Origin of the sequence: Paenibacillus sp. FSL R7-0273, assembly GCF_000758625.1 — a bacterium.
In the GTDB taxonomy this organism is placed as follows: Bacteria; Bacillota; Bacilli; order Paenibacillales; family Paenibacillaceae; genus Paenibacillus_AQ.
The window spans coordinates 5,895,344-6,010,686 of the sequence record NZ_CP009283.1 but is presented as its reverse complement, the minus strand read 5'-3'; the positions used below and the strand labels follow the sequence as shown (position 1 = coordinate 6,010,686).

Sequence of the window (115,343 nt, the reverse complement as noted above, 5' to 3'; positions counted from 1 at the left end):
ATACTGATCAAAAATGCGGAGATTATTACAATGAACAAGCAGGAGGAAATCTTCCACGGCGATATCCGGATTATAGACAATCTGATTACGGAAATCGGCAGCGGGCTTACGCCGCAGGGGGAAGAGCGGGTTATTGATGCAACGAACCGAACGGTAATCCCCGGCTTTGTGCAGACCCATATTCATCTCTGCCAGACGCTGTTCCGCGGCAAAGGCGATGACCTGGAGCTCATGGACTGGCTGCGCAAACGGATCTGGCCGCTGGAGGCCGCCCATGATGAGGAATCGCTGTATTACTCCGCCATGCTCGGGATCGGGGAGCTGATCTCCAGCGGCACGACGACGATTGTCGATATGGAGACGGTTAACCATACGGATTTTGCGTTCCAGGCAATTGCCAAAAGCGGCATCCGCGCCCTCTCCGGCAAGGTGATGATGGATCAGAAGGGCGGCGATGTCCCGGAAGCGCTGCAGGAGGACACGGCAGCCTCGCTGCAGGAAAGTGTGGATCTGCTGGAAAAATGGAACGGCTACGGCAACGGGCGGATCCAGTACGCTTTTTCACCGAGATTCGTGATCTCCTGTACAGAGCCGCTGCTTAAGGAAGTCCGTGACCTGTCGGCCCGCTATAATGTCAAAGTGCACACCCACGCGTCGGAGAATCAGGGAGAAATCGAAATCGTCCAGGCGATGACCGGCATGCGCAATGTCGTGTACCTCGACCATCTGGGGCTGGCGAACGAACGCCTGATTCTGGCCCACTGCGTCTGGCTGGATGCCGAGGAGAAACGGATTTTGCGTGACCGCGGGGTGCATGTCAGCCACTGTCCAGGCTCTAACCTGAAGCTGGCTTCAGGTATTGCTGATACGCCGGGGATGCTGCACGATCACATCCACCTTAGTCTGGGTGCCGACGGAGCGCCGTGCAACAACAACCTTGACATGTTCAACGAAATGCGGCTGGCCGCAGTCATCCAGAAGCCCCACCACGGCCCGACCACGATGGATGCGCGCAGCGTCTTCCGCATGGCTACCATCGGCGGCGCCAAGGCAGTCGGCATGGAAGACCAGATCGGCAGCATCGAGGTAGGCAAAAAAGCCGACCTGGCGATCCTCAACCTCTACAACTTCCACACCTTCCCGTCCTATGACGTCGATCCGATCTCCCGGATTGTCTACTCCGCCACCCGCGCCGATGTCGAGACGACCATTGTCGACGGGGAGATCCTGATGGATAAAGGACTGCTGAAGACGGTCGATAAGGACACCGTGCTGCATGAGGCTAACCGTTCGATTAAAAGATTGCTGGTGCATACGCAGGTTAGCTGACCGGCATATGATCGTCACATTCGACAAAATACCACCGTTTCGTACGCTGGAATTTTGACATATGATTGATTTATAAGAATGAGTATAAGCCCACGGTTGTGGGCTGTTTTTATGTGAAGATATTGTAGGGGGGATTCGTGCCGAGCTTTAAATGAAAGGGCCGAAACAGAAATTAAAAGGATTGAAGGATATGGGCGGAAAAGAAAAATTAGATGATTTTGGAGAGCTGGTTATAAATCAGGTTCGAGACAGGACTATTGAGCAGTGGGAAAAGATATTGACTGGACAATTAAAAAGTAAGCGTGCTGTGAACGTTTATGAGGAGGCTCAATTGCGGTTAGACGGCCCGGCTTTAGAGATGGTAACGGGTCTGGTTAATCAAATTGTTGATTCTACACTACATAATGTTCTGGATTTGTTTGAGCAGGAAGAAAAGATCAAGCTGCTATTTAAGGGAAGCGGGAGTGAAGAGGATACAGGAGAAGTCGAGATTAAGGAATTAAGTGATGGGCTGGCCGGTGAGCTTTATACGGAAGATGGCTGGATACTGAAGTACTCCCAAAAACCATATAGAGAGCCTTAATAGCTTTGAAACTTAGAAAGACTGATCTCAACATCTCTTGCTTTCTTTAATAAATACCGTTGGTACAACCCGAATAGTTGAGGAATGTGAAAATTGAATTTTCATAAATTTGCATGCTGTTAAGGCGGTGGAATGAATGGGAGCAGAGAGCTTTTACATTAAGTTATTTGTTTCAAAAGCTGAAGGCACTAATAGCTCATTACCTCATTTTTTAAGCAAGCTTACTGACCTAAATATAAAGTGCAGATCTAGAGGAACGAATGAATTTGAACTGAATGATTTTCTGATTATGACGCTTCATTTAAAAAATGATGAGATTGCTGAAATATCAATTGAAGGTTGCTTTTCATGGTTCGAAGATTGTGTGCTTGAAGTCTATAAGTTATCGCAAGTCATTCATAATCAGATTTTTTGCTTGAACCTAATTAATAGTAATGGGGAAGATGTCTCTTTTCAAAATCAGATAGACTTTTATAATGCTATTCAGGAAATATATCTTGAGAAATACAATGATTTTATCGCTAGATTTGGGGTTTCCAATGTTAAATGTTTGCCTAAGGATGAATTTTATAGATATATAAAAAGAATTAAAAACAAAAGTGTGATAAAAAGAATTTTCACTAAATAATGTACGAGACTGCGTATTGAGAACGATATGGATCAAAAAGGAGCTTTTAAAATTTATAAAAAGACTACATGAATTATTACAGATGCTTACTTACAGAGGAGCCGCCAGGAGGAGGGTTCTATCGATATAGCTTACGCTTAGGATTTGTATCTGATTGAGTGAGGGTATGAAAAATGGAATATAAACGAGTAGGTATTTATGTGGATAAGAAGAATAACTTGATTGTTATTGCAAATGGTCTGATAGATAAAAGATAAATGGGGAGGAATTATAAAAGAAATCGATATTATAGAACAATTAAATTTTCCATATGAAGAAAAGGCTGCTGAAGACGTATTACTGCAAATGATGTGTGAGTGGAATACACTAACTCCAGAGGAAGTTGGGCTAACGCCTCTTGAAAAATATATAGGTGTTAAGGGTTATGCAAAAGCAGTGAAAGGAAGAAAATGCATAGATTTCAGTTGGAGAATTAACGAGGGCTATTCTATAACACCAACTAAGAGAGAGAAGATGGGTTTTGTTTCAATTAAGGACAAGCGAATAGATCTGGGAGAGAAAATAGTGCCAGGCAAGCTATACCGTGCGCTAATAGAAGCAATTGAGCAATCTGCGGTTTTGTAATTAAAATGTTATAATCCCTCGATAACTATTTCTCCAACTCAAGCATACGCAAGAAAGACTTAATGTGATCTCCACTGATTTTAATCCCGAAGATTAGCAGAGGCACGAAGTCCTGGTTTTTGTAGGAACAAGAGGAGAATCAAAAGTGAAAATTATTCTATCTGAAGATGGTGGATTGTTATCAGCATATCCAGTTTAATAGGAGGAAATTGAAGTATGTCAAATCTAATTGAGAGATTCTTAGATGATGAAATATCATCACAAGAGTTATACGATTCTATTTATGACTTTGTGACCTCTTACCATATAAGGAATGGGGAGTTTGAAGGGAACTATTACATCATAAAAAAAATGGACAAAGATAATTTTTTTATATTCCCTGAGAATATTTTTCCAGATGACCACAGAGAAATTCCTAGCTGTATCTCAATTTATAAGGATAAATTAGTGGATTCAATTAATGCACACGCCAGGAAACAAGCATTGGTAGTTAAGAAATAAACGATTCAATATTATAAAAAGAATTTTGACCAGTTCGCTTGAATCGGAGGTGTATTCACGCTACACCACGGATTTTCCCTCAAATTACAATTGCGGGGAAACAATCTGTGTGAATAGATCTCATTTTTTTTAAATTTTTCAAGAGGTTGTGCCGACACTAATAATGAGAGCCTTTGAACTCGTTCAACGGATACATAAAATGAGGTGGCATTATGCAGCTAAACATGTTTGCTTATGGCTTCGCATTACGTAACGACGCTTATATCATTGAACAAAAACCTGAACGTCTTTCATTCGCCGCGTCCCAGACCGCTGGTTCATTTTCCACGAATTCTTTACTGCAGCCCTGGAAGCCAGCCATTATTCTAACAAATCAAATGAACGCGATCGGGATCGAAGATTATCGGGCGAATGCGGCTAGCCTGCGGGAACAAGCGATTTACCGGGCCGCAACATCTTCGATTCGCATCGGAAGGAATGAAGATGGCTCAATCTGGACGGATAGCATATCCGATCCACAAGCAGCGCTGGCCAATAAAAGAGCAACAGGCGGGGATCAGGCCATTTCCTGGAAGCATGTAGACTTTAACTTGTATTCGCATGGGATGGTGATCGGAGCAACAACGTTGGACGAGGTTGGTCAACAAATCGATTATTTTGCTTCGGAATATGCCCAATAACAAAGTCGGATTGCACGCCAATTTACCGGAGAAGAGCAAGCAGCCGAATTGGCAAAGCTGGAGGATGTGTTTGCTCAACGGATAGGCGAATCTGCCGATCATTTTGCCAAATCGGTCGGTGGATTTTTGGAAGCAGGCGGTGTGCCAGGCGAGCAAGAAGCTATACGAAACAGCTTCCTGGATATTTACGAACAGCGAAAAACAACCTATACACAATTTATCCAGGAGAATCCCGACTACGCCAGCGTTGAAGGGACACAGGACGAATGGCTATTGACAGCAGGCGATTTCATGGGAGAGCAGCTTAGATATGCACTAAATTCGCAGCAATCGGAAATGTCAATTAAGAGTGAGCATGGATATAGTATCGACGATTTGCAAGCGGCCGGCACGATGGTCAAAGCTCTAACTCAATTGCAGGATCGTTCTCAAACCTCTAACCGCTCTGAAGAAGAACTGGGCTTCAAGCTGGGGCTTGCCGCCATGAAGTATGAAATGATCTCCGGTCATTTTCAAGTAAGCGATCGTATAAAATCCAAACTTGATCAAGCATTCGGCGGATTTATTCAGGGAGAGATCGATCGGGCTGCTGCTTATATTGAACAACAGCGGAAAGATCCATTTGTGCGGAATAAAGAAGCGTATGCAGCGGATTATGACGAAAAGGCTGTTTTGAGCCTGATTAAGCAAATGGTGGACAACATTCAGGCCGAGGATGTCAATGCAGCGTTTCGATCCGATTTGAACACGTTTGTCGCTTTATATAAAAACAAAATGAATGATATGCAAAGTGGTCAATTAGCTCGCTATAACGCATACACTAGCTCTTGGGTGAATCAGAACTATGCCAGCGACTGGAACCGTTTTATCGAATCCTTGTCGTCAACCAATCAAAGCGATTTAAAGCGCTTTCTATTGAAAGATCAAATGAAATGGATGGATGTCTCCGTTTAATAAATACCGTTGTCTTATCATAATCTATTTCATATTTTCAGCCACCTGCGAGTATCCACTCCATGTGGCTTTTCTTTTTTCTAAAAGTATGAGCAATGTTAGGTTTGACACCCTTCCTTATATAGTGTATATATTAAATATATACATTAAACACATTACACCGAAGGATGATGGTGCCGCAGCATGAACATTTTGATATCAAGTACATCAGGAGAGCCGATCTATGCCCAGATTGTGACGCAGGTCCGGCAGCTGATTCTGCAGGGAGAGCTTGGAGCCGGGACACCTCTGCCGTCCATCCGCCAGCTGGCCAAGGAGCTGCAGATCAGCGTGATTACGACCAAACGGGCCTACGAAGAGCTGGAGCGGGAGGGTCTAATCAACTCGATCGTCGGGAAGGGCTCTTTTGTATCCGGGGCGGATCAGGAATTCATTAAGGAGCAGCGGCTGCGGATCTTGGAGCTGAAGCTGAAGGAAGTCATTGAGGAGAGCAGGCAGCTGGGGCTGTCTTATGCAGAACTGGCAGAGATGCTGAAACTTATATACGAGGAGGAGCAGGAATGAGCGATTGTATCAGGCTGGAGCATGTACATAAGAGCTACGGAGCTTTTGCGCTGCAGGACATTACGCTGGGCATCAAGGAAGGCTATATTACCGGATTGATCGGCCCCAACGGTGCAGGCAAAACCACTCTGATCCAGATGATCATGGGCATGGTCCACCCGGACCGCGGGGACGTTCGATTGTTCGGCGGGCAGAATAAAGAGCAGGTGCCGGCGGTTAAGGAACGGATCGGCTATGTGTCGGACGAGAATATATACTACGAGCAGCTTACGGTCAAGCAGATGAAAAAGGTGATCGCCCCCTTCTACAGCCGCTGGAATGAAGATACATATGTGAAATACCAGGAGCTGTTTAAGCTGTCCCCGGGCAAGAAAATCAAGGATCTGTCCAAGGGGATGAAAATCAAATTATCACTCGCCATCGCTCTATCCCACGGTGCGGATCTGCTCATTATGGACGAACCTACGTCCGGGCTTGATCCGGTATTCCGCCGGGAGCTGCTGGATCTGTTAACGGAACACATCCAGGACGAGAAAAAATCTATTCTGTTCTCCACCCATAACACGACCGATCTCGACCGGATTGCTGACTATATTGTGTTTGTGAATGACGGGCGGGTTGTGTTCAATGAGATGAAGGAGGCGCTGGCGGAGAAATATCTGCTAGTCAAAGGCGGCAAGGAGCTGCTCGACCGCGACACCCGCCGTCTGTTCCTGGGAATCCGCGAGAGCGCGCACGGCTTTGAGGGGCTGATGGGCAACCGCTCGGAGGGTGAGCGTTACTTTAAGGATACGGCTATCTGCGAGACGCCCACGCTGGAGGAAATTATGTATTTCTCGGTAAAAGGGAGCGATCTGCGTGTATAATTCATTCCATCTCATCCGCAAGGACTTCATTATTGTGCAAAAGTTCATTCTGCTGCTGATTCCATACTATATGATCATGGGCTTTACGAACTTTGATAACTACACTGTGTTCGCCCTGCTCCCGGCCATGCTGCTCCTCATCAATTCCTGCACAATGGATGTACAGCAGAATAACCAGAAATTCCTGGTCAGTCTGCCTGTTCCGAGACAGCAAATTGTGCTGGCCAAATATCTGGCGATTCTGCCCTACTCCATCATTAGCTTCGCCTTCACCGTGCTGCTGTATCTGGTCGGTTTTCTGGTCGGACGGACCGCTGAGCCGTTGGCCTGGAGAGAGCTTATGCTGAGTATCGCCACCTTTCCGCTGCTTGCCGCATTCTTTCTTCCCCTTCATTACTGGCTGGGCCGCAAAGGAACCCAGGTGATCAATCTGGTCTTTATTATGCTGATTATGATTAACTTTTTCGCGTTGAAGCAGCTGATGGACCAGTTCCCGGGACTGGCAGAGTGGGTAAGCTCCGGCAAAACAGACAGTCTGCTGCTGCCGGTGATTACCGGCCTCGGTTACGTACTGGTTTTATTCTGCTCCTATCTTATCTCGCTGCGGGTATTTACCTCCAAAGACATTTAGCATTAACAGTGTGGATTAGAGTAGCAGTACAGTAAGGAACAAGAATGTTGTGAAAAGAGATGATCTCCGGATATACCGGAGGTCATTTTTTGTTGCCATAAATGTTACTTGTGCGCCGCTGTTGGAGCTGACCGCAGCTCTCACGCAACTCCCTTGCAACTCCTGCGCAATCCAACTGCTCTCGCATCATTCCCCCGCCAGACCCAATAACTGCACTTTATGCAATTAAAACTGGCAGAAATTTGTTTATTCTCCATATAACTGTATTTTGTGCAACTATATCTGTCCGAATCGGCTATAGGAGCGTTTTTCGACTGTTTTAATTGTACGAAATACACTTAAACGGGCTTCGGGTGGAAAAAGTGGCTTTTTAAGTGTATGGAGTGCAGCTAAGTAGGAATAAGGTATGCAGGAGGCAGCAGGGAGTAGAGTAGCACGAGGCAGCAGAGGGTAGGATCAGGTAGTAAGTAGATATGCAAAAGGTGACAAAAGGCAGCAAAAGATGTGCACGAGCATTGCACGGGCATTGGCAAGACTGTCCAGCTAACCCTAAACTAATCATAATAGAAAATAAAGGGAACCTTTCCTTTATTATCGGGGTCGTATTAAGTGAGGTGAAGCGCTTGGAGCTGAATGGGCTGAAGGATAAATTCAAGAGTGAGCTGAGGGTTGGGCTCAATTATGAGCAGAGGGCTGGGCAAAAGGTTGAGCGGAGGGATGGGCTGGAGGATAAACTGAAGCTTGCTGAAGCGATGGACGAAGAACAGCTGCGGCAGATCATGAGCCTGTACGGCAATGATATCTGGAATTATATCTATTACTTAACAAAAAACACAGAGCAGGCCGAGGATCTCACGCAGGAGGTCTTTGTGAAGTGCTACTACCGGATCGGCACCTACAAGGGAACCTCCAGCCTGAAGGCCTGGCTGTTGACGATTGCGCGGAATACGGTGTTCTCTTACCGTAAATCCCGGTTTTTCCGAGCCGGCTTGTGGGGTGAGGTGCAGAGCATTACGCCGGCGGCGCGGGAGCGCCAGGGAGCAGAACCGGAAGCTGAGCAGCTGTTCGGCACAGCACGCTCGGCAGAGATGGAGTACATGGGCAACCAGCAGGCACGGGACATCTGGAGCCTTATTATGAAGCTGCCGGATAAGCTGCGTGAGGTGCTTGTGCTGGATCTGAAGGCCGGGCTGTCCATTAATGAGATTGCTGTGCTGACTGAGCTGCCCCCGGGAACCGTCAAATCGCGCCTGCACCGGGCACGCCGTAAAGTCCAGGATAAACTAAGGGGGTTACAATGATGGATGAACGTGAGCCGAAGTGGTATGAACAGGCCCGCAAAGGGCCGTTCCAGGAGGAGAAATTTACGGCTTCCTCTGCCGAGCAGGTCATGCGCAGACTGCATGCGGAAGCTGAACCGTCCCGTCCCCGCACACGCCAAAGGCTTAGGCTGGGGATAATGACTGCCGTCATTTTCCTCGTGCTGGCCGGGGGCGGAGCCCTTTATCTGAATAACGGGCCTCAGGACGGAGTTAACACTGCAGGTGTTACGGTTCCGGCAGAGGAGCAAACAGAGCTAAGCGATGATGCACTAAAAAAGATCGCAGAGCAGCTCATCCGGAAGCAGCTTGGCCGGGACATTCCATTTAAAAAGCTGGAGCATGTGCAGAATACAGAAAATGTACAGCTGGAGTATAGAGAGTACAGTAAGGCTTACGCTTTGGTCGGTATTAACGCAAAGACAGGAGAAACAAAGCATTATACTATAAATGCAGCACTTGATCCAGAAGCAACAGACAATACCTTAATCGATGAAGCCAGAGATAAATTGCTGGAGCTTGGCTATAAAGGGAACTTTGAAGTTACAGGGTCCACACTTTATGTAGACTACGGGCGTACGGCTAATAAAAGCATTCAGGTGCAAAACGTCATTACAGCAGCAGATGCTGCCATTAATTTTGCGAACGGGGTCTTTAAAGCCGCTTACTTTGATGTGGAGCTGAATGAGGTCAGCGAGGAAATGAAGCAGACTGCATTGCAGGGGCTGAGGCTGATCAGCGGCGGCGGGGAAGAGCAGCTGAACAGGGCTGTCCGTATTATAATAGAAGGAATGCCGGAGGAGATCACGCTTATTTACGGGCCTGTAGAGAATATCACCACGGCAGTTGCCTTCAATTATGCGACCGGCGCGCTTCTGGATGTTTATGATAACTCACTGAGCATCATTGACACCACCGATCTCAAGTATACCGAGGAAGAGGAAGAGCAGCTGCTCAAAATGGACAGCGCCAAGCTGCGGAGCGCAGCTGCCGCCATCGCGGATAAGCTGTACGGCATCCGGCTGGAGGAGGATTACAGGATGGATAAGAACGGATCAAGGCCTGGAGTGGTTACGTTCGAGAGCCGCAGCGGTGCGCCGGCGTTTGAGGTCTCTTACAATTTGGAAGGTTCCATTTACAGCTTCATTATAAAAAGAGACAGTAACACACTATATTAATGAAGAAAATTGATATGTAATCAAGAAAAGATGCAGGCCTGCAGCAGGCTGCGTCTTTTTTTGCGTAACAAAACAACAATTGCTATACTAGATAAATCTGAACTTTTACAAAAAAGTGGAATTTAGTTAACAGAAATTTGGTATGGAAGTAAGAGGGATTATTATGTACAAAAAAAATACCGGACTTCTGCCGGTGCAGTTCTACGTAGTCGCAGGACTGGTCTGGATGAAGCTGCTGCTGCTGCGGGTGCTGTTTTTTGAACGGATCGCCTGGGAATGGATTGCCATGGACCTTGCGCCGGTGCTGCTGATTATGGGGGTCCTGACTATACTGCTGCCGCTGCGGATGAAAACAGGGGCTTACTGGAGCTTTAATGTTATCCTGTCGCTGCTGCTGTTTGCGGCAAGCGTGTATTTTAACCATTTCGGATCGGTTCCGACCTATCTGGCCTTATATGAGTTAAACCAGGTGTTCCAGGTTAAAGAAAGTGTGGAATCGACGATTCAGCCGGTGGATTACCTGTTCTTTGCTGACCTTGCAATTGCGGCTGTCTATGCAGGGGTGCGCAGATGGCAGCAGGGACCGGCTTACCGGAGCCGTAGCTACAGCGGCGGTACACGTCCCGCTTCCAGAATCCAGCTCGTTGTTCTTTTGGTAGCGATTATTGGCGGAGGCTCGCTGTCCGCTTATTCAGTGCATGCGGCAGGCAGCATCACGAACGAGCTGGTACAGGCGGAAAGCGCCGGGTTCCTGAACTATGAGGTGGTGGCGCTGCTCAAGGCGCAGGAGGATAACGGGCTGATCGGCACTGGCGATATTAATGAAACGGTTGCCAAAGTGAGCACGCTGGAAGCATCCTATCCCTATAGCAGCAAGCCTGCTGGTACAGTACCGGACTATTTTGGCTCACAAAAGGGCAAAAATGTCATCGTCATCCAGCTGGAGGCGTTCCAGAGCTTTCCGCTGCATCAGACACTGGACGGTCAGGAGCTGACGCCGGTACTGAATAAACTGGCAGGTGAGGGCTTTTATTTTCCGCGGGTGTTCCAGCAGATCGGCCCGGGCAATACTTCGGACGCCGAGTTTATGAGCAACACCTCAATCTACCCGATCGGTACGCTGGCGATGTCCACCGGCTTCGGTGACCGTGAGCTGCCCAGTCTGCCGCGTCTGCTGCAGACTAAGGGGTATGAAGCTTATACCTTCCATGTGAACAAGGTTGGCTTCTGGAACCGCAATGAGCTGTATCCGGCACTGGGCTTTAACGGGTACTATGACAAGGGTGATTTCGTCAATGACCATTTCAATTCATTCGGCGCCTCGGATGAGCAGCTGTATATTACCGCTGTAAAAGAGCTGGCACAGCTGCAGAAGAAGGGAACACCGCTTTATGCCCAGCTTGTGACCGCCTCGAGCCATCATCCGTTCAAGATTCCTGACAGCTTCAAGAAGATTACTATGCCGGATACGCTGGAAGGCACCATGCTGGGAGATTATCTGACAGCAATCAATTACACCGACTATGCGGTAGGCACACTGATTGAAGGGCTTAAGCAGCAGGGGTTGTGGGAGGACACGGTGCTTGTGCTGTACGGTGACCATTTTGGCCTCCAGCCGCAGGATGTCCAGCCGGAGCAGGTCGGGGAAGCGCTGGGTATTTCGTATCACCCGCGGATTAGCCGGTTCAATATTCCGCTGATTGTGCATGTGCCGGGAATGACTGAGGGCAGGACGGTAACGCGTGTCGGAGGGCAGCTTGATATTCTCCCGACCGTAGCCAATCTGCTCGGCCTTGATCTGAAAGCGGAAGGCTTCACAGCCTTCGGGCATGACCTGCTCAATATTGACCGCAATGTGATCGGGATGCGGTATTATATGCCTTCCGGCTCTTTTTTTAACGATGAGATTATGTTTGTTCCGGGCAAAAGCTTTGCTGACGGCGAAGCTGTGTCGCTTCAAACATTTGAGCCTGTAGCAGACTACAGCAAGTATGAGAGTGATTATAACTATATCCTGCAGCTGATGAAGCTGTCTGATGAATATGTGAAGCTGCTGCCGCAGCGTTAGGAGGCGTTATGAAAAGATTACTCAAACCGCAAGTTCTGGTCACTCTGGCCGGAGGCGGACTGATTCTGTATCTGCTGTTTTTGCAGCCGTTTGTCGGGGTGGCCGATAATGGCGATTTTTTGCGCATGATGAATACGGTCGGCCTTAATTATTATGATGCTGCGGAGAGCTACGCCGACCGCTTTTTCAGCTTCAGCCATTCCCAGTTTGCTTATGACAATCTGTTCAGGGGCTTCTATCCTTCCTCCCAGATTCTGCTGGTGCTTGTGCCTCGGCTGCTGGCCGGACTGGTGCACGGCAGTTATTTCGATATCCGCGTCCTGGGGGCGGTGTATGCCGTGCTGCTGCTTGCTGCGACCTGGCTGACCGTAAAGCTCGGGGCTAAGCATTCTGCTGTTATGGGGCTGGTGCTCGGGGCGGGTCTGCTGTTTGTTTTTTATGATATCGGCTATCTGGCCTATTTTAACTCGCTGTTCGGCGAGCCGGTCTCGATGGTGTTCATGCTGCTGACCTTTGTGCTGGGCCTAAGGCTGGCGATGCAGGACAATCCGACCACCAGGGGGCTGACCCTGTTCTTTATTGCCGTGCTGTTTCTCGTCTGCTCCAAAATCCAGAACGCGCCCGTGGGCCTTGCGTTTATGCTGATTTTTTGGCGGATGGGCTCTCTGAAAGGGGAGGGGGGCTTCCGGAAGCTGGCCCGGCGGTTCGCTGTAGCAGTGGCGCTCGTATCGGTCGTCCTCTACGTAACGGCTCCCAAGGAGCTGAAGCATATTAACCTGTACCAGACCGTCTTCTTCGGGATTCTGAACGAGTCTCCGGATGTGCGCGGGGATCTGCGCGATCTCGGGCTGCCGGAGCGGCTGGAGGTGCTGGCGGGAACGAATTATTTTCAGGGGGACACGGCGATCAAGCAGGATGATCCTTCGCTGACGCCGGATTTTTATGACCGGATCTCGCATAAGGATGTGCTCTTCTTCTATTTGAAGCATCCGTCCCGGCTGATAGATAATATGGAGTATGCGGCGCAGAACAGCATGTCCATCCGTCCCTATTATCTCGGAAGCTATGAAAAAAGCCTGGGCAATCCGGCAGGGGCAGTGGCCTATACATACAGCGGGTGGAGCGAGTTTAAAAACCGGAAGCTGCCGGACTCCCTCTGGTTCCTTGTTCTGTTCTATCTGGTCTATTATGCAGGGGTGCTGTTTCATTATTTCCGTGCAAAAGAACGCCGTGAACGCGTTGCCGGAGAGCTGCTCATGCTGCTGGGCCTGATCGGGCTGTTCTCCTTTCTGGTGCCGATTCTCGGGGACGGGCGTGCGGACATAGGCAAGCATTTATTCATGTTCAATGTAAGCTTTGATATGATGGCCATAGTCATATTGGGCGGAATTGTGCGTATTGCTGCAGGATTTTTGGGGCGCAAGAATGGGACTTTGGGGAATTGACCCTAGGTTCATAATCGAATACAATGTGTTTGGAACTGGAGTAAAAGATTAACAAATGGCTTACAGCCTCATCTGAGTAAGGGGGCCGCTATGGGGAATGATGAACACAGAGACAGAATTGAGCAGGCAAGGCAGGAACTGAACAGGCTGGCGCTTGAATATGGGGTGCAGGATATAAGAGTCCTCCGCCAGTCCGTGAAGCTGGATGCACTGTTGAATGAATATACCGGTTGCCTTACCGATAAGGATGACATGCCCTATTAGTATAAAAGAACAGCATTGTATATTTTGGACATTTGGACGGCCTGGCCGTCTGGATGTCTTTTTTTTGTGGATGGGGGAGGATTATTTCGCTTGTCTGCTATGTCGGGAGGAGAATAGAGGGGAGCGGGTGGGATGAGGGGCAAAAGTGCCTTTGGTTCGGTCGGAAGTGGGCAGATGGGCGAAATGAGAGGCAAAAGTGCCTTTGAATCGGGGGAAAGTGGGCAGATGGGCGAAATGAGAGGCAAAAATGCCTTTGATTCGGCGGGGAGTGGGCGGATGGGCGAAAAGAGAGGCAAAAGTGCCTTTGAATCAGGGAAAATTGGGCTAATGGGCGAAATGAGAGGCAAAATTGCCTTTGATTCGGCGGAAAGTGGGCTGATGGGCGAAATGAGAGGCAATAATGCCTTTGGTTCGGGCGGAAGTGGGCTAGTGGGCGAAAAGAGAGGCAAAAGTGTCTTTGAATCGAAAGGATGTGGGCTGCCGGAAGAAAACTAGGTTGTTTTTTGTCACTTAATTCCATGTTTTATCATGATTTTTGATCATTAGTTGGAAAAACGTCACTTAAAGGGGCGGTATACGCCTTTTAAAGCGAAATGGGAGAAATTAAGTTACCTTTATCAACTTAGTTACTCAAATACGTTGCTTGGTGAGGAATTAGGTGGCTTAAATCAACTTATTTCGCTCAACCAGATTCAGATATAAAATCCACATAGCTAAGTTTCTGTTTCCATAGTTCCTGTAAGAGTGCTCCGGCGGCTGTATGGCTGCCTGGGGCGCTCTTTTTGTGTTGGCGGCAACGCCCGGCGGGAGTGGAAGGAATCGGTAAAGGTTCGGGCCACCCGGGTGAATGACAGCGGGCATCTGCCAATTTATTGCCGGGCATGGCATCTGTCCATGAGGCGGATGCTGACTCCGCATATAGTACTACTGTCTTGAGAATATGACGGGGCAGGGTGAAAGCCGTGAAAGCAAAAAAGAGAAGAACGCGTCCGCGGGATTACCGGGACGGCTATCAGGAGGGATATCGTCTCGGCTTATGTGAAGCTGTGAAGCGCCTGAATTCTCCGGAGGTGGAGGCATGCCGGCCTTTTAAGCTGATGTATGTCCCCCAGGGGTTCGAAGCGATAGATACAGGCATCACAGAAGCGCTCCGGCTGCTTGTCAGCGAACTCGTTCTCGCAAGTCCGGATACGATGCTGGAGGTTGCGGCACGCGAGAAGCCGGGGGCTGTGCTGGTCATGAACGGGCTGCATGTATTTCCCGAGAACCACCTGGAGCAAATCGATGAGATTAGAAAAATGGGCATCGCTACAGCAATCTGGTTTGCGGATGACCCCTATTTTACCGAGGATACCTCAGTCATCTGTCTGCACTATGACCATGTGTTCACCCACGAGCTGGGCTGTGTTGAGTTCTACCGCTCACTCGGAGCAGGCTCTGTCCATTATCTTCCGCTCTGCGTTAATCCGCAGATGTTCTATCCGCGCCGGACCGGGCCGCAGCATCAGTTCGATATTGTGTTCATCGGCAATGCGTTCCGCAACCGCACCGCGCTGTTTGATGAGCTGGCGCCTTACCTGAAAGGGAAAAAGGTGCTGATCGCCGGAGGCTTCTGGGAACGGCTTAGCCAGTTCGAGGAGTTGTCGCCTTTTATCAGAAGCGGCTTTATTCCTCCGGAGGAAACCGCCAATTACTACAGCGGGGCGAAGCTGGTCATCAACATTCACCGGCCGTGGGAAGGCGGACTGGATAACCGCAACACCTTTCAGCTGCCGTCTCGCTCCATTAATCCCCGTACCTATGAGATCAGCGCCTGCGGAACGATGCAGCTGACGGATATCCGCGAGGATCTGGGCAGCTACTACCGTCCGGGCCACGATCTGGAGACCTTTGCCTCGGCCGAAGAGCTGAAGCGCAAAATCGATTATTACCTGAAGCATGAGCACGAGCGGCGGAAATTCGCGCTGCGGGGACTGCAGACGACTCTGCGCCACCACACCTTTACGGCAAGATTGCCTCAGCTGCTCAATGTTCTTACTTCACAAATGTGAAATTCAAAGGGATGAAGGAGCGATTACTCATGAATAACCACCAATTTATCATGCCCGCGCCGCCACTGCCTCGGACACCGGCGGAGGAAGAGAAGCTGCGCGGACGCTTAACCGGCTTCAAGACCGGCTATGACGAAGGCTACCTGCGGGGACGGCTCGCCATTCTGGACGGCCGCCCGGAGGAGCCGATTCCGGTACGGAATCTTCATATTTTGTATGTGGCCTCCGGCAAGGGCTACCCGTATTCCCCGCTGGATGATGCCGTGCTTTTCGCTCTTCAGAGACTGGCTACCCAGGTTACGGTATCGGATGTGCGGCAGAACCTGGCAGAGCTTGCGGCAGCGCAGCGGCCGGATCTCGTGCTGGTGCTGGACGGGATGGAGCTGCCGCTGGAGCAGATTTCTATGCTGCGGGGCAGAGGCATCAAGACGGCAATCTGGCTGACAGATGACCCGTATTACACCGATTTTACGATGAAAATCGTTGCCCATTACGACTACGTATTCACCCTGGAGCGCAATTGCGTGGAGGTATACCGCGGACTGGGCTGCCCTGAGGTGCATTACCTGCCGTTTGCCGCGCACCGGGAGCATTACCGTCCGACGCTCGGCCGTTCGCCGATCCAGCGCGATGTCAGCTTTATCGGGTCGGCTTACTGGAACCGGATCAATTTTTTCCGGGACATTATGCCTGAGCTGATGAGCTACAACACCGTTATTAACGGCATCTGGTGGGACCGCCTGCCGGAAGCCCCGCTCTACGGGGACCGGATTGAGATCGGCAAGTGGATGTCTCCGCAGGAAACGTCGGTTACCTACAGCGGCTCCAAGATAGTTATTAACCTGCACCGTGCCCATGTGGATGAAAAAGACAACAACAATGCGCTGCTGATTCCGGCCGCCTCACCGAACCCGCGCACCTTCGAAATTGCCGCCGCAGGTACCCTGCAGCTGAGCGATGCCAGAGATGATATGGGCACCTTCTACAAGGTGGGCGAGGAGATCGACACCTTCTCAAGCCCGCAGGAGATGATGGATAAAATCCGTTATTACCTGACTCATGAGGAGGAGCGCCGGGATATGGCTCTGCGCGCTTTTGAGCGGACGCTGAAGGATCACACCTACACCAGACGCCTGCATCAGCTGCTGACTGTCATCTACGGATAGCCGCCTGTAAAAATGTGCGTTTACCGGGGGACAGGTGTCGTGCCGGCATCTGTTCCCCCTCAATATACTGAGTACTGGACCTTGGCACCCGCCCTGCAGCGGGCAGCAAGTTAAAAACTGAGCGGATGCTTCCGAAGCGAGTTTTACTGTGAAGAAGTGCTCTGTAGCTGCCGCTTCGTAAAACTAAGCGGATGCTTCCGAAGCAAGTTTTACGCGAAGAAAAGCTCTGCAGCCAATGCTTCGTAAAACTTTGAAGGAGGTGAATGGCTGCTCGAGGCCCCTCGCCAGGGAGCGCCGAAACACCATGGCCGACAAAGCTACAATCGTCCTTTTTTCCCACGTGTCCAATACACGCAGCATTACCGGTGCAGAGAAGCTGCTGCTGTTCTTCGCCCGCGAGCTGTCCGGTTACTTCAATTGCATCCTTGTAGCACCCCAAGACGGCAAGCTGACCCAGCAGGCCCGCAGGTCCGGCCTGAATGTGCAGATCATCCCGATTCCGCTGGTCTACGGGATGTATACCCCTTATGCCGGACTTGAGGCGGATATCCGCAAATTCCAGGAGGGCCGGGAATACCTGGAGCTGAAAGACTGGCTTGCCGCGCTCCGGCCGGCGTTCATTATTTCGAGCACCTGCGTGCATGTCCTGCCGGCGCTGGCAGCCAAGTCGCTTGGCATTCCGGTAGTGTGGAAGATTTCGGAGACGATTACGGATAACGAATACACCGGAATCAGTGTGGAGCTGATCCACAGGAACAGCGATGAGATCCTCGCGATCTCCCATACGGCGGCGTCGTGCTTCCCGCAGGAGATCCGCGACAGCAAGATAACGCAGCTTCCGCCCTCCTGGAATGACCAGGAGCTGCTGATGGCGGCCTGGAGCACCCTGCGCAGCGAACGGCGGCGGGAGCTGCGGATTGCCCCTGGCGAGCTGCTGATCGGCTATATTTCTTCCTTCATTAATAAAGAAAAAGGTCTGGAGCATTTTGTGAAAATGGCCGTTCTGGTCAGTGAGCAGCATCCGGAAGCGAAGTACGTGGTCATCGGTACTCCCGGGGACAAAAGCTACTACGAGCGCTGTGTCCGTAAGGTAAAGCTGGAGGGGCTGACCTCCCGCTTCAAATTCTACGGCTACGAGGATTCTCTGCCCTCTGCCTATTGTGCAATGGATCTGCTGGTGGTTCCCAGCCTGATCCGGGAGGGCTTCGGCATGACTGCGCTCGAAGGCATGGCTTTTGGCAAGCCGGTTGTCGCCTATGACTCCGGCGGCCTGTGTGAGGTGCTGCAGGCCGCAGGCTGCAGCGGCCTGCTCGCCCCGGCAGCGGACATCGGTGCGCTCGCCGCACGCGTGAACGGCCTGCTGGCGGAGCCGGGCCTTGCCGCCGCCACCGGCAGCCAGGCGCGCGAGCGCATCGACGCCGTCTACGGGCCGGCGGCTTACCGCGCGCGCCTGCTCGGCCTCGCGGAGCGCTGGCAGCTCCGCTACTGCCTGGCGCCGCCCGAGCCCGGCGGCGCCTCTCAAGCCACGCCCGTGCCGCCGGCACCGGGCGGAGGCGAACCGGCGGCGCGCACAGCCCCGCCGAAGGCCAAGGCGCGCCGCGCAGCACGGTTGCGGCGCGCAAAGCTCCGGCGCGGCAGGCTGAGCCGCGCCAGGACCCGGGCGCGCCGCGGCAAGCGCCCGGGCCGCAAGCGGCGCGCGGGCGGCAGCGCGCACCGGAAGAGCAGCCGCGGGCGCAGGCACCGCGGCGGGAAGGCCGGGCGGCGCAGGCGCAGCCGCTAGGTTTTGTGCGGGTGGCGCAGCGCCACCTGCGGGCTTTGCCTTTCGCGAGGCGCGCCGCCACTCGCGTGCCGGCTTTTCGCGGGTAGCAGCGCCCCCGCAGGTTTTGCCTTTTGCGAGGCGCACCGCACCTAGCAGGCCTTGCCTTTCGCGGGGCGCGCCGCCACTGGCGGGCCTTTAGCGAGCGGACCCTGCTCAGACCCTAAAACCACCCTGCCCTATACCCACAGGCAGGGTCAACATCAAAGGGAGTGAACCCATGAAGATCATGACGATTTTGGGCACACGGCCCGAAATAATCCGCCTAAGCGTGATCATAGCGCTGCTGGATAAGCATGCGGACCGGCATGTGCTGGTGCATACCGGCCAGAATTTCACGGCCAGCCTCAGCGGAGTGTTCTTTGCAGAGCTTGGACTGCGGGCACCGGACTATGTGCTGCAGGATAAGCAGGCCGGGCTGGGCGGCCAGATGGCTGCCATGTTCGGCAGCCTGGAAGGCATCCTGCTGAAGGAGCAGCCGGACCGGGTGCTGCTGCTTGGTGATACGAACAGTGCGCTGTGCGCCATTCTCGCCGAGCGGATGGGCATTCCGGTTGTCCATATGGAGGCGGGCAACCGCTGCTATGACCTGAAAGTGCCCGAAGAGAAAAACCGCCGTGTCATCGACGCGGTTTCCACCATTAATATGCCATATACGCAGCAGAGCAAACGCCATCTGGTCAGCGAGGGCTTCCCGAGCCAGCGTATCGTGCTCACCGGCAACCCGATTCATGAGGTGATTACGCACTACCAGGCACAGATCAGCAGCAGTGATATTTTATCCCGCCTGGAACTGACCTCCGGGCAGTACTTCCTTGTTACAGCCCACCGGGCCGAGAATGTGGATGATCCGCAGTCGCTGGTGCAGATCATGTCAGGATTGAACCTGGTGGCTGAGCAGTTTGGCCTCCGCCTGATCTGCAGCATTCATCCCCGCACCCGTTCCAAGCTGACGGAGCAGTTCCAGCTTGAGATGAACCCGCTGGTGGAATTCCATGAGCCCTTCGGATTTTTCGATTTCGTCCATCTGGAGCAGCATGCCCTCTGTGCGATCACCGACAGCGGGACCGTCCAGGAGGAATGCTGCCTGATGGGAGTGCCGACCGTAACGATCCGCCGGACGACAGAACGTCCGGAGACGGTGGATTGCGGAAGCAATGTAGTGTCGGGAGTGGAGCAGAACAGCATTCTGCGCAGTGTCCGGCTGATGACGTCGCTGAATCAGGAATGGGAGGCACCGGAGGGCTATTTGACCCCGGATGTCTCGGCTAAGGTAGTTAAATTTTTGCTTGGAGGGAACCTGCATGTTTAATAATAAACGGATTATGGTCACCGGCGGCACCGGTTCCTGGGGGCATGAGCTTATCCGGCAGCTGCTGCCGCAAAATCCCAAGGAGATTATCGTCTTCTCCCGCAGTGAGTCTGCACAGGTGGCAATGAGCCGCGAATTTGAGGATAACCGCCTAAGCTTTGTAATCGGGGACATCCGTGACAAGGAAGCGCTGGTCGCCGCCTGCCGCGGTGTGGATTATGTGTTCCATCTGGCTGCGCTGAAGCATGTTCCGGTCTGCGAGGATCAGCCGTATGAAGCGCTGAAGACCAATGTGGTCGGTACCCAGAACGTCATTGAGGCAGCCATCGCCAACAATGTGGAAAAAGCGATCTACATCTCCACCGACAAAGCAGCCAATCCGTCCAACTTCTACGGCATGACCAAGGCTATCGGCGAAAAGCTGTTCGTCTACGCCAACCTGCTCGGCTCACGCACCCGGTTCGTAACGGTGCGCGGCGGCAATGTACTGGGAACGAACGGCAGTGTCGTCCATCTATTCATGAAGCAGATTAAGGATAAAGGTCAGGTCCGCATTACCGATATGAATATGACCCGCTTCTTCTTCACCCTGCGCGATGCGATTACCCTGCTGTTCAAGGCTTCTGAGGTCAGCCTCGGCGGCGAAATTTTCGTCATGACCATGCCGACCTGCAAGATTGTTGATCTGGCTGAGGTGCTGATCGAGGCCTCCGGGAGAACCGATGTCAGCATCATAGAAGCAGGCATCCGGCCCGGGGAGAAAATCCACGAAATTCTGATGAGTGATTTCGAAAGCCTGACCACCGTTGTCTACGATGAGCAGTACCTGGTCATTCTCCCGACGCTGGATATGCCGGAGCTGAAGGCCCATTACAAGAGCTATCCGCATGTCTCGTTCAACAGCTTCAGCTCGGAGAATAACCTGATGGATCAGGAGGAGATCAAGGACATCCTGATCCGGGGAGGTTTTCTGCAATGAAGCTGCTTATCCTCGGCGGAAACGGTATGGCGGGTCATATGCTGGCGGCGTATTTTCGCCGCCAGGGCACACATCATGTCTTCCATACAACCCGGGATAAGAGTGATCTTGGCGGGCTGTATGTCGATGCCGACGATATTGCCGGCGTTGAGAAGCTGGTTGACATTGTATCACCCCATTGCATTATCAATGCAATGGGTGTCCTTAATCATTTTGCCGAGCGTGACCGGGTTACGGCCTATCATGTGAACGGATTTCTGCCGCACCGGCTGCGCCGGGCTGCAGATAACGCCGGAGCCCGGCTGATTCATATCAGCACCGACTGCGTGTTCGAGGGAACGCGCGGCGGTTATACGGAGGAGGATGCAGCTGACGGCACCTCGGTCTACGCCATCACCAAAAGCCTCGGCGAAGTCCGTGCCCCCGGCCATCTGACCATCCGCACCTCCATTATCGGTCCGGAAATCCGCAGCGGCGGCATCGGGCTGATGGAATGGTTCCTGGCCCAGAAGGGGCCGGTCTCCGGCTACGAGCGGGTGATGTGGAACGGGGTCACGACACTGGAGCTGGCCAAGGCGGTAGAACAGATGCTGGCTTCACCGGTGTCCGGCCTGATTCATCTGGCCCACCCGCAGCCGCTCAGCAAATACGAGCTGCTGCGTCATATGCAGCAGGCCTTCGGTAAAGAGGATGTCGAGATTATTCCAGAATCCGCGCATGTCCAGGACCGGACTCTGGTGAGTACAAGAGCCGATGTTCATTTTGAACTTCCTGCATATTCTGTAATGCTCAAGGAACTTGCTGACTGGATGAACCAGTCAGCGATGTACACATGAAGGCGCGGAGGCTGCTGATAACCGGAGCTGCAGGCTTTACCGGAGCGCATGCCGTCCGTTACTTTCATGCCGCCGGAGCAGAGGTTACCGCTGTGGTGCGCCGTCCGGCAGCAGCCGGGTTCTGGCCTGAAGGAGTGAAGCAGCAGGTCTGCGATCTGAGCGACCGCAGGGCTGTAGCGGCCATGGTTGCGGAGGCCGGGCCGGATGAGGTCCTTCATCTGGCAGGCCGCAACTCCGTCCCGGAATCATGGCGGGACCCGCTGCTCTACATGGAGACCAACGTGATGGCGACGCTGTATCTGCTGGAGGCACTCCGTGCGCGGCCGGCAGGGCGGATTCTGGTTGCGGGCTCCCGGCTGAAGTACCGTCCGGGAACCGCCGCCGGTCCGCCTCATCCCTACAGCCTCAGCAAAACGCTGGAGGAGCTGGTGTCCCTTGCCTGGGGGACCCTGTTCAAGCAGCCGGTGCTGCTGGCAGAGCCCTGTAACCTGATCGGCCCCGGCCCCTCCACCGGCTTCTGCACCCTGCTGGCACAGCATACTGTGCGCAGCGAGGCTGCGGCGGCCAGCGGAGCTGAGGCGCCGCCGGCCTTCCGGCTGTCATCACGGCATGCGCTGCGCGACTTCCTGGATGTGCGCGATGCCGTGCGGGCTTACGATTACATTCTCCTCAGCGGGACGGAAGGTACCGTCTACCGGATTGATTCTGGAACACAGCGGACGCTGGGCGATATTTCCGCGAAGCTGCTGGTGCATGCGAAGGCTCCGGTGCCGATGGACTGGGGACCGGATGCCCCCGGGCAAGCGCCGGAACCGTCCGGGGCTGCGCAACCGGATGCTGCAGACGAAGCAGTGGAGAATGCTGCCGCACTCGGCTGGAAGCCGGAAATCAGCCTTGAGCGCTCACTGCAAGAGATTGTGGATTATTGCCGCTCCGGCAGGGAAGGAAGGTTATCATGAATCGTCCGAAGGTTTCGGTCATTATCCCGTTCTATAATTGCCCTTACATTGAGCAGGCGCTGCAAAGCGCCTTATCCCAATCCTGGCAGCCCTATGAGATTATCGTAGTCGATGACGGCTCCTATGTTCACACGGACCGGATTGCCCCATATCTGCACAAAATTCACTATCTGGGTAAAGCCAACGGGGGAACCGCCTCTGCGCTGAACCACGCGATTCTGCATGCTACCGGCGATTATGTGGCCTGGCTGAGCTCAGATGATATGTTTTACCATGACAAAATAAACAACCAGGTGCTGTTCATGGAGCAGAACGGCCTGCTGATCAGCTATACCAACTTCCACTACATCAACGGGGAGTCCCAGCTAACGGAGATGAACGCTTCTCCGGTCTTCCCGAACCAGCTTGAATATCTGCGCTGCTTCCTGCACGGCAATCCCATTAACGGCTGCACCGTAATGTTCAGGCGTGATGTGTTCGGAGCGATCGGCTTGTTCAATGAATCCCTGCCCTATACACATGACTATGACCTGTGGTACAGAGCCATCCTGAGCGGCTATCCGCCGGTCATGCTGAATCAGTCCTTAACCGCCTACCGGCGGCACAGCGGAATGGGGACCCTGAAGCATTATGATGTCATCATGGCAGAGGCTGCAGCGACCAATGCCCGCTATAACGGCATGCTGCGCGGGCTGATTGCCTCCATGGGCGGCTGAGCCGCGCAGCGGCCGCAAGATCATTTTTGGGGGAGAAGCCTATGTACCGGGAAATTCAAGTGAGTGACTTTCTGCCGGTCCTGCTGGAGCAGCTGAAATTTTCCGACAGTATTCTGGATGTCGGCTGCGGGACCGGTGCGCTGCTGGAACGTTACGAGGCTGCTGTTGTGATGGGGCTGGATATACACAGACCCTACCTGCTGCACCGTAAATATACTTCACCCAACATCATCCCGATTCATGCCAATGCCAGCCATATCGATAAGCTGTTTCTGCCGGGCACGTTCTCGGCTGTTACGCTGATTGATTCACTGGAGCATTTTTCAATGGATGAGGGCAAGGAGCTGCTGAGAAAAGCAGAGCTGATCGCATCCAGCCGCGTAGTGGTATTTACGCCGCGCGGATTTTTTCCGCAGGAGGGGACGGACCATTTTCACCTGCAGGGGGAGTATTTCCAGAGACACTGGAGCGGCTGGGAGCCGGAGGATTTCCTGAAGCTCGGTTATTCGGTAACGGTTCTGAAGGGCTTTCACCATGCCGAGAATCCGGCCTTCCGCGAAGCATTCGGTGCGGACCACGCTCCACTCGATGCCCTGCTCGCCTGTAAAACGGTCTAACCCATACTTCGGAAAGGAGGTGAGCCCATGAATCAGAGCCTCAAGGTTTCAGTAGTCATTCCATTCTATAATTGCCCGTACGTGGACCAGGCGGTGGAAAGCGTGCTGGCCCAGAGCTATCCCAATATCGAGCTTATTGTGGTTGACGACGGCTCAACCCTGTATACCGAGAAGCTAACCCCGTACAAGGATAAAATCCTGTATATACGCAAGCAGAACGGCGGTACCGGCTCAGCGCTCAACATGGGCATCAAGGCGGCCAGCGGCAATTATTTTGCCTGGCTCAGCGCGGATGACCGCTTCTACCCGCACAAAATCGAGCGGCAGATGCAGGAGCTGCACCGTACGGGCACTCTTTTTAACCATTCCGCCTACTATTACATCAATGAACGGGGAGAACGGGCATCTGAGGTGATTAGTGTTCCGTTTGCCGGCAGACGCGAGCTGATTGCCACGATGATGACAGGCTGCCCGGTCAACGGCAGTACGGTTCTGCTTGATATGGGGATTTTCCGCACGGTCGGTGTTTTTGACGAGAGCTTTCTATATACCCAGGATTACGAGCTGTGGCTGCGGATTCTGCCTCATTTCGGCTGGTCCTATGTGGAGGAGCCGCTGCTGGATTACCGTGTGCATCAGGGGATGGGCTCGGTCATTCACAACGAAGCGCAGACCCGGGAGATTCAGATGGTACAGGCCAAGCATAACGGAATTTTAGCCCAGCTGCTGCGAAAGGAGGGAGGGTCATGAGGCTCATATTTCCGGTTCTGACCCTGTCCAGGGGAGGTGCACAGCGGATGCTGGCCGAACTGGCCAACCGCCTCAGCCATATCGGTCACGATGTGGTTGTTCTGATGCCTGCCGGAGGCACCGTAGAATACGAAATGGGCTGTAAGGTGGTCCATGTGCCTGAAGCTACTCTGACGGAGCATGATTTTCCTTATGGGGATGTCATTGTTTCTAATTACTATACAACTGTACAGGCAGCCCAGCGGGCGAGTGAGCAGGGGAAGGGCATCCATGTCAGGCTGGCCCTTTGCTATGAGCCGACCTTTTTGCCCGACAACAATCAGTCCTTTGCCTCCTACAGCGTTACCCGTAATCTGATGGTGCTGTCGCGCTGGCAGCAGGAGATTGTGAGGATCAACCATGGCATCAAGGGAAGGATTGTTCCGGTTGGCGTGAACGGGGATTTTCACAATATGCATATGCGTGAGGTGCCGGGAAGAAGTCTGGTAGTGTCCGCGATTCTGCGCAAGCCGGAAGGGGGGTTCTCCGGTCACCGGGAGCAGGAATACCTGCTGCAGGAGCTCGCCACGGTAAAAGAGCATCATCCCGAGGTCCAGATTTATCTGATTACCCCGCCGGGTGAATATGCCGATTCGGCTGCCCTGAAGGCCATTATGGCGGATAGCCGTTTCCATACGCGTACGCCGTCCAATGATATTGAGCTGTGCTACCATTATAATGAGAGCGACATTTTTGTCAGCTCAAGCACCTTTGATACGGGCTCTCTTCCCGGACTTGAAGCGATGCGCTGCGGGGCGGCACTGGCTACCGTCTATTCGGGCGGCAATCTGGAATATGGCATGCACGGGCAAAACTGCCTGATGTCCTACCGGTTCGAGAACAGGCTGGCACAGGATATCGTTACCCTGATCCGGGATAAGGAGCTGCGTGAGCGGCTTGCCCGCAAGGGGGAGAGCGATTCCTGGCGGTTCACCTGGGAGAAAAGCACGCAGCTTTTTCAGGCGGAGCTGTTTGAAATTGTATCCAAGCAGGGCGGAGCCTAACAACCGCCCGCCAAAAGAACCTTCAGCCCCGGTGGCGGTCACCGGCAGGACTGAAGGTTTTTTTGGCTGAAGACAGCGGCTAGAAGATGGAGAAGGAATTCAGCATTTCACGGAAAGACTGGGCATAGCGCTCCGAGCCGAAGCGGGCGACCATGTGGTTTCTGCCTTGAATGCGGATGCTGTCCCTCAGCTCCAGATTGTTCATCAGCTCCAGGCCTTCCTGTACAGCAGCTCCGATATTGCCCAGCGGATAGAACTTGCCGGATTGGTTATGGACGATAAAGGAGCGGACACCGTCAGAGTCGGTGCTAAGGACGGGACAGGTGCAGCAGATCGCTTCGGCTACGGCATACCCGAATCCTTCCGTTATTGATGTAGACAGCAGGAATCCCCCGGAGGCGGCAATGGAAGAGAAGTACACAGGCATAACATGGTTCGGGATATTGCTGAAAACAACCAGCCGGTCGTTCAGGCCGAGCCGGTGCAGCTCTTCATTAAAAAGCTGTGTCTGCTCTTCGGTCGCAAGCCCCGGATCATGAAACATCCAGAGATGCAGATCAGGCTTGTATGTGCGGATCTCTTTGGCAATCTGCAGATATTCGCGCCAGTTCTTGTTGCTCTCCAGCCGCCCTACCCAGGCAATGACAGGGTCATGCGGTTTTTCGCCGGGAATGAAGTGAAAAGACTGTATGTCTACAATGTTGGGAATAATGTACCGGTGCAGCCAGGGACAAATGGTTATAAACAGTTCCAGCAGATGATCGGTGGGCGGAATCAGCACGGCGTTGCAGTAGGAACGCAGGTAAGGCACAGCCTCTATAATCATATCCTTTGCATCCTCACGCTTGCCAAGCCCTTGGGATTCGTAGATCAGGATACCGGCGTAACCCAGCCTTCGCAGGCGCTCCATCAGCAGATAGTCAGAGGTTACAATAATAGCATCGTAACGCTCAGCTTCGAGCAGTGCACGGATTTCTTCATCTTTTAAAGCGATGTATACCGGGAAATTGTTCTGGTTCTGCTGTGAGGAACCCTGCATGAGATATAAAACATGGCACTGGATCCCTTCACGCTGCAGACTGTCACACCTTAGCCTGTTCAGAGTCTCTACTCCGCCGCTGGGTACATAAAACGTAAATAAAACCTTCATGCTCAACCCTCCTGAGTTCACCTTGCGGAGCCCTACTGTCTATAGGATACGCGAAGCTTCCCCGGCATGTGACTGCCTGAGGCCAGTGAGTGCCAAATCCTTTCAGAATAGTGCTGTCTGCAGCAGGCTATGCTAAGCCGTGTTACTGCAATCATCACATTCAAGAGACGGAGGATGAGTACATGTTGCGATCAAAGGTCAGCACATCAGTAGTCCGGGCAGCATTGCTGCTTGGTATGGTCAGCCTTACCGGCTGCGGCACAAATCAATCGGCAGACAATAACAGCGTGCACACGAACAGTGTTAACGGGAATAACGGCAGCCGGATTCAGACGAATGCGGTAAGGGGCAATACCTATGACACAATGGAGGTCAGCCAGGAGCTGGCCAAGAAAGTCACTGACATGCCTGAGGTCAGCTCCGCCAACGTCATGCTGGCCGGAAAAAGCGCCTATGTCGCCGTCAAGCTGGATGAAACCAACGGGAAGCCGCGTAATCTCAGCACTCATCATTATCGTTCCTACAGCTATGACGTCGGCAATCTCACTAGCATTCTGCCGCGCAACGGGGGGAATATGACGGGGAGAGCAGGCGGAATGAACGGCATGACAGGCGGAGCGGGCAGTATGTACGGCGGAAATACGACAGGCGGAGCAGGCGGTCTGGACGGCATCACAGGCAGAATGTATGGCGGAGATACGACAGGCAGAGCAAGCGGTATGGATGGCATGACAGGCAGAGCGGGTGATATGGATAATGGCGGCGCGCTGACTGGACGGAACAGTACAGCCGGAACACCAGGGTTTACGGGTATGGGCGGCTCCATGGCCGGAGTTCCTGCGGACCTGACGGGAACAGGCACAACGGCAGGAACGGGCATGACCGGCGGAAACGGCATGCTGTCCGGCAGCAATTATGTAGATGGAACACAGATGAAGCGTGACATTGACGACAGCATGGGCAACGGAATCGGCATCCGCAGTGTGGCTCCGGACAACAACTACCGGATGAGCAGCAATGAGGATGTGACCAATTATGTAAAGAACAGAATCGCCGATGTGGTCAAAAAGCATAATCCGTCGGTCAAAAATGTCTACGTGTCGGCAAATCCGGACTTCGTGGAACGCGCCAACTACTATGCCGAGGAGGCACGTGCAGGCCATCCGCTGAAAGGCTTTGCGAGGGAATTCGGGACTATGGTGGAGCGGATTTTCCCGACGCGCAGCGGGTATTAAGAGCTGGAATAGCGGACAATAATTGCAGTAGCATAATGTGCAGGACTGGCTAGGTACATGCTAAGCCGGAACGTAACTGTAGGAGCATAATGCAGCTGCAAAATCGGAACGTAACTATGCTGGCGAATAACTTCATGAGTAAAGTAATGCCGGCTGGTCGGCGGACTGTAACTAGGTCTGCTGCGCTGTCCGGCTTTATTTTTGTTCATTTTTGCCGGGAACGACGGATGGGAAACTGTCCTGTTGTATTCTATACAATAGAAGACGGTTCAATCCGCCATAATAAAATCTGCTGTATTTCCTGCAGATTTCCGGTTAACAGGCGCTGTCCTGATGCCCTATGCTGATGCCACATTCCAGATAGCTGCACTTTGTACAATTAAATAGGTTAAATTCCAGTATTTATGCAGTATAAGTGTATTCTGTGCAACTAAATCAGCGGAAATCGCCCGAAATGGGATTTTTTCCTTATTTTAAGTGTACAGAATACAGCTATATGGGAACCAAGGAGAAAAAAGGGCATTTTTGTTGTACAAAATGCAGTTAAAGTTACTTGTACTGCGATGTGAAGTGATACGGAGCGACGCGTTGTGGTGCGGTGTGATGCGGTGTGATGTGGTGCGGTGTGATGCGGTGTGATGTGGTGCGGTGTGATGCGGTGTGATGTGGTGCGGTGTGATGTGATGTGATGTGATGTGATGTGATGCGGTGTGATGTGGTGCGGTGTGCTGTGGTGCGGTGTGATGCGGTGTGATGTGGTGCGATGTGATGTGATGTGATGTGATGTGATGCGGTGTGATGTGGTGCGGTGCGGTGTGGTGTGGTGCGATGCGATGCAATGTGCTGTGGTCCAATGTGATGCGAAGTTATGTGATGTGACGTGCTACGATGCGATGTTGTGTGAAGAGATTTGAGATGATGGGTGTGCTGCTGCATCAGCCAGACGGAGCTGATTAAGCTGCTATTTGCTCCTGAGAAGGAAGCGGGTTTTAGAGAAGCCGGCTATAATAGCCGCTTGAAAGCAGAACAGCGGTCCCCGGAAAGAACCGGGAGCCGCTGCTTATGCTTAGCTTTTAATCCAGAGTAGCGCGAGCATCGCTTATCCGGCCGCTTTGTAATATACCAAACGGTCAACCGAGCTTACCCAATGCTACCCAAACTCACTAACGCACCGAATTCACTGGGCTCACCAAACTCGCCAAACTATCCAAACTATCCAAACTATCCAAACTATCCAAACTATCCAAACTATCCAAACTACCCAACCTTCACCCGGCTGTTATCTCCCGCCCGCTAATCCAGACACGCTGCAGCTCAAGCTGGTCATTCAGCAGCAGGATATCGCCGCGTTTGCCGGCTTCAAGTGAGCCGATGGTCCGCTGCATACCCAGCGAGACTGCTGGGGTAAGGCTTGCTGCCCGGGAAGCCTCCTCCAGAGTTAGGCCGGCCTCCTGGACCAGATAGCGGAAGCCGCGGATCATGGTCAGAGTGCTGCCGGCCAGTGATTCGGGATGCTCCTTCAAGGTAGCTACCCCGCCGGTTACCATTACGGGCAGATCGCCTATGGTGTATTCTCCGTCCTCGAGTCCGGTTGCGGACATCGCGTCGGTAATCAGCAGCAGATTGTCTTTGCTTTTGAGCCGGGCAATGATTTGGATCGCCGCGGGATGGACGTGGATGCCGTCGGCGATGATTTCTGCGCGGATCCGCTCATCGAACATTACAGCGCCGGCCGTGCCGGGCTTGCGGTGATGCAGCGGCGTCATGGCGTTGTACATATGGACCGCCTGGTTCAGGCCGGCATCTGCCGCGGCTATGACTTCCTCAAAGGTCGCATTCGTATGCCCCAGGGCAGCTGTAATCCCGTGCCTGCGGAGCCAGAGAATCGCTTCCAGCGCACCTTCGCGCTCCGGTGCGAGCGTGACCTGGCGGATCAGCCCGGGATACTGCGACTCCCATGCTTCCAGCCAGTCAATATTAGCCGGAACAATATGCTCCGGATTCTGCGCACCCGGCCATTTCCGGCTGATGAACGGCCCTTCCAGATGGACTCCGGCCAATTGGGCGTAGGGCATCCCGGCTGCGCGGTAGCTGTCCACCTCAGCCAGCACCCGGTCAATGTCCGCCTTGGCAGCGGTCATTGTCGTGGCCAGCATCGTTGTGGTTCCCTGAGCGGCATGGAAGCGGGTGATGGCATCCAGCGCGCCGCTGTTGCTATACATGAAGTCATGGCCGGCGCCGCCATGCACATGCACATCGACGAATCCCGGAATCAGCAGACCGCCGTGCTCAGGCACGCTTGCCGGCCAGCTGCTGTAAGCAGCCGGCAGCCAGGCAGCTTCGCCTGCGTAATGGATAGCCTCAGAGGAGACGGCGATTACGCCTTCTCCGATTAGTCCGGACGGCGTCAGCACCTTGCCGTAGAGCAGCTGTCCGGTTACTTCCGCTCCGTTCTTTATTTCAGCCATTTGGCAGCTCCTTCGTCCAGCAGCACGACTACATTTGGGTGACTCTGCAGGAGCGAGGCCGGGCACTGGGTCGTGATTGGACCTTCCAGTGCGTTGCGGACCGCTTCGGCCTTCTCCTCACCGCGCACCAGCAGAACGATCTGCCGGGCTTTGAGAATACCGCCGATGCCCATGGTTACCGCCTGGCGGGGCACATCCTCCAGCTTATCGAAGAAGCGGGCATTGGCCTCACGGGTTTCCTCCAGCAAATCTACCACATGCGTACCGCTGCTCAGGCTGGCATCCGGCTCATTGAAGCCGATATGGCCGTTGCTGCCGATCCCGAGGATCTGCAGGTCAACCGGACCGTTATCCTCCAGCATCCGGTCATAGGCAAGGCATTCTGCAGCAAGATCCGGCGCATTGCCGTTAGGCACATGAGTACGGGCAAGGCCGATATCGACATGATTGAACAGATGCTCGTTCATGAAGCTGCGGTAGCTCTGGGGATGGTCCTCCGGTAAGCCGACATATTCATCCAGATTATAAGAGGAGGCTTTGGCAAAGCTGACCAGTCCCTTGCGGTGCATCTCGACCAGTCTGGCGTAGACAGGAACCGGAGAGCTGCCGGTAGCAAGTCCGAGCACGGCTCTGGGGTTGCTTTGCAGCAGGCTGACGATCAGGTTGGCACCGGTTTCCGCAAAATCTTCCTGGCTCTTGAATGTAAGTATGTTCATTAGGATTGACCTCCCCGTTTATGACGGTAATGTTGGACGTTCAGATAAGACTGCTCCAGCTTGGGGATAAAATCCCCGAACCGGGTGCTGACCATGCCGGTGAACAGAATATCAATGATATGCAGCTGCGCGATCCGTGAAGCCATATCACCCCGGCGCATGCCCTGCTCCAGCGAGGAGGAGAACAAAGGGATGTCAGCCAGTGTAGCCAGCGTGCTGCTGCCGTAGGACGTAAGCGATATGGTGGAAGCGCCGCTGTTTCTTGCACAGCTTAGTGCGTCTATCGTCTCCGGCGTCTCACCCGAATAGGAGACGGCAAAAGCCACATCACCCTTAGCAAGTGAGGAAGCCGATGTAATCTGCATATGTGAATCGGCAAAAGCTGTACAGTTTACACCAATACGCACCAGCTTCTGATAGAAATCCTGTGCCACAATTGACGAGGTAGCCATTCCGTACAGATCAACCCGGCGGGCGCTGCATAGCAGGGAAATGACGCTCTGTAGCCGCTCCAGATCCAGCAGGGAAGTCGTATCACGGATCGAGGCCAGATGATTGGCCTGCATTGCTTCAACGATGAGAGAAAGGGGGTTCCCCGCGACAATATCCTGATAAGAGGAGCCGCCGTCCTGCGGCCCGGCATCACTGTGGGCGATTTCCGCTGCCAGCTTAACCTTGAAATCGGGAAAGCCCTTGAAATGCAGTACCTTGCAAAAACGCGTAACCGTAGCCGGACTAACCCCGCACTGCTCAGCCAGCTCCGTGATACCCATATGAATAATTTCCCCGGGGGAGGCAAGAATTCGCTCTGCCAGTTTGCGTTCCATCTGGGAGAGGCTGGCCTGATCATGCTCCAGGGCATGCAGGATAGGAGACATTGCTCCACCTTCTTTTCTTTAACGTAATTTGAAATTATTTTAACTAAAATACATATGTTTAAGAAAATTATTTTCACAACTAATATAAAACAAATTTCTGCGGGATGCAAGCCGGTTTTTTGAGCCGGATTTGGGGAAGCTCTCATGGACGTGGCAGCATGCTTTTTCACCTTCAGGGCAAGGGGATTACTTATAAATTTAACTGTCCGTATACAGGAGACATTAATCCTTGCATTAGATACAATTGATTAATAAATGTCTTTATAATCAAATATTTATCGTAAAAAAAGTGTCTTTTACCAGTGGACATATTCACATGATATGTTATAATGAAAGCGTAACCAAAAAGTGCTGGATAATTGATTTCATCGCTCAAGGAGGATGAAGGGAATGCTGGAAGTACTTAAAGAGCTTAAGAACCGGGTCATCGGATATTGGCAGCCGGAGGTAGCCGGAGAAGATGATTATCAGAAAATGGAATACACGGTGCAGCGCCATCTGCACACACCGCAATCAACCAGCCCGCTGACTTATGAGGAACAGGCCCGGATTAAGACGGTTATCTACCATTAATACAGGCTGCAGCAGATAGATAGGACTACTCAAACCTTGCATATAATCTAAAAGACCGCAATCCCGGGAGAGCTTCCGGAGCTGCGGTCTTTCATTTTTTTTGGTGCTAGGACCCTTCTTCTTCGCTTCTATACTCGAGCAGGTCACCGGGCTGGCAGTCAAGCGCCTTGCAAATCGCCTCCAGCGTGGACAGGCGTACTGCCTTGGCTTTGCCGTTTTTGAGAATGGAGAGATTGGCCATCGTAATGCCCACCCGCTCCGACAGCTCGGTTACACTCATTTTCCGCTTAGCCAGCATCACATCAATATTAATGATTATCGCCATGTCGTCACCTCAGACCGTCAGGTCGTTCTCTGATTTTATTTCAATCGCTTCCTTCAGCAGCTTCTGGAGCACTGCGGCAAATACGGCAATTACCATCCCGGCAAAAATCAGAACCATCCCGATAACAATAATCCCCGGGGCATCATCCTTCTCCGCCATCAGATAAAAGAGCGGCATACCCAGCACATACACGCCGCTGAAGGCCAGAGCGCAGTACTTGATCTGCTTCAAGGCCGTCACTGACAGATCAGAGAACGCCTTATTCCGGTCAATGTAGCTTAACAGCTTGAACGCCAGATACAAGGCGAAGTAGAAGGGCAGGGCCGATGCATATAAATCGAGCAGCACCAGCACCTTCAGATAAGCATGATCCGGATACAATTCAGCTGCAAACCCCGCAATCTCCGGCACCAGGAAGATGCATAAGGCCAGCACCGGAATACTGATAAGAATAAGCGCCGCCTTCAAAAAAAATGTTGATCCACGTTCCATAACAAGCCCCTCGCTTATGTGTGATTTTGAATCTAATTTATCATAGTGTTTATTGTTTTGCAATAAATAAATAACGAATTATAACATTTAGTTGTTGTTGTGTTATGGAAAAGGAATGGCTAAAGCGAGCGCTATGCTATTCTCCTCCAGGATTGTTTCTCAGCTTGTCTGTCAGCAGGAGGCCGCCTGCGCCCAAATTGGGTCAGCAACCGCACCATTGGGGGTACGCATACATAGTATGTTTTGACTGTATCCCTTTACCTTGTTATACCAAACAAACCCAGGGCAAGGAGGGGTGACACCATTGAAGGGGAACGATCATCACAGCAAATTTCTGCTAACGCATCGTGAGCGCGAAGTATTCGAGCTCCTCGTGCAAGACAAAACTACACGGGATATTGCCGGATTGCTATTCATTAGCGAAAAAACAGTCCGCAACCACATCTCAAACGTTATGCAAAAATTAAACGTCAAAGGCCGTTCGCAAGCGGTTGTCGAGCTGATCAAGCTTGGGGAGCTGAAAATATAGCTGACCTTGCTGTGCTGCAGTGACACGTTTAAGCCTCCTTTTATCCTGCGGGATGAGGGGAGGTTTTTGTTATGCGGAAATCGCGGGGAAGTTTATAGAAATACGTTTTGAAATCATTTGCAGAAGTTGACAACAAATCAATTCTAAAACAAAAGAAAACCAAGCGATTGCATCCAATAAATGATGGCATCGTTTGGTTTAAGTTGCAAATTCGATAATTAGTGTTTCGAAGTTTACCTTACACTTGGCTCTCATCATAAAATCAATACCTATTATCCCCTCAAAGCCATAAGGCTCTTGAATTGAACCAAGCTGAATTGGAAAATCAATCAATTCAATATTTTCAATGTAAAAGCTGGGGATCTGCTGCTCATAGCAAATCTCACTCGTTCCTCCTACACCATACATCCGCTTAGCTTTTCCATTAATAAAATCAATATGGACGCCTGTTTCAGCTAATACATCGGAATCAAACACGGTTGCCGCACAGCCTGTATCAAATAGAACATTATTCAGAACAATTGATTTGTCATGATGGGCTACAGTCAAGGAAACGATAGGTAAACCATACTGTAATTGTAACTTCATATCCGTTGCCGCACCCCTGAGAAGAACTCCTCCACAACCTCAATATCGCTTCTACTCGTATGGAATACATACAGCTCACGGGCCGGATGAAGCTTATGCAGTTCTTTATAACCGCTCCACGCTTCTTCTGGATTGTCGTAGTCCTGAATTACCGCCATATCCTCTATTTGGCGCACACGGTTACTGGAGTTTACCTTGATTGCTTCTACCAGTACAAAGCGACCTGGGTGCAAGTCCTTAATTTCTTCCCATTTCATCGACTTCACCTCGCTTGGGTTATCATACTTTTAGTATAGCATAGTTGCTTAAGGATAACGGAAGAGAATGCGGTGATTGTAATTATATGGTAGGATATGGTCGTTTAAGCCTCCTTTTATCCTGCGGGATGAGGGGAGGTTTTTTGTTGGCGGGCTTGTGATTCCCGTCACAAACTTATTTCCATAACATGATAAATTAAAGTGACGATTGTACATTCAGGAGGGTCCGCTATGGCCAGATACGAGCAGCAAAGGCAATTCTTAAAATCTAATTTTCATGAATTCAAGCATATCAAGACAGACAAGATCAAAGGAGTAGCCCAGCCGCCTATTGTTAAGCCTTTTGAAGCAGAAGCGCAAATCATTGATTTGCCGAAGGTTAACAGGAATGTTGTTTGTAAGGATAATATTGTCGATTGCATTGATCAGAGAAGAAGTACAAGATTCTATTCTGCTGAAACACTTAGCCTTGAGGAGTTATCCTATTTACTATGGGCTACCCAGGGAATCACGGGGATGAACAGGAATGGGCTTACCTTGCGTACTGTACCCTGCAGCGGCGCTACGCACACTTTTGAAACCTATTTACTGATTATGCGGGTGGAAGGGATTCAACAGGGGATCTACAGATACCTTCCCTTAGAGCACAAGCTCTTGTTTATATGTGAATTGGAACAGATGGAGCAGAAGGTTGACGCGATTACTCTGGATCAGCCGTTTGTCCCTAATTTTGCGAAGAAGGCCGCTGTGATGTTTGCGTGGAGTACTACACCGTACCGCTCTGAATGGAAGTATGATATCTCTGCCCACAAAAAAATCCTCATCGATGTTGGACATGTATGCCAGAACCTGTATCTGTCCAGTGAGTCAATCGGTGCCGGTGCCTGCGCCATTGGAATCTACGATCAAAAGATGATTGATGAGATTCTTGGATTAGACGGTGAAGAGGAGTTCGTAATCTATCTTGGCGCGGTCGGGAAGAAGCGGGAATTGTAGAATGCAAATGGAACTACCATCACTCTCAGCTAATAAAAAAACCGCCTCTTTCGGCGGGAATATCTGCTTAACCGGTCCGTCACGCCCTTTCGGTCACGCCGATTTAATCCGGTAAGCTGTTACACATTCAGTGTAGAGTATGAAATGCGTTCCATAGCAAGCTTTTTACAAATAAAAATTTCAGAAGGAGGTATGGTAAAATAAAACCATTAAATGCCTAACCTCAGGAGGAAGCTGCGCTGATGGCCAATATTAAGGAAATTGCCCGCATCGCCGGTGTTTCCGTCACGACTGTGTCGCGGGTGCTGAATAATCATCCTTATGTGAGTGAACCGAAGAGAGCCGCCGTACTCCAGACAATAGAACAGCTAAACTATACACGTAACATGAATGCTGTGCATTTGAGTACCGGGCGGACGGGGACGGTTGCGGTGATTTTGCCGTATATTAATCTGTTTTATTTCTCAGTGGTCATGGACGGGCTGGCCCATGAGGCGCTGCTGGCGCAGTACCGGCTGATTCTCTGTCAGAGCAATTATGCTCCGGATGAGGAGCTCAAGGTGTTGGAGATGCTGCGCAACAAGGAGATTGACGGCGTGGTCGTTGTTTCTACGGCGCTGCCGCCGGAGGTCATTGAGGAGTATATGGAGTACGGTCCTGTGGTCACCTGCCAGGATAACGGGGAGCGGCGTTTTTCATCTGTGTATATTGAGCATTATGCGGCTTTTTGGCATGGACTGGAGTATCTGAAGGACAAGGGCTACCGCAAAATCGGCTACTGCGAGGGCCGGCAGAACGGAAGCAGCGCCACAATCCGGCAGACGGCCTATCATGCTTTTCTTGCTGAACACGGGCTGCCCTTCCGGCAGGAATGGATGGTGTTTGACTGTATGCAGGTGGAGGACGGGGCGGCGGTGGCCCGCTCCCTGCTTGAGATGGAGGAGCGGCCTGAGGTCCTGATTCTTACAGGTGACCATGTCGCTGCGGGATTGATAATTGAGGCGCGCAAGCACGGGCTGCGGATTCCGGAGGACGTCGCGGTCCTGGGCTTCGATAACCAGCCGATCGGCCGTCTGCTCGACATTACCACCATCGATAACCATCTCTACGACATGGGCGCCGCCGCCTTCCGCATCATCCATGAGCAGATCCGCACAGGTAACCGGCAGCCCGTATACCGCAAGCTGGATTATGAGATTATTGAGCGGGGGACGGTGTAGGGAGAGGCGGGTCCGTAATCACATCTCCAACGTTATGCAAGGTCAAGCACGGCAGCCCATCTTATCGCAGCTTCAGGCTGTTTGGGCTTAGAAGCTGAATAAAAGCTGTCTTATGTAAAAGGCTGCGCTTTCAAACCTTTGTTATCCGTCAGGATGATGGAAGGTTTTTTTGCAATTTATGGATTGACGAACGTTGGGAATGGTTGTAAAATCATCTCAAAGTATAAACCTTTTAACTTTAAGTCAGGTTTTAGAACTTGCAAGAAATGATGAAACTAACATGATATGTATGGTATTTTAGAGTTTGTTTGAATGTGTGGGAATTTAGTAGACTCCTTTTTTCACTCATAAAGTTAAAACGTTTAAACTTTTGAAGCCGGAGGTATGGAAGCTTAGATGAATATTCATGATGTAGCCAAAAAGTCGGGGCTCTCTGTAGTGACCGTATCCAGAGTGCTTAACAACTCTCCTTCTGTACGGGAAAGCAACAGGCAGAAGGTGCTTAATGCCATGGAGGAATTAAATTATTCGCCCAATTCGGCGGCGCGCAGCCTTGTACGCGGCAAGACGGGAGTAATCGGAATGTCGATTACCAATTTTAACGACTCCTTTTACGACCGGGTAATCCGCGTAGTGAACCGGAAGCTGGCGGAACAAGGCTATTTTCTGGCCCTGTCCATAGCCGGGGATGAGGAAGAGGGCGTTAATTTCCTGTTTCAGAAGGACCGCGTTGACGGGATCATTCTGCTGTCTCCGCTTGAGGAAAAGGAATACGTGGAGGAGCTGAAGAGAAAGAACATACCGTTTGTCCTGCTGGATAACCAGTTTCAGCATGAGGATGTTCCCAGCGTCGTCGTCGATAACTATCAGGGGGGATATGAGGCCACCCGGCACCTGATCGGCCTTGGACATACCCAGATTGCCTATATCGGCGGGCCCTCGGTGTTCCTCAGCGTAGCGGAGCGTAAGCGCGGTTATCAGCAGGCGCTGGAGGAAGCGGGGCTGATCCCTTTCGGTACTGATTCGTGCGGATTTACAGTAAGCAGCGGCTATGAGGTGGCCAAGAGATGGATACGGGAGGATAAGCTGCCGACAGCCTTCTTCTGCGGGGATGACTTTATTGCCCTGGGGCTTGTTCAGGCGCTGCGCGAGGAGGGGATCCGGGTACCGCATGATATCTCGGTAGTGGGCTTCGATGATCAGCAGTTTGTGGGTGAATTCTATCCCCGCTTGACGACGGTCAGACAGCCTGAGGCGCAGATGGGCAGCATTGGCGTTGATCTGCTGATGAAGCTTATTAACGGGGAGGTGATGCCGCCTGCAGTCACGAAGCTCGCTCCTCAGCTTCTCGTACGCGAATCGACCGCATCTGTAAGATTAACCTGACTAGTAGGAGTGAAATGAACCGTGAAGTATTACTTGGGAGTGGATGCAGGGGGCAGCAAAACCTATGCGATGATTGCCGACGAACAGGGCACAGTCATCGGCGCAGGCAGGGGAGGGAACGGAAATCACCAGAAGAACCGGGGCCAGGCAGAAGACAGCCTGCAGCAGGCCGTATCCGAAGCGCTTAAGACAGCAGGGCTAAACAAAGACCGGCTGGAGTACTCCTGGTTTGGGCTCGCCGGAGCAGACAGGGAAGCGGACTTCCGGATTTTACGGCCTATAATCAGCCGCCTTGGCCTTCCCCGGACCGAAATTTCCTGCGACACCTGGAATGCGCTGCGCTCCGGAACCGAGAAGAGCTACGGGATCGTATTGATCTGCGGCTCCGGTGTGAACTGCGCCGGAAAGAATCCGGCAGGGACTGCATACCAGTGCGGGGGGTTCGGCTACCGGTTCGGTGATTTTGGCGGCGGCTATGACTTAAGCGTAGAGGTGTTCCGCAGCGTTCTGCGGGCGGATGAAGGAAGAGAGGGCAAGACGGTGCTTACGGAGCGTCTAACCGGTCTGCTCGGATATGCCAGTGTGGCGGAGCTGAGAGAGGATTATCTGGATCATTACAGGGAGCTGCCTCCCCATATCGCAGAACTGCTGTTTCAGGCGGCTGAGGAAGGCGACCGGGTGGCAGCCGGACTGCTGATGAAGCAGGGGGATGAGCTGGGGCTGGCGGCGGCCGCAACCATCCGGCAATTATCGATGGAACAGGATGCCTTTGACATTGTGCTTGCCGGCAGCCTGTTGACCAAAGGTGACCGTTCCGGCATCATCTCGTCTGCCATTGAGCAGAGAGTGAAGCAGGCGGCTCCAAATGGCACTCTGAAAATTCTAACCCGTGAACCGGTTGTCGGCTCAGTTGTGCTGGCGATGGAAAGCAGCGGACAGCAGGTTAACCGCGAGGTTCTTGAGCGTTTATCTGCGGCAGAGCTTCCCCGTACCACGGGCTGATTCTGCTGTACCGCCCCAATGAAAAACGACGAAGGAAGGGTCTCTAATGAATAAAGCATTGAAGCTGGTCGTCATCGGAGCGGGATCGTCGTATACGCCCGAGCTTATGGAAGGCATCATCCTGCATCACAACGAGCTGCCGGTCAGTGAAGTATGGCTGGTAGATATTGAAGAAGGCAGGGAAAAGCTGCATACGATAGCGGAGCTGAGCAAGCGCATGGTTGCCAAGGCCGGGCTGCCTATTACCGTAGTGGAAACGCTCAACCGCAGAGAGGCCGTTGCCGGAGCAGATTTTGTCTGCACGCAAATCCGGGTGGGTATGCTGGAAGCACGCAAATGGGATGAGCTTATCCCGCTGCAGTACAATGTCATCGGCCAGGAAACGACCGGCCCGGGAGGAATGATGAAGGGCTTGCGGACGATTCCTGTCATTCTGGATATCTGCAGGGATATTGAGGAGCTTGCACCGGATGCCTGGCTGCTGAATTTTACAAATCCGGCAGGCATGGTCACCGAGGCGGTTCACAAGTACTCGTCAGTCAAAAGTGTGGGCCTTTGCAATTCGCCGATCGGCTTTCAAAAATGGCTCTCCGGTTTCTTCGGCCTGCCGGCCGAAAAAATCTACTCCGAATTTGTCGGCATTAATCATCTGCACTGGGTATCCGATGTCGTAATCGACGGAGAGAGCAAGCTGCAGGAGCTCATTGATTACCCCCAGAGCTATAAGGCAAGCAATGTGCCGTTTGATTCCTGGGACCACCGGTTCCTGAACGGGCTTAAGGCTATACCCTCCTATTATCTGAGCTATTTCTATATGACGGACGCCATGCTGGAGGAGCAAAAGGAAGCGGCAGCGACAACCGGCTCGCGCGCCGAGGTGGTGAAGAGGGTCGAGGAGGAACTGTTCGAGCTGTACCGGAACGAAGAGCTGCAGGAGAAGCCGAAGCAGCTGGAGCAGCGCGGCGGAGCCTATTACTCTGAAGCAGCCGTACTGCTGATGAGGTCCATTTACAATGATGCCCGCGATATTCAGACGCTGAATGTGCGCAACAACGGCATTATCAGCTTCCTGCCGGAAGATGCCTCGATTGAGGTCAACTGTATAGTGACCAAGCAAGGTCCGCTGCCGGTTCCGCTGCGCAAGATTCCCCAGTCCGTCGGAGGCCTGCTGGCCGCAGTCAAGCAATACGAGAGCCTGACCATCGAGGCTGCCGTACACGGAGACCGCGATATTGCCCTGCAGGCATTGGTCCATCATCCGCTGGTGCCTTCGGTCACTGTGGCAGAGCAGCTGCTGGATGAAATGCTGGAGAAGAACAAACCGTACCTGCCGTTATTTAATTAGTTGGCGCCAGAGGAGGAGAAGCGGATGAAGGCGGCCGTTAAACCAGGTTTATGGAAGAAATGGACCAATCAGCTGGATTTGCAGTCCATGGTTTGGCCGGGAATTATTTTTGTTGCCATATTCAGTTATATTCCGATGTACGGCGTGGTGATGGCTTTTCAGCAGTACGATATTTTTAACGGTATTATGGATAGCCCGTGGGCCGGATTTATGCATTTTAGAATGTTCTTTGAAGCGCCTGAGTTCTGGAATGTGATGCGCAATACGATTGTAATCAGCCTGCTCAAGCTGGTGATCACCTTTCCGGCTCCGATCCTGCTTGCCCTGATGCTGAACGAGGTCGGGAATATGGGTTTTAAACGCTTTGTCCAGACCGTCAGCTATCTGCCTTATTTCCTGTCCTGGGTCATTGTCTCCGGTTTTGTGTTCTCGCTGCTGTCTGTGGATAACGGAACGGTGAACTTTTTGCTGGAACGGCTGAACCTGATACAGGAGCCGGTGAACTTTCTGGCAGTACCGGAGTACTTCTGGTCCATTCTGGTGAGCGTCAATGTGTGGAAGGAGATCGGATTCGGCAGCATCGTCTATCTGGCTGCAATCGCCGGTGTTGATCCCGCTTTGTATGAGGCCGCTTCGATCGACGGCGCAAGCCGGTTTAAGCAAATCTTTTCTATAACACTCCCCAGTATTTCTCCTGTCATTATCATCTTTATGATTCTGGCCATCGGCAATCTGCTCAGTGCGGGCTTTGAGGACATCTTGCTGCTGGCAACCAATCCAATTCTGCGGCCTTACTCCGATGTTATCGACACCTATGTGTACCGTGTTGGAATACTCAATGCCAGATTCTCTTATGCGACAGCGGTAGGGCTGTTCAAAGCGGTAATCAGTGTAATTCTGCTGGTAACAGCCAACAAAATCGCCCGCAAGGCCGACGTCAGTCTCTGGTAGACCTACAACCTATAGGAGGGGCGAACAATGAGGCTAAGCCTGGGCGACAAAATGATGCAGCGGAGTATTTATCTCCTCTTGGCACTGATGTCGGTGATCATGCTATATCCGTTCTGGAACGCGCTGGTCATCTCTTTTAATCAGGGAAGCGATACGGCACTCGGCGGCATAACCCTGTGGCCGAGAGCGTATACGCTGGAGAACTATTATATTGTGTTTCAGGATCGCCGGCTGCTGAATTCCTTCATGATTACGATTCTGCGGACCTTGAGCGGTACGGCATTATCCGTCTTCTTCACAGCGCTGTTAGCCTACGGCATGTCTAAGAAGACCCTGCTGTTCCGCAAGCAATATATGGTGTTTTTTATGATTACGATGTTTTTTAGCGGAGGGCTGATTCCCTCATATATGCTGATCCGCTCTCTGGGGATGCTCGACACCTTCTGGGTCCTGGTTATCCCGGGCATCATCAGCGTCTATAACATGATTGTCATCCGCACCTTTTTCGCTGCACTGCCTGACGGGCTGGAGGAATCGGCAAAAATAGACGGCTGCAGCAACTACGGCATCTTTTTCCGGATTGTTATTCCGGTATCGGGTCCGGTGCTTGCCACGATTGCTTTATTTACGGCGGTGGGTTACTGGAACGACTGGTTTACAGGAGCAATCTACATTACCAAGGATAATCTGCTGCCCATACAGACCCTGCTGCGGCAAATTATGAACTCCAACATTATGACTGAAATCGGGTCCTCAAATGCCATTGCCCTGGATCATATGAACCGGAACCGGACGATTACTACGAAGTCTCTTACGATGGCGACGATGATGATTGCTACGATTCCGATTATTTTAACGTACCCTTTTCTCCAGAAGTATTTCGTTAAGGGCGTGCTGATTGGTTCATTGAAAGAATAGCAGTCTCCATCTTATGTAGAAAGAAGGAAACGCAATGCGCAATGTCTTGAAAGGGGTATCGTTTCTGTCGCTCTCCCTGCTGCTTCTGCTCACGGCCTGCAGCGGAGGCGGAAATTCCGGAGCTTCACAAAATACAAACGGGGAACCTTCGAATTCCGGGACTGTGGCAGATGACGGCAGCGGAATTAAACCTGTAACCTTCAGCTTCTATGGCAACTATGACTGGCTGACGACAGCACCCTGGGCGGAGAATGAGGCGACCCGCTGGATTCAGGAGAACAGGAAGGTTACCGTTGAGCCGGTGCAGTCGGGGGGAGCCTCCGCCGAAAAGCTTAACACTATGATCGTCAGCGGCGATTTGCCGGATGTTATCTTCACCGACCGGGGGTCCACAGTGGAACGGCTGGTGCAGGCGGGAAGACTCGTTGCGCTGGACGATTACTATGAGAAGTATCCGAACTTCAAGAAGTATGTAAAAGAATCCACCCTGAACCTGCTCCGCTCCGAGGACGGCAAGATCTATCAGATCCCGAACTGGTACACCTCCGGGCAATTCGGCAACGGCGGCTGGATGGTTAATAAGGATATATACAATGCGCTCGGCAAACCGAAGCTGGAAACCTTCGACGATCTGTATCAATATTTGCTCCAGGTACGAGACAAGTATCCGGATGTAGTGCCGCTGGAGGTCGGTGAGAAGGGGGCTGGCCTGGAGATCATGTACGGAGGTTTCCGGGAAAATGCCACCAGCAAATTTATTTCGCTCATGGGCTATCCGGAGGGCGGCAAGCTGCTCCCGGTCTATGATGATCCTGCGTTCGAGGAAATGATGCTGTACATCAACAAGCTGTTCCGGGAACGGCTGATTACCCAGGATGCGCTGCAGCAGACCCAGGATGCGGTTAAAGAAAAGGTGAATACCGGACGGGTAGCGGTTATGGTCGAATCCAATATCACAACGTACGGGGCCGAAGGTCACCGGGCGCTGACAGCGGGCAATCCGGATAGCGGATATGAGATCATCTGGCCGGTGCACAAAGCGGGACTGGATAAAAACAAGGTGTTTGTCAGCGGCTTTGAGACGCTGGGCTGGAACGTAAATGTTATTACGAGCAAAGCCAAGGACCCGGAGGCGATCTTCGCTTATTTTGACTGGATCACGGGTCCGGAGGGGCAGAAGGTGCTGTTCTTCGGTCCGAAGGGCCTGTACTGGGATGAAGAGGATGCGGACGGTGCACCGGTTCCGAATGAGAAATACAAGACAACGCCGGCCAACGAGCGTACGGAAACGATGCGCAAATTCGAGGACTTCAACTGGGCGGGCAACACAACCTTTATCGATACGGCCAAAATGAGCCTTGAGGCTTCGCTCTCCGCAAACCAGAAGTCGTGGGAAACGGTGGCACAATCGACAGTCACCTGGAAGACCGCGCTGGACATTACGGAATTCGTGAACACCGATCCGGTTCCGGAGACAGAAACAGGCATCATCGCGCAGAATATTCAGGATATTCATACGCTCGCTTTTGCCCAGATGGTTCAGGCGAAGTCTGATGAAGAAGTGCTGTCAGCGCTGCAGACGGCCAGGAAGAATGCCAATAAAGCCGGACTCGATAAGCTGCTTGCGTTCAAGACTGAAAAGTGGCAGGAGAATGTACAGAAAATCAACGCGACGAAATAATGCTTGTTTGAAGCCTGAATGAGACTACTATTACGGAGGCGGGATTATGACATTTGTATTCAAAAAGAGATTCATTGCGGCGCTGAGCTTCTTATTGGTTATGCCGGTCATCAGCACTTCTGCACCTGTTAAGGCTGCGGGGGAGAGCAACACTCCTTTTGAAACAGAGGTTATTGTACGGACGGTCAACCAGTTCAAGAACAAGACAGATGTCACCAAATTCATCGCGCTGTCACAGACCTACGGTGTTGATGTCATCAGCATGAACGTGAAGCAGGATGAGGATGACGAGGTCCCGTCCGGCCGGGTATTCTATCAGAGCGATATCGCGCCGATTGCCCAGGGCTATGAGAACTTCGATGCCCTGCAGGAGGTAGTTACGGCTGCCCATGCAGCAGGGATCAAGGTTCATGCCTGGATTCCGCAGTTCCATGATCAGGAGGCCTTCCTGAAGCACCCGGAATGGCAGATGCAGGCGCTGGTTAACGGGGTCCGGACACCGTTTAAGGGTTCGAACGGCAACGAATATTTTGTTAATCCGATCCGCGCAGAAGTGCAGCAGTATGAACGCTCGATCATTCAGGAAGTAATCGATAATTATGATGTCGACGGCGTCGTGCTGGACTGGATCCGTTTCGACAATTACAACATGGACGTCAGCGATTATACGGTAGCAAAATATCAGGCGCAGTTCGGCTATTCACCGCTAACTATTAATTTCAATACAGATTCGGCAAAGCGCCAGCAGTGGAATGAATGGAGAACAGAGCAGATTGGCGAGTATGTAGGGGATATCCGGGAGGATATTGACCAGTCCGCTAACCCGGATGTGCAGCTCGGCGTGTATATTTTGCCGCCGGAATTTACGGAGGTCGGGCAGAATGTAGCCAAATTCAAGGATGATATCGATTTTGTCGCCCCGATGGCTTACTTTGACGACTGGGATTTCAACAGCGACTGGGTATACAGCACATCCTACGGAATCCTGAAGGATACGAGCAACCGGATCAGCGGCAGCGGGGCGGAGATTGTTGCGACGCTGGATAATGACTGGACCGACGATCAATATCAGGAGATTTATCAGGGAATCCGCCAGAATTACCCGGGCGTAAAGCGGCTGTCCTTCTTTGCTTACGGGGCATGGCCGGAATCCGAGCTGATCAAAATCCATGAACGCGAAACCTGGCCGACACCGGACTGGACGTCACCTGAGGATGAGGACTATGCTGCCCAATTGCCCGCCGGCTGGAAGGCGCGGAATATCGGTTCCCAGCCGGGGACTGTTACCTACAGCTCCTCTAATAAGCAATTCACGGTGAGCAGCAGCTCTACAGATATCTGGGGAAATGGCGATCAGCTGAATTATATCTACCAATCCTTGAGAGGCAATGCCGAGATTGTGGTCAAAGTGCAGTCCTTCAGCCGTCTGGACGGCTGGGCCAAGGCGGGAGTGATGATCCGCGAGACACTTAACTCTGATGCGAAGCATGTAGATATGATGCTTACTCCTGAGAACGGCACAAGCTTTCAGTACCGTACAGCGACTACCGGTGTCACCGCCGACCAAACTGCGGCTGCAACGGCTCCTAAATGGCTGAAGCTGACCCGGAGCGGAAATACCTTCACCGGGGCGATTTCCTCCAACGGAACAAGCTGGCAGACAGTCGGATCGGTTCAGGTTCCGATGACCAGCAAGGTGTATATCGGCCTGGCCGTCAGTAATCCCGGAGATGACTCACGGAATAAGGCCGTGTTCGGGAATGTGAAGATTACCAACTAAGTGTAACGCAATGGAGGCGTGAATATGGCTATGCCGCTTAGAGAACGGCAGTATTACTTCCGGGACTATTACGATCAGGGTGAGGAGCTGGTGCTGGAAGGACAGCAGCTGCGATGCAGGCTCTCTTCCAAATTTTCCATGAGTCAGACATACGGAGGCCCGCTTGCTGCGGATGGCCCGATTGTGATTGTTGAACAGGGCGGGGAGGCGGCTGAACCGGGCAATGCCGTGCTGGAGCTTGAGTATGAGGGTACGCTTAAGCCGGACGGTTATCAGCTTGAGATTAGCAAGGACGGTAAGATTACAATAGCCGCCTCCAATAAAAGAGGATTGAAATTCGGAATGGATGCGCTCATCCGGCTTATAAGCACAGATGGCGGCAAATGCCGGCTGCCGGTGGCGGTCATTCACGATGAGCCTTCTTTTCCGGTCCGCGGCATCATTGAGGGCTTCTACGGCAAGCCTTGGAGCTTCGAGGACCGGATGGATGCTGTGCGCTATATAGCAGCTCACCGGATGAACACTTTCATGTATGCTCCCAAGGATGACCCCTATCACCGCGAGCTGTGGCGTGAGCCTTACCCCGAGGAGGCTTTTGCGCGGATTGCGGAGCTGAAGCAGGAATGTGATGATCAGCTGGTGGACTTCTATTATTGCATTAGTCCGGGGAACGATCTGCAGTTTCGCAGCAAGGCGGATTTCGCCAGTCTGGAAAATAAGCTGGCAGCGATGGTCTCCATCGGTGTCCGGCATTTTGCACTGCTGATGGACGACATCGATTATGAGCTGTCCGGGGATAATCTCCATTACCTTGAGCGCTCCGGGCTGGCCCATGCTTACGTGGCAAACCATGTTTATACCTATTTGAACAGTCAGTTGCCTGGCTTTACACTGGCGATGTGCCCCTCGGAATACTGGTCGTACTGGGATACCGGCTATAAAAGGGATATCCGGGAGCAGCTGCATGCAAGCATCAAGGTGTTCTGGACCGGCTATTCCGTCTTTGCCCCGCAAATCGGCAGCAGGCATGCACAGGATAATCACCGTCATTACGGGCATGAGCTGTGGCTGTGGGACAACATACCCGTTAATGATGCCGACTACGACAGGCTGTTTCTGGACCCGGTACGCGGGCGGTATTCACAGCTTGGCCGGACCGGACACCAGGCGGTTGTAGCCAATCCGATGGTTCAATGGGAATGCTCCAAAATTACACTGAACACATTGGCCCACTATATGTGGAACAGCGAGCGTTATATGCCGGAGCTGTCCTGGGAGCTGTCGGTCCGGGAATTTGCCGGAGCGCTGGCAGAGGAGATGATGTTCTTCTGCCGCCAGAATCTAAACAGCCAGCTCTACAGCGGCGGGTATGAGGAACTGAAAGAAGCTGTGCAGAGCAAGGATATCGATAGGCTCGATGTGTACTTCGACCGTCTGGAGAGCACCGTCTCCCGGTTACTGCAATGGGACAACAGCAAGTTTAAGGAGGAAGCAGGACCGTGGCTGGATAGAGCGCTGGCGGACGTTGAGCTGTGGAGAGCGGTCCGGCGGACGGTTACCGGGGCTGGTGGCGGGAACGGGACTGGAATCGGGAACGGGAACGGGAACGGGGATGGCGATGCAAAAGAGTCGGCTGGGCCCGGAAGCAGTGATGAATTGCGCCGGCGGGCCGAAGCCTGTCAGGCCTTTAAGGTCCGGCTGGGCAGTGATCCGGCCTGGAGAGCAGCCGAAGCCTGGGGGCTGGCCGTCCGGGAGGAGAAAGGCGGATACCGGCTGACTTAGGATGATGGGGATGTAGTGTAAACGGCTCCTGCCACTCCAGAATGTCTTCTGTCCGTAAACCGTTTTTTGGCGGCCAATCTGTTTAGCAGGCCTTTACGGCGCACTGCGCAAAGCGAAGCAAGGGTTATCCCGTTAGGGATAGCCTTTGTTTGTTTCTGATGAAGAATCTAATCCGCCTGTTCACCCGGTGTATTCATATGACGGGGGCTTGGCGGAAAGAGCGTGATGGTGGAGTATGTAATGGAAAGAGCATGTGAATGAATGTGGTGGCAGACTATGAGGGGAGAGGTAATGGAGGAGGGCGATGGTAGAGCTGGCTGGTGGTGTGAGATGACAGAGTTTGACGGATAGAGAGCATAATGGCAGACATTTCGGGCTTTTAGGCAAGCTGGCCCCCTCCCCAATAAATTTAGTTGGAAAAATGTACACTAATTGCGCTGTTTTGTGCTGAAACGAGAGATTAGGTGGAAAAAGGTTACTTAATTCCGGTAAAAACACGGGTTAGAGCCACCATGTGAGGTATTAGTGTACTAAAATCCACTTAATTACCGCCGGGACCCCGTCCGTAGGGAATTAGAGTACTAAAATTCACCTAAATACCGCCGGGCCTTCCACCTAAATCACGCCAAACGCCCCTCCCGGCCGGGCCCTGTTTGCGTAAACCAGTGTACTAAAATCCCCCTAAGCACCGCCTAAATTCGCCCCATTCTAGCCCCATTCCGATTCAGCAACCAACTTATATCCCGCACTCCTCCAGTCGCCCAACGCGAAAATCAATAATTCCCCCGGGATTTTTCCACTAATAATTGGGATATTTACCGCAGGGAAAAGATGCTATATTCTTTTTGGTAAGCGTTTACAACAAACGTTTACATTGGAGTGTTTACATAAAAAGTGGAGGTGACAGGTGTACCAGGCTCCGGGGGGATTTCAACACAATGATCATTCATTCATAAGGAGGAATAACGTATTCATGCCTAAGAATAAATCATTGCTGCCAGAAGCATTGCCTGCATTTGCGCCGTACGCATCATCCAAGCGCTCACCACGCGTTTTACCTAAACTATTATTACTCGTACTATCCACATTCCTGCTGCTTACGCTGGTAACGCCAAATGTATCTGCGGCGGCCTCCGCCTCCAAGAAACCTAAACCATCTGCCATGCAGAGCTATGTGGATGCCATGCAGCCGGGCTGGAACCTGGGTAATACGCTCGATGCTACGGGAGCCGACGAAACCTCCTGGGGCAACCCCAAGGTTACCAAAGAGCTGATCAAGAAAATCGCTGACCAAGGGTACCGGAGCATCCGCATTCCCGTAACCTGGGATGTACACATCGGAGCAGCTCCGAACTACACAATCGAGCCCGCTTATCTCGCCAGAGTCCGGCAGGTGGTGGACTGGGCGCTCGCCGAGAAGCTGTATGTCATGATCAATGTCCACCATGATTCCTGGATGTGGATCAGCGGGATGGAGCAGAAGCATGATGAGGTGCTGGCCCGCTATAACGCGGTCTGGAAGCAGGTGGCTGCCACATTCAAGAACCATCCGGATAAGCTGATGTTCGAGAGCATTAACGAACCGAGGTTCACCGACGGTGGTACGACGGATGAAGCTAAGGCTACCGCGATGCTGAACGAGCTGAACAAATCCTTCCACAGCATTGTCAGAAGCTCAGGCGGTAAGAACACAGCCCGGCCGCTGGTGCTCCCGTCGCTGGAATCCTCCCCGACCCAGGAGCGGATGGATGTGCTGTATCAAACGATTACCGGGCTGAAGGATCCTAATCTGATTGCTACTGTGCATTACTACGGCTTCTGGCCGTTCAGCGTGAATATTGCCGGCTACACCAAATTCGATGCCGATACACAAAATGACATCATCCAGACCTTTGACAAAGTGCACGCTACCTTTACGGCCAAAGGCATCCCGGTCATCCTCGGCGAATATGGCTTGCTTGGCTTTGACCAGAGCACGGCTGCGATTGAGCAGGGGGAGAAGCTGAAGTTTTTTGAATTCCTCGGCTATTATCTGAAAGAGAAACGGATTACCTCGATGCTGTGGGACAACGGGCAGCATTTTGGCCGCACAACTTATAAATGGTCTGATCCGCAGCTGTTTACGATGATCAAGACCAGCTGGACTACACGCTCGGCTACTGCTGAAAGTGATCTGATCTATCTTGAAAAGGGTGCGGCGGTCAAGGATACCGCCATCCTGCTTAACCTGAACGGCAACAAGCTGAAATCGCTCAGCGTAGCCGGCAGCAAGCTTAAGCAAGGCAGTGATTACACCCTCAGCGGCAACAAGCTGACGATTAAGGCGGCGAAGCTGAAGAGCCTTACCAAGTCAGGCAAGCTGGGCGTAAATGCCACCCTTACCGCAAAGTTCAACAAAGGTGCAGCCTGGACCTTTAAGCTCACCGTTTATGCCAAGCCTAAGCTAAGCAACGTTACTGGAATGACAGCCTCCTTCAAAATCCCGGCCGCCTTTAACGGTGACAGCCTGGCTACAATGGAAGCCGTATATGCTGCAGGCGGCAACGCCGGGCCGCAGAACTGGACGCCTTACAAGGAGTTCGCTTACACGTTCAGCCCTTCCTATAGCACAGGAGAGATTAGCCTGACGGAGAATTTCTTCAAGGAAGTCAATGACGGTGAAGTGATTCTGAAATTCCATTTCTGGAGCGGCCAGATTATCAGCTACAAGCTTACGAAGAGCGGAGCCGCCGTTAGCGGTGAAGCGATCTAGTGTAACACTAGCAGCCTCCCTTACCCTTACCGGGTAAGCGGAGGCTTTTTCGGCTTGCAGCTGCGCTTCTTAATAAATATCCATGCAAGATCTGGATATACTACCGGAATCTGAGCGCGGACGAAAGGAGCGGTTGTAATGGAGCCAAATCAGCCGAAAGAGCTTTCGCTTGAGCATATCCTTAAGGAGCTCGATCAGTGCGCCGATTTGCACCACCGGAGTTTTCCGGAGCTTGCGACCGATCTGGTCTATTTCCCCCATAGTGTGGATAATACCCTGTTCATTCAGGAGCTTCTGGAGCCCTTTTCCCGGATTCAGCGCTCTGAGGTTGACGGAATGCTGCAGCAGTCGCAATTTGTGAAGATGAGTGAACCCAAAACGGCAGTTGTCGGTATTCTGGACGGCAAGGTGGCTATTTTTCACCAGAAGGGTGTTTATTTGCTGGACGTATCCAGTCCGGAAGCACGGAGTGTACAGCCGTCGGAGACGGAGACGGTTATCGCAGGCCCGCATGATGCTTTTGTCGAATCGGCTTCTACGAACCTGTCCCTGATCCGCCGAAGACTCAGAAGCCCGCATCTCAAAATCCGCAAATACGCGGTCGGTGAAATATCCAAAACCGCTGTGTATGTGCTTTATATAGAAGAAATTGTGAATCTGCAGCTGGTTGAAGCTCTGGAGCAGCGGATCCTAAAGATTGAGACGGATGAGCTGAACGATGGCGGCAAGCTGACCCAATTCATTGAGGATAAGCCCAATTCGGTCTTCCCCCAGTTCCTGACCACTGAGCGGCCGGATGTTGCTGTCTCCAAGCTGGCCGGCGGGCGGGTGGTTGCAATAGTTGATAACAGCCCGACAGTGGTTTGTGCACCGGCTTCCTTTTTTGATTTCTTCTCATCACCTGACGATTACTATCAGCGCTGGGCATTAGGGACCGCATTGCGGCTGATGCGATTTATGGCTTTACTGATTACCGTAACCTTTACAGCTATGTATGTCTCCGTAACTACCTTTCATTACGAGATGATCCCGGAAGCGCTGCTGAGAACGCTGGCCGAATCACGGAACAGAGTACCTTTTCCTCCAGTCTACGAAGCGCTGCTGATGGAGATTATGATTGAACTGCTGCGCGAGGCGGGAGCCAGGCTCCCGACCAAAATCGGCCAGACCATCGGGATCGTAGGCGGTATCGTTATCGGACAGGCAGCGGTACAGGCGGGGCTGACCAGTAACGTATTGATTATTGCGGTGGCCTCCTCGGCGATTGCCTCCTTTGTCATACCCAGCTATATGATGAGCGCGTCGATCCGGCTGATCCGTTTCGGTGTGATTATTCTTGCCGGGTTCTGGGGTAACATGGGTCTGGTTATGGGGCTTGCGCTGATCATCATTCATCTATCGGGACTGACCAGCCTGGGAACCTCGTATATTACTCCCGTTGCGCCGATGAAGCCCAGAGACTGGAAGGATGTCTTTATCCGGGCGCCTTTTTCCATGCTGAGAACCCGTCCTTCACAGACCAAAAGCTCCAACCTGGTCCGGCAAAAAAATAGAAAGTAGGCATATGCTTATGCAGCAGAAGATCAGTCCCTTTCATATTGCCGTTCTAACCTACATGGCGCAGGCGGGAATTGTGCTTTTTACACTGCCGAGGAGCGTGGCGGATTATTTCGGAACGAACGGCTGGCTTGTCCTGATCCCCTGCTTCCTTTTGTCCTCCTTGAATATCTGGCTGATTACGCTCGTCTTTCGTCTGGGGCAGGGGCGTTCTGTGTTTGCAATTCTGGAGCAGTCGGTTTCGAAGGTGCTGCTGTACCCGTTTTATCTGCTGCTGGCAGGTGCATGGCTGATATTCGGCTGTATGATCGGCAAAAAATATGTGCTGGTCTTCCAGATGCTGTCCTTTCCGTCGACGAACCCGATGGTGTTCAAGCTGGCTATTGATGTGCTGGCCTTTTTGCTGCTGATTAAAGGGATTCATTCGATATCCAAAGCGGCGACGCTTTTCTTCTGGATGTCGGCCTGGATGATTCTGCTGCTGGTGTGGTTCATACCTTCCTTCCGCTGGGAGCGGTTCACTCCGTTTATTCTTCAAGGCGGGCATGATCAAGTGAAGGGAGCGATTGAGGTGTATTCCGCTTTTTTAGGCTATGAGCTGTCCATCTTCCTGTTTCCGTATGTGAAAAAGAATAACAGATCCATGCTGGCGATTTATGCCGGTAATCTTTTTTTGACGCTGAATTATCTCGGTCTGACGCTGGTATGTTTCGGCTTCTACAGTCTGGACCAGTTGAAAAAGCTGCTGTATCCCGTGCTTGATCTGCTGGCTTATATCCAGTTCCCGTTTATTGAGCGGCTTGAAAATCTGCTATACGGTTTATTTCTGTTCCTGATTCTGATTACCATGGTGATGTACTGGTGGGCGGCGCAGATAACGGTGCAGCGGATAATGCCCAGGCTCAATGTGAAAATATTGCTGTTCCTGCTGCTTTCCATAGCCTACTGCATTTCCTTTATCCCCAAAACGCTGGACCAGGTGGACGTATGGATTACGAATTTAGGTTATGCCGTTACAGTAATTGCTTTTGGTCTTCCTATGCTGCTCATCACGGTGTTGCTGATTCAGAGAAAAGGAGTGACTTCTCATGGATAAACTGTGGCTTATTGTCCCGCTAATCCTGCTGCTGTTAACGGGCTGTAAAAATGATGAGCGGGTCCTCGAAAAGCTGGGCATGGTTCAGACGTCGAGCTATGATCTGCTGGACAATAACAAGCTCAAGGTGGTTGCCTGCGTTCCGGTTATCGATCCGGAATCTCCGGTCCGCCGCGAGCTGCTGACAGCTGAAAGTGACAGTATTAAAGAGGCCCGGCTGCAGTTTTCCCGGCAGACCGATCTGACCGTAGTCAGCGGGCAGCTCCGGGAGACCCTGTTCGGGCTGACGCTGGCCAAAGCGGGAATTGGTGACTATATCGACACTATTTTACGCGATCCGTCTATAGCGCTGGGAGTCAGAGTGACGGTGGTGGAAGGGGATGCCGGAGAGCTGCTGTCCAAAACCTATAAGCCCCATTCCGATACCGGCCGCTATATTACCCACCTGCTCGAAAAGGAATCTTCCTCCAACAGTGTTCCGACTACGACACTCTATGAATTCTCCAGAGACTACAACGATGACGGAATTGATGCTGTAGCCCCGATTGTAAAGGATGCAGGCAAAAAGGTGACGGTTGACGGAATCGCCTTATTTGTAATGGACAAGTATGTCATGAAAATACCTGTGGAGGACGGGATTATTTTTGCCCTGTTCCGTGATGATCTCAAGCAGGGCGAAGCGACAGTTAATTTGGGCGAGGAGAACGGGAAGCCGGTGATCGTCATGTTCAGCTCTTTGTCAGGCAAGCGTAAGGTCAAGGTGCATAAGCTGGGGGAAGGCCGCTTCAAGGCGGAGCTCTCCATTTCTGTGCAGGGCTCGGTGCTTGAATACACCGGAGAGGATAAGCTGAGTGACCCCGCGACCCGGCATAAGCTGGAAGAGCAGATAGCCAAGTCTATTACAGACAAGGCAGAGGAGCTGATCCGGCAGATGCAGCAGGCCAAAACAGATGCCCTGGGCATCGGACGATATGTGCGGAATAGCCTGAGCTACAGGGAATGGACAAGCCTGGACTGGAGGGAGGTCTACCCGCAGATTGAGGTGGAGTGCCGCGCCAGGATAATCATTAAGGACTACGGGAAGTATAGCTGATTCCATATAGTATTTAAATTTATAAATATACAAAATGAGACAATGGGTGTAAAATTGCATTACTTACGCTGACGGGGGAAGCATAGAGGCTTCTCTATGCCCTTATGTGAAAATATGCGCAAGCAAATATAATAGAGAGATATGGAGGCAGGAAGATTCATGAAAAGAAAGAACTGGAAACACCTTACGTTGCTGTTTACGCTAACCGCTGCGGTGGGCATGGTTGCGGCGGGCTGCGGCAATAACAATACAGCAAGCGGCAGCAATGCCGGGAATTCGGGCGGAGCGGCAGAAACGGCGGCACCGGCGGAAGCGGCGGTCGTAACACTGGGCCTGCTGCCTTCGATCGATGCTATTCCGTTCATCATCGCGCATGAGCAGGGCTTCGATAAAGAGCATAACGTTAACCTGGATATCCAGACCTTCAAAAGCGCCAAGGACCGCGACGTGGCATTCCAGGCCGGCAAGGTTGAAGGCATCAGCGCCGATCTGGTGGCGATCTCGATTTATAACGAAGCGGGTCTCGATGTAAAAATCACCAGCACAACCACCGGTGAATTCGACCTGCTGACCGGTAATGATGACATTCAGGATGTGAAGGATCTGAAGGGCAAAACCGTGATTTTGTCCAAAAACACCTCCACTCAATATACGGTAGCGATGATGCTGAAGCAGGCGGGACTGAGCGAAGCGGATATTACGGTCAGCGAAGTGCCGCAGATTCCGACCCGCCTTGAGCTGCTGAAGAATAAGAAAGCTGATGCGGCTGTGCTGCCTGAGCCGTTCGTGACGATGGGTACAACCTCCGGCCTGCGCGTGCTGAGCTCTACTCACACTGCCGGCGTGAACCCGTTCGTATTCGCTTTTCCGCAAAGTGTAATTGATGCCAAGCCGCAGGCCATCCGCGACATGTATGCCGCTTATGATGATGCTGTAGCGTATATGAAATCTCATGATCAGTCGGAATATATCGATCTTATTATCGAAGAAGTGGGTTACCCGGAGACTTTGAAGGATCAGATCACAGTGCCTGCTTATGAGCCGGCTGTTCAAGTGGACGTGAAGGAAGTAGAGGCGGCTTTTGCCTGGGCGCGGGAAACCGGGCTGCTGACCAAAGATATTGCCCCTGAAGATGTGATCTCCGATGTCCAGTTTGGAAAATAGCGGACTCTGCATCCGGGACCTGCAGGTCCAGTATAAGGGCGGCCAGGTGGCACTGGGAGAGGTTAACCTGACGCTGCCCGAGCATGGCATCTATACAATTATCGGACCCTCCGGCAGCGGTAAATCGACGCTCCTGCGGGCGGTTGCCGGCCTGCTGCCGGGCTACAGCGGAGAGCTGCTGTACAACGGAAAGTCCGTGCATGACAAGGATACGCTCGTCGGGCTTGTCCCGCAGAACTACGGCCTGCTGCCGTGGAAGACGGTCCGGGATAACATCCGGATTGCCATGAAGATTACCGGGACCGCCGCTGCGGACAAAATCGAGAGGGGAGCGCGGATTATGAGCTGGCTTGAGGCGATGGGAATTGCTGAACTGGCTGACCGTTACCCGCTCTCGCTGAGCGGCGGGCAGCAGCAGCGGGTGGCGATCGCGCGGGCCTTTGCGCTTTTGCCGAAGATCATGCTGCTGGATGAGCCGTTCTCGGCGCTGGATGCCGTGACGCGCGAGGCGCTGCAGCAGATTTTCCTGGATAACTGGCTCGCTCATCCGGCAACGGCGCTGTTTGTCACCCATGATGTGGACGAGGCGATCCTGCTGGGGCAGAAGATTGTGATCCTGCCTGCGGGCACAGGGAAGCGGACGGAGCTTGAGGTGCTGGACAACTCGGCTGTGTTCGGGATGAAGCATGGGGAGAAACGGGACAGTAACGAGTTTTTTGAGCAGACAAAGCGGATCAGAAAGGTAATGCAGGAGAAATGGTGATGAACAAGCGGATTAACCACGTGCTGCGGCTGTTGTTTGTTTTTGCAGGCATGAATCTGGTCTGGTATATCGTCTATCTGCTGATGAACCATCCGATTCTGCCGTCTCCCGGCTCTGTGTATAAGGCGATGTTCCAGCTGGACGGCCATGAGGTGCTGCTGAATGTCGGGTACAGCCTGCTGCGGATTTTTGAGGGTGTGCTGCTGGCGCTTCTGATCGGCCTGATGATTGGACTGTTAATGGGGCGCTCGCCGCTATGGAACAAACTGCTTGATCCGGTCGTCTATCTGACCTATCCGATTCCGAAGATTGCCCTGCTGCCGGTGGTAATGCTGTTCTTCGGCCTGGGTGAGACGTCCAAGGTGCTGATGATTATGCTGATCCTGCTGTTCCAGATCATCATCTCCGTGCGCGACGGCATCAAGGCAATCCCTGAGACTACATATGATGTGCTGACCAGCATCGGTGCAAGCTCCGTGCAGAAATTCTGGAATGTGACGCTGCCCGGTGCGCTGTCCGTCATCCTCAGCACGATCCGGGTGTCGCTCGGCACCGCCATTTCCGTGCTGTTCTTCACCGAAATCTACGGCACGGAGCACGGCATGGGCTTCTTCATTATGGATGCCTGGCTGCGGCTCGATTATCCCGAAATGTACGCGGGCATTATGCTGTTCAGCCTGGTCGGCTTCGTGCTGTTCCTGCTGGTGGACCTGCTGGATTACAGGTTCATGAGATGGCGGCGTTAAAAGTAAATATAATGTGTCATGTGAGGCGGCCCGTTGAGGGCCGTCTTTTTGTGTTGGGCGGCGGGGGGAGTGGCGGGATGGGCGAAAGGAAGGGGAAAAGCGCCTCAGATTCCGCCGTGAGTGGCGGGATGGATGAAATGAGAGGCAAAAGTGCCTCTGATTCCGCCTAGAGTAGCGGGATGGGCGAAATGAGAGGCAAAAGTGCCTCTGATTCCGCCGGAAGTGGCCGGATGGGCGAAATGAAAGGCAAAAGTGCCCTTGATTCCGCCGGGAGTAGCGGAATGGGCGAAATGAAAGGCAAAAGTGCCTCTGATTCCGCCTAGAGTGGCGGGATGGGCGAAATGAAAGGCAAAAATGCCTTTGATTCCGCCTAGAGTAGCGGGATGGGCGAAATGAGAGGGAAAAATCCCTTTGACTCCACCGGGAGTGCTGCTTCCCCCGGCTGCACACTACGCGCCTCACTAAATGCTGTCTAAACGAGTAACATTATAGCAGTCTTATTTTCACTTTACTTATTGTTACTTTACTTATTGTTACTTTACTTATTGCTTGTTACTTTGTTGCTATTAGCTAAGTTGGTCACTATTGTTATAGAGTCACTGCGACGTTCATTCCGGGCATAATAGAACAATATATAATGTGTGTTTAAGGGCAATGTGCCGGGATGCTGCAGGCTGGCTTAACTCCCATGGGTGTTGGGTGGACCGCAGCCATACCTGCAGCTCTGCTCGACCCGATCTCCGCCAGCCGCCCGGCCTGCAGTCCTATCCGGCCCGCAGTTTGTCTGCCCTGGCGGCTCGGCCTGCAGTCTTATCCGGCCCGCAGATTGTCTGCCCTGGCGGCCCGGCCTGCAGTCCTATCCCGCCCGCAAGGTGTCTGCCCCGGCGAGCAGCCCGCTCGGCCCGAGGTTCCCTGCCTGTCGGCAGCCCAGCCCAGCCCGGTCCGCAGATCACCAATGGCCTTGCTCGCTCTGTCTCGCAGGCAGCCCAGGCAGCCTCCCGGTTCCCGGTCAGAGGCCGCCAAGCACCCGTCAACTTCTGCCGTTCCAAACTGCAGAATCCAAACTGTTCAGAAGATAACGCTTCCACGTATGATTAACACATAACCAGCTGAGTTGCTTGACCCGATACTAGTATCACAAATGAGGGATGTAAGTTGAGAGAATACACAATCGTTAATATTTTATATACCCGCAAGGTTCCGGTGAAGATGAATGAGCTGACGGCGGAGCTGGGTTTGTCCGAGCGGACGGTCCGCGATGTGCTGCGCAGCCTGGATAAGACCGGGGAGCGGCATGGCTTCGGAATCCGCATGATCCGCGGCCAGGGCTACCTGCTGGAGACCCGCGATAACCAGGCCTTTCATGCCTACCTGGATAAAGGCCAGCTGCACACCAGCCAGGTTGATCTGGACAACAAGCAGTCGCGCCAGCAGTACCTGCTGTTCTATCTCCTGCAGAGCGACAGCCATCAGTCCATGGACCATATGGCGGAGGAGATGGGCGTCAGCAGGTCCACCATCATCTCCGATCTGAAGGAGGTCGAGCAGCGGCTGGCCGCGTTCTGCCTGAAGCTGGCCCGCCGTGCCCATTACGGCATGCGGATTGAAGGCGACGAGAAGGATTTCCGCAAAGCCTTCTCCTATTTCATTCTCCAGCCGGGGCATACGCTGCAGCATACGGAGGACTTTCGTGCCTATGAGCGAGAGTTTGATATAGCCCGCCTCAAGGCCTATCTGCTGTACATTCTCAAGGAGCGGGAGCTTAAGATTTCCGATGTATTCCTTGATAACATCGTCACCCATCTGTTTATCCTGCTGTACCGCGTATCGAAGCATAATTTCATCGTCGCCGGACAAGCCGCGCAGTCCTATCCGGAGCCGCTCTACCGGGAGCTGGCCGGCAGCATTGCCGGCTGGATCGAGACCCATTACCAGATCACGCTGCCTGCAGATGAGGTTGACTATCTGGCGCTGCACATCTCCGGCAAAACGATTATGGAGCGGATGTCGGAGGAGACCAAATCGCATCTGCGCGAAGGGATCAGCGGTATTCTGGAGCGGCTGGACCGTGAATTCCTGACCGGCTTCAATCAGGATAAGGACCTGCGTGAAGCGCTGCTCCTGCATATGTTCCCGCTGCTCAACCGGCTCTACTACAATCTGCAGCTGGGCAACCCGCTCGTGGAGGATGTGTACAGCCAGTATGCCAACGTGTTCGTGATTTCCTTCCGCTTCGCGGAGATAATCGAGGAGCAGTACGGCTTCCGGATGTCGCGGGATGAAGCGGGCTATGTGGCGCTGCATTTTGCGGCCCATCTGGAGCGGATGCAGCAGCGCAATCTGGAGAAGTTCAAGCGGATTGCCGTTATCTGCTCAACCGGAGCAGGCAGCGCACAGCTGATCCGGTTGAAGCTGGAGTCTGTTTTTCCAAAGGCCTCGGTCATCACAGCCTCAATTACAGAGGTGGATGAGATCAGCAGCAAGCCGGTGGATCTCATCCTGTCAACGGTGCCGCTGGCAACGGAGATCAAGGAAAAGCCGGTCATCCATATCAAGCAGCTGCTTGACGATCAGGAGATCCAGCGGATCAAGGAGATTCTGTCGCTGCAGATCAACCGGACGAAGCCGTCCTACAAGCTGATGGATTTCAAGGAGCTGTTCCGCCGTGAGCTCTTCCATCTGGATGGCCCCGACGATTATACAGAGCTGCTGAAGCTGCGCTGCCGGGAAATGGTTGAGCATCATCATGCGGCAGACGATTTTCCCGAGCAGGTGTTGTTCCGCGAACAGAAATTTACGACCATTTACAAAAATGGTGTAGCCGGCCCCCATCCGATGCGGATGAGCGCGATCCGTGACTGCATCAGCGTAACGGTACTTAAGAAACCGCTGGTTTACGAGGGCAAGCCGGTCCAGCTGATTTTTCTGATCAACCTGGGTCCGGGCCAGTTATTCCTCCATAAGGAGATCAGCAAGCTGCTGCTTGTCCTGATGGAAAAGGAAGACAGCCGTAGCCGGCTGCTGTCCGTGAACAGCTACGAGCAATTTATACACGAGATAGAGAACCTACTATAGATAACAGGAGTGGAGAGAAACCATGGATTACGAACAAACGATTATGCAGATTATCGCCAGCAGCGGGGAAGCCCGCAGCCTCAGCCTGAAAGCCGTCCGCACCGCACGTGCAGGCAACCTGGAAGAAGCGGGTACACTGATCAAAAGCGCCAAAGAAAGCCTGACCAAAGCACACAAAGTGCAAACCGGGCTGATCCAGGCCGAGGGCCGGGGCGAGAAAACCGAAATCACGCTGCTGATGATTCACGCGCAGGATCATTTGATGAATGCCTTGACCGTCAGAGAGCTGGCTGTTGAACTGATCGAGGAAGTGAAGGAGCGCAAGGCGTTTGAACAACAAGTGGAACAACAATTGAAAGGATCGGTGAACTAAGATGAAAAAAATTCTGCTCGCCTGTGCAGGCGGTTTCTCAACAAGCATGCTGGTAGAACGGATGAAGGAGTCCGCCCGTGTTAAAGGAATTGAAGTGGTAATCGATGCGGTGGCTGAGAGTGATATTGCAGACCAGACACCTTTTGACATTATTATGCTCGGACCGCAAATGGGCCACGCCGAAGGCGATCTGGCAGCAGAATACCCTAATATTCCGGTAACGACTATCGATATGATGGACTATGGCATGATGGACGGCGACAAGGTGCTGGGTACAGCGATTGAACTGATGGAGAAGGGGGCTTAAGTCATGGCAGGCGCCGCACAATGGAGATCCAAGATTCAGAAGGTCAGTACCAAGATTCAGAAAAATACGTACATCAGCGCGATTTCCAACGGCCTCATGGCTTTGATGCCAATCCTGATTCTGGGGGCGATTTTCTCCCTGATCAATGCGCTTAAGCTGGAGCCGTACCAGAACTTCCTGGAGAGCACCGGACTGAAGGACTACACTTCGATTCCGGCCACGGTAACGACAGACGTAATTGCGCTGTATGCCGTGTTCTCGATTGCCTATAACTTTGCCACCCAGCATAAGCAGCAGGGCTTCTCGGCAGGGATACTGGCTCTGATGAGCTTCCTGCTTGTTACACCGAAGGGGCTGCTTGACGACGGCGCGACCAAAGCGTTCGGCTATTCCTGGCTGGGAGCCAAGGGACTGTTCGTCGCCATTATCCTGGCGCTGGTTGTCGGCAAGATTTATACCTTTGTACTGGAGAAAAAATTCTATATCAAAATGCCGAAGGGTGTTCCGCCAACGGTAGAAAAATCTTTTGCAGCGCTGACCCCGGGCTTCATCGTTGCGATTCTGATGCTGATCTTCAGCGCCATTTTTGCAGCTACCAAATACGGAAATATGCATGAATTTGTCTTCTCAATCATCCAGCTGCCGCTGACCAGTCTCGGCGGAACGTGGTGGGCAATGCTGATCTGTATCTTCGTGATCCACCTGCTGTGGTTCTTCGGGGTTCACGGTACACTCGTTGTCTATTCGGTAGTCGGTCCGATCTGGGTCGCCCTGGGTCTTGAAAATCTCGACGCTTACCAAAGGGGCGTAGAGGGTACCCATATTATCGGCTCACCGTTCTTCCCGGTGTATGTGCTGATCGGCGGAGCGGGTGCTACGCTTGGCCTGATTATCGCGATGCTGTTCGCCAAATCCACACGCTATAAGACACTCGGCAAGCTGGCCATCGTGCCAAGCTTAATTGGGGTCAACGAGCCTGTAATCTTCGGAATGCCGCTGGTGCTGAACGTGCGGTTCATGATTCCGTTCATTGTAACGCCGCTCGTGAGCAGCGGTCTGGCAATTCTTTTGACTACAATCGGTGTTCTGCCTGTGCTTCATGGTATACAGGTTCCGCTCGGCATCCCTGTTCTCGTCAACGGCTGGATGAACGGCGGGTGGCGTGTCAGCGCATTCCAGCTCGTAATGATTGCCGCAAGCTTCCTGATCTACTATCCATTCTTCAAAAAAGCGGATGCCGAAGCGCTGGAGCAGGAGCAGCAGGCTGAAGCAGCGGCAGTAAGCAAGGAAAAAGGAGGCGTGCCTAATGCCCAGCCCGTTTCCTAAAGAATTCCTGTGGGGTGGTGCAGTAGCGGCCAACCAGGTCGAAGGTGCTTATAATGAGGGCGGCAAAGGGCTGTCCACCGCCGATGTGGTCAAATATTGCCCTCCGGGAGAACGCAAAAGCCTGGAGCAGCTGCTCTCGATGAGCCGGGCAGAGCTGTATGAGGCTATTGCCGACAACGGTGAGGGCAACTACCCCAAACGCCGCGGGATCGGCTTCTATCACCGGTACAAGGAGGATATCGCCTTGTTCGCCGAGATGGGCTTCAAGGTGTTCCGCCTGTCAATCTCCTGGCCGCGAATCTTCCCGACCGGGGAGGAGACAGAGCCGAATGAAGAGGGACTGCGCTTTTACGATGAGGTATTCGACGAGCTGCGCAAATACAATATCGAGCCGCTCGTCACCATCTCCCATTATGAGATGCCGGTGCATCTGGTTACCAAATATAACGGCTGGGCGTCCCGTGAGCTGGTGGAGCTGTTCCTCCGTTATGCAGACACTTTATTTAACCGATATAAGGATAAGGTAAAATATTGGCTGACCTTTAACGAGATCAACTGTACGCTCAAAGCGCCGTTTCTCGGCGCGGGTATTATCATGGACGGCGTGGAGAATGAGAAGCAGGTTGCTTTTCAGGCGCTGCATCACCAGTTTGTTGCAAGCAGTCTGGCCGTGAAGCGGGGCCGGGAGATTAACCCCGGGTTTAGCATCGGTTGCATGCTGGCCCGCAAGCTGCTCTATCCGTATTCCTGCCGTCCGGAGGATGTCCTCCAGGCCCAGGCGGAGAACCAGATGGCCCAGTTCTGCTCCGATGTTCAGGTCAGAGGCTACTATCCTTCCTATATTCAGCGGCATCTGAAAAAGCATGGGGTGCGCATTGAAATGCTGCCCGGTGACTTGGAGATTCTACAGGAGAATCTGGTGGATTTCCTCTCCTTCAGCTACTACATGTCCTCGGCGGTAAGCACGGATAACTCCATTACCGCTACTACCGCAGGTAATCTGTCCACCGGGCTGGCGAATCCGTATCTGCAGACCTCGGACTGGGGCTGGCAGATCGATCCGGTCGGCCTGCGCGTGGTGCTGAAGGAAATGCATGACCGCTACCAGCTCCCGCTGTTTGTGGTGGAGAACGGGCTTGGTGCTGCGGATGAGCTAGCTGAAGACGGCAGCATCCGGGATGACTACCGGATCGATTATCTGGCACAGCATATCGCCCAGATGGCTGAAGCGATTGAGGACGGAGTGGAGCTGATGGGCTACACGAGCTGGGGCTGCATCGACCTGATCTCAGCCTCAACCTCAGAGATGCGTAAGCGGTACGGCTATATCTACGTGGACCAGGATGATGAAGGAAACGGGACGCTGGCCCGCCTGCGCAAAAAAAGCTTTTACTGGTACAAGCAGGTGATCGCCTCGAACGGGGCGGAGCTGCACCATTCATAATATTTACGGAGTGTTTTCGGGTGCAGAGCCTGGAGACACTCCTTTTTTTATAGAAGGGATGAAGGGCGCACTCTGTTCATTTTTAGCAAATGCACAGGAACCGGGTCGGCTCATGGTTACTTCTGAAATTTCCTGTCATAAATAAAATATGGAAAAGTTATGTATTTGTATTTATAATTTAGGAGAGTGACGTTTTCTCTTCTAATAGAAAGAAAGCGTTTGCTAGAAACCGCGCCTAGGCTAACAAAACTTAAGCTTATGCTTCCGAAGCGAGTTTTGTACGAAGAATACTCAGGATGCTTAGGCTAACAAAACTTTGAGGAGGATGATATTTTTGAGTAACGACAGGAAACCGTTTGTCTGGCAGACTGCCAAGGCTGCCCTGATTACTTCCGTGGCTGTTGCCTTAATGCTGCCGGGGGGATTGGCAGGAGCAGCAGCTTCCACTTCCAATACTACCGCACAAGCAGCTCCGGCAAACGCAGCCCAGGCAGGTGCTGAAACCCCGGATCCGGCAGAGGCCAAGGTTACCCAGGAGCAGGCAGTGGCGAAGGTCAAGGCTTTATTCCCTGCACTGAAGGATGCCACCGTCTCTCATACCCAGCTCGGCTCGGGCAACTCCTATCCGATGAATCCGGACCAGCTGATCTGGAATATCCAGTGGGAATTCCGGACCGGCAGCTCCTCCTTCGGCTTCTCCAGTGAGGTTGATGCCATGACAGGCGATCTGATCTCTACATATCTTTATTCTCCGTTTTTGAATCAGACGGACAGCTTCTACCCGCCTAAGATTACACGGGCGGAGGCGCTGGAGAAGGCAAAGAGCTTCATTTCCCAGGCGGCTCCAACACTCAAGAGCGGCGATCTGCAGCTGGATGAGAATATTATGATGAATGAATCGGCCCTTTTCGGACCGGTACAGTACTCCTTTTATTTTAATCTTCTGGTTAACGGGCTTCCGTCAACCAATGATTCGGTGCGGGTTACAATAGACGGCAGCGGAAATGTGATGCAGTTCAATAAAACAACCTCCGGGCTGAAGTATCCGTCTGCCAAACCGGCGGTCTCCAAGGAACAGGCGGAGAAGACCTTTAAGGAGAGCTTCGACGTCGCGCTCTATTACATCCCTGTTTACAAAAAAGGCGAGGTAGACAGCTGGGTGCTCGGCTGGAGACCGCAGAATGAAGCACTGTACCCGATTGATGCCCAAACCGGCAAACGGGTTGACTATGAAGGCAGTGAAGCAAACGCAGCTCCGGTCGTATATGAAGCTATACCAGCCGGCAAGGAGGTTTTCCAGCCGATAGCCGGCGGCAAAGAGCTTACCGTCGATGAAGCGGTCAAGCAGGTGAAGAAGGTGGCAGCCATTCCGGCGAACCGCAAGCTGACCGGGCAGACACTCGGCTCCAATTACCAGAGCGGCAAGCAGAAGGTATGGTCGCTGGTGTGGAGTGATACCTCTGAAGTCAACTATACCGGAATGCCGGGACGCACTTACGCAGAAGTAAACGCAACGACCGGGGAGGTTCTCCAGTTCCAGGTTGAGCAGTATTCCTTCCCGTTAGACAGCAAGCAGGAGCAGGCTGAAGCGGCTCCAGCCGGAAGCAAAAAGCTGAGCCAGGCTGAAGCCAAGCAGCAGGCCCTGTCGCTGATTACCCGCCTGTACGATCAGGCCGGCAGCAGCCTGAAGCTGGCTGAGCACGGGGGGACCTGGAGCGTGCTGCCGAATGATAAGGGGTACCGGTTTGAATTCCAGCGCTATTTTGACAATATCCCTGTAAGTGAAAGCGCGATTACAGTCGTACTTGATCTCTACGGCAAGCTGCAGTCCTATTCCAATTATAATTATGCGGTCTTCAGCAAAATTACCAAGCAGCCGGCACCGGCAGTTACCAAAGCAGAGGCGCTGCAGAAATACCTGGGACTGTATACGCTGAAGCTGCAGTACAGCACAAGCGGAGGATACCTCAGCACGGGCGGATACACCGATCTTAAAGTCAGACTGGCTTATTCTCCAGCGTTGATTGATACGTCCAAACCATATGATGCGCTGAATGCACAGACAGGCAAGTGGTTCGCCATGTATGAATATAACCTTGGACGGAGCGCATCGGCTGCCAGTGCGGTTGATATCAAAGGACATGCCGCAGAGAAACAGCTGACTGAGCTGCTGAAATACGGTATCCTCACACCGGACGCAGAAGGCAAAGTGAGTCCGGATCAGGTCATTACCATTGGGGAATGGCTTGACTATATTGCCAAAGCTTCAACACCGTACTACACGCAATATACCGCGAGTGCAGAGAACAAGGCCGTTGCCGGCGTAAGTCCGGATAGCACATATTTTGGTGCGGTGAACTATGCGGTCAGCCGCAGCTGGCTCGACAGGGATAGTGTAGTGAAGCCGGAAGACAGTCTTACCCGTGAGCAGCTTGCGGTGCTGCTGGCTTCTTTCCTGAAATACAACAAGCTCTCCGCATTCCTGAGCGATGATACAACAGTAAACGGCTTCAGTGACAATGCGGCAATCACGAATAAAGGCGCTGTTGCCCTTGTTGTGCGGCTGGGTCTGCTGCAGGGTGAGAATGGTAAATTTAACCCGCAGCAGCAGGTCACCAAAGCCCAGGCGGCTGCCGTTATTATGAAGCTGGTGGAGCTGCAGGGCAAGACAGATACGGCCATCGGCGGCCAGCAGTATATGTAAGAAGTACAAGAAATGCGGGATACCAAAGACCGTTCCGGGCGCGAGATAAGCAGCGCGTACAGAACGGTCTTTTTTGTATATAAGGTGTCTTCGGGAGTTCCCGCCCTTACCGCAGTTCGGGGCTCTTGATAATAGTGATGCTGTAAGCCTTCGAGGTGACATGATCCTCAGCCTTAACCGTAAGCGTCAGCAGGGTGTGCTCCTCCTGCAGGGAGATGCTCCTTGGCTGTGTGTCATCAATCAGAATGCCGCCGCAGTATAGCAGGGCGTTGTGATGGGAGAGTCCGGCGCTGAGCGTTACAGCCTGCGTTCCTTCAGGAACGATTAGTGTATAGCTGCTGTTACCGGCTGCAAACGGCTGATCCAGTGTTCCTGTATCAAAGCCCAGGCTGTCCAGCGCTGCCGTCTGATCGAAGCCGTTCATCATCCGCAGCAGATCAAAAATTCCGTTCACCGCGCCGGGAATGACGAACTTCACCTCAAGCTCTGTACGGTCCAGGACAGCGGCCGCAGGAATCAGATAGCTCTTGGTATAGAAGGAACGGGGATTCCCGTTCATCAGCGTATCGCTCGCCAGCAGGTTCCCGTCTGCATAAATATCAATCACCCTGCCATTGTTGCCGGAGAAGTAAGTGACAGACAGATAGTTGTCCCGCTGCGGCAGAACCTTAAGCTGATAGCTGAACCAGCCGTTATTCTCTGACTGTCTGATATTATATCCGTCCCAGGTGGCAACAGTGGTGTTCTCGCCCTTGATCTGATGCTCGAGCTCATACTGGTCATTACCGACCGGCAGGCTGTCAATTGTCGCTTCCTGCACACGCCGGCGCTGCTTGCCCTGCAGAATATGCTCCTGCAGCTCCGCAGAATCGGCTTCTACAAGCTTCCAGTAGATCCCGTAGCGCTCTTCATGCTGTTTATAGTGGGGAGTGAACACCAGCCGTCCGTCTTCGTCCGTTCCCCGGAGCACAAAGGCCAGCTCACCCTCCGTTTGGACAAAGTGCCGGTCAAAATCCTTCAGCCAGCTCTCTGGACTCTGCCCTTTGGGGATGATGAAATCCTTGACCAGCATGTTGCGGGTCGGTACGCTTACAGCCACACCGGTTGCGGACTGGGCGAGATCCTCTGTACCGAGGGCTGCGCTCAGAACCACCGGACCATACCGGAAAGCAGCGACATTCGGGGCATCCGGCAGCGTGCAGTAAGCTGGCTTCATCGGCAGCCGGAGGCTCAGCGTGTCGCCATCCGACCAGCTGCGCTCCACTACCGCATAGCGGCCGGACAGCTTAAGGGTCTGCTTCTGGCCGTTAAGCGTCAGCTCAGCCTCTCCTGCAAGCCAGTCCGGCAGGCGCAGATGCAGGGCGAAGGATGAGCTGTCCTCTTTTAACGTGCGGATTCTAAATTCGGCAGTGTCCTCATAAGGGAGATTGGCCGTCTGGATAAGTTCAATTCCGAATTCCTCTGCAAGTAAGCTTGAGCTCATATACTGGTTCACATAGATGCTGCCGCCGCCGTGGAAATACAGGCTGTCATTCAGCTTGGAGAAGCTCTCCATGCCTGTTCCGGTGCAGCACCAGAAATGGTCGAACGCCGAGCTGTACACCTTAAAGTAGCCGGTGGCCATCGGCTGAAAGTACATCGTCATCCCGGTATGCGGATTCTGCGACGACAGGATCGCGTTGATAAACGTATTTTCATAGAAATCCATATATTTCACTTCACCGGTGATCTTGAACAGCTCCCGGCTCAGCTTCAGCATATTGTAGGTATTGCATGTCTCGGCTGTGAAGTTCGAGCGTTCCGCATCCAGAAGATCCGGTTCGCCAAAATGCTCCCATTCGCTGTTACCGCCTGTAACGTAGCTGTGATGGTGAACCACCATATCCCAGAACTGCTGCGCCGCCTCCAGATAGAACCGCTCGCTTTCACCCAGCACCCGGTACCGGTTCAGCGCCCCGAGGAATTTCGGGATCGTGGTATTGGCATGCTTGCCCTTCAGGATATCCCGGCCTTCCTGCACCGGAGTGAACAGGCTTAGCTCATCAAACCTATGGGCCGCCTGCAAATGGCGTTCATCCCTGGAGATTGTGTACAGCTCATAGAGACAGTCATTCATCCCGCCGTACTCGACAGACAATACACGCTCCTGAATTTCTGCTGACCAGCCTGTGCTGCGCTGAGCCACCCAGCCTCCAAGCCGGGTAACCAGTTTGTAAGCTGCATAGCTGCCGGTAGCCCGGTAGGCCGCTGTCAGTCCGGCAATGATTTTGTGCATCGTATACCAGGGCACCCAGGCCGGCTGCCTGTTCTCGACATTATCGAATAGCTGCTCCGGAAATGCTGACAGGTAACCGCTCTCAAACTGGCATGCAGCAAGCTCGCCGATCAGATACTCCAGACGCTGAAGCAGGTGGCTGCTGCGTGTAGTCCCGTAAGCCTGTGACAGGGCGCTCAGATAATGGCCCAGCGTGTGGCCGCGGATTTCGGTGCTTTCCCAGCCGGAGTATTTTTCACCTTTGGGCGGCAGTCCGCGGTTTTCACGGAAGCCGGCAACCAGCCGGTCAAGGTCATAGCTTTTGAGATACAGCACTTCTTTGGAGAAAGCGTTCACCAGATAGGGATCGGTCACTGAAACCTGGTCCAACCGGAAATCGTGCAGTAGGGAAAATTCCCGGGTAAGTGAAACGGTATTATTCGTAGTCATATCTAATCTCCTGCCTCTTGAATTACGGGGCTGCCAGTCAGGCTGGGCCTCCGTTCCTGCTCATAAACCAGCTTATATTTTTACAGGAGCAGCAGTAAATAGTGCAACGTTCGAATTTGTGTAAAAAAGTCAGGTGGTATAGGCATATGCAAATAACCCGGAAGGCCGTACCGTTAAAGGTGCAGCTTCCGGGTTATTGTCTATTAGCCTAAAGCAGGTATTCGGTTACTTCTATTATTTGCCCAGCTGTTTGTCGACTTCCTTGATCGGATTCTCGTCGGTTTTGACTTCTTCAACCTTGCTGCTCAGGAACCAGCCGGTAGCGGCAATGATAATGAGGACAACGTAGAAGGTTGTTTTCCACCAGGTGCTGTGGGCGAAGTCTTCAGACAGAACACCCAGGGAAGGGTGTGCCAGTGTAATTACAGAAAGCTTAACCCCTACCCAGCCTACGATGAAGAAGGCGGCAATTTCCAGACCCGGACGGGTATGCAGCAGCTTAACGAAGAAGGATGCCGCAAAACGCATGATGATCAGGCCGATGAATCCGCCGGCGAAAATAACGAGGAACTGACCGCCGTCGAGGCCGCCGATGTGGCCGATGCCGCTTGGCGGAAGAGCTACAGCAAGTGCTACTGCAGCCAGGATGGAGTCAACTGCGAACGCAATATCTGCGATTTCAACCTTGAGTACTGTAAACCAGAAGCCGGCTTTCTTTTTGTCGACTGCCTTCGGGCTGCCGCTTTCCACTGCTTCATCTGTAACCGGCTTTTTGATAAGAAGCTTTCGGAAGATATGATTCCCCGCAATGAACAACAGGTAGATTGCCCCAATAGCTTGTACCTGCCAGATATCGACCAGATACGAGATGACAAAAAGTGAACCGAACCGGAACACGAAGGCTCCTGCCAAACCGTAGAACAGTGCTTTTTTACGTTCCTCATCAGGAAGGTGTTTGACCATAATGGCCAATACAAGTGCGTTGTCAGCAGCCAGTAACCCCTCCAGTGCGACCAGAACGAGCAATACCCAGCCGTACTCTAATAATAATCCTAAATCCATTGCTGCTTCCCCCTCATTCGGATGTAAATATCTTTTGTTAAAGAATACCCACATTACCTGATTATGATTAAAAATATATATAAAAAAGACCTTTACCAAACAGATCAGCCTTTGGAATAAAGGTCTAACCTGATTGGTAAAGGTCTCGCTAGCAATTGTTCATTGCCGATAAAGCCGGAGAATATCCTCATATTCTCGTATTGACGACTTTATCTGAAATATAAGCAGTAACAGCACTGGGCTGTGACCCGCTTATATTATCCACAGAAACGGCGCGATCTCAACGGTGAGACCGGCAGGATGCTTCTGTTTACGCAGCTACTCCCCTTTACGGGATATATGAAATTAGAACGTAATTTTGAGTCATGTGATTAACCTAAAAGTATCATATATGAGCTCTGTGGGATTGTCAATGGTCCTGATAACAAATATCAATGGCTAAAAGGGCCGTAATGGAAACGGAAACATGATAAGTTTGAGTAAACAAAGTTAACATGTCATTTGTCGATACTGCAAACATAAGGAAATTAAAGGCTTTTTCAGCTTGTGTGTAATTGACGATAAGGGTTTTGAAAAATATGATATGAGTAATTCAAGCGGCTAAGCGAGGTTGTTGTTATATAAAATAACATTCAATTCACTTGCGTTGCTGCCACTGCCGCACAGTCTGTCATGGAGGTAACATCAGGGAAGTAACGCTAGTAAAACAAAGCGTATGCTTCCGAAGCGAGTTTTGCTCGTAGCCAATTCAGAGGTGTTAATGCTTGCAAAACAAAGTGTATGCTTCCGAAGCGAGTTTTGCTCGAAGCCAATTCAGAGGTGTTAATGCTTGCAAAACAAAGCGTATGCTTCCGAAGTGAGTTTTACTGCGAAGTAGTTTCAAGGAAGTTAAGCTCCGTAAAACTTTTAGGAGGTGGGAAATGATGCAGCCGTCGTGTATATCAAATGAAGCAGAGGAGGAGATCAGCCGCCACCCTTGCTACAGCGAGGAAGCTCACCGGTTCTATGCCAGAATGCACATCCCGGTTGCGCCCGCCTGCAACATCCAGTGCAATTACTGCAACCGCAAGTTCGACTGTGTCAATGAGAGCAGGCCGGGTGTGGTAAGTGAGGTGCTGACGCCGGAGCAGGCCGAACGCAAGGTTAAGGGGGTTGCGGCACAGCTGATGCAGCTGTCGGTAGTCGGCATAGCCGGACCGGGTGATCCGCTGGCCAATCCGGAGCAGACCTTCGACACCTTCGCCAGGGTGAAGCGGTACGTGCCTGACGTCAGCCTCTGTCTCAGCACAAACGGACTAACGCTCTACCGGCATGTGGATGAGATTCTTGAGCTGGGCATCCGCCATGTCACGATTACGATCAATGCGATTGACCCAGAGGTCGGCCTGCACATTTATCCCTGGGTATTTGACGAAGGGGTGCGGTACGAAGGAAGAGAAGCGGCGGAGCTGCTGATCAGCCGTCAGCTGGCGGGGCTGGAGATGCTGGCGAAGCTGGGGATTCTCGTAAAGGTCAACTCGATTATGATTCCGGGGGTCAACGATCATCATCTGCCGGACGTGTCCAAAAGAGTAAAAGAGCTCGGGGCCACGCTGCATAATGTAACACCGCTAATTATCGCACCGGGAAGCCAGTATGAGGCGGACGGCCGCAAGGCGCCGCGTCCGAAGGAGCTGCACAATCTGCAGGAGCTGCTGGGGCGTGACGGGATGAAGGTGATGCGCCACTGCCGGCAGTGCCGAGCTGATGCAATCGGGCTGCTCGGCCAGGACCGCAACCAGGATTTCCCGCTGGAGGCGATGGAGGCTGATCCGGTCATCAACCAGGAAGCCAGGGCGCAGTTCCAGAGTGATCTGGATGCCAAGATCCGCGAACGCGTCACTGCGAAGCAGGCCAGAGCCAAAGGGCGCTGGGACAGCTCGCACAAAACAAGAGTTGCCGTAGCCACCAGAGGCGGCGACAAGGTCAATCAGCATTTCGGCCATGCGACGGAATTCCTTATCTATGATACCGACGGGGCTGAGGTGAAGCTGGTCGGTGTCCGCAAGATTCAGGCCTACTGCCACGGCAAGGCAGACTGTAACGGCGATAAAGCCGCTACACTGCAGGAAATTATTTCTATAGTAAGTGACTGCCGCATTCTTCTCTGCTCCGGAATCGGAGACGGCCCGCGGGCCAGCCTGAACAAAGCCGGTGTACTGCCGCTTGTCCGTAAGGGCGGCATACAGGACATGATTCTCGAAAGCGTCAAATACAGCTCCTATTTTGAAAATATGAATATTTCGAAGGGATGATGAAAAATGAGACAAATAGCTTTCTACGGTAAAGGCGGTATCGGTAAATCGACAACTTCGCAAAACACCCTGGCTCAGTTAGCTACAAAGTTCGGACAACGCATTATGATCGTCGGCTGTGATCCTAAGGCAGACTCTACCCGCCTGATCCTGAACACCAAGGCGCAGCAGACGGTACTTCATCTGGCCGCTGAGCTCGGCTCTGTAGAGGATCTGGAGCTGGATGATGTGCTGCAGACTGGCTTCGGCGACATTATTAACGTAGAGTGCGGCGGGCCTGAACCGGGCGTAGGCTGCGCTGGACGCGGAATTATAACCGCCATTAACTTCCTGGAGCAGGAGGGCGCGTACACCGATCTGGACTTTGTATCCTATGACGTACTCGGTGACGTTGTGTGCGGGGGCTTCGCAATGCCGATCCGTGAGAATAAGGCACAGGAGATCTACATTGTCTGTTCCGGGGAAATGATGGCGATGTATGCGGCCAACAACATTGCCCGCGGGATTCTGAAATATGCCACAAGCGGTGGTGTCAGACTGGGCGGCCTGATCTGCAACAGCCGTAACACGGACCGTGAGGATGAGCTGATTATGGAGCTGGCCCGCCGCCTGAATACGCAGATGATTCATTTTGTACCGCGCGATAATGTCGTTCAGCATGCTGAGCTGCGCAGAATGACGGTTGCCCAGTATAATCCGGAGCACAAGCAGGCCAAGGAATATGAAATTCTGGCCGAGAAAATCCTCAACAACAAAATGCTGACCATTCCTACCCCGATCTCCATGGAAGAGCTGGAGGAGCTGCTGATGGAATTCGGGATTATCGAAGACGAAGAAGCGGCCATCCAGAAGCTGCAGGCTTCCGGACAATAAGCGAGGGCGGGCGCTAAAGGCGCCCGCCTCAAGAAAAGGAGGGTCATTAATGGGACTGGATATTGAAGCGAACAAAAAGCTTGTTGAGGAAGTGCTGGAGGCCTACCCGAAAAAAGCGAAAAAAGACCGGGAAAAGCACTATCAGATCAACACAGAAGAAGCGCAAACCTGCGGTACCTGTGCCCTGAAGTCCAATATCAAATCCCGCCCCGGTGTCATGACACCGCGCGGCTGCTCTTATGCCGGCTCGAAGGGTGTGGTCTGGGGCCCGATCAAGGATATGGTCCATATCAGCCACGGCCCGGTCGGCTGTGGACAATACAGCTGGGGAACCCGGCGCAACTATGCGAACGGAACGCTTGGTATCGATAATTTTACCGCGATGCAGATCACAAGTGATTTTCAGGAGACGGATATCGTCTTCGGCGGCGACAAGAAGCTTGAAGTGATCATGCGCGAGATTACCGAGATGTTCCCGCTGGCCAAGGGAATTTCGGTGCAGTCTGAATGTCCGGTCGGCCTGATCGGCGATGACATTGAGGCGGTATCCAAGAAGATGTCCAAGGAGCTGGAGATGCCGGTTGTGCCTGTACGCTGTGAGGGCTTCCGCGGTGTCAGCCAGTCGCTCGGCCATCATATCGCCAATGATGCGATCCGCGATTTCGTGCTTGGCAAGGCTGATTTAGCCGAAACCGGCCCGTATGATGTCAATATTATTGGAGACTACAATATCGGCGGCGATGCCTGGGCTTCACGGATTCTGCTGGAGGAGATGGGCCTCAGGGTCATTGCCCAATGGTCAGGAGACGGTACGCTGAACGAGCTGGAGATTGCCCATAAGGCCAAGCTGAACCTGATTCACTGCCACCGTTCCATGAATTACATGGTCGAGCATATGGAGAAGGCCTACGGTATTCCGTGGATGGAATATAACTTCTTCGGGCCGTCCAAAACGTATGAGAGCCTGCGCGCCATCGCTGCGTTGTTCGACGAAACGATTCAGGAGAACTGCGAGAAGATGATTGCGAAGCACAAGCCGGCCATGGATGCCATTATCAATAAATACAAGCCGCGTCTGGAAAATAAAAAGGTGCTGCTGATGATCGGCGGCCTGCGCTCCCGCCACACTATCGGCGCCTATGAGGATCTGGGCATGGATATTGTGGCCTCCGGCTACGAATTCGCCCATAAGGATGACTATGAGAAGACCTTCCCGATGATGAAGGAAGGCACCATTATTATGGATGATCCGACCGCCTATGAGCTGGAGGAGCTTGCCCAGAAAATGAACGTCGATCTGGTGGGTTCAGGCGTTAAGGAAAAGTATGTATATCACAAAATGGGCATTCCGTTCCGCCAGATGCATTCCTGGGATTACAGCGGTCCATACCACGGCTTTGACGGCTTTAAGATTTTTGCCAAGGATATGGATATGACGGTGAACAGTCCGGTATGGAGCCTGATGCAGAAGAAGGAAAAGGAACACGTTCAAAAGGAGGAGGCGGGCATATGAGCAAGGACAGACTGGAGATTCCGGATTACAACTCCCTGTTCTCGGAGCACCGGTTCGTGGAGCAGCGGCTGAACAAGCAGCAGTTCGAAGCGCCCTGCAGTGAGCAGGAAACGGCTGAGGCACTCGCTTACTCCCAATCAGCCGAGTACATGGAGAAGAACTTTAACCGTAAAGCGGTGGTTATCAACCCGCATAAGGCCTGCCAGCCGCTCGGTTCGATTATGGCTGCACTCGGCTTTGAGAAAACACTGCCCTTCGTCCATGGCTCACAGGGCTGCAACTCCTATTTCCGCAGCCATTTAAGCCGCCACTTCAAGGAGCCTACACCGGCCGTATCCTCCTCGATGACCGAGGATGCAGCGGTATTCGGCGGGATGAGCAACCTGATCGACGGCCTGGAGAACAGCATCGCCCTGTATAAGCCGGAGATGGTGGCAGTCTGTACGACCTGTATGGCGGAGGTTATCGGGGATGACCTGTCCTCCTTTATCGGCAATGCCCGCAACAAAGGGGTCATCTCCGGGGATTTCCCGGTTGCCTTCTGCAATACGCCAAGCTTCGTCGGATCGCATATCTCCGGCTACGATGCCATGATGAAGGGGATTCTGAGCTACCTGTACGAACGCTCCGGCCTGGAGGCGGCTCCGGGCAGCGGCGAAGAAACCGGAGAGAAGCTGAATGTGATGCTCGGCTTCGAGCCATATACGGGTAACTTTGCAGAAATCAGCAAAATTCTTCAGGCATTTGATACGAAGTACACTCTGCTCGGTGATCACAGCGGTAATTATGACTCGCCGGCTACGGGGGAATATGAGTACTACTATGGCGGAACCAGACTGGCGGATGTGCCGCTGGCTGCGAATGCGCTCGGTACGCTCTCCCTCCAGAAATACACGCTTAAGAAAACCCAGGACTATATCACCGGAACATGGAAGCAGCAGGTAACTGCACTGTCCACGCCGCTCGGTATCACCGGAACTGACAAGCTGCTGGAGGCAATCAGCGGACTGACCGGACTTCCGCTCCCGGCCTCCCTGCTGGAGGAACGCGGCCGCGTGGTCGACGCTCTTACCGACAGTCATCCTTATCTTCACGGTAAAAGGGTGGCACTCGTAGGTGATCCGGATCTGCTGATCGGACTTATCGGATTTTGTCTGGAAGTAGGTATGGAGCCTGTGCACATCGTCTGCTCGAACGGTGATGTTGAGTTCGATAATGTTAAGTTTAAGGAAGAGGCTGAAGCGCTGCTCGCCACCAGCCCGTATGGATCGGAAGCGGCAGTATACGTAGGCAACGACCTGTGGCATATGCGTTCGCTGCTGCTGAATGATCCGGTTGACCTGGCCATCGGCAGCTCGCATCTGAAATTTGCCGCCAAGGATGCGAGTGTGCCGCTGATCCGCGTGGGATTCCCGATTTTTGACCGTCACCATATGCACCGTTATCCGATTCTGGGCTACCAGGGTGCGCTTAATCTGCTCAGTCTGATCGTCAACACCGTGCTGGATGAGCTGGACCGCAACAATTCCGGATTCAATTATGATCTGGTGCGGTAGGCGATGCTTCCGGATTTTACAGTTTGACTAAATGAATAAGTGATGGGAATTACTGAAAGTTTCTGTAATGATATTTTACGCTTAACATACATCAATTTGAATAAATGGTAAAAGCTTTATCCAGCCCGGCGTTCCCTGTATCCCGATATCCGCCAATGCTCAGCACGCGCGAAATCAGGGAACAGGGCAGGCCGGGATTCTTGCTAGTAATATGTAAAAGCCGTTGCTGCTGCAGGTCAGTATTGCCAGAGTTAGCATCCACCTTTAGCGAAGGAGATGAAAGCCGATGGACCCAGTACGAAAAGTCGATTTTGATTCCGAGGCTTGCGGGAGCCAGGCTCCCAAATCCAAGCCGTGTCCGCGGCCGAAGCCTGGTGAAGCAGCCGGAGGCTGCTCCTTCGACGGAGCCCAGATTACCCTGCTGCCGATTATGGACGCTGCCCATCTTGTCCATGGCCCGATTGCCTGTGCCGGGAACAGCTGGGAGAGCAGAGGTACGCTGTCCAGCGGACCTTCGCTGTCCCAATACGGCTTTGCCACAGATCTGAATGATTCTGATATTATTTTTGGCGGGGAAAAAAAGCTGAAGGAGAGCATCGACTATATTGCCGGGCGTTTTGCGCCTCCGGCAATCTTTGTATATTCAACCTGCGTAACCGCACTGATCGGTGAGGATATGGATGCCGTGTGCAAGGAGGCCGGAGACCGGCTTGGCATCCCGGTGGTTCCCGTTAACAGCCCCGGCTTTGTCGGCAGCAAAAATCTGGGCAACCGGCTGGCCGGCGATGCCCTGCTGCAGTATGTCATCGGCACGGGGGACCCGGAGCCGGAAATTCCGCTCGGTGTGAATCTGATCGGCGAATATAATATCGCAGGCGAGATGTGGGACATTGAGAAGCTGATGAACAGTGCAGGCATTTCGGTTACCTCACGCATCACGGGTGATGCCAGGTATAAGGAGATCACCTGGGCGCACCATGCCAAGGTCAATATGGTCGTCTGCAGCCGCGCGCTGCTGGGGCTGGCCAGGGAGATGGAGGCCAAATACGGCATTCCTTTTTTTGAAGGCTCCTTCTACGGGGCCAAGGAGACTACCTATTCCCTGCGTCAGATGGCGTATCTGATGAATGACCGGGAGATGGAGCGGCGGGTGGACCGCCTGACCGAACGGGAGGAGAGCCGTCTGGCCCAGGATCTGCGCCCATACCGTAAAATGCTGAAGGGGAAAAAAGCGGTGCTGTACACCGGTGGCGTCAAAAGCTGGTCGGTCATTTCGGCGCTCAAGGAGCTGGGCGTCCAGGTGGTCGGGGTCGGCACGAACAAAAGCACGGAGGATGATGTGCGGCGGATTGCCGACCGGGTCGGCGATGACACCGAATATATACCGGAAGGCGGCGCAAGCCGGATTCTCAAGACGGTGCGGGAGCGCAAGGCTGACATCATGATCGCCGGCGGCCGCAACATGTATGTGGCGATGAAGGAGCAGATTCCCTTCATCGATATTAACCAGGAGCGGCACAAAGCCTACGCCGGCTATGAAGGTCTGCTGCGGCTGGCCAAGGAGCTGACCTACTCGCTGGCCAATCCGGTCTGGAGGCTTGCGGCAAGCCCCGCCCCGTGGGATAAGGGGGTGCCTTATGACCGTTAACAAACGGAAGAAGCCGGCGTCGGTTAATCCGATCAAGATCGGCCAGTCGCTGGGGGCTGTGCTGGCCCTGCAGGGCTGCTACCGGGCCATGCCGCTGATCCACGGCTCACAGGGCTGTTCAGCGTTCCCAAAGGCGCTGCTCACCCGGCATTTCCGTGAGCCGATAGCGGTGCAGACCTCGGCGCTGCAGGAGATGGATGTTATTTTTGACGCCAACCGCAATCTGGAGGAGGCGCTGAATATTGTGCTGAGCAAGCATCGTCCCGATATTATCGGCATCGTCGGAACGGAGCTGACCGATGTCGCCGGAGTCGATTATGTGACGATGCTCAAGAGCTACAAGCGGGAGCGGAATCTGCGCGGAGGACTCGCCTTCTCTGTAGTCCTGCCTGATTTCCGGGGTTCACTTGAGTCGGGCTTCAGTGCGACGGTGGAGGCGATGATGGACGAATTGATCCAGCAGGTCGGGCACCGGGGCTCAAGAACCGTGAATACCCGCCAGATTACACTGCTTCCCGGATCATTCCTGACTCCCGCAGATGTAATGGAGCTGAAGGAGATGATCTCTGCCTTCGGGTTTGAGGTCATTGCCGTTCCGGATATTTCGACTTCGCTGTCCGGACATCTGCTGACCGGCTTCTCCCCGCTGACCCGGGGCGGGGTGCCGCTGGACTCGATGCTGCAGAGCCTGCAGTCCGGGCTGACGATTGCCGTCGGTGCCAGCATGGAGCGGCCGGCCAGAAGGCTGCATAACGCACTGGGCACGCCCTACAAGGTGTTCAGCGGAGCGATGGGCCTGAAGGCTTCGGATGAGCTGCTGCATTTCCTGCATCAGATCAGCGGCGAGCCGGTTCCGCTGCGCTACTGCTGGCAGAGGGAGAATCTGCTCGACAGCATGCTGGACGCGCACTTCCAGTTCGCCGGCATGTCCGCTGTTGCCGCGCTTGAGCCGGACCATCTGTATTCAGTATCCGGCTGGCTGGAGGAGCTCGGTGTAGAGCAGAAGGCGCTTATTTCTTCTTTTGAAACACCGGTTGTAGATGGCATGGAGCGCGAGGTATGGGTTGGCGATCTGGATGATGCCGAGGTGCTCGGCAAAGGCGCCGACCTGTGGATCAGCAATTCGCACGGGATCAGCGGTGCAGCCCGCATAGGAGCTGCATTTATGCCCGCCGGCTTCCCGGTCTGGAACGAGCTTGGGGCATATATGTCCGTATCGGTAGGCTACAGGGGAGCTATGGAATGGAGCAACAAGGCAGGGAATTTGTTAATGCAGAGGGAGGCTGGACACCGTGAAAGTAGCATTCGCCACAGATGATGGAATCCGCGTTAATGCCCATTTCGGACAGAGTCCGATGTTTGCAATATACAATGTAACGAAGCAGGGAAGCAGTCTTGTAGAGCTGCGCAGGCTGCCGGTGGTTCTGAACCAGGATGAAGCCGGTAAAATCGAAAGCCGCCTGGAGGCGGTAGGCGACTGCACGCTGATCTTCATTATGCAGATCGGCGCTTCGGCGGCTGCCCGGGTGACGCGGCGCAAGATTATGCCGGTTAAGGTTCCGTTCGGCAGCCCGATCGAGGAGCAGGTCAAGCGGCTTGCCGAGATGCTTCAGGGCAAGCCGCCGATGTGGCTGGCCAAGGTGCTGCGGGCGGAAGAGGAAGGGATAACGGAAGGGGAGGAAGCGGATGGAACCCATGGCTAATGAAAGCCCGGCTGCATTGGAAGGGGCCTATTCGGACAATGTGCTCCAGAAACGCCGCAGCCGGCCGGGCCGTAAGGCTGTTGATCAGGAGATGGCGGATGCGCTGGTCCGGCGGTTATGCGGTCTGCTTGATGCGGAGGATTTCTTCGGACGGTATGCAGCATTGACGCCCGGGGAGAAGCTTGCACAGCAGTTTTTGGCCTCTGCCAAGGACCAGAGCCAGTCCGAATTCAACTGTGCGGTCTCGCCCAAGGTGCGCCAGCAGGTGCCGCTCCTGTTCCAGGCTGCAGCCGGAGTAATCGAGGAGCGGAGCGGGACGCTGATCCAGAGCACGGCCGAGATTAACGGGGAGGGCTTTGGCCGGGGGCTGCTGTACAGCGGCCGGGTTATCCTCGTACTGAAAAGCCTGCGCGCGGGCTTTCCGTTCCCGTTCACGTCAGAGGAAAAGGTTATCCGGTATGGAGTGGAGTGTGCCGAGGAGGGGCTGGCTTTTTTGGCCAAATACAGGGAAGTAACCGCTTTGCACGGCTTGATGAGCCTGGAGGGCTAAAGAAAAGATCAGCAGTCACAGGAGGCGAAAGGCATGGAGCAGCTTGCCGGAGGAGTTGAGCTTGAACGGTATGCCCGGCAGCTGAAGCTGCTCGGAGAGAGCGGACAGCAGGCGCTCAAGGAAGCGACGGTTATGGTGGCCGGAATAGGCGGGTTAGGAGGGACGGCTGCGCTGTATCTGGCAGCGGCAGGTGTCGGCAGGCTTATCCTGGCGCATGAAGGAAACATTCTGCCGCCGGATCTCAACCGGCAGATTCTGATGGACAGCGGATCTCTGGGGATGGAGCGGATCAGTACGGCAGCAGCGCAGCTGAAACGTCTTAATCCGCATGTGGACATTGAGGGCTACAATGCCAAAATTGAATATGAACAGGCCAAACCGTGGGTGGAGCGGGCGGATATCGTCATTGATGCCCGGTATGATTTTCCCGAGCGGTATGCCTTAAACAGGCTGTGTGTTGATACGGCTACCCCGATGGTGGAGGCTGCGATGTACGGCTTTGAGATTTCACTTACCACTGTAATTCCGGGCCAGACCCCCTGTCTGGAATGCCTGTACCCGGATTTGCAGCCCCAGTGGGAGCCGTTCGGGTTCCCGGTTCTCGGTGCAACCTCCGGAATTGCCGGTTGTCTGGCAGCGCTGGAAGCCATAAAATGGATTACAGGGGTAGGGACAACTTATGCGGGCGTAATGCATCGCTTCAGCTCACTCGACTTCGCCTGTTATAGCGTCACTATTACCCGTAATCCGAATTGCGCTTGCTGCGGAGAAGGAGGTAAACCGTGAAAAGTCTCAAGCTATGCGACACGACACTGAGGGACGGGGAACAGGCGGCTGGAGTATCATTCACGCGGGCGGAAAAGCTGGAAATCGCAAAGTTGCTGTCGGAATGCGGCGTAGAACAGGCAGAGGTGGGTATCCCTGCCATGGGCAGGCGGGAACAGGAGGACATCGCGGCCATCGCTGAGCTGGGCCTGCCGATGAGGCTGATGACCTGGAACCGCTCGGCCCCGGGCGATATTGACAAGGCGCGGAGCACCGGCGTGGACTGGGCCCATGTGTCCATTCCAGTCTCGGGGATCCAGCTGCAGGGCAAGCTGGGGCTGACTGAGACGGAAGGGCTGAGTAAGCTGCTGCATGCAGCAGAGTATGGGCTAAGCCACGGCATGACGGTATCGGTCGGCATGGAGGACTCATCCCGGGCGGATATGAAGTTTCTGGCCCGGCTGGTTAATGCGCTATACAAGGAAGGCATACGCCGGTTCCGCTATGCCGACACGGTATCGGCCCATCATCCGGGGCAGATGGCCGGGCGGATTCAGAGTCTGCTCGGTGCGGTTCCTGCCGATGTGGAGCTGGAGGTGCACTGCCACAATGATTTCGGGCTGGCCGTGGCCAACACCCTGAGCGGCGTAGCCGCCGGTGCGGTCTGGGCCAGCACTACAGTAGCCGGTATCGGGGAGCGCACCGGCAATGCGGCCATGGAGGAAGTCGCCATGGCCTGGCGGCATTTGTACGGCGGCGGATGCGGCGTGCGGCTGGACCTGCTCAAGGGGCTGGCGGATATGGTCATTGCGGCCTCCGGGCGCAATGTCGGTGACGCCAAGCCGATTGTGGGACAGCTCGCGTTCACGCATGAGTCCGGCATTCATGTGGACGGGCTGATGAAGGAGAAGGCAACGTACCAGACATTTGATCCGGCCGAGGTCGGCCGGGCCCACCGCTTCGTGCTGGGCAAGCATTCCGGCAGCGGCGGGGTGGCGCATGTGCTGGAGCAGCGCGGCCTTGAGATCAGCCCGGAGACGGCAGGCCGGCTGCTGGAGCGGGTCCGGGATTACGCCGAGGCCCGCAAAAGCAATGTGCCGGAGGCCATGCTGCTCCAGTGGCTGAGAGAGGAGCAGCAGCGGGCGCAGAATGCGGTGTGAGCTGGCGCCGGGCTGAGCGGATTAGCGGATTAGCGGATGCCGATGAACGGATGAACGGATGAACGGATGAACGGATGAACGGATGAAGGATGAGCAGATTTACCGGAAGCTGCATCTGTTGGGCAGAGGCGGTCCCGATTGGGGCCTGCCTCTTTTTTTGCGGTAAATTAGAGCAGGGAATGAATGAAAGCTTGCATCACTTTCAGTAAGCATCTACAATTTGGGCAGGATACATACAAAGAGAACAGCAAGAAGACAGGAGTGCTTATGACAACAGATAAGAAGACGATTTTTTTTGATATTGACGGAACGATCTATGATGAAGATAAAAATGTGCCTGCTTCCACCAGAGAGGCGATTGCCGAGCTGCAGCGGCGTGGACATAATGTCGTTATTGCGACGGGCCGCGGTGCTTATATGTTCAAGGAGCTGCGTGAAGAGCTGGGAATTGACTCCTTTGTCTCCCTCAACGGCCAGTATGTGGTCTACAAAGGCAAGGTAATCTATACCAACCGGCTGGAAACGGAGGTGCTGAAGGAGCTGACCCTGTTCGCTGATAAAAATGACCACCCGGTTGCTTATATCGACGCTACGGATATGAAGGTCAATACAGCTGAGCATGTGAACATCGTGACCAGCATCGGCTCGCTGAAGCTGGCTTTTCCAACCTATGATGCGGAGTATTTTTTGCTGAACGATATTTACCAGGCGATCATCTTCTGTCCGCAGGAGAGCCAGGCCGCCTATGAAGAAGCCTACCCGGAGCTCAAATTTGTCCGCTGGCACCCGCTGGGGATGGACGTACTGCCGGGTAACGGCTCCAAGGCCAATGGCATTGCCAAGATGCTCGAAATCCTCGGTGTGGACAAAGCGGATGTGTACGCGTTCGGCGACGGTCTGAATGATCTGGAGATGCTCAGCTATGTCGGCCATGGCATTGCCATGGGCAACGCCGAGGAGGAAGTAAAGGCGGCTGCGGCCTATGTCACCAGGCACGTCAGCGAGGACGGGATTTACGAGGGGCTCAAAATGGTGGGGCTGCTGTAGCTATAGGGGGCTTGGCTAACTCCGACTTCATCGTAGTTCCACAACAGCGCCGCATGTACTTAACTGCACTTTGTGGAGCTAAAACCGCCGATTTCTCTCCTGGTCATCCCTTTAGCTGCATTTTGTGCAATTAAAAGGCTGTATAACCTCAGTTTTAGCCGATTTGGGCAGATATAGCTGTACGGAATACAGTTATACGGTGCGGATGCGGTGTTTCGGGCTTTTAAGTGTACAAAATACATCTATATGAAAAAGCAGAGGGCTTTCTGTTGCAGAATGTGCAATAGATAAGCCCTTTTTTGCGCGGGAAAAGCGTTCTATTGTATTTCATCCGGCAGCATTGCCCGGAAACCGGATAAAGTCGCTCCTGCAGCGTTTTCTATTGCACAAAATGCAATAGAAGCTGCTCTCAAAAGAAACTGGGCAGTCTCACCATTGCCGTCACAGCTTCTGTTACTGCTACTGTTACTGCCGCTGCTACTGTCACTCCTGCCGTCACTGCCACTGCTGCTGCAGCAACCGCCATCCGCTCTGACCCGCCGCAACAATATCAGCAACGCAGCCGTCAATTACTTATAAGAATTGTGGAGAGGGGACGGCTTAAGATGGATTTCAACGCGGGCATGAATGTGACTTTAAGTAAACAGATGCACAGGAAGATTGGCATAAGCAAAAATGCCGGTATATTAGCGCTCATATCGAGCATTTTCAAAAGGATAGCTATGCTGCTGATGCTCCTCGTAATCGGAATACTGGCTGCCGGGTGCAGCCAGAGCGATAGGGTGACGGATGCAGAGTTGAGGGAGCTTAGCGCGGAGGAGATAACAGCAGCATTTTCGGAAAAAGGGCTTGAGCTTAGCAGCAGTGAAGTGCGGACGGAGAGTGTGTTTCACAGGGAGCTGAACGGGCGGAAGCCGCTTGTTTTTCTGCTGGATAAGGAAGAGCTGGTTATCTACCAGTTTGCCGGGGAAGGGGAGCGTGAAGCGGGCTGGGCTGATTTTGAGAATCAGACGGCTACAGCGGATCTGGTGCAGCATAAAGTATTTCAGGAGCGGTCGCTGCTGATTTTTTATATCCGTGATGAGGGGGAGGCAGGGCAGGCGCTGTTCCGGCAAATCGGGCAAGTTATTCCCGGGCTGCTTAAGCTAAGGAATAGCTAAACCGGATGCATCCCCGTCTGCTTTTGCCAAACAATCTGTGATTGTCTTCCATCAGTATGGTTAAGATATTATAAATATCACTAACTGAGGCAAACACCGGAGAAGCGGAGGAGAGTCCAAGTGAATCCAAAATGGTGGAAAGAAAGCGTGGCCTACCAGATTTATCCGATCAGCTTCAAGGACAGCAACGGCGACGGGATCGGCGATCTGCGCGGCATTATATCGAAGCTGGATTATCTGCAGGACCTGGGTGTGGATGTCATCTGGGTGTGTCCGATTTACAAATCGCCGAACCATGACAACGGCTACGATATAAGTGATTACTGTGACATTATGAAGGAATTCGGGACGATGGCGGATTTTGACCTGATGCTGCGGGAGATGCATGCCCGGGGAATGAAGCTGATGATGGATCTGGTGCTGAACCACACGTCCCACCAGCATCCCTGGTTCATCGAATCACGGAGCTCGAAGGATAATCCGAAACGGGATTATTACATCTGGCGCAAAGGCAAAAACGGCGGTCCCCCGAACAACTGGGAATCCTATTTCAGCGGCTCGGTGTGGGAGCTTGATCCCCAGACGGATGAGTACTACCTGCATCTCTACTCCAAATACCAGCCCGATCTGAACTGGGAAAATCAGGTGGTGATCGACAAGCTGCATGAAATGGTGGAGTGGTGGCTCAAAAAAGGCGTTGACGGCTTCCGGTTCGATGCCATTGCCCACATCATCAAGGCGGAAGGCTATCCGGATGCGGCTAATCCGGGGGGAACAGCGACGGTGCGGGCTTATGAGATGTTTTCCAATCTCGAGGATGTGCACACGATGCTGCAGAATCTGCATGACAAGGTGCTGTACTTCTACGACATCATGACTGTCGGGGAGACTTCGGGTCTTGGGCCGGAGCAGGCGCTGGATTATGTCGGGGACGGGCGGCGCGAGCTGAATATGACCTTTCAGTTTGAGCATATGAATCTGGATTGCGCGGCTCCGGGCGGCGGAAAGTGGGATACCGTGCCGTGGAAGCTCACCGATCTCAAAAAAATCATCAGCAACTGGCAGACGGTTCTGCACAAGCGGGGCTGGAACGCCAATTATCTGTGTAATCATGACCAGCCGCGCTCAGTGTCGCGTTTCGGGAACGACCTGTTCTACCGCGTGCCGTCGGCCAAAATGCTGGCTACGTTCATCCATATGCAGGAGGGCACGCCTTACATCTATCAGGGTGAAGAGATCGGCATGACGAATGCGGCGTTCGAGTCGATTGACGACTACCGGGATGTGGAGACGCTGAATTATTATGAGGATAAGCGCAACCAGGGGATGCCGGAAGAACAGATTATGGCTAATATTCACAAAAAAAGCCGGGACAATGCCCGCACCCCGATGCAGTGGGATGATTCGGACGAGGGCGGGTTTACGACCGGCGTGCCGTGGATCAGGGTCAACTCCAACTCCAGGGAGATCAATGCGGCGGCTGCGGTCAAGGACCCGGATTCGATCTATAACTACTACAAGAAGCTGATTCAGCTGCGTAAAAAGCATCCGGTCATCGTCTACGGCGAATATGGCCTGCTGCTTGAGGAGCATGAGGAGATTTATGCTTTTACCCGGACGCTTGAGAATCAGCGGCTGCTGATTATCCTGAATTTCTTTGAGCATGAGCCGGTATTCGAGCTGCCAGCGGAGCTTGAGGCCGGACCGGCGGAGCTGCTGATCTCCAATTACCCTCCGGCCAAGGAGGATGATCTGGCCTCGCTTAAGCTCCGGCCGTATGAAGCGCGGGTATATTTGCAGCACATATAGGCTTGGCCAGCAGAGTTGCCGGGACGCGGGAAATATGGCGGAATGGCGACTCTTCTTTGAGTTTACGGGGAAAAGGGGGTACAATCGTTACAATATTATACATAGAGAGTGTGCAGGAGGCGCGGGGAGGAGAAGCAGAATGGGTGAATGGTATGAAAAAAGCTTTGGTGAGGATTATCTCATAGTGTACCGGCACAGGGATTTCTGCGGGGCCCGGCATGAGGTGGAGAAGATGATCGGCTGGCTGGAGCTGCCGGAAGGCTCGAAGGTGCTGGATTTGTGCTGCGGCATGGGCCGCCATTCGCTGGCGCTGGCCGAAGCCGGCTTTGAGGTGACCGGTGTCGATCTGTCCGAGGTTCTGCTGCGTGAAGCCCGTGCCCAGGAGGGTGCGGAGCAGGTGACCTGGCTGCGTTCCGATATGCGGGAGCTGCCGCTTGACGGCGGCTTTGACGCGGTCGTTAATCTGTTTACCTCCTTTGGCTACTTTGAGGAGGATGAGGAGCAGATTAAGGTGCTGCGCGAAATCTGCAGAATGCTGAAGCCGGAAGGCAAATTTATTATAGATTTTCTTAATCCGTCCTATGTGATCCGTCAGCTTGTGCCGCACTCCACCCGCGAAGACGGGGATATTCTGATTGATGAGTCCCGGCGGATCGAAGACGGCTATGTCAAAAAGGATATCGTCCTCACCTCCAAAGGGGACGATACGCCCCGTAAATACCATGAGCGGGTAAAGCTGTACCCGCTGGATGCGTTCAAACAGCTGCTTGCCGCCGCGGGGCTGCAGCTTGAGGCCGTCCACGGCAGCTATGATGAAGAGGAATATGACGAGGAGCATTCCAAGCGGATGATCTTTGTCGGCATCCGTCCGTAGATGGTATCAGGCAGAAGACTTCCGAGAGGCGGTGACGGCATTATGCGTAAGGCGGAGCTCAAGGACTGGGAGGGCGGCATCCTGCAGGTGAGTGTGCCGATGGACCCGCCGCTGCGCTGGGTGAACAGCTATATTGTCACAGAGCCGGAGGGCGGCATAACGGTCATCGACCCGGGTCCGCATACACTGGAAGCGGAGCTGGCCTGGCAGGGGGTGCTGGATGAGCTGGATCTCTCCTGGGATCATGTCCGGCAGATCGTAGTGACCCATCACCATCCCGACCACTACGGGCTGGCGGGCTGGATGCAGGCCCGCAGCGGCAGCCGGGTCTGGATGTCGGAGCGGGCCCACGCCGAGGCCCGCATGTCCTGGGGGGCGGAGGCGACGCTGAACGAGTCGCTGCCGCTGCTGTTCCTCCGGCACGGCATGCCGGAGGAGCTGGTGCAGGGGGTCAGGGAGCATCTGGAGAGCTTCCTGACCCAGGTTACTCCGCAGGCGGAGGTCAGCTATATCGACGCTGCGGTGCCTTTGATGCTGGGCGGCCGGGAGTGGACGCCTGTGCTGACCGGCGGGCATGCGCCGGGCCACGTGTCTTTGTATGAGGCCGGCAGCGGGCTCATGTTCTGCGGCGATGCTGTGCTGCCGCAGATCTCGCCCAATGTCGGTCTGCAGCCCGGCAGCGATCCGCAGCCGCTGCAGACGTTTTTGGAGGGGCTGCGCGTGCTGCGCAGCCTGCCTGTGCGCCGTGCGTTCCCGGGGCACCGGGAACCGTTCACGGCGTGGCCGGAGCGGGCGGACAGCCTGCTCCGGCACCATGAGGAGCGGCTGGACATCGCCGCTCAGCTGCTGGCCGGCGGACCGCAGAGCGGGTTCGCCGTGTGCGGGGCGCTGTTCCGCGGACGCGTGGCCAGCGCGCATCAGCTGCGCTTCGCCATGAGCGAGGCGCTCGCGCACCTGGCGGAGCTGGTGCGCCGCGGCCGGGCGGCTACGCTCACGGAAGAGCCGGGCGGGCCGCTGCTGTTCGCGGCGGCGCAGCAGCTGTAGCGCCGGTGCTGTGCATGGCGCTGGCGATGCAGCTGCAGCAGCGATGCATGGCTGCGCGTGCGGTGTGTGCCTGCGCCGTGCATAGCGGCGCAGGCAGTGTGAGCAGCGCCGGGGCAGGGCGGCGCAGGCAGTGTGAGCAGCGCCGGGGCAGGGCGGCGCAGGCAGTGTGAGCAGCGCCGGGTAAAGACAGCGCAGCTGAAACAGCCGGATCACGAACAACCTAGCGGGAATAATCCCGCTGGTTCGTAGTCCGGCTGTCCTGTTTTGCGACAAACTGCAACTTAGCTGCACTTTGTACACTTCGATTGGCGCAAATTTGCTCAAATGCAGCAATAGCTGCATTCCGTGCAACTAAAAGTGCCGTGTATGGCCCAATAAGCTAAAAACCGGATTTTTAAGTGTACCGAATACAACTATAGCTGGGAAAGGACCTTTTTTGGTATTTTTAGTTGCACAAACTGCAGTTAAAGTATGTATACGTTCAGATATGTAGCTCGAATAAGTACTTAGAAACTCGTGCGGCGAATCACCAACTAACTGTCACCCAATACTCAGCACACTGCGCATCATGCAAGGTACAACGTACTTTCTTCCCCGCACTACCCGCACTACCCGCACTACATACTCATACCGCTCTCAATCCCTTTATAAACATCCTCAAATTCACTCCCTGTATTTAAAGCATCGATCAGTTTCACTAAACCGGGTGTACCCGTAATCCCATACCATCTCGAAACCTCATAGCACGCCAGTTCATAATTCATACGGCTTTCAGCATTAGGCTGGAAGGCAGAGGGGGAGTCCAAACGGTCATAATTTATGGGTTCTTTTCCGTCATTAGTCTGGATGCTCCAGGTCCTTTCATAATCGGTAAACCGGCCATCAGCCATAGCGGCTAGTCCCTCATCAAACCAAACAGGTACCTTACTGCTGCTACTTAGCCGTTTCCTTAATTCTGCATGTGTGGATTCATGGGCAAGCACGTTTTCGTTAAAACCCATTGGACCGATAACAATGTAGTTATTCCACGGATAATAATAGGTTTGCCCAATATCTGAATTTGCGTATTTTTCTAAAGCCTCTTTAGAGGTTGCATAGATTATAACGGGAGCCGATTCTTTGTGTCCAAATATCGCATCGATTTTAACATTAGAGGCCTGAACATACTGGAGCAGTTCTGCTTTTTCACCTTCATTGAGCTCAGCTTCAACGTATACATTATGTGCAATTTCATTCATATTGGAGTAGCGGATTAATACAGCATGGGTTTGCTTAGCATAAGTCGAATACAAGAACAGTAAAACGAGCGCGAATATTAGAATGATTGACAAGCTGATTATTTTGATCCTATTTGTTCTGAGGAATATCAATATAATATTCTCCTATATACTATTATTTGTGAAAAAGCTTCCAATTCCCTTCAGAGATAACCTCCGCTGCCCCGTCGATTACTTTAATGGCGGTCTGATCATCAATCGCATAGGCGGGACCCTTCATCCCGGCGGCCCATCTCTCGGCGGCAGCCAGGGTGTTGTCAGGCAGCATTTCGTGATCCAGATGCGGAAAAATTGCAAAATCAACCAGACCCAGCGCTTCATCACCACCGGCGGGCGGAGTCCAGCCAACGAAGAACTCCCCTATGTTAGGTGCCATCACCATGCTCCCGGCGCTCATTCCTACATAAACAGCCCGCAGCGACGGTAAAAGCTCTGTTAGTCCGGATTGCCGCATCCAATGGTGCAGATAGAGGGCATCGCCGCCGGCCACCAGCAGGACATCCGTCTTCTGAACAAGCGGTACCCAGCGGTCCCTGCTAATGCTTGGCAGCGCGGTTAGCTCCAGCACGCCTACAGACTTCCAGCCCAGCTCGACCATGGGATTTCCGGATTTCCCGCTGATGAACTCCCAGGTATTGACGCCGGGACCGACCCAGGGGTGTCCGTACATGGCGGTGGGGATGCACAGGGCGTTTGAGTCGGCAATGGGCTTGTCCAGCATATCAACCAGTGCGTCGTGTATGCTTTTGTTAATAACGCCCGCTGATGTCAGTAGTAATTTCATAAATTCACTCCTTATCGCTTGGAATCTCATCATTTTTCCGCATTGACTAGGTGTTCGATAAAAGGTTTGAACTATCCTCCCCTGTCCATCCGCGGAAAAGGCAGCCAACCTTGTGTGGTCGGCTGCCTCATGTGATTTTGAGCTAACTGATAATGTACACTCCAATCTGACATAGACCTACGCATGCCCGGCACAAAGGCAGCAGGGACTACTCCAGATGATCCTCGGCCGTCTTTCTGGCAGCTTCTTCTACATCCTCAGGCGCATGAGGAAGGCCGAGCTCCTGCTCGCGTTCTGCCTGCTTGCGGTGGGCGATGCGGCTGCTGGCGGCTGCGGCAATGGCGCCGACAATGTCATCCAGGTAAGTATGTACCTGACCGGTGCTTTTGTCATTTAATCTCGTCAATACCCCGGGCTTCAGCTTATCCACGTAACCATAGTTGGTGAAGCCGATGCTGCCATACACATTCACAATGGAAAAAGCGAGAATCTCATCCACGCCGTACAGCCCCTCATCATTTTCAATCATATCCTGCAAAGGTGTAAAAAGCTTGCCCTCCTCCGCCAGCACGTCCAGCTGAATGCCGGTCAGCACAGCATTCTGCACTTCACGTTTACTGAGTACCATTTCGACGTTATGGACACACTCCTCCATGGTCAGCGTGGGGTAATATTTCTGCTGCAAAAACATAACAAGCTCAGCAATTTCATCAACTGTTACGCCGCGTTCCCGCATCCAGTGAGTGGTTGCTTTTGCAACTGCTTTGCTGTTGAGACTGTAAGGAGTTTTAATTTTATTCATAGTTGTCACCTCGATTTAGGAGTAGGCTGGCCTTTAAACTGCTGGTAATGAACAGCGATAACATTGATAACCTTAAAGTAAACGGCAGACTATGTACCTTTGGCTATCATCATCAATCCAGCCTTATAACGTTATTACCTCAACAGCGGGCAAGGGACGCATCTTATTATTATTGCCGATATGGGAGGCGGACAGACAGATTCCAAAAACTTGCCTACCAGGGAGCAGGCCCGCCCGCCTGAGCCGAAATCAGAGGCGAAAGTGCCTCTGATTTGCACATTTCGCCCGCCGGAGCCGGAATCAGAGGCAAAAGTGCCTCTGATTTGTGCATTTCGCCCACCGGAGCCAGAATCAGAGGCAAAAGTGTCTCTGATTCGCTCATTTCGCCCGCGGGAGCCGAAATCAGAGGCAAAAGTGCCTCTGATTTGCACATTTCGCCCGCCGGAGCCGAAATCAGAGGCAAAAAGGCCTCTGATTTGCGCATTTCGCCCGCCGGAGCCGGAATCAGAGGCAAAAGTGCCACCGATTTGCGCAATCCGCCCGCCGGAGCCGGAATCAAAGGCAAAAAGGCCTCTGATTTGCACATTTCGCTTTCCGGAGCCGGAATCAAAGGCAAAAAGGCCTCTGATTTGCCCAATCCGCCCGCCTGAATCCCTCATAGCCCTGCACTCAAGCCACATCCGCCCTTACCCGCGCCCTCCACCCGCAGCCTGTCCCGCTCCTGCTCCGCACGTTGTCCAAATTAAAGGATAAGCTGTTGTTATTTTTTGCAGAGAGGGCTCGTATACATAGCAGTACAAACTGATCCTAGTGGTTGAAAGGGGCAATGATTAATGAAACCTATGACAAAAGTCCGTACGCTGTCTGCGGCTTGCCTGCTCACAGTTCCGATTATGCTGTCCGGCTGCGGTCTGTTCGGCTCGGAGTCGGCAGCGGTGGATCCGCCGCCGGAGGAGATTGAGGCGCAGATGCTGGAGCTCAGCGACGGCACAACGCTCGATACAGGGGTATTCGGACCTGTGGCGGAGGATACAGCAGCTGCGGAAGAAGGCACCAGCCAGCCGGAAGCCATCGCACCGGGAGACCGGACCACCGTCTACCTGCAGGATAGCAACGGCCTCCTGGCACCAGTATCGCTGAAGCTCCCTGAAGGGGAGAGCAATGTCATGCTGAAGGACTCGCTTACCGCACTAATCAGCCAGGGAGCCTATGCCTCAGCTGTTCCTGAAAGTTTCCAGGGCGTATTGCCTGAAGGCACAGAAGTACAGAGTGTCTCAGTAGACAAGGATAAATTGGCAGTGGTCGAGTTCAACGCCGCATTCAACGATTACAAGCCTGCGGATGAACGCAAAATGCTGGAGGCCATCACCTGGACCTTGACCGGGCAGGAGGGCATCAAGGGTGTGCAGCTCTGGGTTGACGGTAAAAAGCTGACGGAAATGCCGCTTCAGGGCACACCGCTGGATTATCCGCTGTCCCGCTCGTTTGGCATCAACCTGCCGAGAAACGGGCCGGCGCTGATGAATTCTTCTGCGGTCACCGTATATTTTTCTGCAGCAACGCCTGACGGTACTCACCAATATTATGTTCCGGTTACCCGCTTTGTACCCGCAGGGGAAGACAAGGTGAAGGCGGCGCTGAATGAGCTGATTGCCGGACCGGAGTCGGCTAACGGACTGGAAATGGTGATGACCGGGGGAACCGTGCTTGAAGGAGTGGAATCAGGCCAGAACGGGGTAGTTACGGTATCGCTGACTGATGATATGTTTACGGATGCCCAGAATGTGCCGGAGGAAATGCTGGAATCCGTAGTGCTCACCGTCGCGCAGAATGCAGGCGATGCTCCGGTCCAGATCCGCCTGAACGGGCTGGAGACGGTTACCGGAACGGACAATGTCAACTACGGCCAGCCGGTATCAGCGCCGGAATATGTGAACGCACTGCCGCTGTAAGAAGTTTTTACCGGGGCAAAAGATGCTTTTGTGCCTTCACTTTGGTAGAATAAAGCTTGCTAAGCAAAAAACGGATAATACCCTTCCCGGGTGTTATCCGTTTCGCGCGCAAAGGCGTTAATGTAAGCTTTAGCTACTTAAGATGCAGGAGGCAGACTATGACGAGATCAAACGGGCGTAACAGCGACCAGCTCCGGCCGCTTACGATTACAACCCAAACTAATAAATATGCAGAGGGCTCAGTACTGATTGAGATGGGCGACACAAAGGTTATTGTAACCGCAACTGTGGATGAGAAGGTTCCTCCGTTTTTGAAGGGCCAGGGCAAGGGCTGGGTAACCGCCGAATATTCGATGCTGCCCCGGGCAACCCAGACCCGTAACCAGCGTGAAGCTGCACGCGGCAAGCTGACCGGACGGACGATGGAAATCCAGCGGCTGATCGGCCGGGCGCTCCGCTCGGTGGTGAATCTGCAGGCGCTGGGCGAGCGCAGCATTACGCTGGACTGCGACGTGATTCAGGCGGACGGCGGTACGCGGACAGCCTCGATTACGGGAGCCTTTGTGGCGATGGCCTTTGCGATTAACAAAATCGCCCTACAGCACAAGCTGAGCGTATTTCCGATTACAGATTACCTGGCTGCTATAAGTGTCGGTGTAGTGGGTGACAAGGCGCTGCTTGACCTGAACTATGAGGAAGATTCCAAGGCAAAGGTCGATATGAATGTGGTGATGACCGGCGGAGGCGCTTTTGTCGAGCTGCAGGGCACCGGCGAAGAGCGTCCGTTCACGCGCCGGGAGCTGGACGAGCTGCTGGGTCTCGGGGAGAAGGGCATCCATGAGCTGATCGCGGTGCAAAAGGAAGTACTCGGTCCGATTGCGCTCAAAATCCCTTCCGGCCAGACCGGCCAAGAGGTGTAGCATGAGTAACAGCGGCGGCATCCTGATTGTTGCGACGAAGAACAAGGGCAAGGTGCGCGAGTTCCAGCATGCTTTTGCCCCGCTCGGCCTGACCGTTAAGAGTATGTTCGACTACCCGGAGCTTCCGGATGTAGTGGAGGACGGCAGTACCTTTGCCGAGAATGCGCTCAAGAAGTCCAAGGCAGTCGGCGAAGCCCTCGGCTTGCCCGTACTGTCGGATGACTCCGGCTTGTGTGTTGATGCGCTGGACGGCAAGCCCGGTGTGTACTCTGCCCGTTACGCCGGTGAAGGTGCGCAGGATGAGGAGAATAACCTCAAGCTGCTGAGCGAGCTGGAGCGGATGAAGCAGGGTGAGGATACCGGCCAGCCGCTGCTTAGCACAGCCCGTTTTGTCTGTGCCTTGTCGCTTTATGATCCGGCGGACGGATCGGAGCTGACTGCAGAGGGGACAGTAGAGGGCTGGATTACCTCGGAGCCTGCAGGCGCCGGGGGCTTCGGATACGACCCGCTTTTTTACCTTCCGGAGTATGAGAAGACGATGGCTGAGCTGAAGCTGGAGGAGAAGCAAAAGATCAGCCACCGCGGAACGGCGCTGCGTCTGCTGACGGATAAGCTCGCTGCCAAGCAGGGCAATAACGGGTAGTTCCCGCTACATGCTTCTAACTGATGACTCTGTCTGCCGGATAGGCGGGCAGGGTCTTTTTGTGTTATAAGATGAATTTATCCCCCGATTACAGAAATGTACCCCTGGCGGTTCCCGCTGCAATGCCTGAAAATTAGAATTACCTTCATCTCTTAATGATGTCAGAATCCTCCAATTTTCCGCTGCTTAACTCTTCCAATCACTCACCTACCTGACAGCAGGCTACACCGTATTTATCACCATATTCATAAGCCAGCCAGCGTAATTACAGGCAACCGGGCAGTTTCATGCGCTTTTTTGTAGTATCTCATCTATTAACAAGACTACCGTTACATTGCTAGTAAGGCAGAGTGAGGGTGAATTCAGATCGGGGAGCGGGGTGAGCTGCCAGGCGTCGCTGTTTCTTTTCCATGAAGAACGATGGGCTGTGAGAATGAACCGGGGAGGTAATATTTGCATGCTGAAAAAGAAATCACGGAAATCTGTTGCGCTGGGGCTCGCGGCTGCTTTGTTTATTACGCTTTTTGCCGCACTCGGCGGGAGTGTCAAGACGGCTAAGGCCGCAGGGAATGATTATAAGATTGTCGGTTATTATGCATCCTGGGCCGCTTACGGACGGGCTTTTAATGTAGCGGATATCGATGCCACCAAAATGAATGTAATCAACTACGCCTTCGCCGACATCTGCTGGAACGGGGTGCACGGAAATCCGGACCCGACCGGGCCGAATCCGGCTACCTGGACCTGCCAGAATGAGCAGGGGCAGGCCATCAGCGTGCCGAACGGTACAATCGTCCTGGGCGATCCGTGGATCGATGCCCAAAAAAGCTTCGGGGATGACAAATGGGATGATCCGATCAAAGGCAACCTGAAGCAGCTGTGGAAGCTGAAGGAAAAGAATCCGAACCTGAAGACCATGATTTCCGTCGGCGGGTGGACCTGGTCGAACCGGTTCTCTGATGTGGCGGCAACGGCTGCTACCCGTGAGGTGTTTGCCAATTCGGCGGTTGACTTTATCCGTAAATATAAAATGGACGGCGTCGATTTGGACTGGGAGTATCCGGTCAGCGGCGGACTCGCCGGCAACAGCTACCGACCCGAGGATAAACAGAATTATGTGCTGCTGCTGCAAAAAATTCGTGAAAAGCTGAACGCGGCAGGTACCGCCGACGGCAAAACCTATCTCCTGACCATCGCCTCCGGCGCCAGTCCGACATACGTCCAGAACAATAACCTGAGCGGGATTGCGGCGGTTGTGGACTGGATCAATATCATGACCTACGATTTCAACGGAAGCTGGAATACAACGACCGGACACAATGCGCCGCTGTATTATGATCCGGCCACAGCATCGACCGGGCTAACTGAGCCGCAGAATTATAATATCGACAAGGCGGTAACCACCCATCTTGGCGCGGGAGTTCCTGCAAGCAAGCTGGTGCTGGGCATGCCGTTTTATGGCCGCGGCTGGGGCGGTGCACCGGCAACAGGCAACGGGCAATACCAGGTATCTGCAGGCATTTCCTCCACGGGCACCTGGGAAAAGGGCAACTATGATTTCAATGATCTGGAAGCCAATTATATTAACAAAAACGGCTACACCCGTTATTGGAATAACGTAGCCAAGGTGCCTTATCTGTATAATCCTTCGACTCAGACCTATATCAGCTACGATGATGCGGAGTCCCTGGGCCACAAGATCAGCTACCTGAAGTCAAAAGGCCTGGCCGGAGCCATGTTCTGGGAGACGAGCGGCGACCGGAACCGCACACTGCAGAATAAGCTCAGCGCCGAGCTTGGAGGCGGTATCGTTCCTACGCCGACTCCAACCGCGACGGTAGCGCCAACCGCAACGCCAACCGCTACAGCTACACCAAAACCAAGTGCGAGTCCTACGCCGACTGCGACGGTAGTACCGACACCGACGGCTACAGCGACAGCGACGCCCAAACCAAGCGTGACTCCTACTCCGGCGCCGACAGTAGCGCCGACACCGACAGCTACACCGGGACAGTGTAACGCCCCGGCCTGGAGTGCGGCCGGTGTGTATACACAAGGCCAGCAGGTTTCCTACGGCGGCTACGTATATGAAGCCAAATGGTGGACGCAGGGCGACCGGCCTGATCTGAGCGGCGCTTATGGGGCATGGAAGGTAATCGGGGTCTGCGGCAATGCGACCGCCACACCTTCACCTGCCGCGACCGCTACACCTGTTCCAACGGTGGTGCCCACCCCGACCGCTACAGTAACTCCTGGTGCCGGTGTCTGGGCGCCAGGCATTGCTTATAAAGCAGGCGACACAGTGACTTACAACGGGACGGCATACATCTGCCAGCAGGCGCATACCTCGCTTGCCGGGTGGGAGCCTGCAGCTGCTCCTGCCCTGTGGAAGCTGAAATAACTCCAGCTTAACCGTTAGTATCATGAGCCTGCGGAGAGAACGGCTTCTCCGCAGGCTTTTTATTTTGCAGAACAGGATGTGCTGCCGGCGGAGCAAGGGAATTGTATTCATAACCTTCCGTGGCTTGAAATATAATAAAAGTGCCTGCTTTTGTCCCTATCGGGAAAAATAATGGAACGCGCTGCCGTTTTATTCGTTTATAGAAGTATATAGCGGAAGGTGGTGAGATCACCTATGGTTCCATGGGTGCTATGGTTAGTCGCGGCCGGTGTTCTGCTTTTAATTGAAATGTTTACGTTTACTTTTTATTTGTTCTGGCTTACGGTCGGTGCAGTGGTGGCGCTGCTTGTATCGCTGGTCTGGCCGGAGGCGATTCTGCTGCAGGTGGCGGCGGGCGCGGTAGTAACGGTTCTCCTGACCATTTTTTCCAAGCCTCTTGTAGCCCGGTTAAAGCATTCCCGGGGGTTTGAGGATATCGGGACAGAGATTACCGGGCGTCAGGGTATTGTTGTTGAAACGCTTGAACCGGGGCGCTACGGCCAGGTCAAGGTCGGCGGCGATACCTGGAGTGCAGTGTCAGGCGAGGTGCTGGCGAGAAATGAATTAGTCAGAGTTGTCCGCAGAAGCTCCACTATTATCGAAGTAGAACGATGGGAGGAATACAACTGATGGATTCATGGGTAATTATCGGGATTATTATTGCAGTCGTAGTCGTTTTTGTGGCACTGACGATCAAAATCGTACCGCAGCAGCGTGTCGGGGTAGTCGAGCGGCTCGGGAAATTTAACCGTCTGCTTACACCGGGGCTGAACATTCTGATTCCGGTCATTGATCAGGTGCGCACGTATCACGATCTGCGGATTCAGCAGGCGAATGTGCCGCCGCAGACGGTTATTACGAAGGATAACGTTCAGGTACAGATAGATACCATTATCTTCTATCAGGTAGTGGGACCGGAGCAGGCGACTTACGGTATTTCTGATTATGTATATGGGGTCCGTAACATCTCCACAGCAACCATGCGGCAGATTATCGGTAAGCTGGAGCTGGACGAAACACTGTCCGGACGTGAAAAAATCTCGGCGGACATCCGGCTGGCCCTCGATGAAGCAACCGAGAAGTGGGGCGTTCGGATTGAGCGCGTTGAGGTTATTGATATCAAACCGCCGCTTGATATCCAGGAAGCGATGGATAAGCAGATGAAGGCGGAACGCAGTAAGCGCGCCATTGTTCTGGAGGCGGAAGCCGCCAAGCAGGATATGATCCTGCGCGCGGAAGGTGATAAGCAGAGTAAGATCCTCAAGGCTGAAGGTGACAAGGAAGCGCGTATCCGTCAGGCCGAGGGCTTACGCCAGGCGCAGGAGCTCGAAGCGCTCGGCCAGGCAAAGGCGATCGAGGCGGTAGCCGAAGCCGAGAAGGCGCGGATTCAGCTGATCAGCACCGCCGGGCTGGATGAGCGGGTGCTGGCGTACCAGTCCTTTGATGCGCTGACCGAAATCTCCAAAGGACCGGCCAACAAAGTGTTCCTGCCTAGCAGCACAGTTGAGACGCTGGGTGCGCTCGGAGCAATTGCCGAGGTATTCAAGGCAGGCAAGGACGGCAAGTAGGCAGCAGAAGGTTTTACAATTGCGGCACATATTTGTTAAAGTAAAAGCAAACACAAATCTAAGTGGTTGCTTACGCGGCATACTTTAAGGAGCAGATACTGTGACGCAAAAAGAAATTTCTCCGCTGGTAGCAGCACTGGGGCTGGAACCCCACGTAGAGGGCGGATGGTACAAGAGATTATGGAACTCATCCTTCGAAATTCCCCAGGAGACACTGGGCAGTAACTATTCAGGAGCCAGAGCATCGGCCTCCTCGATCTACTTCCTGCTTCATCCGGGTGAAAAGTCCGAATGGCACACCGTGCTCTCCGATGAAATCTGGCTGTGGCATTCCGGCAGCCCGATTGTCCTGAGCCTGGGCGGCAGCGGTGCACAGCCCGAGAACGTAACCGAGGTGGTCCTCGGCGCCGACGTATTGGCCGGACAACAGCCGCAGGTCGTTATTCCTGCAGGTGTCTGGCAGGCGGCGCGGCCGCTTGGTGATGAGCCGGTGCTGGTCTCCTGCATCGTATCGCCGGAATTCAGCTTTGATGATTTCAAGCTGATCGATTAAGAAAAGAAGAGGAGCGTCTGCTGCAGTTGCGGCAGACGCTCTTTTTTGGGGGCTTTAAAGGCACCTGAGTCAGCATACTTGTAAAGGTCCTGCTTTGCGTAGGGATTATGTGCTGATATGGCGGAGTCCGGACGAGTGGAATAGCTGGCGGTCAAAGCATTTTGGTAGCGCTGCCGCAATCTGTTATAATCTTGTTGAATCCGGGCTGATTCCTCAGCCATTTTTGAGGTTATAGATGCTTGATCACACCAATAGGCTTGGAGGGTTAACAATGAGCGAATTGAATGGACCATTTTCGGGCGGACCGACGCTGAATGACGGGGCAACCATGCCGTGGCTGGGCCTGGGGGTATGGCAGACCAAGGACGGCGAAGAGGTTATCCAGGCAGTGAAGACGGCAGTTGAAACAGGCTACCGCAGCATTGATACGGCAGCCGGATATAATAATGAAGAAGGGGTCGGACAGGCCATCCGTGAATGCGGAGTCCCGCGGGACGAGCTGTTCATCACGACCAAGGTGCGTAACCCTGACCAGGGATATGAATCGACGCTGAAGGCTTTTGAAGTAAGCCGCAAGAAGCTCGGGCTGGATGTTATTGACCTGTATCTGATTCACTGGCCGGTTAAGGGCAAATACCGGGACACCTGGAAGGCGCTGATTCACCTGCAGAAGGAAGGACTCATCAAATCCATCGGCGTCAGCAACTTCCAGGTGCATCATCTGCAGGATATCATCGACGATACCGGCGTGGTGCCGGCCGTGAACCAAATCGAATTCCATCCGCTGCTGACCCAGCGGGAGGTGCTGAAATTTGCCAAGGCGCATGACATTCAGGTGGAGGCCTGGAGCCCGCTGATGCAGGGGAACCTTGATCTGCCGCTGCTCAAGGAGCTGGCTGAACGGTACGGTAAGACCGTGGCGCAGATCGTGCTGCGCTGGGATCTGCAGCAGGGCGTAATCACCATTCCAAAGTCAGTGCATGCTGAGCGGATTGTAGAGAATGCGGGCTTCTTTGACTTTACGCTTAGCGATGATGATGTAAAGGCAATTGAGGAGCTGAACCAGAATCACCGGTTTGGTCCGGACCCGGATAACTTTAATTTCTAAGATGGCTGCGAGAGCAAGCTGAACGTACGCAACCAACGAATGTCAGGGAGCAAGCTGAACGTACGCGACCAACGAATGTCAGGGAGCAAGCTGAACGTAAGCAACCAACGAATGTCAGAGAGCAAGCTGAACGTACGCAACCAATGAATGTCAGAGAGCAAGCTGAACGCATGCAACCAACGAATGTCAGAGAGCAAGCTGAACGTATGCAACCAACGTACACGGCTTGCTCTTTGTGCTGCACCTGAAACCGTTCCTTTAGCTGGTAACCGGGGGGGCTGTGCCTGTCTCTGAGGAATCAAGAATAGATAGTTGAAAGCCTGCAGCCAATCTAACGTGCCGATATGAAGGGCAAAAGTGCCTTTGAAATCGCCTGCACAGCTCAAATGGGCGAAGTGAGGGGCAAAAATGCCTTTGAAATCGCCCGGATAGCTCCAATGGGCGAAATGAAGGGCAAATGTGCCTTTGAATTCGCCCGGATAGCTCAAATAGGCGAAATGAAGGTCAAAAATGCCTTTGAATTCGCCCGGATAGCTCAAATGGGCGAAATAAAGGGCAAAGGTTGTCCAGAGATTGAGCTGCAACGGAAGCCGGAGGTCTTGTCCAAGCTGTGGAGGTCAGGTGCTTTTCCAGTGACAGGGTGTGAGCCAGGACAGTTGCAGGCTACGGGCGTACAGACAGCAGACCCGGTGGAGCCTGGGCAGAATGCAGAATTGCCCGGGAAGCACAGGCAAGCCGGCTGCAGCTGCTTGATGAGCAGCAGCGGCAGCCGGCACAGCCAGGTGTATGAAATTTAAGGATAGTATCAGGAAGGAAGGGTACAGTTTATCAGCAGAAATCTGAACTTTTTGCAGAGCCGGGCATCAGGGATAATACCCCCTTGATCTAAATATGTTTATCTAGAGTTGCGGAAACTTTTATCCAATGGATACATTATACTTCTGCAGCCAGAGATTCACCTGGGCCAGATAGGCGAACAGCTGCGGGCCGGACATCAGCTGGCCGAACCAGGGCAGATTACTGGAAGACTCCGGTGAAGCGGCAATCGCGCGGATTTGGGCCGGATCAATCAGCGGCAGGATCGGAGAGGACGGATCGTCCAGAATGTTCAGCATCTGCGTGCGCACGGCGTTCAGGTAAGCGGGATTATGTGTTTTGGGATAGGGGCTTTTTTTGCGGTAGAGCACATCATCCGGCAGTACACCTTCCAGTGCTTTGCGCAGAATGCCCTTTTCACGGTTACCTACCGTCTTGATCTCCCATGGAATGTTGAAGACGTACTGCACCAGACGGTGATCGCAGTAGGGAACACGGACCTCAAGTCCCACGCCCATGCTCATCCGGTCCTTGCGGTCCAGCAGAGTAGGCATGAACCGGGTGATATTGAGATAGGACATTACGCGCATCTGTGCCTGTTTGCCTGTCTCCCCGTCCAGCTTAGGCACCTCCGCGACCGCATCGCTGTACCGGTCACCTAAATATTCCAGCGGACGTATCCATTCCCTTACTTCGGGCGACAATAATCCTGCACGCATTTTTGGGGCTACCGACCATGGGAAGGTACCGGAGGAGAGCGCCTCTTCCCGGTGAAACCAGGGATATCCGCCAAAGATTTCATCAGCGGCTTCGCCGGAGATAGCGACGGTCGCGTTCTTTTTAATCTCCCGGCAAAATAAATACAGCGACGAATCGACATCCGTCATCCCCGGCAGGTCACGCGAGTAAAGGGCGTTATCGAGCGCCGGCACCAGATCCGGAGTATCAAAATTAATGTAATGATGATTCGTCTGCAGCTCTTCAACCATCCGCTTGATCCATGGTCCGTCTGCACCGGGCTGAAACGTATGGCTTTTAAAATGCTTGTCGTTATCGACGAAATCAACTGAATAGGTATCCACCCGGCCCTGGCCGGTGCGGTCGTAGTATTGAACGGCGAGGGCCGTCAAGGCGCTGGAGTCCAGTCCCCCGGACAGCAGGGAGCAGACCGGAACATCGGAGACGAGCTGGCGCTCCAGCGTATCCTGCAGCAATTCACGCACTCTGGCTGCTGTTTCATCGACGTTGTCAGTATGAGCATAGCTCTCCAATTCCCAGTAAGCATACTTGCGGATACCGCTGCGGCTATAAATCATGGCATGACCGGGGCGAAGCTCGAATATATCTTTGTATACCCCCTGTCCCGGAGTGCGGGCCGGACCGACGATGAAGATTTCCGCCAGCCCTTCGGGGCCGACCTTCGGCTGGACTTTGGGGTGCTGCAGCAGCGCTTTGGGCTCGGACCCAAAAACAAACACGTCCTCCACCTGGCTGTAGAACAGCGGTTTTACACCAAGCCGGTCACGTGCCAGAAACAGATGGTCCCGCACGCTGTCCCAGACAGCAAAAGCGAAAATGCCGTTGAGCTTCTCCGTGCAGTCGGGTCCCCACTCCATGTAGGCATGCAGGAGGACCTCGGTATCACACTGGGTCTGGAAATGGTGGCCGCGCTGCTTAAGCTCGGTTTTGAGCTCACCTGCATTATAGAGTTCGCCGTTGTACACGAGCGCATAGACATTCTCATCCTGCCGGGCGATCATCGGCTGTGCGCCGTTCTCAGGATCAATTACACTCAGCCGGCGGTGTCCGAGGGCACAGGGGCCCGAAATCCACGTACCGGCGGCATCAGGACCGCGGTTCGATAAGGTTTCAGTCATTTTCACAAGCAGTTGCGAGTGCTGGGTAAGGTCACCGCGCCACTGGATAAAGCCGGTTATTCCGCACATGATGTTCATCCTCTCTTTTGTGCGATTGTTGTCCAAATATAAGAATTACTCTGCTCTGCGTGCCGGAAATCCTTATAGGGTCCCGCTGAAATCACTTGCTTCTTTTTTGCCAAGTAATACAGATATATGCCGATTGAAGGGATAAAATGTATGTCCTTATCCGAACACTAGGGTAGAGGAAAATTTGCCAGGAGGGATGATGACAAGTGTATTACATTAAAGACGCCAAAATCCGCAGAATGACCGAATATGACGGTGCTCCATGTGCCGAGGTTGGCGTATTACCGGGAGCTGTAGGCGATTCAGCGCTTTTGGTGTACATCGTGGAGGACCAGCATGAGGAAGGCTATGAGATTGTCCGCATTTTGACGAATGATGCAGACACCCAAACCGACTGGTTTGATAATAATATGCATAATGCCTTTGAGGATGTGACAGTCAGCGCGTTTACGGGCAGTCCTGTCATGAGCCCGGAGGATGAGCGCTCCAAGTTCCAGCGTGAGCTGCTGATTTTCGGCCATCTGAAAAAGCAGCTGGGAGAGCATTTCCGGCAGGTGTCGCTTAAGCGGCACTGATGTCTGCGGCTGGTAAGCCGGTGCCTCTGCCCCGGCGGCGAAAGGAAGCTGTGTGAACGGCAAACATTGCCGTGGACTCCGCTGCCGGGGGCAGAAATGTTGATTTTTCCGAAGATTAGCCTTGAAAAAAAATTCCCAATGCGTTATAGTAGATAACGTTGCGTTAATACATAGTATATAAAAGCTACATTTTATATGTCCCGGTAGCTCAGTTGGATAGAGCATGCGCCTTCTAAGCGCACGGTCGGGGGTTCGAATCCCTTCCGGGACGTAACAAGCATGGACAGCCTTCCTTCGGGGAGGCTGTTTTTGCGTTGCGGGGTCCCGGGGGATGAGAGCCCGGTAGAGGGGCGTTGGGGCGTGTGCTCCGTTAGCGTATGTCCTGTAATCAGGCGGCAAAGGGCTGCAGCCCTTTGGGACGTAACACAGCAAACCAGTCTTCCTTGTGGGAGGCTGGTTTGCTGTGTTCAGGCGGAATGAGAGCCCGGGAAAGGGCGGGTAGGGGCAGGCAGGGCAGGGTAGGGTAGGTAGAGTAGGCAGAGCACGGCACGAATAGGGCTTTAAGTGTACTTTGTGCAACTAAAGCTGTTGTTCGGCTCGCTAAAACCACTTTAGCTGTACTTTGTGCAACTAAAACACCCGAAATCCGGCTAAACGGGCATTTTTACGGATTTTAGTTGTATGGAATACACTTATACCGGAAAAAGTATGCTTTTCTGCGGATTTAGCTGCACAGAATGCAGTTATATTGTTTACGCATCCAGCGGCGTGCTGAGCAGGGGCATTCAGGCCTTGATTTGCAGCAGCCGTCGCAAGGCCAGCGTCTGTCAGCTCTTGATTTACAGCAGCCGTCGCAGGCCATCGTCAGTCAGGCCTTGATTTGCAGCAGCCGTCGCAGCCAGCGCCAGTCAGGCCATGATTTGCAGCAGCCGTCGCAGGCCAGCGCCAGTCAGGCCTTGATTTGCAGCAGCCGTCGCAAGGCCGGCGCCAGTCAGGCCTTGATTTGCAGCAGCCGTCGCAGAGCAGCATCAATCAGCCCTTGATTTGTAGCTGCTGTCCGCTAAGCCGCATTAGCCACGCCTAAATTTATAACCGCCGTCTGCTTACATCCGCTCCGGCTGCGGCAGGCCGAGCACCTCCAGCACCTCACCGAGCGTTGTCTGGAATCTGTACGTAAGCCAGAGGCGGAAGGCAACGGATTCTGCCCCGCCTTTTAGAATCGGGCAGGCGGAGTAAAAGTTGTTGAACAGCGAAGCCAGCGTATGCGCATAATTGCAGACCGTATTCGGCGTCAGCTGAACACTTGCGGTGTAAAGTGTGTCCTGCCAATTGCTGAGATGCCTCAGCAGGGCGAGCTCGGCTTTTTGCAGCTCTGCCGGGAAGGCGGGGAGGACAGGTGCTGCAGCCGCACCCTTACTAAGCACACTGCCTGCACGCGCATAGGTGTACATCAGGTACACGCCTGTGTTGCCGGAAATCTCGGTCGCCTGCTTGAAGTCGAAGATAATCTCCGTCCCCAGATTAAAACGCAGCAGATAATAACGGATGGCAGCGGTGGCGATGAGCCGGCTGGACAGGCCGTTTTTGTCAGAACGGGTGGCTTCTATCGTATTCTCCATCAGCTGCACCAGCTCAGCCACCTTGATGCCGATACCCTGGCGGCCGGACATGGCGTAGGAGGCTTTGCCTTCCGAAATGTCGATGCCAAGCTCTGCTGCGGATGCCGGACTGAGTGAAACTACGCCGTAGCTGACATGATGCAATTTTTCGGCCTGCTCCGTGAATCCAAGCACCTCCAGTGCCTGCTTGACCATCGCCTGCGGATACTCCTGTCTATAGTCGATAACATTTACCACCCGGTCAGCCTTGCCAAAAGCCCTCTGCTCTCCGGTCAGCCCCGTGGTCCACAGCCCGCTATTAAACTCACTGTAGCTGAAGTCCTTGTCCAGCAGCCCGAACTTCCAGAGATGATAGGCAATATCCTTGGCGGTGTAGGTTAAAATCCCGTTCGAGCGCACCAGCACCTTATCCTTATGATGCTCCTCCGCATCAGACCCGTCCGTATCCTCTCCCGCAGCCTGCTTGAGAATCCAGCAGCCCGCCAGCTTGCCCTCACGTTCCTGCACGAACACCTCGGTCTGTGCCAGCAGCGCGAAAGCCGAAGCCCAAAAGCCCTCCTTCAATATATTGCTCTCCCAGACCAGGAGATCATAACGGATACCAAAAGCCTTCATCTCCGCAACATGCTCCCGCACAATCCGCTCAGCAACCAGACTGCCCAGCCAGGCCGTATTGCCGCTGCCCTCCTCGAGGCCATGAAGAATCTCTGTCCGTTTGTGCACACTCTCCGGATGCAGTGCGTACTCTTTGTTCACACCGGCGTAGATATCCCAGCAGTAATCGCCAAACCGGACATGCCCGACCGACAGCGGCACATGAAGCAGCCCGACCACCGTATCCGCCAGCTGATTGCCGAGATCATCCACATAGTTATGGACCTCGGCGTTATACCCGGTTTTCCGCAAAATCCGGACCAGCGCATCCCCGATACAGGCATTTCTAAGATGACCTACGTGCATGGATTTGTTCGGGTTCACAGAAGTATGCTCGATGATTACCTTTTCCCCTGCAGCCGCAGGGAGTTCAAAGTCTCGTCCGGCCCATTCCTGCCAGTTGATGTACAGGTTAATGAAGCCCGGAGCGGCGGTGTCGATTTTGGCGAAAAGGCTGTTTAAACCTCCAGTGTGACTGATTTCTGTTGTTATCAGCTCTGCAATAGCCATAGGGGCTTTACGGAGTAATTTGGCTAGCTGCATAGCGATGTTAGTGGAATAGTCGCCATAATCAGGATTGGCCGGCTGCTCCAGCACAATGGCGGGCTGATCCGCTGCTGCGGTCCCGAGCTTCGTAAATACCTGCTGTACACTTTGTTCCAGAGCGTTTTTGATAAGCTGGCTTAACATAAATGTATGACCTCCTAAATGGGTAAAGCGTCCGCACACAATTTTGCATTATCCATGAACCGGCGCCCCTGTGCATAAGAAAAAGCCCTCATCTCTCAAAAGAGACGAAGGCCTGATTAGCGCTCGCGGTACCACTCTAGTTGCTAAACCTCTGTTTAGCCGCTCATAAGATAACGGTCTTCAGCCGGGGCTTCCTACTGTTGGTTCAGAAGTCCATCTCCCGGGTGCGCTTCATGGGCTGATCTGTACCGGTTTCCACCATTCCCGGCTCGCTGAGACTAGATCAGGCACACTACTATCCCGTTCATCGATTGCATATGGATTTTTATCAGTATAGCGAATTTCAGGGAGAAAGCAAGGGCCGGGAGAGAGAAAGTTGAAAAATATTAATCTGAGGTCGGTGCTGCAGTCAGGTCTTTTATATCTGTGGAGCCGTAGATCAGCAGAGCAATTACAATAACCAGCAGAAGCCCGCCGGCGAAATTCTCCCCGTCAAAATCCTCTTTTCCCATGAGCGCTATCCCCCTTTATGCAGGTTGAAGATGCTGCCGTCTATGTGTTATCCGCTTTTTGCTTCAGGGCGGTCATGATCTCTTGGAGCGTCAGGCTGCTGTTATCGTCGAGAAAGCTGACCAGCTTATCCACATTGCTCTGGCTCAGATTACTCAGTGATTTATATTTGCCGACCAGGCTGACAAGCAGCGAAGCATCCGTGAACATCTGAATGGAGTCTACCTTCAGCTTGCCGGTCAGGAGGAGCGCTGCAACCGCAAATTCCAGCCCTTTTGGGGTTTGTGCTTTGGGGTTTGCCGGCGGCTTTTTTGCAGTTGTCTTCTTTCCTTTGCCGGGAGGGGGCATGAGACTCCCTTCTTCCTTATGCAACTTTTCAGGAAAGCAGCAGCACGATAGGCATTCTCTCCTTATGCACAGCTTATGCGGATTTGGATATTTTGGTGTATGCAGCCTGTCTCATGTCCACACCGCCGGTCCTGCGCCGGAATAGTAATATAGTGTGCGTTTCATTAGAAGCGCCGATAGATTCACAGCTTAAATTTCATAGATGGGAGAATGGAAAGGAGGAAGGAAACAGGATGGCAATATTATCAACCGGACCGATCGAGAACAGTCCTGTATCGGGAGTCAGACCAGCCCAGCTTGTGACAATACGGATTAACAACCGTTCTTCCCAGACGGCAGCCAGCGTTCTGATTGAAGGCTTCTATTTTACCGGAATCAGAAATCTGTACGTTAGTGAGGTTATCAATGTGGCTCCTGATGAGGCTGTGACCCGGAACTATTTTGCGGATCTGGACGGATATGAGTTTGTCTTTACAACCAGTGGAATTATGGATGCTGATCTGGCGGTCTCAGTGTGGGGCAAGCAGACAGACGGACAGCTGGTGGAAGCTCACCGTGTGGCCTCCCGCGAGATCATGAATTAATACAGATTTTATAGGAAAAGGAGAGTTGCACAGATGAGTTTTTATTCTACTGGACCGATAGAAAACAACATGGTTGCAGGCGCAAGACCCACCACACAAGTTACGCTCCGTGTAGATAACCGCAGCGACATAACTGCTTCTAACGTGCTTGTACAGGGTTACTATCTGCTTGGCGGTGTAAGAAACCTGTATGTCAGCGAGACGCTTAATCTCGCACCGAACCAGGTGATTACGAATAACTATTATGCGGATCTGGATGGCTTTGAGTTTTTGTTTGTTACGCCTACCGACCCGCCGGATGATCCGATTCAAATCTCTTTATGGGGCAAAAGCAGCACGGGTGAGCTGGTAACAGCTCATCGTCTGGTCTCAGCCGAGCTTATGGGTGAGATTCCCGGCGTTACAGGTGCAACAGGAGCAACCGGGCCGGCCGGCGCAACAGGCGCAACTGGCCCTGGCGGCGGAGAGCCTGGCGCGACGGGAGCAACAGGTGCCACTGGTGCAGCCGGAGCGACGGGGGCAACGGGTGTAACCGGGACGACTGGCGCAGGAGTGACCGGTGCCACAGGTGCGACAGGCACGGCAGGAGCGACTGGGGTTACGGGAGCTACGGGCACGGCAGGAGCGACTGGGGTTACGGGAGCTACGGGCACGGCAGGAGCGACTGGGGTTACAGGAGCTACGGGCACGGCAGGAGCGACTGGGGTTACAGGAGCTACGGGTACGGTAGGAGCGACTGGGGTTACGGGAGCTACGGGCACGGCAGGAGCGACTGGGGTTACAGGAGCGACAGGCACGGCAGGAGCGACCGGGGTTACGGGAGCTACAGGCACGGCAGGAGCGACCGGGGTTACAGGAGCTACGGGTACGGCAGGAGCGACTGGGGTTACAGGTGCGACAGGCACGGCGGGAGCGACTGGGGTTACGGGAGCTACAGGCGTAGCAGGTACTACAGGGGCGACCGGTGTGACCGGGCCAACAGGCTCCGGCGCTATTATCCCTTACGCATCCGGACTTCCGGCTGCCTTGACTACTGTACTTGGCGGTCTGCTGAATACTTCCAGCTTGATCGGCTTTGGCAACAGTGCGACCGGTGTAACCATTACCGGCGGGGTCATTGACCTCACAGGTGCGGCAGGCACACTGCTCAACTTTGCCTTCTCTGTACCTCGTGCGGGTACAATTACTTCACTGGCCGGCTATTTCAGCACAACAGCGGCATTGTCACTGGTAGGCTCGACGGTTACAATAACCGCTCAGCTGTTCCGCTCGACAACGCCGAATAATACCTTTACAGCTGTACCGGGTGCGCTGGTTACGCTGGCTCCGCCACTGACCGGTGTCCTCGCTCTGGGTACAATCAGCAGCGGCCTTACTTCGGGGCTGAGCATTCCGGTTGCTGCGGGTGACCGTCTGCTGATGGTCTTCTCGTCCTCAGTTACAGCCGGACTTGATATAGCTTCTACTGTCGCTGGATACGCAAGTGGCGGCCTGACCATTGTCTAAGCCAGGCATCTATAAAACTAACTAATGTAAAAAGAGGGACTTCATCAGCCGCCGGCTGGGAAGTCTCTTTTTTATTGATAATACTGGCGGAACCTTGCCGCGAGACAAAGTCTCTGTCAGAGGGAAAAATCCCACTAACCACACTAAACCCGTGCCCGAAACGCCGGAATAGAGGGGAAAATCCCACTAACCGCACCAAACCCGTGCCCAAAACCCTGAAATAGAGGGAAAAATCCCACTAACCGCACCAAACCCGTGCCCGAAATCCCGGAATAGAGGGGGAAATCCCATTAACACACAAAAAAACCGGGCCGCACGGGCCCGGTTAACTCAAAGATTTATACCAAATCGCAAGCCTCAGCCGGCATCCAGTGCGCGTCCTGGCCGTCCCATTTGACATTGCAGCCGATGGGATTGGTCAGCGGCGTGCTGATTGCTTGTCCGGCGAGCAGCTCTGACAGCGCCTTATCCAGATCGTTAACGGTCATTTTGTCCGTTTCACGAGGATTATCGACGCCGCGGCCGGTGTAGACCAGCTTGCGCTCCTGATCAAATACAAAGAAATGCGGCGTACGCAGCGCACCGTAAGCCCGCGCAGTGTCCTGTGTCTCGTCGCGGAGATAGAGCCACGGGAATTTCTGCTCTTCCATCCGCACCACCATGTGCTCAAAGGAATCGTTAGGATGGGTAGCTTCGCTGTTGGCGTTGATGCCGGCAAAAGCGACACCGTGCTCGCGGTATTTTTCCGCTGTCTGGCGCGTGACCTCATCCGAGCCGACGACGAACGGGCAATGATTGCAGGTGAAGAAGATAACCAGTGCTTTTGCCGTGGCGAAGCTGTCCAGTGAATAGGTCTGGCCGTCTGTTGCCCTCAGGCTGAAGTCAGGAGCGGAAGATCCAAGTTCCAGGGTAAAGCTCATGTTAATGCACCTCCGGTAGAATAGTATAAAACCATTAAGAGAGAAGCGGCAGAAGGCCGGACGGCCTGCTGCTTAAGCAGTAACAATCCCTGTCATTATACTTTATTTGCCACTCCACTACCAAACCTGCAATAGAGTTAGAGCATCAGAATGTCGCGGATATCCTGCTCGGTCAGGGCGGACAGCGCCTCTGCCCCGGGCTGGATAACCTCCTCGATCAGATTTTTTTTCTTCTGCTGCAGCTCGTACATCTTGTCCTCCACGGTGCCTTGGGCGACCAGCCTGATGACCTGCACGACCTTTTTCTGTCCGATCCGGTGGGCCCGGTCGGCAGCCTGCTGCTCAACAGCCGGATTCCACCACAGATCATAGAGGATCACCGTGTCTGCTCCGGTCAGGTTGAGGCCGGTGCCGCCGGCTTTTAAGGACACAAGGAACAGGTCGCCTTCACCCTCGTTGAACCTGCTGCACAGCTCCACACGCTGGGCTGCCGGCGTCTTGCCGTCCAGATAAAAGTGCCGGACGCCCTGCAGCGCAAGCTCCCGTCCAATCATCCCGAGCATCTCCGTGAACTGGGAGAAGATCAGCATCCGCTTGCCGGAGCTGCGGCATTCCTCAATAATCTCCAGCAGCTGGTCAAATTTAGCCGAGCCTCCGGCATAGTCCTCGACGAACAGGGCGGGATGGCAGCAGAGCTGGCGCAGCCGGGTAATCCCCGCGAGCACCTTGATCCGGCCGTGGCCGAAGCCCTCGTTGTCGAGATGCTTCAGCGCCTCCTTCCGCAGTCTGGCGAGATAAGCGACGTACAGCTTTTTCTGCTCAGGCAGGAGCTCGGAGGCATGCAGGGATTCGATTTTATCCGGCAGCTCCTTGAGCACATCGCTCTTTAGACGGCGCAGCAGGAACGGGCGGGTCCGCTTGGCGACCGTTTCGCGCGGCAGATCATGGAACGCTTTTTTGCCGGGGAACAGGCCCGGGAAGACCACACTGTAAATGGACCACAGATCCTCCAGCGCATTCTCAACCGGCGTTCCTGTAAGGGCGAAACGGTAGCGGGCCTGCAATATTTTTACCGCCTGCGCGGTCTGGGTGGCATGGTTCTTGATCATTTGCGCCTCATCGAGAATCAGCGTGTGGAACGACAGCCGCGCATAACGCTCAATATCCCGCCGGAGCAGCGGATACGAGGTGATAATGACGTCGGTGTCAGCACCGCTGCGTACCGCTTTGCTGCGCTCACTCAGATTTCCGTCAGCGATAACCGCCCTGATCTCGGGGGCGAACCGCTGCAGCTCATTCCGCCAGTTGTAGAGCAGCGAAGCAGGCGCGACGATCAGGGCGGGCTTGCCCCCCTTGCGGATATCCGGCAGCTCGGAGAGGAGGAAGGCGATGCTCTGCAGTGTTTTGCCGAGTCCCATATCGTCAGCTAGAATGCCGCCGAACCGGTAATGGGCCAGCGTCTTCATCCACTGGAAGCCGAACTGCTGATAGTCACGAAGCACGGAAGCAAGGCTGTCCGGCAGCGGAAAATCGAGATTTTCGGGACTGGCCATATTGGCCATCAGCCGCCGGAAGGAGCGCCCGATGGTAACGGCATCACCATGCTTGGCATCAGGATTGAGCTGCAGGCCCTGTATTAAAGGCAGAGTGAACTGGAGCTTCGTAAAAGGCACACTGTTGACCCCGAGCTCATTCATGAACTCAATAATCTGCAGCAGCTCCGCACTCTCCAGCGGCAGCAGCGCACCGTCCGGAAGCCGGTAGTATCTGCGCTTTTCACGCAGTGCCTCCAGAATCTGTACAACCTCGCTCTCCGGTATGCCCTGCATGGCAAACTTGAATTCCAGCCAGTCGGTTTTTTCATTCCAGGTCAGTACAGCCTTAGGGATATAGGTGTCGGCGGCAATTCTGGCTTTGACGGCGGTGGTGGCATATACCTGAAGCAGCGGCTCGAGAAGCGGGATCGTATGATAGAGAAAATCATATTCCCCTTCTTCATTGTTCATAATGTAGCCGCCTTCTGTCCGGACAAAAGATTCATGCTCCATCAGCCCGAGAATCCGCCGCTCAGCCTCCCCGTCACGCATCAGGATCACCTCGCTGCCCCGGCTGCGGCTGTCCTCCTCCAGCGGATTGATCACAATACCGCCATACTGGAACTCGAGGCCGGCAAGCAGCCGGTCCCTTACCCGGTCGAGATACAGCCGCGCCTGCAGCTGGGTCTGGACTATCCGGCCTGCGATAGCTTCGGCAATATGCACGCGGCCAAGCTTTTTGAGTCCGGGAATAACCTGCTCCATAAAAGGCTCCATCTGCTCCGGGGCAATGGCCAGCCCGTCCTTGCGTGCGGCTGCCAGCATCCGCTTCAGCTCCGAAAGCCTGCGGCATTCCTCTGTCCCGAGCTTCAGCAGCCTGCCGCCGGATAATACCAGGCCGTAATCCTCCAGCACCATAATCTCCGCCATACCCTGAATATCAAGCCGGTAGCCTTCCCCGGACGCCTGGTCAAACGCGAAGTCGAGCGGGGGAGCCTCAGCGGACAGCTGCAGCTTCTCCATAATCAGATCACCCTGCTGCAGATAGGCGGAGGGGGCAGCGAGCAGTACCGGAAGCAGTGCTTCCCAGAATACCGGAGGAACTGCCAGCACGCGGTCTCCGCCCATTCCGCCGGATTGTACAGCATAGGGATTAACACCGGCCCGGTACAGCTGTTCATTGGCTGATATTTCGATCAGCTTCAGCAGCACGGCATTGTCTTCTTTGTCGAACGAATGCAGTGCGGGGTCATAGCTGAAATGTCTGGAGAACTCGAAGGGCTCGCGGCGCTGTACCCGGTCTAGGAAGGTTCTGATCTTCTGTACAATATAGGGGCGCTTAGGCCCGACCTTGAGCTCAATGCCAAGCATTTGTGTGCGGTGGCTGATGGTCACCGGCTTGCAGATGAACTCCACCTGCAGCGGGGTCCGGAGATCCGAGTAGCTTCCGGTAACGCTGGGGCGGGGGCGGCTGTTGCTGCTGCCGTCCGCGAACACCTCCAGCATACCGCTTACGAGCTGCCGGTCTCCTGAACGTTCAGCAACCCCCGGGCTGCTGACGGGAGCATTGCGCGGGGTGAGTACACCGGCTTCTGCCGGAGTGGGGTCAGGCAGCTGCGAAGGCTGATCTTCATCAACGGCAGCAGCAGTATCACCTTCCTCCAGCCGGAGAATGCCGACCAGCCCGGCTGCAATATGCCTGCAAAAGGCGCCGCCGTGATAGTAGGCAGGGCAGGTGCACTCCGCATTCACGTCCCCGTCGGCATCAATGGTCAGCGCTGCCTCATAGCTCTCCAGTCCATGAATCTCCGCACGGTATATGGAGTATTCAAGCCTGTTGTTATTCTCTATATAAGTCAGCCGGACTCGGCCCGCATCGTAATAGGCGCGGCCCTTGTCCAGCGCTTCACTGCCGCATAGCAGGCGGATTACCCGCTCCGGCACGTAATATCCCATGGTTAAGATCACTTCCTTACATCGTTCTGAACAAGCGTCACGAATGACCATAGTATCCATCTTATCAGAACAGGCGTACGCCGTGAAAGAGCAGTCCAGATTGTTACAGATAGCAGCGTAAGAGTGCAGCCGCTGCCTGCAAGCCAAAAAGCCATCACGGAAGTCTTGCTTCCATAATGGCTGATTACTCCGGAATTATCCGGAGAGCACGGTCAGACCTTACTCACGCAGCGCCGGACCGCCGATCCCGTGCAGCATGAAGCTGATCAGCAGACTGATCTCTTCCTCATCATCCCAGTCCTTTTCCGGCATCAGCAGCAGGCGGGCCAGCAGGTAGCCGATCACGGAGGAAATGGTGAACCGGATAATGGCCGGGGTAGGGGCATTGATAACCTCACCTTTAGCCTTGAAATGCTCCGTAATTGAAGTGACACGCTCCAGCACCTGGGCCAGGACATTCTCGGCAAACTGCTCCCGCAGTGCAGGCTGAAAGGGGATCTCCTGGACGAGAATCCGGATAATCTTGAAGTTCTTACGGGCAAAATCAAGCCGGTTCACAATAAAAGCCCGCAAAAACGCTTCATAGCTCTCAAACGGCATATCCAGCACACCTTTGAAATTACGCATCACGAACGGGGCGATCATCCGGCTCATTGCCGGGCCGACTATGGACAGGAGCAGGTCTTTTTTTGTTTTGTAATAGCGGAAAATAGTCCCTTCAGCTACGCCGGCCTTTTGGGCGATTTCACTGGTGGATGCCGCCGAAAATCCTTTATCGGAAAAAATCTCAATAGCCGCCTCCAGAATGGAGATCTGCTTCGGCGTCATCTGCCCCTCATCCTTGAGGGCCGTAAACTCTTCAATCCACTGCTCTTTTTCACGCTGCTCCGCATTCTCGTTCTTCATAATCTGGTCCTCCACAAATGATTGCTCTTCCGTCTATAGTAACATGCCCGCTTATGAAGTAACACCGGAGCTACATTCTGCGGTGCTTGCGGAGGGCCAGCACGTTAAGCACCATGAACAGCAGGGAAAAGCCGATCAGCACATAGGCATTCAGAGCGATGGAGCTCCAGCCTTTGCCGCGGATCATAATATCCATCAGCGCCTGGGCGCCGTAATAGATAGGTGTCGCCAGGCCGGTCCGCTGAAGCCACAGCGGCAGAGTATCTAGCGGAAACAGGCCGCTCAAAAAAATCTGCGGTACAATGACCAGCGGAATGAACTGGATCATCTGCAGCTCATTGCCGGCGAATGCCGAGAGCAGTGTACCGAGAGTGAGCGCTGTAATCGCCAGGAGCAGTGTGATGAGCAGGACGTAGCC

At 53.5% G+C, this 115,343-nt stretch carries 105 protein-coding genes, 1 tRNA gene and 1 other annotated feature (2 of these 107 running past the window's edge); of the genes, 83 read left to right on the top strand and 23 right to left on the bottom strand.

Features of this window, described 5'->3' with window-relative positions; translation table 11 throughout:
* The 27 genes from R70723_RS25835 to R70723_RS25710 form a co-directional block, all read left to right on the top strand.
* Positions 1-1,329 carry the 3' portion of a 5'-deoxyadenosine deaminase gene (locus R70723_RS25835; protein WP_039876751.1) on the top strand. It extends 9 nt beyond the left edge of the window, so 1,329 of the gene's 1,338 nt are visible here — the last part of the coding sequence; its start codon lies off the left edge, out of view; it ends in the stop codon at positions 1,327-1,329.
* A gap of 190 nt (positions 1,330-1,519) precedes the next feature.
* On the top strand, positions 1,520-1,912 hold the full coding sequence (locus R70723_RS25830) for a hypothetical protein (protein ID WP_039879280.1): 393 nt from the start codon (positions 1,520-1,522) through the stop codon (positions 1,910-1,912).
* Positions 1,913-2,048: 136 nt separating this feature from the next.
* Complete coding sequence (locus tag R70723_RS25825) at positions 2,049-2,540, top strand: hypothetical protein (protein ID WP_039876750.1); 492 nt, start codon at positions 2,049-2,051, stop codon at positions 2,538-2,540.
* A gap of 345 nt (positions 2,541-2,885) precedes the next feature.
* Complete coding sequence (locus R70723_RS25820) at positions 2,886-3,164, top strand: hypothetical protein (protein WP_039876748.1); 279 nt, start codon at positions 2,886-2,888, stop codon at positions 3,162-3,164.
* Between the two features lie 216 nt (positions 3,165-3,380).
* Complete coding sequence (locus tag R70723_RS25815) at positions 3,381-3,665, top strand: hypothetical protein (RefSeq protein ID WP_039876747.1); 285 nt, start codon at positions 3,381-3,383, stop codon at positions 3,663-3,665.
* Between the two features lie 212 nt (positions 3,666-3,877).
* On the top strand, positions 3,878-4,345 hold the full coding sequence (locus R70723_RS25810; protein ID WP_039876745.1) for a hypothetical protein: 468 nt from the start codon (positions 3,878-3,880) through the stop codon (positions 4,343-4,345).
* A 48-nt stretch (positions 4,346-4,393) separates the two neighbouring features.
* Positions 4,394-5,299: a hypothetical protein gene (locus R70723_RS25805; protein WP_039876743.1), complete on the top strand. Its 906-nt coding sequence runs from the start codon at positions 4,394-4,396 to the stop codon at positions 5,297-5,299.
* 183 nt (positions 5,300-5,482) lie between these two features.
* Complete coding sequence (locus R70723_RS25800; RefSeq protein WP_039876742.1) at positions 5,483-5,863, top strand: GntR family transcriptional regulator; 381 nt, start codon at positions 5,483-5,485, stop codon at positions 5,861-5,863.
* Complete coding sequence (locus tag R70723_RS25795) at positions 5,860-6,729, top strand: ABC transporter ATP-binding protein (protein ID WP_039876740.1); 870 nt, start codon at positions 5,860-5,862, stop codon at positions 6,727-6,729. The genes R70723_RS25800 and R70723_RS25795 overlap by 4 nt, the downstream gene beginning before the upstream one ends.
* Positions 6,722-7,360 (top strand): ABC-2 transporter permease, encoded by a 639-nt coding sequence (locus R70723_RS25790; RefSeq protein WP_039876739.1) that lies wholly within the window; start codon positions 6,722-6,724, stop codon positions 7,358-7,360. Before R70723_RS25795 ends, R70723_RS25790 begins: the two co-directional genes overlap by 8 nt.
* 623 nt (positions 7,361-7,983) lie before the next feature.
* Entirely contained in the window at positions 7,984-8,661 is a 678-nt protein-coding gene (locus R70723_RS25785) for an RNA polymerase sigma factor (protein WP_231574781.1), read from the top strand.
* Positions 8,658-9,857 carry a hypothetical protein gene (locus tag R70723_RS25780; protein WP_156123848.1) on the top strand — a complete coding sequence of 400 codons (1,200 nt, stop codon included), beginning with the start codon at positions 8,658-8,660 and terminating at the stop codon, positions 9,855-9,857. Before R70723_RS25785 ends, R70723_RS25780 begins: the two co-directional genes overlap by 4 nt.
* A 163-nt stretch (positions 9,858-10,020) precedes the next feature.
* A complete protein-coding gene (locus tag R70723_RS25775; RefSeq protein ID WP_047171233.1) occupies positions 10,021-11,925 on the top strand; it encodes an LTA synthase family protein in 1,905 nt (634 codons plus the stop codon).
* Positions 11,926-11,933: 8 nt separating this feature from the next.
* Positions 11,934-13,370, top strand: a complete 1,437-nt coding sequence (wsfD, locus tag R70723_RS25770; protein WP_047171232.1) for a glycan biosynthesis hexose transferase WsfD — start codon at positions 11,934-11,936, stop codon at positions 13,368-13,370.
* Between the two features lie 90 nt (positions 13,371-13,460).
* Positions 13,461-13,634: an aspartyl-phosphate phosphatase Spo0E family protein gene (locus R70723_RS33075; RefSeq protein WP_076418523.1), complete on the top strand. Its 174-nt coding sequence runs from the start codon at positions 13,461-13,463 to the stop codon at positions 13,632-13,634.
* A gap of 132 nt (positions 13,635-13,766) precedes the next feature.
* Positions 13,767-14,129 (top strand): hypothetical protein, encoded by a 363-nt coding sequence (locus R70723_RS25765; RefSeq protein WP_039876737.1) that lies wholly within the window; start codon positions 13,767-13,769, stop codon positions 14,127-14,129.
* 458 nt (positions 14,130-14,587) lie between these two features.
* Positions 14,588-15,685: a CgeB family protein gene (locus R70723_RS25760; RefSeq protein ID WP_372238268.1), complete on the top strand. Its 1,098-nt coding sequence runs from the start codon at positions 14,588-14,590 to the stop codon at positions 15,683-15,685.
* 29 nt (positions 15,686-15,714) lie between these two features.
* Positions 15,715-16,851, top strand: a complete 1,137-nt coding sequence (locus tag R70723_RS25755) for a CgeB family protein (RefSeq protein ID WP_081957493.1) — start codon at positions 15,715-15,717, stop codon at positions 16,849-16,851.
* Between the two features lie 304 nt (positions 16,852-17,155).
* Positions 17,156-18,631, top strand: a complete 1,476-nt coding sequence (locus tag R70723_RS31705) for a glycosyltransferase family 4 protein (RefSeq protein ID WP_047171230.1) — start codon at positions 17,156-17,158, stop codon at positions 18,629-18,631.
* A 256-nt stretch (positions 18,632-18,887) separates the two neighbouring features.
* Complete coding sequence (gene wecB, locus R70723_RS25745) at positions 18,888-19,979, top strand: non-hydrolyzing UDP-N-acetylglucosamine 2-epimerase (RefSeq protein WP_039876736.1); 1,092 nt, start codon at positions 18,888-18,890, stop codon at positions 19,977-19,979.
* Positions 19,972-20,958: a polysaccharide biosynthesis protein gene (locus R70723_RS25740; RefSeq protein WP_039876734.1), complete on the top strand. Its 987-nt coding sequence runs from the start codon at positions 19,972-19,974 to the stop codon at positions 20,956-20,958. The genes wecB and R70723_RS25740 overlap by 8 nt, the downstream gene beginning before the upstream one ends.
* Entirely contained in the window at positions 20,955-21,794 is an 840-nt protein-coding gene (locus R70723_RS25735) for a dTDP-4-dehydrorhamnose reductase family protein (RefSeq protein WP_039876732.1), read from the top strand. Before R70723_RS25740 ends, R70723_RS25735 begins: the two co-directional genes overlap by 4 nt.
* On the top strand, positions 21,791-22,753 hold the full coding sequence (locus R70723_RS25730) for an NAD-dependent epimerase/dehydratase family protein (RefSeq protein WP_039876728.1): 963 nt from the start codon (positions 21,791-21,793) through the stop codon (positions 22,751-22,753). The genes R70723_RS25735 and R70723_RS25730 overlap by 4 nt, the downstream gene beginning before the upstream one ends.
* Positions 22,750-23,469 carry a glycosyltransferase gene (locus R70723_RS25725; protein ID WP_039876724.1) on the top strand — a complete coding sequence of 240 codons (720 nt, stop codon included), beginning with the start codon at positions 22,750-22,752 and terminating at the stop codon, positions 23,467-23,469. The genes R70723_RS25730 and R70723_RS25725 overlap by 4 nt, the downstream gene beginning before the upstream one ends.
* A 41-nt stretch (positions 23,470-23,510) precedes the next feature.
* On the top strand, positions 23,511-24,086 hold the full coding sequence (locus R70723_RS25720; RefSeq protein WP_039876721.1) for a class I SAM-dependent methyltransferase: 576 nt from the start codon (positions 23,511-23,513) through the stop codon (positions 24,084-24,086).
* A 27-nt stretch (positions 24,087-24,113) separates the two neighbouring features.
* Positions 24,114-24,836 (top strand): glycosyltransferase family 2 protein, encoded by a 723-nt coding sequence (locus R70723_RS25715; RefSeq protein WP_039876719.1) that lies wholly within the window; start codon positions 24,114-24,116, stop codon positions 24,834-24,836.
* Positions 24,833-25,879, top strand: a complete 1,047-nt coding sequence (locus R70723_RS25710; RefSeq protein WP_039876715.1) for a glycosyltransferase family 4 protein — start codon at positions 24,833-24,835, stop codon at positions 25,877-25,879. Before R70723_RS25715 ends, R70723_RS25710 begins: the two co-directional genes overlap by 4 nt.
* A 79-nt stretch (positions 25,880-25,958) precedes the next feature.
* Here the strand turns inward: R70723_RS25710 and R70723_RS25705 are convergent, their stop codons facing one another.
* Positions 25,959-27,029: a glycosyltransferase family 4 protein gene (locus R70723_RS25705; RefSeq protein WP_039876713.1), complete on the bottom strand. Its 1,071-nt coding sequence runs from the start codon at positions 27,027-27,029 to the stop codon at positions 25,959-25,961.
* 182 nt (positions 27,030-27,211) lie between these two features.
* Between R70723_RS25705 and R70723_RS25700 the strand changes: the two genes are divergently transcribed.
* A complete protein-coding gene (locus tag R70723_RS25700) occupies positions 27,212-28,264 on the top strand; it encodes a YhcN/YlaJ family sporulation lipoprotein (protein ID WP_039876712.1) in 1,053 nt (350 codons plus the stop codon).
* A gap of 1,268 nt (positions 28,265-29,532) precedes the next feature.
* Here R70723_RS25700 and nagA read toward each other — a convergent pair.
* From nagA to R70723_RS25680, 3 genes are read right to left on the bottom strand one after another with little or no spacing between them, the layout of a single operon-like run.
* Positions 29,533-30,732 carry an N-acetylglucosamine-6-phosphate deacetylase gene (nagA, locus tag R70723_RS25690; RefSeq protein WP_179088095.1) on the bottom strand — a complete coding sequence of 400 codons (1,200 nt, stop codon included), beginning with the start codon at positions 30,730-30,732 and terminating at the stop codon, positions 29,533-29,535.
* Positions 30,720-31,448: a glucosamine-6-phosphate deaminase gene (gene nagB, locus R70723_RS25685; protein ID WP_039876706.1), complete on the bottom strand. Its 729-nt coding sequence runs from the start codon at positions 31,446-31,448 to the stop codon at positions 30,720-30,722. Before nagB ends, nagA begins: the two co-directional genes overlap by 13 nt.
* Positions 31,448-32,326, bottom strand: coding sequence for a MurR/RpiR family transcriptional regulator (locus R70723_RS25680; RefSeq protein ID WP_039876704.1), 879 nt, complete (start codon positions 32,324-32,326; stop codon positions 31,448-31,450). Before R70723_RS25680 ends, nagB begins: the two co-directional genes overlap by 1 nt.
* Before the next feature lie 390 nt (positions 32,327-32,716).
* Here R70723_RS25680 and R70723_RS25675 point away from each other — a divergent pair, with 390 nt between their 5' ends.
* Entirely contained in the window at positions 32,717-32,899 is a 183-nt protein-coding gene (locus R70723_RS25675; protein ID WP_039876703.1) for a hypothetical protein, read from the top strand.
* A gap of 106 nt (positions 32,900-33,005) precedes the next feature.
* Here R70723_RS25675 and R70723_RS25670 read toward each other — a convergent pair whose 3' ends face one another.
* Positions 33,006-33,224, bottom strand: coding sequence for a helix-turn-helix domain-containing protein (locus tag R70723_RS25670; RefSeq protein ID WP_039876701.1), 219 nt, complete (start codon positions 33,222-33,224; stop codon positions 33,006-33,008).
* A gap of 9 nt (positions 33,225-33,233) precedes the next feature.
* Positions 33,234-33,716 carry a DUF2975 domain-containing protein gene (locus R70723_RS25665; protein ID WP_039876698.1) on the bottom strand — a complete coding sequence of 161 codons (483 nt, stop codon included), beginning with the start codon at positions 33,714-33,716 and terminating at the stop codon, positions 33,234-33,236.
* Positions 33,717-34,020: 304 nt separating this feature from the next.
* Between R70723_RS25665 and R70723_RS25660 the strand changes: the two genes are divergently transcribed.
* Positions 34,021-34,245: a helix-turn-helix domain-containing protein gene (locus tag R70723_RS25660; protein WP_039876697.1), complete on the top strand. Its 225-nt coding sequence runs from the start codon at positions 34,021-34,023 to the stop codon at positions 34,243-34,245.
* Positions 34,246-34,443: 198 nt separating this feature from the next.
* Here R70723_RS25660 and R70723_RS25655 read toward each other — a convergent pair whose 3' ends face one another.
* On the bottom strand, positions 34,444-34,833 hold the full coding sequence (locus R70723_RS25655) for a pepsin/retropepsin-like aspartic protease family protein (RefSeq protein WP_039876695.1): 390 nt from the start codon (positions 34,831-34,833) through the stop codon (positions 34,444-34,446).
* Positions 34,830-35,090, bottom strand: coding sequence for a hypothetical protein (locus tag R70723_RS25650; protein ID WP_039876693.1), 261 nt, complete (start codon positions 35,088-35,090; stop codon positions 34,830-34,832). Before R70723_RS25650 ends, R70723_RS25655 begins: the two co-directional genes overlap by 4 nt.
* 231 nt (positions 35,091-35,321) lie before the next feature.
* On the opposite strand from R70723_RS25650, the gene R70723_RS25645 reads away from it, so the two are divergent.
* From R70723_RS25645 to R70723_RS34305, 18 genes are all read left to right on the top strand, one after another.
* Positions 35,322-36,086, top strand: coding sequence for a SagB/ThcOx family dehydrogenase (locus tag R70723_RS25645; RefSeq protein WP_039876692.1), 765 nt, complete (start codon positions 35,322-35,324; stop codon positions 36,084-36,086).
* Between the two features lie 242 nt (positions 36,087-36,328).
* On the top strand, positions 36,329-37,306 hold the full coding sequence (locus R70723_RS25640) for a LacI family DNA-binding transcriptional regulator (protein WP_039876691.1): 978 nt from the start codon (positions 36,329-36,331) through the stop codon (positions 37,304-37,306).
* Between the two features lie 396 nt (positions 37,307-37,702).
* A complete protein-coding gene (locus R70723_RS25635) occupies positions 37,703-38,692 on the top strand; it encodes a LacI family DNA-binding transcriptional regulator (RefSeq protein ID WP_039876690.1) in 990 nt (329 codons plus the stop codon).
* A 21-nt stretch (positions 38,693-38,713) separates the two neighbouring features.
* On the top strand, positions 38,714-39,694 hold the full coding sequence (locus R70723_RS25630; RefSeq protein ID WP_039876689.1) for an N-acetylglucosamine kinase: 981 nt from the start codon (positions 38,714-38,716) through the stop codon (positions 39,692-39,694).
* A 46-nt stretch (positions 39,695-39,740) separates the two neighbouring features.
* Positions 39,741-41,039, top strand: a complete 1,299-nt coding sequence (locus R70723_RS25625; protein WP_039876687.1) for a 6-phospho-beta-glucosidase — start codon at positions 39,741-39,743, stop codon at positions 41,037-41,039.
* A 24-nt stretch (positions 41,040-41,063) separates the two neighbouring features.
* Positions 41,064-41,990 carry an ABC transporter permease gene (locus R70723_RS25620; protein ID WP_039876686.1) on the top strand — a complete coding sequence of 309 codons (927 nt, stop codon included), beginning with the start codon at positions 41,064-41,066 and terminating at the stop codon, positions 41,988-41,990.
* A gap of 27 nt (positions 41,991-42,017) precedes the next feature.
* The gene (locus R70723_RS25615; protein ID WP_039876684.1) at positions 42,018-42,908 is read left to right on the top strand and encodes a carbohydrate ABC transporter permease; all 891 of its coding nucleotides are present in this window, start codon (positions 42,018-42,020) and stop codon (positions 42,906-42,908) included.
* 34 nt (positions 42,909-42,942) lie between these two features.
* Entirely contained in the window at positions 42,943-44,589 is a 1,647-nt protein-coding gene (locus R70723_RS25610; RefSeq protein WP_039876682.1) for an extracellular solute-binding protein, read from the top strand.
* A 46-nt stretch (positions 44,590-44,635) separates the two neighbouring features.
* A complete protein-coding gene (locus R70723_RS25605) occupies positions 44,636-46,369 on the top strand; it encodes a family 10 glycosylhydrolase (protein ID WP_039876681.1) in 1,734 nt (577 codons plus the stop codon).
* Between the two features lie 24 nt (positions 46,370-46,393).
* Positions 46,394-48,151, top strand: a complete 1,758-nt coding sequence (locus R70723_RS25600) for a protein O-GlcNAcase (protein ID WP_039876680.1) — start codon at positions 46,394-46,396, stop codon at positions 48,149-48,151.
* Positions 48,152-49,124: 973 nt separating this feature from the next.
* Positions 49,125-50,903, top strand: a complete 1,779-nt coding sequence (locus R70723_RS25595; protein ID WP_081957491.1) for a cellulase family glycosylhydrolase — start codon at positions 49,125-49,127, stop codon at positions 50,901-50,903.
* Between the two features lie 138 nt (positions 50,904-51,041).
* Positions 51,042-52,463 (top strand): spore germination protein, encoded by a 1,422-nt coding sequence (locus R70723_RS25590; protein ID WP_039876678.1) that lies wholly within the window; start codon positions 51,042-51,044, stop codon positions 52,461-52,463.
* Positions 52,464-52,467: 4 nt separating this feature from the next.
* On the top strand, positions 52,468-53,556 hold the full coding sequence (locus R70723_RS25585) for a GerAB/ArcD/ProY family transporter (RefSeq protein WP_052421469.1): 1,089 nt from the start codon (positions 52,468-52,470) through the stop codon (positions 53,554-53,556).
* Positions 53,549-54,649, top strand: a complete 1,101-nt coding sequence (locus R70723_RS25580) for a Ger(x)C family spore germination protein (protein ID WP_039876677.1) — start codon at positions 53,549-53,551, stop codon at positions 54,647-54,649. Before R70723_RS25585 ends, R70723_RS25580 begins: the two co-directional genes overlap by 8 nt.
* Positions 54,650-54,808: 159 nt before the next feature.
* Positions 54,809-55,813 (top strand): ABC transporter substrate-binding protein, encoded by a 1,005-nt coding sequence (locus R70723_RS25575; RefSeq protein WP_039876676.1) that lies wholly within the window; start codon positions 54,809-54,811, stop codon positions 55,811-55,813.
* Positions 55,794-56,576 (top strand): ABC transporter ATP-binding protein, encoded by a 783-nt coding sequence (locus R70723_RS25570; protein WP_039876675.1) that lies wholly within the window; start codon positions 55,794-55,796, stop codon positions 56,574-56,576. The genes R70723_RS25575 and R70723_RS25570 overlap by 20 nt, the downstream gene beginning before the upstream one ends.
* On the top strand, positions 56,576-57,322 hold the full coding sequence (locus R70723_RS25565; protein WP_039876672.1) for an ABC transporter permease: 747 nt from the start codon (positions 56,576-56,578) through the stop codon (positions 57,320-57,322). Before R70723_RS25570 ends, R70723_RS25565 begins: the two co-directional genes overlap by 1 nt.
* A 188-nt stretch (positions 57,323-57,510) precedes the next feature.
* Positions 57,511-57,645, top strand: a complete 135-nt coding sequence (locus R70723_RS34305) for a hypothetical protein (protein ID WP_256704632.1) — start codon at positions 57,511-57,513, stop codon at positions 57,643-57,645.
* Between the two features lie 487 nt (positions 57,646-58,132).
* Here the strand turns inward: R70723_RS34305 and R70723_RS25555 are convergent, their stop codons facing one another.
* Complete coding sequence (locus R70723_RS25555; RefSeq protein WP_039876668.1) at positions 58,133-58,345, bottom strand: hypothetical protein; 213 nt, start codon at positions 58,343-58,345, stop codon at positions 58,133-58,135.
* Positions 58,346-58,477: 132 nt separating this feature from the next.
* On the opposite strand from R70723_RS25555, the gene R70723_RS25550 reads away from it, so the two are divergent.
* The 6 genes from R70723_RS25550 to R70723_RS25525 all read left to right on the top strand — a co-directional run bounded on the left by R70723_RS25550 (position 58,478) and on the right by R70723_RS25525 (position 66,551).
* A complete protein-coding gene (locus tag R70723_RS25550; RefSeq protein ID WP_039876665.1) occupies positions 58,478-60,397 on the top strand; it encodes a BglG family transcription antiterminator in 1,920 nt (639 codons plus the stop codon).
* 22 nt (positions 60,398-60,419) lie between these two features.
* Entirely contained in the window at positions 60,420-60,770 is a 351-nt protein-coding gene (locus R70723_RS25545; protein WP_039876663.1) for a PTS lactose/cellobiose transporter subunit IIA, read from the top strand.
* Between the two features lies 1 nt (position 60,771).
* On the top strand, positions 60,772-61,077 hold the full coding sequence (locus R70723_RS25540) for a PTS sugar transporter subunit IIB (RefSeq protein ID WP_039876661.1): 306 nt from the start codon (positions 60,772-60,774) through the stop codon (positions 61,075-61,077).
* A gap of 3 nt (positions 61,078-61,080) precedes the next feature.
* A complete protein-coding gene (locus tag R70723_RS25535) occupies positions 61,081-62,403 on the top strand; it encodes a PTS sugar transporter subunit IIC (RefSeq protein WP_039876658.1) in 1,323 nt (440 codons plus the stop codon).
* On the top strand, positions 62,384-63,847 hold the full coding sequence (gene ascB / locus R70723_RS25530; RefSeq protein WP_039876656.1) for a 6-phospho-beta-glucosidase: 1,464 nt from the start codon (positions 62,384-62,386) through the stop codon (positions 63,845-63,847). The genes R70723_RS25535 and ascB overlap by 20 nt, the downstream gene beginning before the upstream one ends.
* A gap of 334 nt (positions 63,848-64,181) precedes the next feature.
* Entirely contained in the window at positions 64,182-66,551 is a 2,370-nt protein-coding gene (locus R70723_RS25525) for an S-layer homology domain-containing protein (protein ID WP_039876653.1), read from the top strand.
* Between the two features lie 106 nt (positions 66,552-66,657).
* Here R70723_RS25525 and R70723_RS25520 read toward each other — a convergent pair whose 3' ends face one another.
* On the bottom strand, positions 66,658-69,255 hold the full coding sequence (locus tag R70723_RS25520; RefSeq protein WP_039876650.1) for a beta-L-arabinofuranosidase domain-containing protein: 2,598 nt from the start codon (positions 69,253-69,255) through the stop codon (positions 66,658-66,660).
* Between the two features lie 234 nt (positions 69,256-69,489).
* On the bottom strand, positions 69,490-70,317 hold the full coding sequence (locus R70723_RS25515) for a TerC family protein (RefSeq protein ID WP_039879264.1): 828 nt from the start codon (positions 70,315-70,317) through the stop codon (positions 69,490-69,492).
* 920 nt (positions 70,318-71,237) lie between these two features.
* Between R70723_RS25515 and nifB the strand changes: the two genes are divergently transcribed.
* The 16 genes from nifB to R70723_RS33595 all read left to right on the top strand — a co-directional run bounded on the left by nifB (position 71,238) and on the right by R70723_RS33595 (position 88,483).
* Positions 71,238-72,611, top strand: a complete 1,374-nt coding sequence (gene nifB / locus R70723_RS25510; RefSeq protein ID WP_039876648.1) for a nitrogenase cofactor biosynthesis protein NifB — start codon at positions 71,238-71,240, stop codon at positions 72,609-72,611.
* A gap of 6 nt (positions 72,612-72,617) precedes the next feature.
* A complete protein-coding gene (gene nifH, locus R70723_RS25505) occupies positions 72,618-73,484 on the top strand; it encodes a nitrogenase iron protein (RefSeq protein WP_039876645.1) in 867 nt (288 codons plus the stop codon).
* A gap of 49 nt (positions 73,485-73,533) precedes the next feature.
* Entirely contained in the window at positions 73,534-74,997 is a 1,464-nt protein-coding gene (nifD, locus tag R70723_RS25500) for a nitrogenase molybdenum-iron protein alpha chain (RefSeq protein WP_039876643.1), read from the top strand.
* Positions 74,994-76,553 carry a nitrogenase molybdenum-iron protein subunit beta gene (nifK, locus tag R70723_RS25495; RefSeq protein ID WP_039876641.1) on the top strand — a complete coding sequence of 520 codons (1,560 nt, stop codon included), beginning with the start codon at positions 74,994-74,996 and terminating at the stop codon, positions 76,551-76,553. Before nifD ends, nifK begins: the two co-directional genes overlap by 4 nt.
* 286 nt (positions 76,554-76,839) lie before the next feature.
* Positions 76,840-78,201 carry a nitrogenase iron-molybdenum cofactor biosynthesis protein NifE gene (nifE, locus tag R70723_RS25490; protein ID WP_039876639.1) on the top strand — a complete coding sequence of 454 codons (1,362 nt, stop codon included), beginning with the start codon at positions 76,840-76,842 and terminating at the stop codon, positions 78,199-78,201.
* Positions 78,191-79,519, top strand: a complete 1,329-nt coding sequence (nifN, locus tag R70723_RS25485; protein WP_039876638.1) for a nitrogenase iron-molybdenum cofactor biosynthesis protein NifN — start codon at positions 78,191-78,193, stop codon at positions 79,517-79,519. The genes nifE and nifN overlap by 11 nt, the downstream gene beginning before the upstream one ends.
* Positions 79,494-79,904, top strand: coding sequence for a nitrogen fixation protein NifX (gene nifX / locus R70723_RS25480; RefSeq protein WP_039876636.1), 411 nt, complete (start codon positions 79,494-79,496; stop codon positions 79,902-79,904). Before nifN ends, nifX begins: the two co-directional genes overlap by 26 nt.
* The gene (locus tag R70723_RS25475) at positions 79,888-80,454 is read left to right on the top strand and encodes a DUF269 domain-containing protein (protein WP_039876635.1); all 567 of its coding nucleotides are present in this window, start codon (positions 79,888-79,890) and stop codon (positions 80,452-80,454) included. The genes nifX and R70723_RS25475 overlap by 17 nt, the downstream gene beginning before the upstream one ends.
* Before the next feature lie 33 nt (positions 80,455-80,487).
* Positions 80,488-81,240 (top strand): HesA/MoeB/ThiF family protein, encoded by a 753-nt coding sequence (locus tag R70723_RS25470; protein WP_039876633.1) that lies wholly within the window; start codon positions 80,488-80,490, stop codon positions 81,238-81,240.
* Positions 81,237-82,379: a homocitrate synthase/isopropylmalate synthase family protein gene (locus R70723_RS25465; protein ID WP_039876631.1), complete on the top strand. Its 1,143-nt coding sequence runs from the start codon at positions 81,237-81,239 to the stop codon at positions 82,377-82,379. Before R70723_RS25470 ends, R70723_RS25465 begins: the two co-directional genes overlap by 4 nt.
* A 267-nt stretch (positions 82,380-82,646) precedes the next feature.
* On the top strand, positions 82,647-83,426 hold the full coding sequence (locus R70723_RS25460; RefSeq protein WP_039879262.1) for a Cof-type HAD-IIB family hydrolase: 780 nt from the start codon (positions 82,647-82,649) through the stop codon (positions 83,424-83,426).
* Between the two features lie 605 nt (positions 83,427-84,031).
* A complete protein-coding gene (locus tag R70723_RS25455) occupies positions 84,032-84,586 on the top strand; it encodes a hypothetical protein (protein ID WP_039876628.1) in 555 nt (184 codons plus the stop codon).
* Between the two features lie 120 nt (positions 84,587-84,706).
* Entirely contained in the window at positions 84,707-86,395 is a 1,689-nt protein-coding gene (locus R70723_RS25450) for a glycoside hydrolase family 13 protein (RefSeq protein ID WP_039876626.1), read from the top strand.
* 139 nt (positions 86,396-86,534) lie between these two features.
* Complete coding sequence (locus R70723_RS25445) at positions 86,535-87,269, top strand: class I SAM-dependent methyltransferase (protein WP_039876624.1); 735 nt, start codon at positions 86,535-86,537, stop codon at positions 87,267-87,269.
* Positions 87,270-88,313: an MBL fold metallo-hydrolase gene (locus tag R70723_RS25440; protein ID WP_231574780.1), complete on the top strand. Its 1,044-nt coding sequence runs from the start codon at positions 87,270-87,272 to the stop codon at positions 88,311-88,313.
* Between the two features lie 5 nt (positions 88,314-88,318).
* A complete protein-coding gene (locus R70723_RS33595; protein ID WP_156123847.1) occupies positions 88,319-88,483 on the top strand; it encodes a hypothetical protein in 165 nt (54 codons plus the stop codon).
* A 447-nt stretch (positions 88,484-88,930) separates the two neighbouring features.
* On the opposite strand, the gene R70723_RS25435 is transcribed toward R70723_RS33595, so the two are convergent.
* The 4 genes from R70723_RS25435 to R70723_RS25420 all read right to left on the bottom strand — a co-directional run bounded on the left by R70723_RS25435 (position 88,931) and on the right by R70723_RS25420 (position 91,813).
* Positions 88,931-89,683 (bottom strand): gluzincin family metallopeptidase, encoded by a 753-nt coding sequence (locus R70723_RS25435; protein WP_039876623.1) that lies wholly within the window; start codon positions 89,681-89,683, stop codon positions 88,931-88,933.
* Positions 89,684-89,705: 22 nt separating this feature from the next.
* Entirely contained in the window at positions 89,706-90,374 is a 669-nt protein-coding gene (locus tag R70723_RS25430) for a Type 1 glutamine amidotransferase-like domain-containing protein (protein ID WP_039876621.1), read from the bottom strand.
* A 208-nt stretch (positions 90,375-90,582) separates the two neighbouring features.
* A complete protein-coding gene (locus tag R70723_RS25425; RefSeq protein WP_039876620.1) occupies positions 90,583-91,176 on the bottom strand; it encodes a phosphatidylglycerophosphatase A family protein in 594 nt (197 codons plus the stop codon).
* Positions 91,177-91,390: 214 nt separating this feature from the next.
* Positions 91,391-91,813 carry a hypothetical protein gene (locus tag R70723_RS25420; RefSeq protein ID WP_039876618.1) on the bottom strand — a complete coding sequence of 141 codons (423 nt, stop codon included), beginning with the start codon at positions 91,811-91,813 and terminating at the stop codon, positions 91,391-91,393.
* A gap of 196 nt (positions 91,814-92,009) precedes the next feature.
* On the opposite strand from R70723_RS25420, the gene R70723_RS25415 reads away from it, so the two are divergent.
* From R70723_RS25415 to R70723_RS33840, 9 genes are all read left to right on the top strand, one after another.
* Entirely contained in the window at positions 92,010-93,128 is a 1,119-nt protein-coding gene (locus R70723_RS25415) for a GerMN domain-containing protein (protein ID WP_039876616.1), read from the top strand.
* 158 nt (positions 93,129-93,286) lie between these two features.
* Entirely contained in the window at positions 93,287-94,048 is a 762-nt protein-coding gene (gene rph / locus R70723_RS25410; protein ID WP_039876614.1) for a ribonuclease PH, read from the top strand.
* Between the two features lies 1 nt (position 94,049).
* Complete coding sequence (locus R70723_RS25405) at positions 94,050-94,691, top strand: XTP/dITP diphosphatase (protein ID WP_039876610.1); 642 nt, start codon at positions 94,050-94,052, stop codon at positions 94,689-94,691.
* 457 nt (positions 94,692-95,148) lie between these two features.
* Positions 95,149-97,092 carry a glycosyl hydrolase family 18 protein gene (locus R70723_RS25400; protein WP_039876608.1) on the top strand — a complete coding sequence of 648 codons (1,944 nt, stop codon included), beginning with the start codon at positions 95,149-95,151 and terminating at the stop codon, positions 97,090-97,092.
* A gap of 234 nt (positions 97,093-97,326) precedes the next feature.
* The gene (locus tag R70723_RS25395; RefSeq protein WP_039876606.1) at positions 97,327-97,761 is read left to right on the top strand and encodes an NfeD family protein; all 435 of its coding nucleotides are present in this window, start codon (positions 97,327-97,329) and stop codon (positions 97,759-97,761) included.
* Entirely contained in the window at positions 97,761-98,699 is a 939-nt protein-coding gene (locus R70723_RS25390) for an SPFH domain-containing protein (protein ID WP_039876605.1), read from the top strand. The genes R70723_RS25395 and R70723_RS25390 overlap by 1 nt, the downstream gene beginning before the upstream one ends.
* 100 nt (positions 98,700-98,799) lie before the next feature.
* Positions 98,800-99,252 (top strand): cupin domain-containing protein, encoded by a 453-nt coding sequence (locus R70723_RS25385; RefSeq protein ID WP_039876604.1) that lies wholly within the window; start codon positions 98,800-98,802, stop codon positions 99,250-99,252.
* A 271-nt stretch (positions 99,253-99,523) separates the two neighbouring features.
* Positions 99,524-100,360, top strand: a complete 837-nt coding sequence (locus R70723_RS25380) for an aldo/keto reductase (protein ID WP_039876602.1) — start codon at positions 99,524-99,526, stop codon at positions 100,358-100,360.
* 344 nt (positions 100,361-100,704) lie between these two features.
* On the top strand, positions 100,705-101,157 hold the full coding sequence (locus R70723_RS33840) for a hypothetical protein (protein WP_039876601.1): 453 nt from the start codon (positions 100,705-100,707) through the stop codon (positions 101,155-101,157).
* A gap of 120 nt (positions 101,158-101,277) precedes the next feature.
* Here R70723_RS33840 and asnB read toward each other — a convergent pair whose 3' ends face one another.
* On the bottom strand, positions 101,278-103,122 hold the full coding sequence (gene asnB / locus R70723_RS25370) for an asparagine synthase (glutamine-hydrolyzing) (protein WP_039876599.1): 1,845 nt from the start codon (positions 103,120-103,122) through the stop codon (positions 101,278-101,280).
* Between the two features lie 206 nt (positions 103,123-103,328).
* Here asnB and R70723_RS25365 point away from each other — a divergent pair, with 206 nt between their 5' ends.
* Together R70723_RS25365 and R70723_RS25360 are read left to right on the top strand one after the other, a co-directional pair.
* Positions 103,329-103,697, top strand: a complete 369-nt coding sequence (locus tag R70723_RS25365; protein WP_039876597.1) for a hypothetical protein — start codon at positions 103,329-103,331, stop codon at positions 103,695-103,697.
* 197 nt (positions 103,698-103,894) lie between these two features.
* Positions 103,895-103,968, top strand: a tRNA-Arg gene (locus R70723_RS25360).
* An 832-nt stretch (positions 103,969-104,800) separates the two neighbouring features.
* On the opposite strand, the gene R70723_RS25355 is transcribed toward R70723_RS25360, so the two are convergent.
* From R70723_RS25355 to R70723_RS25350, 3 genes are all read right to left on the bottom strand, one after another.
* Positions 104,801-106,660, bottom strand: a complete 1,860-nt coding sequence (locus R70723_RS25355; RefSeq protein ID WP_039876596.1) for an arginine--tRNA ligase — start codon at positions 106,658-106,660, stop codon at positions 104,801-104,803.
* A gap of 97 nt (positions 106,661-106,757) precedes the next feature.
* Positions 106,758-106,977: a binding site (T-box leader), on the bottom strand.
* 69 nt (positions 106,978-107,046) lie between these two features.
* Positions 107,047-107,172 (bottom strand): hypothetical protein, encoded by a 126-nt coding sequence (locus R70723_RS34300; RefSeq protein WP_256704630.1) that lies wholly within the window; start codon positions 107,170-107,172, stop codon positions 107,047-107,049.
* Between the two features lie 40 nt (positions 107,173-107,212).
* Positions 107,213-107,518, bottom strand: coding sequence for a hypothetical protein (locus R70723_RS25350; protein ID WP_039876595.1), 306 nt, complete (start codon positions 107,516-107,518; stop codon positions 107,213-107,215).
* Between the two features lie 233 nt (positions 107,519-107,751).
* Here R70723_RS25350 and R70723_RS25345 point away from each other — a divergent pair, with 233 nt between their 5' ends.
* A complete protein-coding gene (locus R70723_RS25345; RefSeq protein WP_039876593.1) occupies positions 107,752-108,102 on the top strand; it encodes a hypothetical protein in 351 nt (116 codons plus the stop codon).
* Positions 108,103-108,135: 33 nt separating this feature from the next.
* Positions 108,136-109,608 carry an exosporium glycoprotein BclB-related protein gene (locus tag R70723_RS25340; protein WP_039876589.1) on the top strand — a complete coding sequence of 491 codons (1,473 nt, stop codon included), beginning with the start codon at positions 108,136-108,138 and terminating at the stop codon, positions 109,606-109,608.
* 338 nt (positions 109,609-109,946) lie between these two features.
* Here R70723_RS25340 and R70723_RS25335 read toward each other — a convergent pair whose 3' ends face one another.
* The 4 genes from R70723_RS25335 to R70723_RS25320 form a co-directional block, all read right to left on the bottom strand.
* Positions 109,947-110,528, bottom strand: coding sequence for a thioredoxin family protein (locus R70723_RS25335; RefSeq protein ID WP_039876587.1), 582 nt, complete (start codon positions 110,526-110,528; stop codon positions 109,947-109,949).
* A gap of 137 nt (positions 110,529-110,665) precedes the next feature.
* Complete coding sequence (locus tag R70723_RS25330; RefSeq protein ID WP_039876586.1) at positions 110,666-114,019, bottom strand: DEAD/DEAH box helicase; 3,354 nt, start codon at positions 114,017-114,019, stop codon at positions 110,666-110,668.
* A gap of 219 nt (positions 114,020-114,238) precedes the next feature.
* Positions 114,239-114,925, bottom strand: coding sequence for a TetR/AcrR family transcriptional regulator (locus R70723_RS25325; RefSeq protein WP_039876584.1), 687 nt, complete (start codon positions 114,923-114,925; stop codon positions 114,239-114,241).
* 70 nt (positions 114,926-114,995) lie between these two features.
* Positions 114,996-115,343 carry the end of an ABC transporter permease gene (locus R70723_RS25320; RefSeq protein WP_039876581.1) on the bottom strand. The gene runs 690 nt beyond the window's last position, so 348 of the gene's 1,038 nt are visible here — the last part of the coding sequence; its start codon lies off the right edge, out of view; the stop codon is at positions 114,996-114,998.

What these genes read in the sequence shown, in the direction of transcription:
- R70723_RS25830 (WP_039879280.1), top strand. Translation starts at nt 1,520, where the DNA reads ATGGGCGGAAAAGAAAAATTAGATGATTTTGGAGAGCTGGTTATAAAT.
- R70723_RS25825 (WP_039876750.1), top strand. Translation starts at nt 2,049, where the DNA reads ATGGGAGCAGAGAGCTTTTACATTAAGTTATTTGTTTCAAAAGCTGAA.
- R70723_RS25820 (WP_039876748.1), top strand. Translation starts at nt 2,886, where the DNA reads ATGATGTGTGAGTGGAATACACTAACTCCAGAGGAAGTTGGGCTAACG.
- R70723_RS25815 (WP_039876747.1), top strand. Translation starts at nt 3,381, where the DNA reads ATGTCAAATCTAATTGAGAGATTCTTAGATGATGAAATATCATCACAA.
- R70723_RS25810 (WP_039876745.1), top strand. Translation starts at nt 3,878, where the DNA reads ATGCAGCTAAACATGTTTGCTTATGGCTTCGCATTACGTAACGACGCT.
- R70723_RS25800 (WP_039876742.1), top strand. Translation starts at nt 5,483, where the DNA reads ATGAACATTTTGATATCAAGTACATCAGGAGAGCCGATCTATGCCCAG.
- R70723_RS25795 (WP_039876740.1), top strand. Translation starts at nt 5,860, where the DNA reads ATGAGCGATTGTATCAGGCTGGAGCATGTACATAAGAGCTACGGAGCT.
- R70723_RS25780 (WP_156123848.1), top strand. Translation starts at nt 8,658, where the DNA reads ATGATGGATGAACGTGAGCCGAAGTGGTATGAACAGGCCCGCAAAGGG.
- R70723_RS25775 (WP_047171233.1), top strand. Translation starts at nt 10,021, where the DNA reads ATGTACAAAAAAAATACCGGACTTCTGCCGGTGCAGTTCTACGTAGTC.
- wsfD (WP_047171232.1), top strand. Translation starts at nt 11,934, where the DNA reads ATGAAAAGATTACTCAAACCGCAAGTTCTGGTCACTCTGGCCGGAGGC.
- R70723_RS33075 (WP_076418523.1), top strand. Translation starts at nt 13,461, where the DNA reads ATGGGGAATGATGAACACAGAGACAGAATTGAGCAGGCAAGGCAGGAA.
- R70723_RS25765 (WP_039876737.1), top strand. Translation starts at nt 13,767, where the DNA reads ATGAGGGGCAAAAGTGCCTTTGGTTCGGTCGGAAGTGGGCAGATGGGC.
- R70723_RS25755 (WP_081957493.1), top strand. Translation starts at nt 15,715, where the DNA reads ATGAATAACCACCAATTTATCATGCCCGCGCCGCCACTGCCTCGGACA.
- R70723_RS31705 (WP_047171230.1), top strand. Translation starts at nt 17,156, where the DNA reads ATGGCCGACAAAGCTACAATCGTCCTTTTTTCCCACGTGTCCAATACA.
- wecB (WP_039876736.1), top strand. Translation starts at nt 18,888, where the DNA reads ATGAAGATCATGACGATTTTGGGCACACGGCCCGAAATAATCCGCCTA.
- R70723_RS25740 (WP_039876734.1), top strand. Translation starts at nt 19,972, where the DNA reads ATGTTTAATAATAAACGGATTATGGTCACCGGCGGCACCGGTTCCTGG.
- R70723_RS25735 (WP_039876732.1), top strand. Translation starts at nt 20,955, where the DNA reads ATGAAGCTGCTTATCCTCGGCGGAAACGGTATGGCGGGTCATATGCTG.
- R70723_RS25730 (WP_039876728.1), top strand. Translation starts at nt 21,791, where the DNA reads ATGAAGGCGCGGAGGCTGCTGATAACCGGAGCTGCAGGCTTTACCGGA.
- R70723_RS25725 (WP_039876724.1), top strand. Translation starts at nt 22,750, where the DNA reads ATGAATCGTCCGAAGGTTTCGGTCATTATCCCGTTCTATAATTGCCCT.
- R70723_RS25720 (WP_039876721.1), top strand. Translation starts at nt 23,511, where the DNA reads ATGTACCGGGAAATTCAAGTGAGTGACTTTCTGCCGGTCCTGCTGGAG.
- R70723_RS25715 (WP_039876719.1), top strand. Translation starts at nt 24,114, where the DNA reads ATGAATCAGAGCCTCAAGGTTTCAGTAGTCATTCCATTCTATAATTGC.
- R70723_RS25710 (WP_039876715.1), top strand. Translation starts at nt 24,833, where the DNA reads ATGAGGCTCATATTTCCGGTTCTGACCCTGTCCAGGGGAGGTGCACAG.
- R70723_RS25705 (WP_039876713.1), bottom strand. Translation starts at nt 27,029, where the DNA reads ATGAAGGTTTTATTTACGTTTTATGTACCCAGCGGCGGAGTAGAGACT.
- R70723_RS25700 (WP_039876712.1), top strand. Translation starts at nt 27,212, where the DNA reads ATGTTGCGATCAAAGGTCAGCACATCAGTAGTCCGGGCAGCATTGCTG.
- nagA (WP_179088095.1), bottom strand. Translation starts at nt 30,732, where the DNA reads ATGGCTGAAATAAAGAACGGAGCGGAAGTAACCGGACAGCTGCTCTAC.
- nagB (WP_039876706.1), bottom strand. Translation starts at nt 31,448, where the DNA reads ATGAACATACTTACATTCAAGAGCCAGGAAGATTTTGCGGAAACCGGT.
- R70723_RS25680 (WP_039876704.1), bottom strand. Translation starts at nt 32,326, where the DNA reads ATGTCTCCTATCCTGCATGCCCTGGAGCATGATCAGGCCAGCCTCTCC.
- R70723_RS25675 (WP_039876703.1), top strand. Translation starts at nt 32,717, where the DNA reads ATGCTGGAAGTACTTAAAGAGCTTAAGAACCGGGTCATCGGATATTGG.
- R70723_RS25670 (WP_039876701.1), bottom strand. Translation starts at nt 33,224, where the DNA reads ATGGCGATAATCATTAATATTGATGTGATGCTGGCTAAGCGGAAAATG.
- R70723_RS25665 (WP_039876698.1), bottom strand. Translation starts at nt 33,716, where the DNA reads ATGGAACGTGGATCAACATTTTTTTTGAAGGCGGCGCTTATTCTTATC.
- R70723_RS25655 (WP_039876695.1), bottom strand. Translation starts at nt 34,833, where the DNA reads ATGAAGTTACAATTACAGTATGGTTTACCTATCGTTTCCTTGACTGTA.
- R70723_RS25650 (WP_039876693.1), bottom strand. Translation starts at nt 35,090, where the DNA reads ATGAAATGGGAAGAAATTAAGGACTTGCACCCAGGTCGCTTTGTACTG.
- R70723_RS25645 (WP_039876692.1), top strand. Translation starts at nt 35,322, where the DNA reads ATGGCCAGATACGAGCAGCAAAGGCAATTCTTAAAATCTAATTTTCAT.
- R70723_RS25640 (WP_039876691.1), top strand. Translation starts at nt 36,329, where the DNA reads ATGGCCAATATTAAGGAAATTGCCCGCATCGCCGGTGTTTCCGTCACG.
- R70723_RS25635 (WP_039876690.1), top strand. Translation starts at nt 37,703, where the DNA reads ATGAATATTCATGATGTAGCCAAAAAGTCGGGGCTCTCTGTAGTGACC.
- R70723_RS25625 (WP_039876687.1), top strand. Translation starts at nt 39,741, where the DNA reads ATGAATAAAGCATTGAAGCTGGTCGTCATCGGAGCGGGATCGTCGTAT.
- R70723_RS25620 (WP_039876686.1), top strand. Translation starts at nt 41,064, where the DNA reads ATGAAGGCGGCCGTTAAACCAGGTTTATGGAAGAAATGGACCAATCAG.
- R70723_RS25615 (WP_039876684.1), top strand. Translation starts at nt 42,018, where the DNA reads ATGAGGCTAAGCCTGGGCGACAAAATGATGCAGCGGAGTATTTATCTC.
- R70723_RS25610 (WP_039876682.1), top strand. Translation starts at nt 42,943, where the DNA reads ATGCGCAATGTCTTGAAAGGGGTATCGTTTCTGTCGCTCTCCCTGCTG.
- R70723_RS25605 (WP_039876681.1), top strand. Translation starts at nt 44,636, where the DNA reads ATGACATTTGTATTCAAAAAGAGATTCATTGCGGCGCTGAGCTTCTTA.
- R70723_RS25600 (WP_039876680.1), top strand. Translation starts at nt 46,394, where the DNA reads ATGGCTATGCCGCTTAGAGAACGGCAGTATTACTTCCGGGACTATTAC.
- R70723_RS25595 (WP_081957491.1), top strand. Translation starts at nt 49,125, where the DNA reads ATGCCTAAGAATAAATCATTGCTGCCAGAAGCATTGCCTGCATTTGCG.
- R70723_RS25590 (WP_039876678.1), top strand. Translation starts at nt 51,042, where the DNA reads ATGGAGCCAAATCAGCCGAAAGAGCTTTCGCTTGAGCATATCCTTAAG.
- R70723_RS25585 (WP_052421469.1), top strand. Translation starts at nt 52,468, where the DNA reads ATGCTTATGCAGCAGAAGATCAGTCCCTTTCATATTGCCGTTCTAACC.
- R70723_RS25580 (WP_039876677.1), top strand. Translation starts at nt 53,549, where the DNA reads ATGGATAAACTGTGGCTTATTGTCCCGCTAATCCTGCTGCTGTTAACG.
- R70723_RS25575 (WP_039876676.1), top strand. Translation starts at nt 54,809, where the DNA reads ATGAAAAGAAAGAACTGGAAACACCTTACGTTGCTGTTTACGCTAACC.
- R70723_RS25570 (WP_039876675.1), top strand. Translation starts at nt 55,794, where the DNA reads ATGTCCAGTTTGGAAAATAGCGGACTCTGCATCCGGGACCTGCAGGTC.
- R70723_RS25565 (WP_039876672.1), top strand. Translation starts at nt 56,576, where the DNA reads ATGAACAAGCGGATTAACCACGTGCTGCGGCTGTTGTTTGTTTTTGCA.
- R70723_RS34305 (WP_256704632.1), top strand. Translation starts at nt 57,511, where the DNA reads ATGAGAGGCAAAAGTGCCTCTGATTCCGCCGGAAGTGGCCGGATGGGC.
- R70723_RS25545 (WP_039876663.1), top strand. Translation starts at nt 60,420, where the DNA reads ATGGATTACGAACAAACGATTATGCAGATTATCGCCAGCAGCGGGGAA.
- R70723_RS25540 (WP_039876661.1), top strand. Translation starts at nt 60,772, where the DNA reads ATGAAAAAAATTCTGCTCGCCTGTGCAGGCGGTTTCTCAACAAGCATG.
- R70723_RS25535 (WP_039876658.1), top strand. Translation starts at nt 61,081, where the DNA reads ATGGCAGGCGCCGCACAATGGAGATCCAAGATTCAGAAGGTCAGTACC.
- ascB (WP_039876656.1), top strand. Translation starts at nt 62,384, where the DNA reads ATGCCCAGCCCGTTTCCTAAAGAATTCCTGTGGGGTGGTGCAGTAGCG.
- R70723_RS25520 (WP_039876650.1), bottom strand. Translation starts at nt 69,255, where the DNA reads ATGACTACGAATAATACCGTTTCACTTACCCGGGAATTTTCCCTACTG.
- R70723_RS25515 (WP_039879264.1), bottom strand. Translation starts at nt 70,317, where the DNA reads ATGGATTTAGGATTATTATTAGAGTACGGCTGGGTATTGCTCGTTCTG.
- nifB (WP_039876648.1), top strand. Translation starts at nt 71,238, where the DNA reads ATGATGCAGCCGTCGTGTATATCAAATGAAGCAGAGGAGGAGATCAGC.
- nifH (WP_039876645.1), top strand. Translation starts at nt 72,618, where the DNA reads ATGAGACAAATAGCTTTCTACGGTAAAGGCGGTATCGGTAAATCGACA.
- nifD (WP_039876643.1), top strand. Translation starts at nt 73,534, where the DNA reads ATGGGACTGGATATTGAAGCGAACAAAAAGCTTGTTGAGGAAGTGCTG.
- nifK (WP_039876641.1), top strand. Translation starts at nt 74,994, where the DNA reads ATGAGCAAGGACAGACTGGAGATTCCGGATTACAACTCCCTGTTCTCG.
- nifE (WP_039876639.1), top strand. Translation starts at nt 76,840, where the DNA reads ATGGACCCAGTACGAAAAGTCGATTTTGATTCCGAGGCTTGCGGGAGC.
- nifN (WP_039876638.1), top strand. Translation starts at nt 78,191, where the DNA reads ATGACCGTTAACAAACGGAAGAAGCCGGCGTCGGTTAATCCGATCAAG.
- R70723_RS25475 (WP_039876635.1), top strand. Translation starts at nt 79,888, where the DNA reads ATGGAACCCATGGCTAATGAAAGCCCGGCTGCATTGGAAGGGGCCTAT.
- R70723_RS25470 (WP_039876633.1), top strand. Translation starts at nt 80,488, where the DNA reads ATGGAGCAGCTTGCCGGAGGAGTTGAGCTTGAACGGTATGCCCGGCAG.
- R70723_RS25460 (WP_039879262.1), top strand. Translation starts at nt 82,647, where the DNA reads ATGACAACAGATAAGAAGACGATTTTTTTTGATATTGACGGAACGATC.
- R70723_RS25455 (WP_039876628.1), top strand. Translation starts at nt 84,032, where the DNA reads ATGGATTTCAACGCGGGCATGAATGTGACTTTAAGTAAACAGATGCAC.
- R70723_RS25445 (WP_039876624.1), top strand. Translation starts at nt 86,535, where the DNA reads ATGGGTGAATGGTATGAAAAAAGCTTTGGTGAGGATTATCTCATAGTG.
- R70723_RS25440 (WP_231574780.1), top strand. Translation starts at nt 87,270, where the DNA reads ATGGTATCAGGCAGAAGACTTCCGAGAGGCGGTGACGGCATTATGCGT.
- R70723_RS25430 (WP_039876621.1), bottom strand. Translation starts at nt 90,374, where the DNA reads ATGAAATTACTACTGACATCAGCGGGCGTTATTAACAAAAGCATACAC.
- R70723_RS25425 (WP_039876620.1), bottom strand. Translation starts at nt 91,176, where the DNA reads ATGAATAAAATTAAAACTCCTTACAGTCTCAACAGCAAAGCAGTTGCA.
- R70723_RS25415 (WP_039876616.1), top strand. Translation starts at nt 92,010, where the DNA reads ATGAAACCTATGACAAAAGTCCGTACGCTGTCTGCGGCTTGCCTGCTC.
- rph (WP_039876614.1), top strand. Translation starts at nt 93,287, where the DNA reads ATGACGAGATCAAACGGGCGTAACAGCGACCAGCTCCGGCCGCTTACG.
- R70723_RS25405 (WP_039876610.1), top strand. Translation starts at nt 94,050, where the DNA reads ATGAGTAACAGCGGCGGCATCCTGATTGTTGCGACGAAGAACAAGGGC.
- R70723_RS25400 (WP_039876608.1), top strand. Translation starts at nt 95,149, where the DNA reads ATGCTGAAAAAGAAATCACGGAAATCTGTTGCGCTGGGGCTCGCGGCT.
- R70723_RS25395 (WP_039876606.1), top strand. Translation starts at nt 97,327, where the DNA reads ATGGTTCCATGGGTGCTATGGTTAGTCGCGGCCGGTGTTCTGCTTTTA.
- R70723_RS25390 (WP_039876605.1), top strand. Translation starts at nt 97,761, where the DNA reads ATGGATTCATGGGTAATTATCGGGATTATTATTGCAGTCGTAGTCGTT.
- R70723_RS25380 (WP_039876602.1), top strand. Translation starts at nt 99,524, where the DNA reads ATGAGCGAATTGAATGGACCATTTTCGGGCGGACCGACGCTGAATGAC.
- R70723_RS33840 (WP_039876601.1), top strand. Translation starts at nt 100,705, where the DNA reads ATGAAGGGCAAAAGTGCCTTTGAAATCGCCTGCACAGCTCAAATGGGC.
- asnB (WP_039876599.1), bottom strand. Translation starts at nt 103,122, where the DNA reads ATGTGCGGAATAACCGGCTTTATCCAGTGGCGCGGTGACCTTACCCAG.
- R70723_RS25355 (WP_039876596.1), bottom strand. Translation starts at nt 106,660, where the DNA reads ATGTTAAGCCAGCTTATCAAAAACGCTCTGGAACAAAGTGTACAGCAG.
- R70723_RS34300 (WP_256704630.1), bottom strand. Translation starts at nt 107,172, where the DNA reads ATGGGAAAAGAGGATTTTGACGGGGAGAATTTCGCCGGCGGGCTTCTG.
- R70723_RS25350 (WP_039876595.1), bottom strand. Translation starts at nt 107,518, where the DNA reads ATGCCCCCTCCCGGCAAAGGAAAGAAGACAACTGCAAAAAAGCCGCCG.
- R70723_RS25345 (WP_039876593.1), top strand. Translation starts at nt 107,752, where the DNA reads ATGGCAATATTATCAACCGGACCGATCGAGAACAGTCCTGTATCGGGA.
- R70723_RS25340 (WP_039876589.1), top strand. Translation starts at nt 108,136, where the DNA reads ATGAGTTTTTATTCTACTGGACCGATAGAAAACAACATGGTTGCAGGC.
- R70723_RS25335 (WP_039876587.1), bottom strand. Translation starts at nt 110,528, where the DNA reads ATGAGCTTTACCCTGGAACTTGGATCTTCCGCTCCTGACTTCAGCCTG.
- R70723_RS25330 (WP_039876586.1), bottom strand. Translation starts at nt 114,019, where the DNA reads ATGGGATATTACGTGCCGGAGCGGGTAATCCGCCTGCTATGCGGCAGT.
- R70723_RS25325 (WP_039876584.1), bottom strand. Translation starts at nt 114,925, where the DNA reads ATGAAGAACGAGAATGCGGAGCAGCGTGAAAAAGAGCAGTGGATTGAA.